A 112,233-nucleotide genomic window follows, 5' to 3' on the forward strand; every position below is an offset into this window, starting at 1 on the left:
CGACCATTACCTGCATCCCGCGCCTCGCGTGGCGCAATTTGGCGCAGCAACGCGGCTCGCGTCGAAACGGCAACAGACCCTAGGTTCAGAGGCAGATTATTTCACTGGCAAAACGGGAGGAGTCCATATACGGATGCAATCCGGGAAAACCAGCCACCCGGTTAAATGTCGATACACCCAACCTGTGGGAGCGGCGCCCCGCCGCGAACCTGCCTGACGCGGGCGCGCAAAGCTTCGTCCCGGGGCTCCTACGCAAGGCTGCCTTGCTCGCCTTGCCGGATTGGCATACCCCCAACTTTCATCCGCCCCACATACAGCACCGATCATGATCACAACTGGCGCTATCCACTTCCGGCAAGCTAGCATCACGCCATTAGCCCGCTCCCGGATTCACCCATGTCCCTGCGCCCCAAACGGCACACGCAAGCCTCGTTGGTCTTACTGCTCCTGTTCCTGCTTGGCAGCGGCTTTCTCACCACCTCGCTGCTGAGCTATTACGCCTCGCGCGACTCGATCCGTAACAGCATCATCAACACCGAACTGCCGCTGACCTCCGACACCGTCTATTCGGAAATCCAGAAGGACCTGGTGCGCCCCATCCTTATCTCCTCGATGATGGCCCGTGACACCTTCCTGCGTGACTGGGTGCTGGCCGGCGAACAAGACACCGGGCAGATGACCCGCTACCTGCGTGAAGTGCAGGAGCACTACGGCGCCTTCACCAGCTTCTTCGTCTCCGACAGGACCAGCACCTACTACCGGGCCAGGGGCGTGCTCAAGCAGGTCAAGCCGGAAGAGCCGCGCGATGTCTGGTACTACCGCGTACGCGGCCTCAAGGAGCCCTACGAGATCAACGTCGACGTCGACCTGGCCAACGCCGACCGCCTGACCATCTTCATCAACTACAAGGTGCTCGACTACGACGGCAGCTTCATCGGCGCCACTGGCGTCGGCCTGGCGGTCGATGCCGTGGTCAAGCTGATCGACGAATATCAGGCGCGCTATGAGCGCAGCGTCTACTTCGTCGACACCACCGGGCGCATCACCCTCACCGGCGCCCAGGGCGGACCGGTGGGCGCTCAGGTCGGCGATTCACTGGCCGACGTGCCCGGTCTCGACGGCCTGATGGAAAAACTGCCCACGCCACAAAGCGGCCAGTTCGAATACCAGGAGCAGGGCCGCGAGCACTTCCTCAATGTGCGCTACATCCCCGAGCTGGAGTGGTATCTGTTCGTCGACAAGCAGGACAAGGCCCTGGCCGACATCCGCCAGGGGCTCTACATCAACCTGCTGCTGTGCCTGCTGATCACCGCCATCGTGCTGGCCCTGGTGAGCCTGGCGATTCGACGCTATCAGCAGCGCATCGCCGCCCTGGCCACCACCGACAGCCTCACCGACCTTCCCAACCGCCGTGGCTTCGACATCCTCGCCGAACAGGCGCTGCAGGAAGCGCAGCGCGACAGCAGCCCGCTGTGCGCCGTACTGCTGGATCTGGACAACTTCAAGCTGATCAACGACCAGCACGGCCACCTCGCCGGCGACCAGGTGTTGCACGATTTCGCCCAGCAACTGCGCGGCACGCTGCGCCAGTCCGACATTCTCTGCCGCTGGGGTGGCGAGGAATTCATCCTGCTGCTGAAGAACACCGACCGCCAGGCCGCCCACGACCTGGCCGAAAAACTGCGCCAGCACTGCGCCGAACAGCGCCATGAAGTCGAAGGCCAGAGCCTGCAGGTCACCGTCAGCCTTGGCCTCAGTCAGTGGCACGCCGGTGAGAGCCTGCACGCCCTGCTCGGCCGCACCGACCGCGCGCTGTACCGTGCCAAGCAGGCCGGGCGCGACCGCGTCTGCCTCGATCTCTGATGGATACTCAACACTGCCCGCTATGCGGCAAGAGCAACCAGTGCAGCGTCGCCGCCGGGCGTGACGAACCCTGCTGGTGCTTCGACGCGCAGATCGACCCGGCTACGCTGCAGCGCCTGACGCCCGAGCAACGTGACCAGGCCTGCCTGTGCCCAGCCTGCGCTGGAGCGCTGAAAGCCACTGAGCCCCGCGAGGGCGATTGAGCCATGCGCCTGGATCGCTTCCTCAGCAACTTCCCCCGCTTCAGCCGCCAGGACAGCCGCCTGCTGATCAGTGCTGGGCGGCTGCGTGTGGACGGTGCGGTGGTTCACGACCCGCGCCATGAGGTGCGCGACTTCCAACGCGTGGAGCTGGACGACGAGCTGCTGCAAGCCGGACGCAGCGCGCGCTACTGGATGCTGCACAAACCGGTCGGCGTGGTCAGTGCCACCGAGCACGACGAACACCGCACCGTCCTCGATCTGCTCGACGAACCGGACAAGCACGACCTGCACCTGGCCGGCCGCCTCGACCTGAACACCAGCGGCCTGCTGCTGATCACCAACGACGGGCGCTGGTCGCGGCGCATCACCCAGCCACAGCAGCGCAAGCCCAAGGTCTACCACGTCACCACCGAACAGCCGATCACCGCCGAATACGCCGAAGTCTTCGCCCGAGGCCTGTACTTCGCCTATGAAGATCTGACCACCCTGCCCGCCCAACTCGACGTGCTGAGCAGCCACCACGCGCGGCTGACCCTGTTCGAGGGCCGCTACCATCAGGTCAAGCGCATGTTCGGCCACTTCCGCAACCGCGTCGTCGTCCTGCACCGCGAACGCATGGGCGAAATCGTTCTCGACCCGCTGCTCGCCCCCGGCCAATACCGCGCACTGACGGAGGCGGAAATCGCCAGCGTCTGACGAGCCGACCAACGGCAGCCATAAAGCACGATAAAAATGTGACTTACCCTTGCACAGCTGCAAGCTAGCTGCTTGAATCGAACCATAAGTCTTCAGGTGACCATACGGTCACAGAAAGACAGCGAAGTGTTTTTTACAGTTGCTGGCGCTCTGCGCCGACTGGATTCCTGCCTGGTAACACCGCCCTCTCCAAGGCCCTTAAAAAGCCTGGAGCGCTCGCCTGTTTCGATCCTAACTGCTTGAAATTACTATACTTATAAAAATCTCCAGCCTGACATCATGCTGTCACGCTCAGGCGCTTTTCTAACTGCTCAATCCAGCGCGAACGGTCGCCCGCTCGCCACGCTCACTTGCGCCAGGAGGAAACGACATGAGGCCAGAAACCGCAGTCGTCGAGATCAACAGGAAGCACAAGGTACACACGGAGTTCTACGGCAATCCGGCAGCAAGCAAGACCATCATTCTGGTCAACGGCTCTCTGGCGACCACCGCCTCGTTCGCGCAAACGATCAAATACCTGCAGCCGCAGTTCAACGTAGTGGCCTTCGACCTGCCCTATGCCGGCCAGTCGAAACCGTACAACACGGACTTCACGCCGATCACCAAGGAAGACGAAGCGGCGATCCTGCTGCACCTGATCAACCACTACAGCGCCAACTACCTGATGTCCTTCTCCTGGGGCGGCGTCGCCTCCATGCTCGCCCTAGCCCAACGCCCGGCGACGCTGGAGAAGGCCGCCATCTGCTCCTTCTCGCCGATCCTCAACGTGCCGATGCTCGACTACCTGCACAAGGGCCTGCGCTTCCTCGGCTCGGTAGACCGCGACAACGTCGCCCTGCTGGTCAACAGCACCATCGGCAAGCACCTGCCGTCGCTGTTCAAGCGCTTCAACCACAAGCACGTCAGCACCCTCGACGAACACGAATACCGGCAGATGTACGCCCACATCAAGCAGGTGCTGAGCATGGAAGCGCACTGCCGCATGGAATGCCTGCAGGCCATAGACATCCCGCTGCTGTTCGTCAACGGCGACCGCGACGAATACACCTCGGTGGAAGACGCCTGCCTGTTCGCCCAGCACATCGACCACGCCCAGTTCGCCGTGATCAACGACGCCGGCCACTTCCTCGACATGGAACACAAGGCCGCCTGGCTACAGAGCCAACGCGTACTGCTGGACTTCTTCAACGCCCCCAGCAAACGCCTGCAACTGCCAGTCAAAGGCGACCTGCGCGACCTCCAGGCGATGGCGGTATGAAAGGCACCGAGAGCGGAGCGGATGCGTTTATCGGACGCCTCTAGATACGTAGGTAGTTTCTAGAGGCGTCCGAACGCTCCGCGCTTCATTTCTGGGTCATGTTCCGGTATAAAGGCACCCGCTGCGGGTGTCGTATAATGGTAATACCCTAGCTTCCCAAGCTAGAGCCGTGGGTTCGATTCCCATCACCCGCTCCAGACAGCCAAGCAAAAGCCCCGTCATCACTGACGGGGCTTTTGCTTCTCTGGTGCTTAAACGGCTTTGATCACCCCAGCTCCCTGGCCTGTAATCGCTCCACTCGGCGACCATCCTGTACAAGATTCCGACGTTCCTTTTACAACGCTCAGCCCCCGCAAGCACGTCATTCATCACCAGGCACGCTCCTCGCCAGGCCTCTAATCTGATCCATATCTAGCCAAGAATCCCGGCCTAGAGCGGCAAATTGCCATCAATTAGCTTCATCAAGCTTGCCCATTGAAAAGCCCTAATAGCTATACAAACAGAAAATCATGTACAAGGCTGCAGCAGATCGGGTGTGTGAATCGCGCAAGCCGCGCGGCGTTGTCTGCATCTTGAGGAGTAACCGCATGAATTCCCCCATGAGTATTGCTCAGCGTCTGAGCCTGGGCTTTGGCCTGGTGCTGTCGCTGATGATTCTGATCACGCTCATCGGTGTGCAGCGCGTCGGTTTCATCGACGAGACGCTGACCGCCGTCAGAGATGGCGCCGCGCTGAAGCAGCGCTACGCGATCAACTTTCGCGGCAGCGTGCATGATCGCGCCATCGCCATTCGCGATGCGGTACTGGATAGTGATGGGGCGGCGTTGGCCGGGCACCTGGGCGAGATCCAGCGTCTTGATCGCTTCTATCAGGAATCGGCGCAGGCCATGGAAACGCTGCTGGCGAAACAGGCGCCCACGGCAGCGGAACAGCGCCTGCTGGAGAACATCAAGACCATCGAGCGCAGCACGCTGGCGCTGACCGAGCAGTTGATCAGCCTGCGCCGTGACGGCAATCAGGCGGCGCTACCCTTGTTGCTGGAACGTGTGTCTCCGGCGTACAGCGAGTGGCTCAAGCACATCAATGCCTTTATCGATCACCAGGAAGAGGTGATCAGCCAGGATCTGGGCCAGGTGCGCGAAGTGGCCGGTGGCTTCCGTTTGCTGATTCTGCTGGTCACGGGCGCCGCCTTGCTGCTGAGCGTGGGCATCAGCCTGGTGATCATCAACAAGTTGAAGTCGACACTGGGCGCCGAGCCGCACAGGGTTGCGCAGGTGATCCAGCAATTGGCCAAGGGCGAGCTCGATCAGCAGATCGAAACGCAGTATCCGAATAGCGTAATGGCGGACCTGCAGAACATGGTGCGCCACCTGAGCGACACCATCGCGCAGGTACGCAGCGCGGCAACGGAGTTGACTCACTCGTCGGATCAGCTGATGGCCACGTCCGATAGCAACAACCAGCAGATTCGCCTGCAATCGAGCGAAGCCGAGCAGATGGCCACGGCGATCAACCAGATGGCCGCCACGGTCAGCGAGGTGGCCAACTATGCCGCCAGCGCAGCCGCCGCCACACGCAATGCCGGCGGCGAGGTGACCATTGGCAATCGTGTGGTGAACGAGACGGCAGCCGCCATCCAGACCCTGGCGCGCACTCTGGAGAGTGCAACGCAAAGCGTGCAGCAGGTGTCCACCGACAGCGAGAGCATCGAAAAGATCATCGAGGTGATCACCTCCATCGCCGAGCAGACCAACCTGCTGGCGCTCAATGCCGCCATCGAGGCTGCACGCGCCGGTGAGCACGGCCGTGGCTTTGCCGTGGTGGCGGACGAGGTGCGCTCCCTGGCGACCCGCACGCAGGATTCGACCCGGGAAATTCGCGGCATGATCGCCAAACTGCAGGAAGGCGCCGGCAAGGCGGCAGAAGTGATGCTCGAGAGCCGCCAACTGGCGCAGAAGACCGTCGAGCAAACGCTGCTGGCCGAGCAGGCGCTGAGCAAGATCAGCGATGAGGTGACCGCGATCAATGACATGAACACGCAGATCGCCAGCGCCTCGGAACAGCAAAGCGCGGTCGCCGAGGAGGTCAACCAGAACATCAGCCGCATCCACAACGCGACTCTGGAAACCTCGGCCGGTTCGGAGCAGGTGGCGGCCTCCAGCCAGGAGCTGGCCACCCTGGCGAACCGCCTGACCGACAAGGTGAGCTTCTTCAAGGTACGCGCTGCCTGATGACACGGGCCGTTCAGGCGACTGCAGCGATCCGCATGCAGCCTGCCTGACGAGCGGAAGCCGAGCAGGGCGAGGAAGATCAGCGCTTGCCGAGGTTCGGTTAGCCACTGACCTGCGCGATTTGCGCAACAAAGCTGCGCCTGTCACGCGGTATATCCACGCATGACGCAACGCTAGACTGGGCGCACAGGAGAACTCGCCCATGACCACGCACAACCTCGAACTGCAGTATTTCTTCGACCCGCTCTGCGGCTGGTGCTATACCAGCGCACCCGCCCTGACGGCACTGGCCGAACGCCATGGCGCAGCGCTACAGATGATGCCCATCGGGCTGTTCATGCAGCCGCGCCCTATTGCGGGTATTGCTGATTTTGCCCGGCAGAACGACCAGCGCATCGCCGCGCTCACCGGCCAGCGCTTCACAGAAAGCTACCGTACCCAGGTGCTGCAGGCCGCCGATGGGGTGTTCGATTCGACGCCGCTGACACGGGCACTGACGGCGCTGGCTGAACAGCATGCGGCCCTGGAACCACGGCTGCTGCACGCCGCCCAGCTCGCCCGCTACATCGATGGGGTGGACACCAGCCACGTTGAAGCGGTCGCGCGGATCGCCGTGGAGATCGCAGGCGAAGCCAACATCAGCCTGAACGCCGCCGAGTTTGCCGCGCGCCTGCGAAACGACCATACCCTCGCCGAAACCACGGAGCGCCGCGTAGCCCTGGCCCAGCAGGCCATGCAGGCGCTGCCATCCGGTGGCGTGCCGCAATTACTGGTGAAGTCCGCTGGTAAGACGCTGGTGATTGCCGGACAGCCGTTGTATGACGACCCGCAGCAACTACTCGCGCAGATAGCCTCGCTGGGCTGAGCCAGGGCGCGGCAAGAGGCCATTATCAAAGGCCTGTTTCCATCACATAAGCCACTGAAAAACATGAAGTTTTAACTTCACAAGGCAATCCGTGACAGCTACTCTGCCGCCCCATGATTCGACGCCTATTGCCCCTGCTCTGCTGTTTCACAACGCTTTCCCTGCACGCTGCACCCGCCACTTTCGCCGAGGCCAAGCGCCTGGCGTGGCCGCTGTATGCCCAGCAAGCCACCGAGTTCTACTGCGGCTGCAAGTACAGCGGCAATCGGGTCGATCTGCGCTCCTGCGGCTACACGCCGCGCAAGAACGCCAACCGCGCCCAGCGTATCGAGTGGGAACACATCGTTCCGGCCTGGGTGATCGGCCATCAGCGCCAGTGCTGGCAGAAAGGCGGCCGCAAGAACTGCGCAGCCAACGATGCGCAATTTCGCAAGGCCGAGGCTGACCTGCACAACCTGGTACCGAGTATTGGTGAGGTGAACGGCGACCGCAGCAACTACAGCTTCGCCTGGCTGCCACAGAAGCCGCATCAGTATGGTCAGTGCCAGACGGTGGTGGATTTCAAGGCACGCAAGGTGATGCCACGCACCGCCATTCGCGGGATGATCGCGCGCACCTACTTTTATATGGCCGACCGCTACAAACTGCGCCTGTCGAAACAGGATCGCCAGTTGCTCGAGGCCTGGAGCAAGACCTACCCGGCCGAACCCTGGGAGCGCCAGCGTAACCAGCAGGTGGCCTGCGTGATGGGCTGGGGCAACCCCTATGTGGGCAAAGTGGATATGAGCCGCTGTATGCGCAAGCGCGCGTAGGTCGTAGTTCGGCAGAACGGGTCGAAAGTGCCTCAGGCTCCTGTAGGAGCCCCGCCCCGGGGCGAAGCGCTTGAGTTCTCTGTCGCCTGAATGATCGCATTCGCTGCGGGGCGCAGCTCCTACAGTGGGTATGCGGCTCGCCGTTCACGCCAGGCGCTGCAACTCGCGGCGCACCATGTTGGCGAACTCCGGCGGGCTGAGCAGGTACAGCTCCTGCGCTACCCAGGGCAGCCAGCGCCCCTGTAACTCGGCCTTGCGCGCCAGCAGGCGCTGGGCCTCGGCTTCGGCACGGACCTGGTGCTCACGGTGGTAGTCGGCACGGCTCGGTTTTTCTGTGCTCACGGTACTGCCCTTTTCCTCATATCGGGCAGAGCAGGCATAATTGCCGCCTGTTCGCCCATTTCGACCGTCATCAATGCGCATCCACGTCAGTTTCATCGACCGCGTCGGCATCACCCAGGAAGTCCTGGCGCTGCTCGGCGGGCGTAATCTGAACCTCGATGCGGTGGAGATGGTACCGCCAAACGTCTACATCGACGCACCCACCTTGAGCGCCGCCGTGCTCGAGGAACTGCGCGGCGCGTTGCTGCAGGTGCACGGTGTGCAGAGCGTCGAGGTGGTGGACATTCTGCCCGGCCAGCGCCGCCGCCTGCAGCTCGATGCGCTGCTCGCGGCCATGCCCGACCCGGTGCTGGCGGTGGACGACCGCGCCACCGTGCTGCTGGCCAACCCGGCGCTGGTGGACATGTGCAGCCGCCCGCCCGAAGGCCTGAGCATCGCCGCGCTGTTCGCCGATGACGCGTTGCAGCAATCGCTGCTTGCCGCCGGCTTTCATCAGCCGCTGCGCGAGGTGCATTTCGCCGGTCAGCCGCTGCTGCTCGATGCCCAACCGATCACCGAAGACGGTCGCCTGACTGGCGGCCTGCTCACCCTGTATGCCCCGAGCCGCATGGGTCAGCGTTTGGCTGCACTGCATCACGACCATGCCGAGGGCTTCGATTCACTGCTTGGCGAGTCGGCACCGATTCGTGCGCTCAAGGCCCGCGCCCTGCGTGTGGCGTCGCTCGATGCGCCGCTGCTGATCCACGGCGAAACCGGTACCGGCAAGGAGCTGGTGGCGCGCGCCTGCCATACCGTCAGCGTGCGTCGCACCGCGCCTTTCCTGGCGCTTAACTGCGCCGCCCTGCCAGAGAACCTGGCTGAGAGCGAGCTGTTCGGCTACGCCCCTGGCGCCTTCACCGGCGCCCAACGTGGCGGCAAGCCAGGGCTGCTGGAGCTGGCCAACCAGGGCACGGTGTTTCTCGACGAGATCGGCGAGATGTCGCCCTATCTGCAGGCCAAGCTGCTGCGCTTTCTCAGCGATGGCAGCTTCCGCCGCGTCGGTGGCGACCGTGAAGTGAAGGTGGACGTGCGCATCCTCAGCGCCACTCACCGTGACCTGGAAAAGATGGTCTCCGAAGGCAGCTTTCGTGAAGACCTGTTCTACCGCCTCAACGTCCTCAACCTGGAAGTGCCGCCGCTGCGCGAGCGCGGCCAGGACATCCTGTTGCTGGCCCAGCATTTCATGGCCCAGGCCTGCGCGCAGATCCAGCGCCTGCCCTGCCGCCTGGCGCCGGCTACCTTCCCGGCGCTATTGGCCGGGCGCTGGCCGGGCAACGTGCGTCAGTTGCAGAACGTGATCTTCCGCGCGGCTGCCATCTGCGACAGCAACTGGGTGGAGATGGACGACCTGGATATCGCCGGCACCGAAGTGGCGCCGAGGGTGGAAGGGGCAGTCGCCAGCCTGGAACAGGCCATGGACGAATACGAGAAGGCGCTGCTGGAAAAGCTCTACGACAGCCACCCTTCCAGCCGTCAACTGGCCGCGCGCCTGGGCACCTCGCACACCGCCATCGCCAAGCGCCTGCGCAAATACGGTATCGGCAAGCTCTAATGCCTGCCGCCGCGTAGGGTGGGTTAGGCGCCTGTCATACATCCCGATGAACTTACTGGGTTCGCCGCGCCGAAAACCACCATTGCCGCAACACGGAAGATCGCCCGGTGGGTTACGCGGCGCACCACGACCGCAGTGTCTAAAAGCTCACCTATTGGCGCCGCTAACCCACCCTACGGTTCTGACTGCGCGCCTGGTCACCTTCGCCCCCCCTTGTAGGGTGGGTTAGGCGCTTGTCTTGAATACGGACAACCCCGCAGATTCCGACGCGCCGTAACCCACCAACGGCGCAACGCGGAATATCGCCGGTGGGTTACGCGGCGCACCACGACCGCGCTGCCAGATCGCTCATCGATCAGCGCCGCTAACCCACCCGGCTCTCGGCATTGAGTCAAATCGGCGTGGTGCTGGTCGGTACCTTGATCACCCCGCAGGCTACACGCGCCCCACCACCGCCCAGCGGCTGCGGATGATCGGCGTGGTTGTCGCCGCCAGCGTGAATCATCAGCGAACGATTATGCAGGTCTTCCAGACGCTTTAGTCGCGGTGCCAGCACCGGCTGGCTGGCGCTGCCATCCTCGGTGACGAGCAACGCCGGCAGGTCGCCGAGATGGGCATCGTCTTCCCAGGGGAAACCGTGGCGGCCAGCGTTCTGCGGGTCCCAATGGCCGCCTGCTGCGCCGGCCGGTGTCAGCTTGCCGTCCACTTCGGCTGCATTGCAGTTGGCCTCGGTGTGTACGTGAAAACCATGCGCGCCCGGCTCCAGACCCTGAAGATCAGGGGTAAACACCAGCCCGTAGGGTGACTGACTAATGGTCACGGTGCCGACAGATGCACCAGTACCTTTCTCGGTGGCCTGCTCGAGCGTCACCGTAACGGTCTCGCTGGCCTGCAGGCTGGTGGCACCAAGTAGTGCGAATGCTAGTGGAATCAGGGGTTTCATGATCGATCTATCTCCTTGTCGATGAAGCCTCCCAGTTACCGACCCCAATGCCCTTGAGCGGTTCCAGCCAGATGACGTATCGATATCATTACACCGTAACGATTAAGCAACAATCGAGCGAAAGCCGCTCCGCGCCTGGTGCGACTTCGACTTTTCCATTTGCGACGCACGATTTCGTAACGATAACGTTCCGTGTTACTACTAGAGAATATCGAGAATATATTTAAGTTATTGATTTTATTAATATTTTTATCATTGGCACTCACATTGCAATCACCTCTCCACCTGCCCGCCACCTAGAAGCGGACACCTTTACCTCTGAGGATTTGACATGAGCGAGTTGCGTTTCACCGCCGATCACGAATGGCTGCGTCTGGACAACGATGGTCTGGTTACCGTCGGCATCACCCATTACGCCCAGGACGCGCTCGGCGACGTGGTGTATGTGCAACTGCCGGAAGCCAAGTCCTACGCCCAGGGCGAGGAAGTGGCCGTGCTGGAGTCGGTGAAGGCCGCCAGTAACATCGCCATGCCGCTGGACGGCGAGATCGTCGAGGTCAACGCTGACCTGGAAGGCAGCCCGGAGCTGGTCAACGAATCACCGCAGGACAAGGCCTGGTTCTTCCGTATGCGCCTGGCCGACAACGCCGTACTGGCCGATCTGCTGGACAAGGCCGGCTATGATCGTCTGTTGAACGCCAACGCCGACGCCTGAGTGACCGCCATGACCAAGCTCGATACCCAGAACGAATTCATCGCCCGCCACATCGGCCCGCGCGATGCCGACACCGCAGCCATGCTGCAACTGCTCGGCTATGACTCGGTGGACGCGCTGACCAATGCGGTGATCCCCGAGTCCATCAAGGGCACCAGCATCCTCGGCGAACAGCCGGGCCTGTCGGAAGCCGACGCCCTGGCCAAGATCAAGGCCATCGCCGCGAAGAACCAGCAGTTCAAGAACTACATCGGCCAGGGTTACTACGGCACTCACACGCCGAGCCCGATCCTGCGCAACTTGCTGGAAAACCCGGCCTGGTACACCGCCTACACCCCGTACCAACCGGAGATTTCCCAGGGCCGCCTGGAAGCGCTGCTGAACTTCCAGACCCTGGTCAGCGACCTCACCGGCATGCAGATCGCCAACGCATCGCTGCTGGATGAAGCCACCGCTGCCGCCGAGGCCATGACCTTCTGCAAGCGTCTGTCGAAAAACAAGGCCGCCAACACCTTCTTCGTTTCCCAGCACTGCCACCCGCAGACCCTCGACGTGCTGCGCACCCGTGCCGAGCCGCTGGGCATCGACATCGAAGTCGGTGACGAAGCCGCCATCACTGACGCCAGCGCCTACTTCGGCGCGCTGCTGCAGTACCCGGCAAGCAACGGCGACATCTTCGACTACCGCGCCCTGGTCGAGCGTTTCCATGCCGCCAACGCCTTGGTCGCCGTCGCTGCCGACCTGCTGGCTCTGACCCTGCTCACCCCGCCGGGCGAGTTCGGCGCCGACGTCGCCCTGGGCAGCGCCCAGCGCTTTGGTGTACCGCTGGGCTTCGGTGGCCCGCATGCTGCCTACTTCGCCACCCGCGACGCGTTCAAGCGCGATATGCCGGGCCGCCTGGTCGGCATGTCGGTCGACCGTTTCGGCAAGCCGGCCCTGCGCCTGGCCATGCAGACCCGCGAGCAGCACATCCGCCGCGAGAAGGCCACCAGTAACATCTGTACCGCCCAGGTGCTGCTGGCCAACATCGCCAGCATGTACGCCGTGTACCACGGTCCGAAAGGCCTGACCGCCATCGCTCAACGCGTACACAGCTTCACCGCGATCCTCGCCCTGGGCCTGACCAAGCTGGGCCACAGCGTCGAGCAGCAGCACTTCTTCGACACCCTGAGCATCAAGACCGGCGCCAAGACCGCCGAGCTGCATGCCAAGGCCCGTGCTGCCGGCATCAACCTGCGCGAGATCGACGCCGAGCGCCTGGGTCTGTCGCTGGACGAAACCACTGACCAAGCCGCCGTCGAGGCGCTGCTGAACCTGTTCGCCGCTGACCAGGCCGCGCCTGCCGTAAGCGAACTCGCTGCACAGATCGCCAGCCGCCTGCCAGAAGGCCTGCTGCGCCAATCGGCGATCCTGCAGCACGAAGTGTTCAACCGCTACCACAGCGAAACCGAGCTGATGCGCTACCTGCGCAAGCTGGCCGACAAGGACCTGGCCCTGGATCGCAGCATGATCCCGCTGGGCTCCTGCACCATGAAGCTCAACGCCGCCAGCGAGATGATCCCGGTCACCTGGCCGGAATTCGGCAATCTGCACCCCTTCGCTCCGGTCGAGCAGGCCGCCGGCTACACCCAGCTGACCACTGAGCTGGAAGCCATGCTCTGCGCCGCCACCGGCTACGACGCCGTGTCGCTGCAGCCCAACGCCGGCTCCCAGGGCGAGTACGCGGGCCTCTTGGCCATTCGCGCCTACCACCTGAGCCGTGGCGACGATCAGCGCGACATCTGCCTGATCCCGCAATCGGCCCACGGCACCAACCCGGCGACCGCCTCCATGGCCGGCATGCGCGTGGTGGTGACCGCCTGTGATGCGCGCGGCAACGTCGACATCGCCGATCTGAAGGCCAAGGCCGAAGAGCACAAGGATCGCCTGGCTGCGATCATGATCACCTACCCGTCCACCCACGGTGTGTTCGAGGAAGGCATTCGCGAGATCTGCCAGATCATCCACGACAACGGCGGCCAGGTGTACATCGATGGCGCCAACATGAACGCCATGGTCGGCCTCTGCGCCCCTGGCCAGTTCGGCGGCGACGTGTCGCACCTGAACCTGCACAAGACCTTCTGCATCCCGCACGGCGGCGGCGGCCCGGGCGTCGGCCCGATTGGCGTCAAGTCGCACCTGGCGCCGTTCCTGCCGGGCCATGCGCACATGGCACGCAAGGAAGGTGCAGTCAGCGCCGCGCCGTTCGGCAGCGCCAGCATCCTGCCGATCACCTGGATGTACATCACCATGATGGGCGGCAACGGCCTCAAGCGCGCGTCACAGATGGCCATCCTCAACGCCAACTACATCGCCCGTCGCCTGGAAGAGCACTACCCGGTGCTGTACTCCGGCGAAGGCGGCCTGGTGGCGCACGAGTGCATCCTCGACATCCGTCCGCTCAAGGACAGCAGCGGCATCAGCGTCGACGATGTGGCCAAGCGCCTGATCGACTTCGGCTTCCATGCCCCGACCATGTCCTTCCCGGTGGCCGGCACCCTGATGATCGAGCCGACCGAGAGCGAGTCCAAGGAAGAACTGGATCGCTTCTGCGACGCCATGATCGCCATCCGCGAGGAAATTCGCGCGGTCGAGCAAGGCCGTCTGGACAAGGACGACAACCCGCTGAAGAACGCCCCGCACACTGCCCTGGAACTGGTCGGCGACTGGCACCACGCCTACAGCCGCGAGCAGGCGGTGTACCCGCTGGCGACCCTGATCGAGGCCAAGTACTGGCCGCCGGTCGGTCGCGTGGACAACGTCTACGGCGACCGCAACCTGGTCTGCGCCTGCCCGTCCATCGAGGCGTATCAGGACGCGTAAGCACGGTGAACGTCCCCTCTCCCGCTTGCGGGAGAGGGCCGGGGGAGAGGGCAAGACGGTTCACGCCCCCTCTCCCTAGCCCTCTCCCCGAGGGGAGAGGGAACCGTTCTTCGCTTCATCCAGTTTCTTTCGGCTCCTCCTTCACCGGGGCGGGCCGACTGCATCCCGAAAAAACAATAAAGAGGGCCTCACCATGTTCAGCAAGCACGACCAACTGCAAGGCTATGACGACGCCCTCCTCGCGGCGATCCAGGCCGAAGAACAGCGCCAGGAAGACCATATCGAGCTGATCGCCTCGGAGAACTACTGCAGCCAGCGCGTGATGCAGGCGCAAGGCAGTGGCCTGACCAACAAGTACGCCGAAGGCTATCCGGGCAAGCGCTACTACGGTGGCTGCGAGCATGTGGACAAGGTCGAGGCACTGGCCATCGAGCGCGCCAAGCAGCTGTTCGGCGCCGACTACGCCAACGTGCAGCCGCACTCCGGCTCGTCGGCCAACAGTGCTGTCTATCTGGCGCTACTCAATGCCGGCGATACCATCCTCGGCATGAGCCTGGCCCACGGCGGCCACCTGACCCACGGCGCCAAGGTGTCGTCCTCGGGCAAGCTGTACAACGCCGTGCAGTACGGCATCGACGAGAACGGCCTGATCGATTACGCCGAAGTCGAGCGCCTGGCCATCGAACACAAGCCGAAGATGATCGTCGCCGGTTTCTCGGCTTACTCGCGCGTGCTGGACTTCCCGTGTTTCCGCGCCATTGCCGACAAGGTCGGTGCCCTGCTGTTCGTCGATATGGCGCACGTGGCGGGCCTGGTTGCCGCCGGTCTGTACCCCAACCCGCTGCCCTTCGCCGACGTGGTCACCACCACCACGCACAAGACCCTGCGCGGCCCGCGTGGCGGCCTGATCCTCGCGCGCAAGAACGAGGAGATCGAGAAGAAGCTCAACTCCGCCGTCTTCCCCGGCGCCCAGGGCGGCCCGCTGATGCACGTGATCGCGGCCAAGGCGGTGTGCTTCAAGGAAGCACTGGAGCCAGGCTTCAAGACCTACCAGCAGCAAGTGATCGACAACGCCCGCGCCATGGCGGCAGTGTTCGTCGAGCGCGGCTATGACGTGGTCTCCGGCGGTACCGACAACCACCTGATGCTGATCAGCCTGGTCAAGCAGGGCCTGACCGGCAAGGCGGCTGACGCGGCCCTTGGCGATGCCCATATCACGGTGAACAAGAACGCCGTGCCAAACGACCCGCAGTCGCCGTTCGTCACCTCCGGCATCCGCATCGGTACCCCGGCGGTGACCACTCGCGGCTTCAAGGAAGGTGAATGCCGCACCTTGGCCGGCTGGATCTGCGACATCCTCGACGACCTGGAAAACCCGGCCGTGATCGAGCGCGTGCGCGGCCAGGTCGCCGACCTGTGCGCCACCTTCCCGGTCTACGCTGACTGATACCCGACTGACCACGGGCCGCGCGGCGGCCCCAACCGGTGCGCGCGGCGCACCCAACAGGAAATCGACATGACCACTGAAACTCTCGCCAAGACTCCGCTGCATGCCCTGCACCTCGAACTCGGCGCGCGCATGGTGCCCTTCGCCGGCTATGACATGCCCGTGCAATACCCGCTGGGCGTGATGAAGGAGCACCTGCACACCCGCGAGGCCGCCGGCCTGTTCGACGTTTCGCACATGGGCCAGATCCTGCTGCGTGGCGAGAACGCCGCGCGCGCCCTGGAAACCCTGGTGCCGGTGGACATCATCGACCTGCCGGTGGGCATGCAGCGCTACGCCATGTTCACCGATGCTCAGGGCGGCATCCTCGACGACCTGATGGTCGCCAACCTGGGCGACGACACCCTGTACGTTGTGGTCAACGCCGCCTGCAAGGATCAGGACCTGGCCCACCTGCAGAAGCACATTGGCGAGCAGTGCCAGATCGAGTGCCTGTTCGAAGAGCGCGCCCTGCTCGCCCTGCAAGGCCCGAAAGCGGTCGACGTGCTGGCCCGCCTGGCCCCGGAAGTGAGCAAGATGACCTTCATGCAGGTCGCCCGCGTGCGCCTGCTGGGCAGCGAGTGCATCGTCAGCCGCAGCGGCTACACCGGCGAAGACGGTTACGAGATTTCCGTCGCCGTCGACCAGGCCGAAGCCCTGGCGCGCAGCCTGCTGGCCGAAGTGGAAGTCGAAGCCATCGGCCTCGGCGCGCGTGACTCGCTGCGCCTGGAAGCCGGCCTGTGCCTGTACGGCCACGACATGAGCACCAGCACCACGCCGATCGAAGCTGGCCTGCTTTGGGCGATCTCCAAGGTGCGTCGTGCCGATGGCGAGCGTGCCGGCAACTTCCCGGGCGCCGAGCGCGTGTTCGAGCAGCAGCAAACAGGCGTGGCGCGCAAGCGCGTCGGCCTGCTGCCGCAGGAGCGTGTACCGGTGCGTGAAGGCGCGGAAATCGTCGATGCCGACGGCCAGGTGATCGGCCAGGTGTCCAGCGGTGGCTTCGGCCCGAGCCTGGGCGCGCCGGTGGCCATGGGTTACGTCAACGCCAGCCACGTCGTCATCGATAGCGACGTCTGGGCCGTGGTGCGCGGCAAGCGCGTGGCGATGAAAGTGGCCAAGACCCCATTCGTGCCGCAGCGCTACTACCGCGGCTGATTTGCGACGTAGCCCTGCTCTGTAGGAGCCGCGCCTCGCGGCGAATGCGCCTAAAGACGCAAAAAGCTTCGCCTCGGGGCGAGGTTCCTACACGCATCGCGTGCCCTCTGCTCCGTAGTTCGTAAGGCGGGTGAACCCCGCCACATAGCCCTGGCGGGTTGCACCCGCCCTACAGATGACTACTCCGTACCCGGATGCAATTCGCGGATGCCCTGAAAAGCTCCCGGCTTGCATCCGGGCTTGTCATCGTTCCTACCCCCTGATCCGCTCGTAAGGCACCCGCTCGCGTCCAGCGCGCTGCGTCTTCACCCACCAGTTCAGTTCGTAGGGCGGGTGAAACCCGCCACATAGCCCTGGCGGGTTGCACCCGCCCTACAGATGACTACAGTCAACGAAGTTCGTGGGTTGCTGGCCGAGTTTGGTTTGATCGAATCACGCAAAGGCGTTGCGGCAACCCGCGAACTACTGTGTCGGGCGATCGATGATTCAGATAGCAGCATGCCTGGCTCGATGCGAGAGCTGCTGAGGGGGTTGAGCGAAGAGTTGCAAGGGTATGACGAGCGCGGAGACAAATACTTGCGCACGTTGCTGATCCACGGATCGCGCTCAGTGCTCAAGCACTGCCAGAGCAAGACGGACAAGCGCAGTGATTGGCTGAGCCAGCTAATGTGCCGACGCAACAAGAACATCGCCACGGTAGCCTTGGCGAACAAGAATGCCCGGATTATCTGGGCGATCCTCAGCAAGGGTGAACAGTATCAGCCTTGCTGAACAGCAAAGTGCAACACCTGGAGACGCAACCGTAGTAGAGATCCACTCGATTGCACAGTGACATGAACTGATGACGAACCGGTCGCACCGACCTGTGTGAAACCTGCTGCATCCATCGGCCCTCTGCTTTGCAAGGCCGCTAGCCCAGTTAGGGTCTGTTGCCGTTTCACATAGGTAACCAGAGAAAGGCACAGGCCATGGCCACGACGCTTTCGTAATTTCTCTTGAGCTTGTCGAACCGAGATGCCACTGCCCGGTAGTGCTTTAGCCGGGCGAAGGCGTTCTCCACCAAGTGCCGGTTGCGGTAAAGACCTCTGTCCAGATCCGCGTTGCCTTTCACGGAGTTACGCTTTCTCGGGATCACGGCCTTGGCCCCTTGTTGCTCAACCTGCTGCCGAACTCTCTCGCTGTCATAGCCCTTGTCCGCGACAATGGTTTCTGCCTCCGGGAGCTTGGCAATCAAGGCGGGAGCCTGGGTGCAATCATTGATTTGTCCCCCGTAATTTCAAATTCGATGGGCAGTCCATGAGCATCAACTGCCAGGTGAATCTTGCTGGTATTGCCAGCTCGACTTTTTCCTATGGCCTCATCGTTGCCGCTGGCAGCGCCTGCACTGTGTTGGTGAGCCTTGGCATAGCAGCCATCAATGAACACGCATTCCATTGTTGTAGATGGCCTTGCTCAGCAGAATTTCCCGCAGCTTCGACCAATGCTCATCACTGAGCAATAATCGGGGCATTGTAAACTCGTATGAATGTTGGATCAGAGCTTCAACGATACGAGTTTTCTCTTACGTATCAATTGGTTAGTGAAAAACGGCAACAGCCCCTAGCCTGCTCGGCATCCATCGCCGCCACACGCCATAGAACCGGATTCGCCGGAGGCTGACGTCAGCCACCAGCGATGACCGGCCGCCTTCGGCCGGGCTATCGCCCTCTACGGGCAAACACAACATTCCCATCATGCAGGTCCTGATGCAGACCGGCAGGGGATGGTTCGTTCAAAAACTGGGAGCACAACAACAATGACCACACGCAACATCATTCCATTGGCCCTGCTCGGCAGCACGGCTCTGGCCCTGGTTATGCCGACCACCACGCACGCTGCCGGCTTCGTCGCAGACGCCAAGGTCACCCTAGGCCTGCGCAACTACTACTTCAACCGTAACTTTCTAAACCAGACTCAGAGCGGTCAGGGCCAGGCTTCAGGCTGGACTCAGAGCTTCACTCTCGATGCCCGCTCCGGCTACACCCAAGGCACCGTCGGTTTCGGCCTCGATGTTTTGGGCCTGTACTCGGTATAGCTCGACGGTGGTCATGGGACGCCGTACGCACCGGCTTACACTCCATCAGCCGGCACGCCCAGTTTCAGCGCAAGCGCCCAACCATCTGCGCCAGCACGGTCAACACATCCTGCCCCAGCTTCTGCGAGCGTGCGCCATTCCAGCCAGTGCGCGGCTGCGGGTTGTCGTCGTGGTCCTTGAACGGCATCTCGATGGTGAACGACAGGCAATCGAAGGCCTGGCCAACGGCGTTGCAGGCCAGAGTCAGGTTGGCTTGACCCGGCTCGTCCCGCGGATAACCGAAACGGGTCTGAAACTCGGCGCCGATACCAACCAGACGACTGCGGAAGTCTTCCTCCAGCGCAGCCAACCGTGGGGTGTACCCCGGATTGCCCTCGCAACCGGCGGTGAACACGTGAGGGATCTCTTCGTCGCCGTGGATATCGAGGAACAGGTCGACGCCAATACGCTGCATGTGCTGCAGCACGAACAGCACTTCGGGACTGCGCTCCGAGCTGGCTGACTGCCAGGCGCGATTGAGGTCCTGCCCGGCATGGTTGGTGCGCAGATGACCGCGATAGGCACCGTCCGGGTTCATGTTCGGCACCAGATAGAACTCTGCCTCGGCCAACAGCGCGGCGATCTCGGCATCCTGCGGATTCTGCAAACGCTCGATCAGCCCTTCCATGAACCACTCGGCCATGTGCTCCCCCGGATGCTGCTGGGCGATGACCCACAGTTTGCGCGCAGCGCCCGCCTGGCCACCGATGCGCAGTAGCTGGATATCACGACCTTCCAGGCTTCTGCCGCTGGCCACCAGTTCAGCACCGCGCTCCAGAGCGTTGGCGATCAGGCGTTCATGCCGCGCTCGCGGGTAAGGCTCGAAATAAGCGAACCAGATGCACTCGTGCTCGGCTTGCAACTCGAAGTGCAGTTGCCCGTCCTGATAACGGGTGGGCACGCGAAACCAGTCCTGCTGATCGTAGCTGGCCACCGCCTGATAATCGTCCCAGGCGCGGTTGTAGGCCGACTGCCCGGCATTGGTCAGGCAGAAGCCATATCCCTGGCCAGGTTGCAGGCCCTCGACCTGAAAGTGAAACCACTGGAAATGGTGGCTGTTGAGGTCCGGCCGCATGGCCAGCAGTACGCGTTGCGGGTCGCTGGCATCGACGACCTGAATGTTGCCACTGTCGAAATCCGCACTGATCTTCATGACTGCCTCGTAAGCGAAACCAGCGCTCAGGATTGCAGTTCATGGCGCGAGTGTGAAGTCGCACCGCGACAGACTGATCAACGACAGCGAACTATGGTGGCCAGGGTCAGCCTAATAGCGACTTGCCCTGTTTCCCGCCTACGGAGTTTCTGCCATGCCCAGCCCGATCAACCTGCGTCACGCTACCACTGCCCTGCTCGCCATCGCGTTGCTGGCGGGCTGCGCCGGGCGTGAGCCTGACTCCAGCGCGCCGGAAAAACAGCCACAGGTGGAACAGCCCGTCACCCAGACCGAGCAGGATCAACTGCGCCAGCAGGCCCACCGTGGCGATCTGGAAAGCCAGTTCCAGCTCGGCAGCAGCTACTTCGTCGGCCAGCCGGAAAAGAACCTCAAGCAGGCCGAGTACTGGTGGAAGCAGGCCGCCGACAAGGGCCACGCCATGGCTGCAGTGAGCCTGGCCTACCTCTACACCGGGCGCGACGCCCCTGAGTTCGCTAACCAGCGTGACATGCTCAAGTACCTCAACCAGTCAGCTGCTGCGGGCAACCCGATGGCACAGCATGTACTGGGCAACCTCTACCGTCGCGGTGAAGGCGGCGTACCACGCGACCCTGACCAGGCCCAGCACCTGTACCAGAGTGCCTGCCAGCAGAACTACGAGCAGTCCTGCCTGGCACTGGGTCGCCAATAATCTGCTGATGGCAACAACACGGACACAACCCGCTACTCCGGGACCTCGACGCTGACGTGAATGGCGTCGTGGCGCCAGAACTCCAGATCGCAGTCGATAATGCGCCCATGCTGGTCACGATTGACCCGGGTGATGCGCAGCGCCGGGCTGCCCGGCGCCACCTTGAGGCAGGCCGCGGCCTCGGCGTGCAAGGCGGTGGGCACCATCTCGAAACGCACCCGACCATAACGAATGCCATATTCGCTGGCGTAGAGGTCGGTCAGCGAGCGGGTCAGGTCGAACTCGAGAATGCCGGGAAAGTAGGCCGGGTTGAGGTAGTGCTCGACATACAGCACCAGACGCCCGTCGATACGCCGCGCACGGCACACCTGATAGACGCTCGACAACGCCGGCAACTCCAGCACCTGACAGATATGCGCACTGGCTGGCATCAAGCGCGCACTCAGCACTACGGTCGCCGGCACCCGCCCCTGCTCGGCAACCATGGCATGAAAGTGAGTACGCACCAGCGGGTTGTAGACCACCCGCTGCGGCGAAACGAACCAGCCCCGGCGCTCCTCGCGATAGATCAGCCCCTGCGCCTCCAGTTGGCCGAGTGCCTCGCGCAGGGTGATGCGCGTGGTATCGAACAACTCACTGAGTTTGCGCTCGGCCGGCAACTTGCTGCCGGCAGGCAACAAACCACGGTCGATCTGCTCCTGCAAAGCGCTACAGATGAGGGTGACGGCCCGCGGCGCTGCTTCGCGCATCAACACTTCCCCTTTTGGACTAGTCCAGCCCATTACAGGGCAACAATCACTCGCTCAGATGGGCTACAAGACTAGGCAATCTAGATGACTGATAGATGACAGCCATGCTGCAAGCACGCCGCATGCCACCGTCACATCCACTCACGGCCCGCGAAATCAGCCACTTATCCATGGTCTACGCTTGATGAGCGCGCCAGCTGACTGCACCTAGACATCTGCCACTCATGGCCGGACATAAAACTGTCACCGAAGGCGCTTAGATTGGCTCGGGTATTGCTGATCTAGACCAACACTCTCACTGCAAAGGAGTTTCCAATGAAACAACTGCTGCTGGCTTCACTGATGGGTTCGGCCATCGCCCTGGCGACCTCCGCCATGGCCAAAGGCACCGACTTGCAGGCACTGGAACAGGCTGCACGCGCCGAAGGCGCGGTGAATAGCGTGGGTATGCCCGACAGCTGGGCCAACTGGAAAGACACCTGGGCGGACCTGGCGCGCCTCTACGGTCTCAAGCATCAGGACACCGACATGAGCTCGGCGCAGGAAATCGCCAAGTTCGCCGCCGAGAAGGAAAACGCTACCGCCGATATCGGTGACGTCGGCGCCGCCTTCGGCCCCATCGCAGTGCAGCAGGGTGTCACCCAGCCGTACAAGCCGAGCACCTGGGCGCAGATTCCGGATTGGGCCAAGGATGAAGATGGCCACTGGATGCTGGCCTACACCGGCTCCATCGCCTTTATCGTCAACAAGCAACTGGTCAAGGACATCCCGCGTTCCTGGGCCGACCTCAAGACCGGCACCTACAAGGTCTCAGCCGGGGACGTCAGCACCGCTGCGCAAGCGGTCAACGGTGTACTGGCGGCTGCCATCGCCATGGGCGGCAACGAGAGCAACGTGCAACCGGCCCTGGATTTCTACGGCGAACTGGCCATGCAGCGTCGCCTGTCGCTGGCCAACCCGACCATCCAGACCCTGGAGAAGGGCGAAGTGGAAGTCGGCATCGTCTGGGACTTCAACGGCCTGAGCTACCGCGACCAGATCGACCCCGAGCGCTTCGAGGTGCTGATCCCGTCTGACGGTTCGGTGATCTCCGGTTACACCACCATCATTAACAAGTGGGCGAAGAACCCCAACGCCGCCAAGCTGACCCGCGAATACATCTTGAGCGACGCCGGGCAGATCAACCTGGCCAAGGGCAACGCCCGCCCGATCCGTGCCGAGCACATCGAGCTGCCGGCCGAGGTGCAGGCCAAGCTGCTGCCGCAAGGGCAGTACGCCAAGGTCCAGCCGATCAAGGATGCCGCTGCCTGGGAGGCCACCTCCAAGGCCCTGCCGCGCCTGTGGCAGGAGCACGTGATCATCAATATGAACTGATGCCGTAGCCCGGAGGTAATCCTGGGTGTTCTTGGGCATTACCTTGAATGCTGCATGCACGCGATTGGCTCCCCTCTCCCATTCATGGGAGAGGGGCTGGGGGAGAGGGCTGAAAACACCGCGAATCTGCCGGTTTTCCCCTCTCCCTAACCCTCTCCCCAAAGGGGCGAGGGGACTGACCGCGTTCGACCGTTGCTTATGTGAACAATATGACGGCACTTCTCCCGGATCATCTCCGGGCTACGACCGAACGAGAGAAATCCATGAAGCACAACGTCATTCTGGTGGTACTGGATGGCCTGAGCTATCAGGTGGCCCAGCATGCGCTGGGGCATCTGCAGGCATACTGTCAGGCCGGACGCGCCGCGCTGTACAAGCTCGACTGCGCCCTGCCGGCGCTGTCCCGCCCGCTCTACGAATGCATCCTCACCGGCGTGGCGCCCATCGACAGCGGCATCGTCAATAACGATGTGGTGCGCCTGTCCAATCAGCGCAGCATCTTTCACTACGCCCGCGACGCCGGGCTGAGCACCGCCGCCGCGGCCTATCACTGGGTCAGCGAGTTGTATAACCGTGCGCCCTTCGTTGCCGCCCGCGACCGCCACACCAGCGATGAGTCGCTACCGATCCAGCACGGCCACTTCTACTACGCCGACCACTACCCGGATTCGCACCTGTTCGCCGATGCCGACAGCCTGCGCCAGCGCCATAGCCCCAACCTGCTGCTGGTGCACCCGATGAACATCGACGACGCCGGCCACAAGCACGGTCTCGACAGCTCGCAGTACCGCAACGCCGCGCGCAAGGCCGACGTGCTGCTGGCCGAATACATCCAGACCTGGCTCGACGCCGGTTACCAGATCCTGGTGACCGCCGACCACGGCATGAACAACGACCGCAGCCATAACGGCGTGCTGCCGGAAGAGCGCGAAGTGCCGCTGATCGTTCTCGGCAGCGCCTTCAGCCTCGATCCTGCAGCCCGCCCGCAACAGACCGAACTGTGCGGCACTATCTGCCAGCTACTCGGCGCAGCCCACGACAAACCCTGGTGCAGGGAGCTGCTTGCATGAAGTCCACCATATCCAGCAAGGGTTGGGCACTGCTGTGCCTGGTGCCCTTCGCCCTGTTCTTCTTCGCCTTCCAGATCGCGCCGCTGGCCTGGGTGGCGAGCAACAGTCTGAATACCGCCGAAGGCTGGGGCCTGGGCAATTTCCAGCAGGCCTTCTCCTCGCCGTTCTACCGTCAGGCCATGCGCCACAGCCTGGAGGTCGCCTTCTGGTCGAGCCTGTTCGGCATCGTCATCGCCATCATCGGCAGCTATTCGCTGCGCCAGGTCAGCAGCCGCCTGCGCGATTTCGTCATGGCCTTCTCCAACATGACCAGCAACTTCTCCGGGGTGCCGCTGGCCTTCGCCTTCATCATCCTGCTCGGCTTCAACGGCGCGCTGACCATCCTGCTCAAGCAGATGGGCGTGATCGAGGACTTCAACCTCTACTCCAAGACCGGCCTGATCGTCCTTTACACCTACTTCCAGATTCCCCTCGGCGTATTGCTGCTCTATCCGGCCTTCGACGCCCTGCGCGAAGACTGGCGCGAGTCGGCCGAACTGCTCGGCGCCAGCACCTGGCAGTTTTGGCGGCATATCGGCCTGCCGGTGCTGACCCCGGCGCTGCTCGGCACCTTCGTCATCCTCCTGGCCAACGCCCTGGGCGCCTACGCCACGGTGTATGCGCTGACCACCGGCAATTTCAACATCCTGCCGATCCGTATCGCGGCGATGGTCTCCGGCGACATCTTCCTCGACCCCAACATGGCCAGCGCGCTGGCCATGGTGCTGGTCGGCCTGATGACCCTGATCACCATCGTCCACCAATGGCTGCTGCGCCGGAGCTACCATGTCGCCCGCTGAAAAACGCTCGCCGCTGTTCCACCAACTGGTGGTCTACCTGCTGTTTCTGATCCTGCTGCTGCCGCTGCTCGGCACCCTGGTGTACTCGCTGTCCACCAGTTGGTCGGCGACCATCCTGCCCAGCGGTTTCACCTTCAAGTGGTACCTGGCGCTGTGGAGCGATGCACGCTTTCTCGCCGCCTTCGGCCGCTCGCTGCTGGTCTGCTTCGGCGCCCTGGCGCTGGCACTGCTGCTGATCCTGCCGCTGCTGTTCGTGGTCAACTACCACTTCCCCAGACTGGACGGCGTGATGAACGTGCTGATCCTGCTGCCGTTCGCCATTCCGCCGGTGGTGTCCTCGGTGGGCCTGATGCAGCTGTTCGCATCCGGCCCGCTGCCGATCCTCGGTACGCCATGGATCCTCATCGGCTGCTACTTCACCATCGCCCTGCCCTTTATGTACCGAGCGATCACCAACAACCTGCAGGCGATCAACCTGCGCGACCTGATGGACGCCGCCCACCTGCTGGGTGCCAGCACCTGGCGCGCGGCCTTCATGGTGGTGCTGCCGAATCTGCGCAAGGGTTTGATGGTTTCGGTGTTCCTGTCCTTCAGCTTCCTGTTCGGCGAATTCGTCTTCGCCAACCTGCTGGTGGGCAGCCGCTACGAGACGCTGCAGGTGTACCTGTACAACATGCGTAACGACAGCGGCCACTTCACCAGCGCCCTGGTGATCTCCTATTTCATGTTCGTGCTGCTGATGACCTGGGCAGCCAACCGTCTGAACAAGGACAAATCATGAGTTACCTGAATATCCGCGGTCTGCATAAAAGCTACGGCGCAACGCCCATCTTCACCGACATCAATATCGAGATCGGCCAGGGCCAGTTCATCACCCTGCTCGGCCCTTCCGGCTGCGGCAAGTCCACCCTGCTGCGCTGCATCGCCGGCCTGACGGCGGTCGACGGCGGACAGATCCTGCTGGGCGGTGAGGACCTGGTACCCGTTGCGCCGCAAAAGCGCGGCATCGGCATGGTGTTCCAGAGCTATGCGCTGTTCCCCAATATGACCGTGCAACAGAACGTCGCCTTCGGCCTGCGCATGCAGAAAATCCCAGCCGCCGAGGCCAGCAAGCGCGTCGCCGAGGTGCTGGAACTGGTGGAGCTCAACGACTACGCCAATCGTTACCCGCAGCAACTCTCCGGCGGCCAGTGCCAGCGCGTGGCCCTGGCCCGTTCGCTGGTCACCCGCCCGCGCCTGCTACTGCTCGATGAGCCGCTGTCGGCACTGGATGCGCGCATCCGCAAACACCTGCGCGAACAGATCCGCGCCATCCAGCGCGAGCTGGGCCTGACCACCATCTTCGTCACCCACGATCAGGAAGAGGCGCTGGTCTTGTCCGACCGCATCGTGCTGATGAACGGCGGCCAGATCGTCCAGAGCGGCGACGCCGAAACTCTCTACACCGCGCCGGCCGATGCCTTCGCCGCCGGCTTTATCGGCAACTACAACCTGCTCGATGCCGAGGCTGCCAGCCGCCTGCTCGGCCAACAGATCGGCAGCCGCGTGGCGATTCGTCCGGAAGCCATCCAGATCGCCGCTCAAGGCATCGAGGGACGGATTCTCGGCCACAGCCTACTCGGCAATGTGATCCGCTACCGCATCGAGGCCCGCGGTGTGGAGCTGACCGTGGACGTGCTCAACCGTTCGGCCGCCGACCTGCACGCAGCCGGTCAGGCGGTCAACCTGACTATCGACAACCATGCAATTCGTGAGGTGGCCTGATGGCCCTGGCAATCTTCGACCTGGACGAAACCCTGATTCATGGCGACTGCGCCAGCCTGTGGACGCAGGAAATGGTGAAAATCGGCTGGGCCGATGGCGACTCCTTCATCGCCCACGAACAGGAGCTGATGCGTCAGTACGCCGCCGGCACCCTGGCCATGGAGGACTACATGGCCTTCACCCTGTCGCCGCTGGTCGGCCGCACGCCCGAGGAAGTCGCCCATGTGGTCGAGCCCTTCGTCGAGGACGTGATCGAGCCGATCTTCTACAGCGACGCCAGCCGCACCCTGGCCGCACACCGCGCCGCTGGCGATCGCCTGCTGGTGATCTCCGCCTCGGCACACTTCCTGGTCAGCGCCATCGCAGAGCGCTTCGGCATCGATGAGGTGCTGGCCATCGACCTGGAGCTGCAGCACGGCTTCTACAGCGGGCGTACCCAAGGCGTACTGACCTACCGCGAAGGCAAGGTCACCCGCCTGCACGCCTGGCTCGCCGAGCAGGGCGAAAGCCTACTCGGCGCAAGCTTCTACTCCGACTCGCGCAACGACCTGCCGCTGCTGCAGGTGGTCGAAAAGCCCTTCACCGTCAACCCGGATCCGACTCTACGCGCCCATGCCGAACAGGCTGGCTGGCCGATCCTGGAGTGGCGCTGAGAGCCATGGCTTTCTTCGCCGAACTCACGGGCCGGTAGAACCTGTAGGAGCGAGCTCTGCTCGCGAACCCAGACAACGCAAAATCTTCGCGAGCAGAGCTCGCTCCTACAAGGGGCGGGTGTTTCGGATCTGCCACCGAGAACCGGGCGACTGATTGTGCAACGGCGCTGAAAGCCACGGCACGCCAGCGACTCAACCCTGCACTGCCATGATCCGCTCGCAGGCGCCGATCAATGCCGCCGCCAGTTCCCGTGCGTAACCGGGCAACTGGTTGCGCGCATGCAGGGCCACTTCCACCGGCGCTACCGGGGCGAAGCCTTCGGCCTCGCCCAGTTCACGGTGCTCGGCAGTGATCAAGCGACGCGGCAACAGGGTCAGACCCAGCCCGCCTTCGGCCGCGGCGCTGACGCCGGGCAAACTGCTGCTGACATAGGCGATGCGCCAGGGCTTGCCCATGGCGTCCAGCGCGTGAGTCATCTCCAGGCGGTACAGCCCATTGGGCGGGAACACCGCCAGCGGTACCGGATTGCGCGCCAGCACCGGGCGCGCGCGGCTATCCAACCAGGCCAGCGGTTCGGCCCAACTGGCCAGGCCCTTGGCACTGCCGGCACGCTGCTTGATCAACGCCAGGTCCAGTTCGCCGGCATTGAACGCGCGCCACACGTCATGACTGAGGCCGCTGGTGATCTCCAGGCGAATGCCCGGATGCGCGTCGGCGAAATCGGCCAGATAGGGCGTCAGGCTGTTGGCGGCGAAATCGTCCGGCACGCCAAGGCGCACCTCGCCCTCCACCGCGCTCTGCCCCAGCGCCAGCATGGCTTCATCCATCAGTGCGACGATGCGGTTGGCGTAACCGAGCAGGCGTTCGCCCTCGGTGGTGGTCACCACATAGCGACCACTACGGTCGAGCAGCTCGGCGCCGATTTGCTCTTCCAGACGGCGCACCTGCTGGCTGACGGTGGACTGCGTCAGGTGCAGGCTGGCCGCCGCGCGGGTGAAACCACCGGTCTGCACCACGGTGAGAAAACTGCGTAACAGCACCGGATCGAGCATATTGCCACCCATCACGAAACCCACTGACAGGCATTCTACTATTTAATTTCCGAATCGAGCTGCGACTTTCTATAGTGCACGGGAGTCAAATTTCCGCGCAGGGACAGCACCCTGCGCCATTCACCCGCCGAGGCACCTTCTCGATGAGCAAAACGCCCTACTACTACGCCCCGCATGGCGGCCATCCCGGTCAGGAACAACTGCTGACCGACCGCGCCATGTTCACCGAAGCCTATGCCGTGATCCCCAAAGGCGTGATGCGTGACATCGTCACCAGCCACCTGCCGTTCTGGGACAACATGCGCATGTGGGTCATCGCCCGCCCGCTGACCGGCTTCGCCGAAACCTTCTCGCAGTACATCGTCGAAGTCGGCCCGAACGGCGGCAGCGACAAGCCTGAGCTCGACGCCACCGCCGAAGGCGTGATCTTCGTCGTCGAAGGCACCTGCGACCTGACCCTCAACGGCACCCAACACGCCCTGCGTCCGGGTAGCTACGCCTTCATCCCGCCAGAAAGCGATTGGTCGCTGCGCAACAACGGCAGCGAAGCGGTGCGTTTTCACTGGCTGCGCAAGGCCTATCAACCAGTCGAAGGCGTGCCGTATCCGGAAGCCTTCGTCACCCACGAGCAGGACATCGAGCCGATCGTCATGCCCGGCACCGAAGGCCGCTGGAGCACCACGCGCTTCGTCGAGATCAGCGACATGCGCCATGACATGCACGTCAACATCGTCAATTTCGAACCGGGCGGTGTGATCCCCTTCGCCGAAACCCACGTCATGGAACACGGCCTGTACGTGCTCGAAGGCAAGGCGGTGTACCGCCTGAACCAGGACTGGGTCGAAGTGGAAGCCGGCGACTTCATGTGGCTGCGCGCCTTCTGCCCCCAGGCCTGCTACGCCGGCGGCCCGAGCCGCTTCCGCTACTTGCTGTATAAGGATGTGAACCGCCAGATGCCGCTGACCCTGGGCGGCCTGAAGCGCTGAGCGCGCCGCCCTAGGGACAGGGCGTAACTGTGGGAGCGAGCTCTGCTCGCGAATCGCTGGGATTGCGATATTCGCGAGCAGAGCTCGCTCCTACGGATGTCTTTAAATGAAAAGGCCACCCCGAGGGGTGGCCTTTGCGTTTCTGCAACAACCGATCAGCTATGGCGGATCAGGTGATCGAAGGCAGAGAGCGATGCCTTGGCACCTTCGCCTACGGCAATCACGATCTGCTTGTAGGGCACAGTGGTCACGTCACCGGCGGCGAACACGCCGGGGATGTTGGTGGCGCCCTTGGCGTCGACGATGATCTCGCCGAAGCGGTTGAGTTCCACCGTGCCTTTCAGCCAGTCGCTGTTGGGCAGCAGACCGATCTGCACGAAGATGCCTTCCAGCTCGACGGTGTGCAGCTCCTCGGTAGTGCGATCCTTGTACACCAGGCCGTTGACCTTCTGACCGTCGCCCTTGACCTCGGTGGTCTGCGCGCTCTTGATCACGGTCACGTTGGGCAAGCTATAGAGCTTCTTCTGCAGCACGGCGTCGGCACGCAGGGTGTCGGCGAACTCCAGCAGGGTCACGTGGGCGACGATGCCGGCCAGGTCGATGGCTGCCTCGACGCCGGAGTTACCGCCGCCGATCACCGCCACACGCTTGCCCTTGAACAGCGGGCCGTCGCAGTGCGGGCAGAAGCACACGCCCTTGGCCTTGTATTCCTGCTCGCCAGGTACACCCATCTCGCGCCAGCGGGCGCCAGTGGAGAGGATCACGGTCTTGGCCTTGAGGGTCGCGCCGTTGTCGAACTTCACTTCGTGCAGGCCGCCTTCGCTGCTGGCCGGCACCAGAGCCGAAGCGCGCTGCAGGTTCATCACGTCGACCTCGTATTCCTTGACGTGTTCCTCCAGAGCACGCACCAGTTTCGGGCCTTCGGTTTCCTTGACCGAGATAAAGTTCTCGATGGCCATGGTGTCCAGCACCTGACCGCCAAAGCGCTCGGCGGCAATGGCAGTACGGATACCTTTACGCGCGGCGTAGATCGCAGCAGAAGCACCCGCCGGTCCACCGCCGACTACCAGTACATCGAAGGCATCCTTGGCGCTCATCTTCTCAGCGTCGCGGTTGGCAGCGCCGGTGTCGATCTTGGCAAGGATTTCCTTCACTTCCATACGGCCGGAAGCGAACACCTCGCCGTTCAGGTAGACGCTCGGTACGGCCATTATCTGGCGGCGCTCGACTTCTTCCTGGAACAGCGCGCCGTCGATCGACACGTTGCGGATATTGGGGTTGAGCACGGCCATCAGGTTCAGCGCCTGGACCACGTCCGGGCAGTTCTGGCAGGACAGCGAGAAGTAGGTTTCGAACTCGAAACGGCCTTCGATGCTCTTGATCTGCTCGATGGTTTCCGCGTCCAGCTTGGACGGGTGGCCGCCGACCTGCAGCAGAGCCAGCACCAGCGAGGTGAACTCGTGGCCCATGGGGATACCGGCGAAGACAACGCCGGTGTCTTCACCCGGACGATTCAGGGCGAAGGACGGACGGCGGGCATCGTTGCCGTCGGTCTTCAGGGTGATCTTGTCAGTCAGGCTGACGATGTCGTTGAGCAGTCCGAGCAGCTCTTGCGATTTTTCGCCGTCATCGAGGGAGGCAACGATCTCGAACGGCAGGCTCACCCTTTCCAGGTAGGCCTTCAATTGGTCTTTAAGATTTGCATCCAACATGACGGGAGTCATCCTCTAGCGAATTTCAGATATAAAAACGCCCGGGCGGATTGCGCCCGGGCGTTCGGGCACCTGAGGAAGCCCTGTAGGACTTCTTGAAGCGGAAAACGGGATGGAGTGCAGCGCTTAACGCTGCAAATCCATGTTCGTTTTTTAGATCTTGCCGACCAGGTCCAGGGACGGAGCCAGGGTCTTCTCGCCTTCCTTCCACTTGGCCGGGCAGACTTCACCCGGGTGAGCGGCGGTGTACTGGGCGGCCTTCAGCTTGCGCAGGGTCTCGCCGACGTCGCGGGCGATCTCGTTGGAGTGGATTTCCACGGTCTTGATCACGCCTTCCGGGTTGATCACGAAGGTGCCGCGCAGGGCCAGACCTTCTTCGTCGATGTGCACGTCGAAGGCACGGGTCAGCTGATGGGTCGGATCGCCGATCAGCGGGAACTGAGCCTTGCCAACAGCCGGCGAAGTTTCGTGCCAGACCTTGTGCGAGAAGTGAGTGTCGGTGGTCACGATGTAGACCTCGGCACCGGCCTTCTGGAACTCGGCGTAGTTGTTGGCAGCGTCTTCGATTTCGGTCGGGCAGTTGAAGGTGAAGGCAGCCGGCATGAAGATCAGAACCGACCACTTGCCCTTCAGGCTCTGCTCGGTGACTTCGATGAACTTGCCGTTGTGGAAAGCGTTGACTTTGAACGGTTGTACCTGAGTGTTGATGAGAGACATCTTTGACTCCTTCTGAGGTTTCTGTGAGGGTTTGAAATTTACAGGGCGTATCTTAGCGACCTAACAAAAAAAAGCTTATTGATTACGACCATGATATTGATTGAATGAGCCAATCGTTGGCCAAGCCCGCACCAGGCACGGGCTAGAGCTACTGCTCAGACAAGATCGGGATCGATAAGCAGCGCGATTTTACCCGCAACCTGATTACCGGCGAGTGTCTCGAATGCCGCTTCACTGTCTTTGAGGGCAAAACTGCGCTCGAGTTGCGGCTTTAACCGCCCCTCGGCAAACAGCGGCCAGACCTGTTGCTGCAGATCATGCAACAGGTCGGCCTTGAACGAGTCGTCGCGATTGCGCAGGGTCGAGCCGATCAGTTGAACGCGCTTGCCCAGCACCAGGGCCAGGTCCAGGGTGGCCTCGCGTCCGCCCATCAAACCAATATTGATCCAACGACCATCACGGGCCAGCAATTCCAGGTTGAGCGCCGCGTACTGCCCGCCAACCGGATCGAGGATCACATCGAACGGTCCGAAATCACGCAGCGCTTGCAGGTCTTCGCCGCGCAGGGCACCGCCCTGGGCACCGAGCGATTCGCAGTAGGCCAACCGCTCGGCAGAGCCGACGCTGACCCAGCAAGGGCTGCCGAATGCCTTGCACAGCTGGATAGCAGCCGAGCCGACACCGCTGGCGCCGGCATGCAGCAGGACCTTCTCACCGGGGCGCAGGGCTCCGAGCTGGAACAGATTGAGCCAGGCGGTGGCATAGACCTCGGGCACCACAGCCGCCTCGACCAGGCTCAAGCCTTCTGGCACCGGCATGGCGTGGCGAGCATCGAGCACCACCTCTTCGGCCATGCCACCACCGGCAAGCAGACAGCAGACGCGATCCCCCACCTGCCAGGCGCTGCCGGCGCCAACTTCAACAACTACCCCGGCGCACTCCAGGCCCAGCGCCTGGCTCGCACCAGGCGGCGGCGGATAAAGCCCGGCGCGCTGCAACAGGTCAGCCCGGTTGAGCCCAGCGGCAGCCACCTTGACCCGAATCTGCCCCGCGTCACAGGTCTGCGCCGGTTGTTCCAGCCACTCTGCACGCCCTTCAACGCCTTGCAATGCCTTCATGCTGCCTCCATAGTGCAAGTGAACCGAGCCCAGCGCAGAACGCCGGGCTTTCGCCTAGCGCCAACGGAACCTGGCGCCCTCAAATACGGCCTAATATGCGTTATCAACTGCCACTACGTCGAATCAGCATGAAGCGATCTCTTGCAAGCACCGCCCTCGCCCTCGTACTCGGCTTCAGTGCCCTGCCGCTGGCGGCCAAGACCACCGCAGCGACCAGTTGGGACTATCTGCAGCCGGATCGCGAGCAGGTGATCGCCAGCCTCAACGTAGTGGAGCTGCTGCGCCGCCATCACTACAACAAGCCGCCGCTGAACGACGAACGCTCGATTCAGATCTACGACAACTACTTGAAGTTGCTCGATCCATCGCGCAGCTATTTCACTGCCGCTGACATCGCCGAATTCAACCAGTGGCGCACCCGCTTCGATGACCTGCTGAAAAGCGGCGACCTCGAACCCGGCTTCACCATCTTTCGCCGCCTCCTGACCCGCACGGAAGAGCGCCTGAACTATGCGTTGGCGGAACTGGGCAAGGGCGTCGACAAGATCGATTTCAGCATCGATGAAGAGCTGCAGGTCGATCGCGAAAAAGCGCCCTGGGCCAAAGACCGCGCTGAACTCGATGAACTGTGGCGCAAGCGTGTCAAAGACGAAGTGCTGCGACTGAAGATCGCCGGCAAGGAAACCAAGGACATCCAGGAACTGCTGACCAAGCGCTACAAGAACCAGTTGGCGCGCCTCAAGCAGACCCGTGGCGAGGACGTGTTCCAGACCTACATCAACGCCTTCGCCACCACCTACGACCCGCACACCACTTATCTGTCACCGGATAATGCGGAAAACTTCGACATCAACATGAGCCTGTCGCTCGAAGGCATCGGCGCCGTCCTGCAAAGCGACAACGAGCATGTCAAGGTGGTGCGCCTGGTGCCTGCCGGCCCAGCTGAAAAGAGCAAGCAGATCGCACCGGCCGACAAGATCGTCGGCGTCGCCCAGGGCAATGATGAAATGGTCGACGTGATCGGCTGGCGCCTGGACGAAGTGGTCAAGCTGATTCGCGGCCCGAAAGGTTCCACCGTGCGCCTGGAAGTGATTCCGGCCAGCAATCCGCCCAGCGACCAGACCAGCAAGGTGGTCACCATCACCCGCGAAGCAGTCAAGCTGGAAGAGCAAGCTGCCAAGAAGAAGGTTCTGGAGCTCAAGCACGAGGGGCGTGATTACAAGCTCGGCGTCATCGAACTGCCGGCCTTCTACCTCGACTTCAAGGCCTTCCGCGCTGGCGACCCGAACTACAAGAGCACCACCCGTGACGTCAAACGCCTGCTCGACGAGCTGCAGGCCGAGAAGGTCGACGGCGTGGTCATCGACCTGCGCAACAACGGCGGTGGCTCGCTGCAGGAAGCCACCGAACTGACCAGCCTGTTCATCGAACAGGGCCCCACCGTACTGGTGCGCAACGCCGACGGCCGTGTCGACGTACTCGCCGACGAGAACAAGGGCGTTTACTACAGCGGCCCACTGGCCGTGCTGGTCAACCGCCTGTCCGCCTCGGCCTCGGAAATTTTCGCCGGCGCCATGCAGGATTATCACCGCGCACTGATTCTCGGCGGCCAGACCTTCGGCAAGGGCACGGTGCAAACTATCCAGCCGCTCAATCACGGCGAGCTGAAACTGACCCTGGCCAAGTTCTATCGCGTGTCCGGGCAGAGCACCCAGCACCAGGGCGTGATCCCGGACATCACCTACCCGGATGTCATGGACACCAAAGACATCGGCGAAAGCGCACTGCCCGCTGCCCTGCCCTGGGACAGCATCCGCCCGGCGATCACCCCCGAGCTTGACCCGATCAAACCGTTCCTGAGCGAGCTCAAGGCCCGTCATGAGCAGCGCACCGCCCAGGATCCGGACTTCGTCTTCACCCGTGAGCGCCTGACCCTGGCCAAGAAGCTGATGGCCGAAACCACCGTCAGCCTCAACGAGCAGACCCGTCGTGCACGTCAGGCCGAAGTCGAAGCCAAGCAACTGGCACTGGAAAACAACCGCCGCCGGGCCAAGGGCGAAGAGCCACTCAAGGAACTGACCAAGGAAGACGAAGAGGCACTGCCAGTCGCCGATGAAAAGAGCACACCGGAAGACGATGCCTACCTGGCAGAGAGCGGACGCATCCTGCTCGACTACCTGGGCCTGAACCCCTCGCTGGCGCTGCATTGAGGCGCTTCAAGCAGCATCATCAAATCGTCATCGAACTGTCGTGAAATAAAGGGCCGGTTAAACACCGGCCCTTTCGTTTCCGCCAGATCGAGACCACCATGACCGTCACCGAGCAGTTGAGCGCACTGGGCAACATCCTCGCTCACGGCGACCTCAGCAGCCTGTTCCAGCCTATCGTCTCGCTGTCCGAACAGCGCATTCTCGGCTACGAGGCCCTGACCCGCGGTCCCTCCAACAGTCCGCTGCATTCGCCATTGACGCTGTTCGCCGTGGCCCGCCATGCAGGTCGACTGAGCGAGCTGGAAATGGCCTGCCGCAAAAGCGCCTGCAAAGGCTTCAGTGATCTGGGCCTGGAAGGCAAGCTGTTTCTCAACGTCTCGCCGGAGTCGCTGCTCGACCCCAGCCACCAGCCCGGACGCACCCTGAAGCTGCTGCAAACCTTCGGCATCCCGCCCAGCCAGGTGGTGATCGAGCTCACCGAACAATCGCCCACCGAAGACTTCGCCCTGCTCGACAACGCGCTGCACCACTATCGCGCCATGGGCTTTTCCATCGCCCTGGATGATCTGGGTGCCGGCTACTCCAGCCTGCGCCTATGGTCGGAGCTGCGCCCGGATTACGTGAAGATCGACCGTCATTTCATCGACGGTATCCACCTGGACGCGGTGAAACGGGAGTTCGTCGGCTCCATCCTGAAAATGGCCGAAGCGTCACGCGCGCAAGTAATAGCCGAAGGTATCGAACTGCCCGAGGAGCTGGCCGTGCTGACCGAAATGGGCGTCGACCTGGTGCAGGGCTACCTCCTCAGCAGACCGCAGGAGAAGCCCCCGCGCGAGGCACGCCAGTTGCTGCCCCAGATGCAGAGCAACCAGGCCAGTCTCAGCGAAGACAGCCATGACCTCAGTGCCTTGCTCAACGACCAACTCGCGGTCGATCAGCACACGGCCATCGCTGAAGTGCTGGATGTATTTCGCGCCCAGGCCAACCTCAACTCCCTGGCCGTACTGAACACGCAGCGCCAACCGGTCGGTATCGTCCACCGTCACTCGCTGTCCGAAGCGCTGCTCAAGCCCTTCGCCACCGATCTGTTCGCGCGCAAACCCATCAGTCGCCTGATGAGCCAGGACTTTCTCGCCGTGGAACTGACGCAGTCCCTGCAGAAGGTCAGTCGCCTGCTCACCAGCCGCGCGCGCCAGCGCATCGAGGAAGACTTCATCATCATCCAGAACGGCCGCTACCTGGGCCTGGGCCGGGTCATCGACGTGCTCAAGCTGATCACCGAACAGAAGCTGCAGCAGGCCCGACACGCCAATCCGCTTACGCTACTGCCGGGTAACGTACCTATCCAGCAGTGCCTTGGCCGCCTGCTGCAGCAGCAACGCGAAGCTGCGGTGTGCTACGTGGATCTCGACAGCTTCAAACCCTTCAACGACCTCTACGGCTATGCCAAGGGCGACGAGGTGTTGCTGTGCCTGGCGCAATGCCTGAATGATCGGGTCGATCCGGCACGCGACTTCGTCGGGCATATCGGTGGTGACGACTTCATGCTGGTGCTTGGCTCATCCGACTGGCGCGAAAAGCTCGGCAAACTGATCGAAGACTTCCAGAATCAGTGCCGACGCTTCTACCGTGACGAGCATCTGCAGACCGGCTGCTTCATCGCCCACAACCGCCACGGCCAGCGCCAGGAATACGCGCTGCTGTCACTGTCGATCGGCGTGGTGCACGTGAGAACGGAAGACTGCGCGCAGCTCGATGCCTCACGCCTGGCCGAAATGGCTTCCGAAGCCAAGCGTCAGGCCAAGGCCGTGCCCGGTTACAGCCTGCATATCCTCGCAGGCTCAGCGGCCTGAATCGGCCATGCCGGCATAGCGTTCGGCAGCCTGCGCATCAGCCTCCAGGCCGGGCGCGCCCTCACGATATAGCTGGCTGAGGCGACGAGCGGCCAGCGGATGGCCAGCCGCCAGCGCCATCTCCCACCAACGCACGGCCTGCATGGCATCCGCCGCCTGACGAGTATCAGCCTGCAGCGCCTGCACACCCAACTGATAAGCAGCCTTGCCGTCGCCGCCATTGGCCGCCAGGCGCAACAGCCTCAGCCCCTCCTCACGCGCGCCAAGCCCCTGGCCGCGAAACAGCAGAATATGGCCATAGAAACTCTGCGCCGGCACATCCCCCAGGTTGGCCATACGTCCGTACTGCCCCTGCATCCACTGCCACAGACGCGGCTGACGCAATGCCGCAGGCCAGTGGAAAAGACGCCGTGCCAGCCAGTAGCCAAGACGTGCGCGCAACATCCAGAGCCACCTAGACATCGGCGGGATAGTCGAACTCGAACACGCGAGCGACCTCCGAGGCATGCCAGGATGCCGCTGCCACGCCATCGCAAGCCCCGCTAAAGCGCCCGAGATGGGTCACGCAGTCGAAGAATCCCGTACGCGGCAGGCGACTGGCGCCCTGGCTGATGACCAGTGCGCTGCGCAGCGGACGCTCGGCACGCGCATCTAGGGCGGCCAAATGCTCCAGAGCAGCGGTGAGGGTTTGCATGGCTGGTGTTGGCAGGTCGAGCCGCTCGATCAACGCCCGGTAGGTGAGCAGGTGGCGCTGACGGCGCGCGTCGTCCAGCTCGGTCAACAAGGCCTGCCAATGTTGGCGGCTGATACGCACGCTCAAGACCAGCCCTCCAACCCCAGTTGCCACGCCAGCGAACGCATGATCGCGGCATCGGGCTGGCGTTCGCCGCTCTCGATCATCGCCAGATAATGTGGGCTGATGCCGACGCTGCGCGCCAGGCTCTCTGCCGTCAGGCCCTTGGCCTCACGCAGCCTGCGCAACTGATCGAGTCCGGGCCGATGCTGTTCTGCCACTGGCTCAGCAGTGCTGGCTTGCGCGACCACCGGTTCGCGCCCGGCAGCGTGCAACAGAGCCTGATAATCGGCCCAGGGCAACACCGCGTACTCTGGCTCGCCATCACGGGCAATGATTTGCACAGTCATGAATCTCTCCGTTGGAAAGCAGGGCCGACGACCTCGACCCCTTCCTTGCAAACAGCCATCTTAACAGGCACCCGACGACTGAGGCACAAACCTGCGACCAAGATATCAGCGCCAGGCTGGTGCTGCGTGCGCCATCCTGCCTGCTTGATAGACGATTCGCAGAAGCGCTGGCATCAGTTGCGTTGCGCTTCCACCCCTTACTCCACAGGCAACTGCTCGATCAGGGCCAGGCGCTCGGGGCTCTGTGCCTCGCGCCAAGCCCTGAAGGCCTCCAGCTCGCCATGCCAGGTGCGCATGACCCAGGCCAGCACAGCCAGATCGTCGATGAAGCCAAGGCCAACCAGCCAGTCGGGAATAGCATCGAGCGGCGCGATGACATAGAGCAACGCCGCCACGATGGCCAGTAACGCCTGCCGGCTGATCTGCCGGTACTCGCCCTTGAACCAGGCCAGGCTAAGGGCGCGAAGCAGTTGCAGGTCCTCCCTGAATACAGCGAAGCGCTGCCCTTGAGGGGTACGCTTGTCACGCAGCGCATGCAACAGCTCCGGCAGCCGACCTTCACGCAGAAAACGAGCAGCCTGCGGCAGGTAGCGGAGCAATTTCCAGGGTGTTTTCATTCGCTCTCCTCGGCAAGCCAGGCGTTTTCTGGGCTTGCCTCGCTTACCCACAGAACCTGTGGATAACTCTGTGCAAAGACTTTCGACAAGCCTACCAAAGCCCCGTGGCATGGGGCCTTGGGTTAGATCGGATATTTTTTATACAGCATATAAAATTCAATAAAATCAACAAGTTGCATATTTCGAACAAGAGGCTTGCAAGTTTTGCACGGGCTTGTTAGGAACCCTTTGCATGATGTGCATAAGCGTAACACTCAGGGCGCCTCGTAGCGGCTGAGCGCCCCCAGAAACGACAACGCCCCGTCAAGACGGGGCGTTGTAAACGAGTACCGAGTGTTACGGCTCGGTCGGCTCGGCGGCGGCCTGATCCTTGATGCCGATCAGTTCCAGATCGAACACCAGTACCGAGTTGGCCGGGATAGCCGGAGACGGGCTCTGCTCGCCGTAGGCCAGCTCGCTGGGGATGTACAGTTTGTACTTCTCGCCAACATGCATCAGTTGCAGACCCTCGACCCAACCCGGGATCACGCCGCCGACCGGCAGGTCGATGGGGCTACCACGAGCAACGGAGCTGTCGAATACGCTGCCATCGGTCAGTTTGCCTTCATAGTGAACGGTCACTACGTCGCTTTCCTTCGGCTGTTCGCCGTCGGCTTTCTTGATCACTTCGTACTGCAGGCCAGAAGCGGTGGTGACCACGCCTTCGCGCTTGCCGTTCTCTTCAAGGAATTTCTTGCCGGCTTCAGCGGCTTCCTTGTTCAGCGCAGTCATGCGCTCTTCAGCACGGTTCTGCAGGAAGGAGAAGGCCTCGATCATGTCTTCGTCCTTGATGCGCGGTTCCTTCTTCGCCAGCGCGTCTTCGATGCCCTGAGCGACGGCCTTGGAATCCAGATCATCCATACCCTCTTCGGACAGGCTGCGCCCCATGTTCAGGCCGATGCCGTAGGAGGCTTTCTGCGCCGGGCTCTTGAGTTCGACTTCGCTGGTTTGCGAATCGCAACCGGCAAGCACCAGGCCCACCAGGGCAACCGCTGCCGCCAAACGATGCTGTTTCATGCTTGTTCCTTGTAGATGCGCCCGAAGGCCGTCGTGTGAAAGCGCGAGCTTAGCAGTACGCCGCAATCACTGGCTACGGCATAGGAGCCGAGCAATGCGCTTAAGTTCAAGCAAACAAAGGATTTTTCGAAGATTTCGGCGGACGCCGAAGAGTTGTCACAGAAGGGGATGAAGCGAGGAGAAGAATGGCGCAGCGGACGGGACTCGAACCCGCGACCCCCGGCGTGACAGGCCGGTATTCTAACCGACTGAACTACCGCTGCGCGTAACTGCGAGATTGGTGGGTGATGACGGGATCGAACCGCCGACCCTCTGCTTGTAAGGCAGATGCTCTCCCGGCTGAGCTAATCACCCTTCACTCTCGAAGTGGGCGCATTCTAGAGAGCGATCCAGGCCTTGGCAAGCCCTCTTCGCAAAAAAATTTACCGGCGCAGCAAGAACTTAGGCGAGACCTGCGAATTTCCTCAGCGGCTTGTTGTCAGGGTTGGCCTGAGCACGTCAGCGGAGAATAATGCGCGCTCTGTGCCGGCGGACCGATCATGATCCTGTTGATGGCCCGCCACCTTCATCCGTCGCTGCGCGCCGGCTCGAGAGAGCCCAAGGATGGCGCCACCCTGCGACTTCATCATCAATGGAGAATCACCCGCTCATGTGGTTTCGTAACCTGCTGGTCTACCGCCTCACCCAGGACATTCCTTTCGACGCCGAAGCACTGGAGGTCGCACTGGCCAGCAAGCCGGCACGTCCCTGCGCCAGCCAGGAGCTGACCACCTACGGTTTCACCGCCCCCCTCGGCAAAGGCGCCGATGCTCCGCTGGTGCATGTCAGCGGTGATTTCCTGCTGATCGGCGCACGCAAGGAAGAGCGCATCCTGCCGGGTTCGGTGGTGCGCGACGCGCTGAAAGAGAAGGTCGACGAAATCGAAAACACGCAGATGCGCAAGGTCTACAAGAAAGAGCGCGACCAGATCAAAGATGAGATCGTCCAGGCCTTCCTGCCGCGCGCCTTCATCCGCAAATCCGGCACCTTCGCCGCCATCGCGCCGAAACAGGGCCTGATCCTGGTCGACAGCGCCAGCGCCAAGAAGGCCGAAGATCTACTCTCAACCCTGCGTGAAGCCATCGGCTCGCTGCCGGTACGCCCGCTGTCGGTGAAGATCGCGCCGACCGCCACCCTCACCGACTGGCTGAAGAACCAGAGTGCTGCCGAAGGCTTCTTCGTCCTCGACGAGTGCGAGCTGCGCGATACCCACGAGGACGGCGGTGTGGTGCGCTGCAAGCGCCAGGATCTGACCAGCGAGGAAATCCAGCTGCACCTGTCCACCGGCAAGCAGGTCACCCAACTGTCACTGGCCTGGCAGGACAAGCTGTCGTTCGTACTCGACGACAAGCTGACCATCAAGCGCCTGCGCTTCGAAGACGTGCTGCAGGAGCAGGCCGAACAGGACGGCGGCGACGACGCCCTGGCCCAGCAGGATGCCAGCTTCATCCTGATGATGATGACCCTGGTGGAGTTTCTGCCGGAACTGTTCAGCGCACTGGGCGGCGAAGAAATTCCGCAGGGGATCTGAAGCAGGACGCAGGTCTGTAGGAGCGGCGCCCCGCCGCGAATCAGGGCGGGGCACGCTTGGATAAAGCTTCGCCCCGAGGCGGGGCTCCTACGAAGAGCGGCTTTGCAGGCCTTGCCGGCGTCTGGCAAGTAGCCCGATGCAATCCGGGCAACAGGCGCCCGCCTCAGACCAGCGACTCGAGGCTCTCGGTAAAGGCACTGGCGCCCTGCTCCGCCGTGCTGAAGTTGTGGCGCATGAAGGCGAACAACTCGCGCCCGCAGCCACTGGCCGGAGCAGGCCGCGCCGCCGGCTGGCGCGAGGCGAACTCGGCCTCGTCGACCTGCAGCAGCAGTTCACCGTTGTGACCATCGACGCGAATCAGATCGCCATCGCGCACCCGCGCCAGCGGCCCGCCATCGAAGGACTCTGGGCAGACATGAATCGCCGCCGGAATCTTGCCTGAGGCGCCTGACATGCGCCCATCGGTGACCAGCGCCACCTTGAAACCACGATCCTGCAGCACGCCCAGGTATGGCGTCATCTTGTGTAGCTCCGGCATACCGTTGCTGCGCGGCCCCTGAAAACGCACCACGGCGACAAAATCGCGCTCCAGCTTGCCGGCCTTGAAGGCTTCGACCAACTCCAGCTGATCCTCGAATACCAGAGCTGGCGCCTCCACCACCTGATGCTCGGGCGCCACCGCGGACACCTTCATCACCCCACGACCAAGGTTGCCCTGCATCAGGCGCAGGCCGCCTTCTGCCGAGAACGGCCGCGCCACGGGGCGCAGCACGCTCTCCTCCAGGCTCTCGGTCGGCCCGTCACGCCAGACCAGCTTGCCGTCCTCGAGGAAGGGTTCACGGGTGTAGCGCGACAGGCCGCGGCCGGCCACGGTGTTGACCTCTTCATGTAGCAACCCGGCGTCGAGCAATTCGCGGATCAGGAAAGCCATGCCGCCAGCGGCCTGGAAGTGGTTGATGTCGGCCTTGCCATTGGGGTAGACGTGCGCGAGGGTCGGCACCACTTCGGACAGGTCGGCCATGTCCTGCCAGGTCAGCAGGATGCCGGCGGCGCGGGCGATGGCCGGCATATGCAGGGTATGGTTGGTGGAGCCGCCGGTGGCATGCAGGGCAACGATGGAGTTGACCAGGCAGCGCTCGTCGACAATCTCGCCGATGGGCATGAAACTCCCGCTCTGCTTGGTCAGGCGCGTGACCTGCTGCGCAGCTTCACAGGTCAGCGCATCACGCAGCGGCGTGCCCGGATTGATGAAGGAAGCACCCGGCAGGTGCAGGCCCATCACCTCCATCAGTAGCTGGTTGGTATTGGCGGTGCCATAGAAGGTGCAGGTACCTGGCCCGTGGTAAGCGGCCATTTCCGCCGCCAGCAGCTCGTCGCGGGTCGCCTTGCCCTCGGCGTAACGCTGACGCACGTCGGCCTTCTCCTTGTTGGACAGCCCCGAGGTCATCGGCCCTGCCGGCACGAACAGGGATGGCAAGTGACCGAAACGCAGCGCACCCATCATCAGCCCTGGCACGATCTTGTCGCACACGCCCAGGTACAACGCGGCGTCGAACATGTTGTGCGACAGCGCCACGGCAGTGGACATCGCGATCACCTCACGACTGGCGATCCCAATCTCCATGCCCGGCTCACCCTGCGTAACGCCATCGCACATGGCCGGCACACCACCGGCGAACTGTCCCACCGAGCCCCGCTCACGCAGCGCCTGCTTGATCTGCTCGGGAAAGGTTTCGTAGGGCTGATGGGCCGACAACATGTCGTTGTAGGCAGACACGATGGCCACGTTGGCCGCCTCCATCAGGCGCAGGGTCTGCTTGTCGTGACCGCTGCAGCCAGCTACGCCATGGGCGAAGTTGGCGCACTGCAGCTTGCCCCGCTGCGGGCCTTCGCTGGCGGCGGCACGGATCATCTCCAGGTAGCGCTGGCGCGTGGCGCGGCTGCGCTGGACAAGACGTTCGGTCACTTCAACAACGCGGGGATGCATGGGGAATCTCCAGGCTAGCGACTAGCGCTTATTTGTATTTACAACAAAATACTGCCACTCAACGGGCTTGATTTCTAGAGCAAAGGGAATAATCTTGTAATTACAACAACAAATTGACGAGACCCTCACCATGACACTACGCATCGCCATCAATGGCTTCGGCCGTATCGGTCGCAACGTGCTACGCGCACTCTATACCCAGAATTATCGCCAGCACCTGCAGGTCGTGGCGATCAACGATCTGGGCGACAGCGCGATCAATGCCCACCTGTTGCAATATGACAGCGTCCACGGCCATTTCCCTGAAGAAGTTAAAGTGGACGGCGAAAGCCTGTGGATCAAGGGTGACCGCATCGCCGTCAGCGCCATTCGCAATCCGGCCGAGCTGCCCTGGAAAACTCATCAGGTCGATGTGGTGCTGGAATGCACCGGGCTGTTCACCGAACGTGACAAGGCCGCCGCGCACCTCGCGGCCGGCGCACGCAAGGTGCTGATCTCCGCGCCTGCCAAGGGTGCCGATGCCACCGTGGTGTATGGCGTCAACGAGCAGGTGCTGACACCTGACATGCAGATCATCTCCAACGCCTCCTGCACCACCAACTGCCTGGCGCCAGTGGCGCAGGTGCTGCATCGCGAACTGGGCATCGAACAGGGCCTGATGACCACCATTCACGCCTATACCAACGACCAGAACCTGTCCGACGTTTACCACAGCGATTTGTACCGTGCGCGTTCGGCGACCCAGTCGATGATCCCGACCAAGACCGGTGCCGCCGAAGCGGTCGGCCTGGTACTGCCGGAACTGGCCGGCAAGCTCACCGGCATGGCCGTGCGGGTGCCGGTGATCAATGTGTCGCTGGTCGACCTGACTCTGCTGGTGAAGCGCGAGACCACTGCCGAGGAAGTCAACGCCCTGCTCAAGGCCGCCAGCGAGAAGTCCCCGGTGCTGGGCTACAACGCGCTGCCGCTGGTGTCCTGCGATTTCAACCACAACCCGCTGTCATCGATCTTCGATGCCAACCACACCAAGGTCAGCGGCAAGCTGCTCAAGGTCATGGCCTGGTATGACAACGAATGGGGCTTCTCCAACCGCATGCTGGACAACTGCCTGGTCCTGGCTCGCCTGAACTGAACGAGGAGGCTCGATGAGCCGTATCAGCTTCACCCACGCCCAATTGCCGGCGCGCAAGCGCATCGCCCTGGTGGCGCACGACCACTGCAAAGGCTTCCTGCTGGACTGGTGCGAACGCCAGCGCGACAAGCTGGCTCGCCATGAACTGGTGGCCACTGGCACCACCGGCCTGCTTTTGAGCAAGCGTCTGGATTTGCCGGTGGAAAGCATGATCAGCGGCCCGCTGGGCGGCGACCAGCAGATCGGCGCGCGCATCGCCGAACAGCGCGTGGACATGCTGGTGTTCTTCTGGGACCCCTTCGAGCCACAGCCACACGACCCGGATATCAAGGCACTGCTGCGTGTGGCGGCGGTGTGGAACATCCCGGTAGCGTGCAACGAGAGCAGCGCCGACTACATGCTCAGCAGCAGCCTGCTGGAGCAACAGCACGAGTATCGCATTCCCGACTATCAGGCGTACCTGGCGGCACGCGGCTAGCAGGCCATTGAAAAACTACCTGCGTTGGCAATACTGCGTTAAAACCGGCCTCGCGTGCGAGCCCAGTCAAAATGCTCATTTACAACTCGTAAAGCCGAGTGCGGGCCCAGTGCTTTTTTCGGCCGTTTTTGCGGGGCCGCCATCAGTATTGTCTTGCCTGCCTCGCCGACGTTTTTCAACGGGCTGCTAAAAATCCACCTTGCCCCGCCCCGCCTTGATCGCGCCGCGCTTGCTCTTGCCGTCCAGGCGACGCTTCTTCGAGCCCAGGGTCGGTTTGGTCGGGCGGCGTTGCTTTTCCACCTTGCCGGCGCTGCGGATCAACTCGGCAAGGCGCTCCAGGGCATCGGCGCGATTCTGCTCCTGAGTGCGGTACTGCTGCGCCTTGATGATCACCACCCCGTCGGCGGTGATACGACTGTCGGCAAGCGTCAGCAGGCGCTCCTTGTAAAAGGGCGGCAACGATGAGGCCTGGCTGTCGAAACGCAGGTGCACGGCGCTGGACACCTTGTTGACGTTCTGCCCACCGGCGCCCTGGGCGCGGATGGCGGTCAGTTCGATTTCATCATCGGGAAGGTGAACACTGTTGGAGACGATCAGCATGGCCATGATTTCTTGAAAGGCATGGCATCAGAATACCCGCCGCAGCTGTAATCTTTGCTTGAAATTTCCCCACGGCATTCGCCGGTCACCTCGGCTAACGTAGCGGCCTGTCTTTTTTCGGAAGCACTCGATGGACTCCATAACCCAGGCGGTACTCGGCGCCAGCATCCAGGGCGCGCTGCTCGGTCGCTGGCAGGGGCGCAAGGCGCTGCTCTACGGCGCGATGCTCGCCACCGCTCCCGATCTGGACGTGGTCATGGAATACGGCGATGCCGTGGCCAACATGACCTACCATCGCGGTTTCAGCCACTCGCTGTTCGTTCTCAGCGGCTTTGCCCTGCTGCTGACCTGGCTGGCCAGGCGCTTTCGCCCTCACCCCGGTTACTCGGCCAATCGCCTGCTGCTAACGCTGTGGCTGGTGCTGATCACCCATCCCTTGCTGGATGCCTTCACCAGCTACGGTACCCAGCTGTTTTGGCCGCTGATGCCGACACCCACGGCCTGGTCCAGCCTGTTCATCATCGACCCGATGTATACCGTGCCACTGATCGCAGCGGTGGTGACCTGCCTGTTCACCGGCCTGCGCGAGCAGAGTTGGCGCGTACCGGCCGTGGCGCTGGCCGTATCGACGCTGTACATCGGCTTCAGCCTCGCCGGCAAATTCATGGCCGAGCAGCGCGTGGAGCGCGAGCTGGCGCGCCAGGGCATCCAGGCCGAACAGCTGTTCACTACGCCGACGCCATTCAACACCCTGCTGTGGCGCGTCATCGTGCTCGATGGCGAGGACTACCACGAAGCCCTGGTCGGCTGGTTCGATGATAAGCCGCCGCAACTGCAACGCCTGCCGCGCGGCACTCACCTGCGCGAGCAACTGACGGACTCGCCCATGCATCAGCGGCTGGAGTGGTTCACCGGCGGCGTGCTGCGCTACGACCAGGTGGGTGAGCGTTTGATCGTCACCGATCTGCGTCTGGGCATGACCGGTTTTCATCCCTTCCGCTTCGACTTCGCCCACCTGCAGGACGGCCAATGGCAGGTGCACGAGCGCATCGACCGCCTGCCCTTCGAACGCGGCGAAGCCGAACATCTGGCCCTGCTGTTCAAGCGCATCTGGCAACCGCAGCTGGAGGTTCCACTGCTGGCCTGGGCCAGCGAGTTGCAGAAACCGCTTTTAACTGAGACTCGCTCGCACTGACAGCGTTACTATCGGCGTCCACTCCTATTGAGGCAAGACGCCTGCAATGCTGTTTCGCCGCTTCGAATCCCTGATCGACGTCTTCAAACCAAGCCCCGACGTCGCCCCGCCAACCGGCATGCTGCGTTTCTACAGCCATTACCTGAAACAGGTGTGGCCGCTGATGCTGGCAGTGCTGATCATCGGCTTCTTCGCCGCCCTGATCGAAGTCGCGCTGTTCAGCTTCCTCGGCCAGCTGATCGACATGGCCCAGGCCAGCACGGATGCCAGCAGCTTCTTCAGCAAGCACCAGAACGAGCTGCTGTGGATGCTGCTGGTGGCGCTGATCATCCGCCCCCTGGTGTTCGGCCTGCACAACCTGCTCACGCACCAGGCGGTCAATCCGGGCCTGACCAACCTGATTCGCTGGCAGAACCACCGCTACGTGCTCAAGCAGAGCCTGAGCTTCTTCCAGAACGACTTCGCCGGCCGCATCGCCCAGCGCGTGATGCAGACCGGCCCTTCGCTATGCGACTCGGCCATGCAGGTGATCGACGCGCTGTGGCATGTGGTGGTCTATGCCGGCAGCGCGCTGTACCTGTTCGCCGCCGCCGATCTGCGCCTGGTGGTGCCGCTGTCGTTGTGGATAGTCGGCTACAGCGCGGCGCTCTGGTACTTCGTGCCGCGCATCAAGGCGCGCTCGGCTGCCGCTTCCTCGGCGCGCTCGAAAGTTATGGGCCGGGTCGTCGATGGCTACAGCAACATCGCCACGCTCAAGCTGTTCGCCCACTCGCAGGAAGAGGAAAGCTACGCCCGCGAAGCCATGCAGGATCTGCTCGACAAGTTCCGCCTGCAGTCGCGCACCATCACTGCCCTGGATTTTCTCATCACCTGCCTGAACGGCGTACTGATCGTCGGCACCGGCGCCCTGGCCCTGTGGCTGTGGAGCCAGTCACTGATCACCACTGGCGCCATCGCCCTGGCGCTGGGCCTGGTAATCCGCATCAACAACATGGCCGAATGGATCATGTGGGTGGTCAACGGCATCTTCGAGAACGTCGGCACCGTGCAGGACGGCATGCAGAGCATCGTTCAGCCACGCCAGGTGCTCGACCACGCAAATGCCAAACCGCTGCAGGTGACGCAGGGCGGCGTGCGTTTCGAGGACATCCACTTCCACTACGGCAAGAAGGGCGGCGTGATCAGCGGCCTGGACATCGCCATTGCACCCGGCGAGAAAATCGGTCTGGTCGGCCCTTCCGGCGCCGGCAAGTCGACCCTGGTCAACCTGCTGCTGCGCCTGTACGACCTGGAAAGCGGACGCATCCTGATCGACGATCAGGACATCGCCACGGTGACTCAGGAAAGCCTGCGCGCCAACATCGGCGTGGTGACCCAGGACACCGCCCTGCTGCACCGTTCGATCCGTGACAACCTGCGCTACGGCAAACCCGCTGCCAACGACGACGAGCTCTGGCAAGCAGTACGCAAGGCCCGCGCCGATGCCTTCATCCCCACCCTCGATGACAGCCAGGGCGGACGCGGCATGGATGCTCAGGTCGGTGAGCGCGGCGTGAAGCTGTCCGGTGGCCAGCGTCAGCGCATTGCCATCGCCCGCGTGCTGCTCAAGGACGCGCCGATTCTGGTACTGGACGAAGCCACCTCGGCACTGGACTCGGAAGTGGAGGCGGCCATTCAGGAAAGCCTGGATAGCCTGATGGAAGGCAAGACGGTGATCGCCATCGCCCACCGCCTGTCGACCATCGCACGGATGGATCGCCTGGTGGTGATCGACCGGGGGCAGGTCATCGAAACCGGCACCCACGCCGAGCTGATTGCCCACGGCGGTCTGTATGCACGCCTGTGGCAGCACCAGACCGGTGGTTTCGTCGGGGTGGAGTAGAGTGAGGCTTGTGTAGGAGCCGGCTTGCCGGCGATGGGCGTATCAATCGCATCGCCGGCAAGCCGGCTCCTACAGAATCAAGGTCGCAGCCTTACTCCGCAGCCGGCTTCTTGCGCTTGAGCGGCGCGCTGCCATCGGCACTGACCAGCACAGAAGGCTTGCCAGCAGGACGCGGACCGGTCTTGCGCTTGGAGGCGGTGGCTTTCTTCGGATCTTTCTTGTCGGTCTTTTTCTTCTTGCTGCCGGCGGCCTTGCCCGAGGCCTTGAGGTTCTTCGGCCCCTGGTAGATGCCTTTCAGCTCCTTGATGGTACGACGCTCGAAACGCTGCTTGAGGTAGCGCTCGATGCTCGACATCAGGTTCCAATCGGTGTGGCAGATCAGCGATACCGCCAGGCCTTCGCCGCCGGCACGGCCGGTACGACCGATGCGGTGCACGTACTCGTCGCCGGAACGCGGCATGTCGAAGTTGATCACCAGATCCAGGCCTTCGACGTCCAGACCGCGCGCAGCCACGTCGGTGGCCACCAGGACCTTGACTGCTCCCTGGCGTAGGCGGTCGATGGCCAGCTTGCGGTCCTTCTGATCCTTCTCACCGTGCAACACGAACGCCTTGACCCCGGCCGCCACCAGCTTGCCGTAGAGACGATCAGCCTGGACGCGGGTGTTGGTGAAGACGATAGCCTTGTCGTAGGTCTCGTTGGCCAACAACCAGTCCACAAGCTGTTCCTTGTGATAGTTGTGGTCGGCCGTGATGATTTGCTGGCGAGTACCCTCATTGAGCTGGCTGACGCTGTTGAGCATCAGGTGCTGCGGGTCCTTGAGCACCTTGGCGACCATCTCGCGCAGGCCATTGCCGCCAGTGGTAGCGGAGAACAGCAGGGTCTGGTGCGGGCCGCAGGCCTCAGCCAGGCGCTGGGCGTCCTCGGCAAAGCCCATGTCGAGCATGCGGTCGGCTTCATCGAACACCAGCACCTCGACCTCATCCAGCGGCAGATTACCGGCGTTGGCATGCTCGATCAGCCGGCCCGGCGTACCGATCAGAATGTCGATCTTGCGCATCATCGCGGCCTGCACCTTGAAGTCCTCACCACCGGTAACCAGACCGGCCTTGAGGAAGGTGAACTGGGCGAAGCGCTCGACTTCCTTGAGCGTCTGCTGCGCCAGCTCACGGGTCGGCAGCAGAATCAGCGCACGAATGCTGAGGCGCTGCTTGGAGTTGCCATCGCCGAGCAGCCGATTGAGCAGCGGCAGGACGAAAGCGGCGGTCTTGCCACTGCCGGTCTGGGCGATCACCCGCAAGTCCTTGCCCTCCAGCGCAGGCGGAATCGCTGCCGCCTGCACCGGAGTCGGCTCGACGAAATTAAGCTCGGCCACGGCTTTGAGCAGGCGTTCATGCAGGGCGAATTGGGCAAACACGGGGGCACTACCTCAAAGAAATCGACAAAACGATGCATAGCCTAACGGTTTCCGCCGTCGGGGCCGAATTTCTTTGCATGAAACTCGCATTCAGGCGACGACGGACGGCTGTCTGGAGTCGCTATCCGGCAGGAGCGGGCCGGAATCGGGAGCGCGCGCCGGATATCCAATTCGCATCACTACCCGAGAGCGCTGCCCATGCCCATCAAACCCCAGACCACTCTCAGTATCGGCCTGTGCGTCCTGTTGGCCGCAATGGAAGCAGATCGGCCGTGACGTGGTGCTGCTCGCCATCGCGACGGGGATCGTCTAGGAAATTCTGCGCAACGTTCTCGAATGAGAGACTATCGCGCAGCCATCCGACAAGCGGTACGGCGCACGACGAACTTGTCTCGGCGGCGCCACTCCAATTTTCAGATGGCCCGCCCGAGGTGCAATGATGAACCCGTCACTGATCTATCACGTCACTTCGAGCCTCGATGGCTACATCGCTCGCCCCGATGGGCGCATCGACTGGTTCGACTCACTACGCCAGGCCGATGAAGAATATGCCTTTCAGTACTTTTACTCCGGCATCAACGCACTGCTGATGGGCCGAGGCACTTACGAGGCCCTCCTCAAGCGCGGCGGCCCATGGCCCTACCCCGGCAAACCCTGCGTGGTGCTGACTCGCCTCGCCCTGCCGCGCGCGGCTGACGAAATCCAGCTGACCCACTGCACGCCTGCTCAAGCCGTGGCGGCATTGAACGAAGCCGGCTTCCAGCGTATCTGGCTGGTCGGTGGCAGCCTGCTGGCGGGTAACTGCTACACCGCCGGGCTGATCGACGAGGTGGTGATCAACCTAGTGCCGCACCTGCTCGGCGCTGGCATCCCTCTTCTGGCCACGGGCATGGAACGCAGCCTGACCCTGAGCGACCAACGCCGCTTCAACAGCGGCACCCTGCAGGTACACTATCGAGTGCAGAAGCAGGCCAATGTGCGCACGCAGATCCCCGCGCCGCGTATCAACGTGGCCTGATGCTCTCGCGCTGCTGCTTGCGCAGCAGTCGAGCGCTGTCCCAGCCAACCAGCAGCACAGCTCCCCAGATCGGTAGATAGGTCAGCCATTGCCCGCTGTCGAAGCGCTCGCCCAGCACCAGCAACGCCACGGCGAACAATAGAACCGGCTCGACGTAACTGAGAATGCCGAACAGCCCCAAGGGCAACAACCGGCTCGACGCCATATAAGCGGCGAACGCCAGGGTGCCGATCAATGCCATCACCGGCACCAGCAGCCATAGCAAGGGACGATCGCTGAACGCCCCCACCGGCCCATACGCGATGATCAGCCAGATCGCCAACGGTGCCAGCACCAGCATCTCCAGCACAAAACCGGACAACGCATCCAGGCGCATCCAGCGGCGCAGCATGAAATAAGGTGGGTAACCCAGCGCGGTGATCAGCGTCAGCCAGGAAAACGCCTGGGTACGCCACAACTCGTGCAGCACGCCGAGCATGGCGCAGGTCACTGCCAGCTGCTGCAGCGGGCGCAGGCGCTCGCCGTAGAACAGTCGGCCGGTCAGCACCATGGCCAACGGCAGCAGGAAGTAGCCCATGGACACTTCCAGCATGTGCCCGGCCAATGGTGCCCAGAGAAATAGCCCCCACTGCACGCCGATCAGCGCCGCTGCCAGCGGGCAGGCGGCCAACAACAGCGGCTCGCGACGCAGACGCACGAAGGTCTCGCGCAGCAAGGTGGTCTGCCGCGCCAGCAGCACCAGCAGCAGAACCAACGGAATCGACCAAAGCACGCGCTGAGCGAATATCTGCACGCCATCGAGCGGCGTCAGCCACTGCACGTAGCCAGGCAGCACGGCAAACAGCATCGAGGCGCCAACCGATAGCGCCACTCCCCGCCCGGACAGTTGCATCAGTGCACCTCGGCAGGCGTACGACGCGTGCGCCCCAGATTGACCAGCGGTAGCGAAGCGGCGATCACCACACCGCCCAGGGCCAGGCGCAGCAGGTCAGCGTCGTGATTCCAGATCAGCAGATTGACCAGCAAGCCGGCAGGCACCAGTGCATTGTTCATCACTGCCAGGGTGCCGCCATCGACCAGGCTGGCGCCTTTGTTCCACCAGTACAGTCCCAATCCGGACGCCGCCACACCAAGCCAGACCAGCACACTCCACTGCAGTGCGGTGCTCGGCAGTCGCTCGCCGTTGCCCAGCAGCAGGAAGGCCGGCAGCGCGATCAACAGCGCGCCCAGGTAGAAGAAACCAAAGCGCTTGTATTGCGGCTCGGTGGAGGGGTGTTTGAGCAGCAGATGCTTGTACAGCACCTGCCCGGCGGCGAAGGTGAAGTTGGCGACCTGCAGCAACAGGAAACCGAGCAAAAAGCCGCTGCTGATACCGTCGTAGCGGATGATCCCGGCGCCCAGCACGGCCACCAGAGCGGCGACCAGCGCCCAGGGGTTGAATCGACGATTGAGGGCATCCTCGATCAGCGTCACGTGTAGCGGCGTGAGGATGGTGAACAGCAACACCTCCGGCACCGTCAGCACCGAGAAACTCAGGTACAGGCACACGTAGGTGATGCCGAACTGCAGCGCGCCGATCAGCAGCATGCCGCGCACGAAGGCCGGGGCATGGCCGCGCCAACGGGTCAGCGGCACGAACAGCAGACCGGCGATGACGATGCGCGTCAGCACCGCGAAGTAGCTGTCGACCCGACCGGCCAGATACTCACCGATCAGGCTGAAGGAAAACGCCCACAGCAGGGTCACTATCAGCAGATATCGCACAGCCACCTCCCAAGGAAGGCGGCGACCTTAGCGCGTTCCCCTGCGCCGGACAATCCATGCGCCGGGCTCTGCTGTCCAGCCAGATAAAAAAGCCGGCCACTTCATCACAAAGCGACCGGCATAGCACGCCCACTAGCGGGCGCTCAGGAGAGTCGGTTCGGCATCAGGCCACTTCAGCCAGCTTGGCCTTGGCCTGGGCCAGGCCTTTTTCGCTGAACTCGGCGCCCAGGTTCAGGCCTTCGGCATGGATGAACTGCACGTCATGGATACCGATGAAGGCCAGTACCTGGCGCAAGTAGGGCTCCTGATGATCCAGCGCGCTACCGGCGTAGATACCACCACGGGCGGTGAGCACGAAGGCACGCTTGCCGGTCAGCAGGCCCTGGGGGCCGGTTTCGGTGTACTTGAAGGTGACGCCGGCGCGCAGCACGTGATCCAGCCAGGCCTTGAGGGTACTGGGGATGGCGAAGTTGTACATCGGCGCAGCCAGCACCAGCACATCGGCAGCCAGCAACTCATCGGTGAGTTGATTGGAGCGGGCCAGGGCAGCCTTCTCGGCATCGTTCTGCTGCTCGCTCGGAGTCATCCAGCCACCCAGCAGGGTGGCATCGAGGTGCGGGACCGGCTCGACTGCCAGATCGCGAATCTGGATCTGGTCTGCCGGGCGTGCGGCTTGCCAATTACCGATGAACTGCCGGGTCAGCTCGCGGGAAACCGAACCTTGCTGGCGGGCGCTGCTTTCGATAACGAGAACACGGGACATGTCTGAGGCTCCATCGAGAGAGTTGAGAATCGATGGAACACAGAGTAGAGACTCAGATTTCGATTAAAAAGCGCAAATATCCGCTTACATATATCGATTAAATTGATTTATAGGCTTGCCGCGTCTAGGCTTTCATCACTTCAGGTTGCAGGTCAGGTTGATCCGCAAGCGAATCACGCTACGGGTGAACTTGACCGTCATGTTGCTGCTGGCGCCAGGCGCCAACACGGTACGCCGGGTACGTGGCGCTTCGGGGCCATTGCGGAACACCGCGCTGCACTCGGCCTCGCTCTGGCCATAGTTGTAGAGCATCAGCGCCGCCATGTTGTGGTCGATTTCCTGAGTGGTGGCTGAGACCTCGGCACCGTTGAACTGTTTTTCCACCTCGATGGGATAGGCATGGGCGGCCAACGGTAGAAAGGCGAACAGGTAGCAGATTATTTTTTTCATTGGTGCTCTCCAGCATGGGATCGCCAGTGTAGGTGGAGATCGTCGGCGATAACAGCCGACTCAAGCAGGATGATGTGATGAAAGCTCCTCGTGTAACCCTGGATCAATGGCGCACGCTGCAGGCCGTGGTGGATCAGGGCGGCTTCGCCCAGGCTGCCGACGTACTGCACCGCTCGCAATCCTCGGTCAGCTATACCGTGGCGCGCATGCAGGAACAGCTCGGCGTACCGCTGCTGCGCATCGACGGGCGCAAAGCCGTACTCACCGAGGCCGGCGACGTGCTGCTGCGCCGCTCGCGGCAACTGGTCAAGCAGGCCAGCCAGCTGGAAGATCTGGCTCACCACATGGAACAGGGCTGGGAAGCCGAGGTGCGCCTGGTGGTGGATGCCGCCTACCCCACCGCCAACCTCGTCCGCGCCCTGACCGCCTTCATGCCGCAGAGCCGCGGCTGCCGTGTGCGCCTGCGTGAGGAGGTGCTGTCTGGAGTCGAGGAAGTACTGCTCGAAGGTACCGCCGACCTGGCCATCAGCGCGCTGAACATCACTGGCCACCTCGGTATCGAACTGGGTGAAGTGGAATTCGTCGCCGTCGCCAACCCGGAACACCCACTGCACCGCCTGCAACGTGAGCTGAGCTTCCAGGATCTGGAAGGCCAGATGCAGGTAGTCACCCGTGACAGCGGTCGCCTGCAGCCGCGCGACGCCGGCTGGCTCGGCGCGGAGCAGCGCTGGACGGTAGGTAGCCTGCCGACCGCACGCACATTCGTCAGCAGCGGCCTGGGCTTCGCCTGGCTGCCGCGCCATCTGATCGTCCGTGAACTGCAGGATGGTCTGCTGAAACCTTTGCCCCTGACTCAAGGTGCTATTCGCAAACCGCGCTTCTTCCTCTACAACAACAAGGAGCGCGTGCTCGGCCCGGCCACGCAGATTCTCATCGAGCTGATCAAGAACTTCGATGCGGCGCCGCTGGACGCCGCCTTCGCCGCGCCGCAGTCGCCCAACTGAGAGCCCGCCCATGTCCTACTTCGACAACGACGGTTGCCAACTGCATTACGAAGACTACGGCCACGGCACGCCCCTGCTACTGGTGCATGGCCTGGGCTCGAGCACGCGCGACTGGGAATACCAGATCCCGGTGCTCGCCCAGCACTATCGGGTCATCGCCCTCGACGTGCGCGGCCATGGCCGTTCGGACAAGCCGCGCGAGGCTTATCGCATCGCCGACTTCGCCGAGGATGTCGCCGCCCTGATCGAACACCTGCGATTGCCACCGGTGCATCTGGTGGGCATCTCCATGGGCGGCATGATCGGCTTCCAGCTTGGCGTCGACCGCCCCGAGCTGTTGCGCAGCCTGACCATCGTCAACAGCGGCCCGGAGGTGAAGGCCAAGAGTGCGCGGGACTGGCTGGAAATTGGCAAGCGCTGGATGCTATCGCGCCTGCTCAGCCTGGACACCATTGCCAAGGCGCTGGGCAAGTTGCTGTTCCCCAAGCCCGAGCAGGCCGAATTGCGGCGCAAGATCGAAGAACGCTGGCCGCAGAACGACAAACGCGCCTACCTCGCCAGCCTCGACGCGATCATCGGCTGGGGCGTGCGGGAACGCCTCGATCGCATCACCTGTCCTACCCTGGTGATCACCGCCGACCGCGACTACACGCCCGTTGAACGCAAGCGCGAATACGTGGCAGAAATGCCCAACGCGCGCCTGCTGATAATCGAAAACTCGCGCCACGCCACACCACTGGATCAACCGGAACGCTTTAATAACGCCCTGCTCGCCTTTCTCGGCGAAACTGCCAACAAGGAAAACTGACCATCATGCTCAAGCAACTCGTTCTCACCACCGGCGCCCTGCTGCTGTCGACCAGTCTGCTCGCCGCGGAAAACCCCAAGGTGTTGCTGACCACCAGCCTCGGCGAAGTGGAAGTGGAGCTGGCCGCCGACAAGGCGCCGATCAGCACGCAGAACTTCCTCAAGTACGTCGACAGTGGCTTCTACAACGGCACCCAGTTCCACCGGGTGATTCCTGGCTTCATGGTCCAAGGCGGTGGTTTCGATGCCGACATGCGCCAGAAGGACACCAACGCGCCGATCAAGAACGAGGCCGACAATGGCCTGCACAACGTCCGTGGCACCCTGGCCATGGCTCGCACCCAGGTACGCGACTCGGCCACCAGCCAGTTCTTCATCAACCACAAGGACAACGCTTTCCTCGACCACAGCTCGCGTGACTTCGGTTACGCCGTGTTCGGCAAGGTGACCCGTGGCATGGACGTGGTGGACAAGATCGCCCAGGTACCCACCGGCAACCGCGGCATGCACCAGAACGTACCGCGCGAGCCAGTGCTGATCATCGACGCCAAGCGTCTGTAAGCCCCCGATGTAGCCGTAGCCCCGATGCAATCCGGGGGATTGCAACACACCCTCCCCGGATTGCATCCGTATATGGGCTACGAGAGCGGGCTACGGGCTACGAGAGCGCCATGAACGACAAAGCCGCCCATCGGGCTAATGCTGATCAGATAAGTTCGTCACCACCCCCTCCTACTTGCAGTAGAGGGGCGTTTTTCGTAGGAGCCAGCTTGCTGGCGATGCTTTTTATGGCGGATCGCCGGCAAGCCGGCTCCTACAAAGATCGAGTGCAACGGCTTAACTGACTGGCATTACCCATCGGGCGGCTTTGTCGTTGAACGGTGGCGCTTATTTTTCCACGAAGGCGCGCTCGATCAGGTAGTCCCCCGGCTCACGCATGCGCGGGGAGATCTTCAGACCGAAGCTGTCAAGCACTGCGCTGGTCTCGTCGAGCATGCTCGGGCTACCGCAGATCATGGCGCGGTCGTCCTGCGGATTGATCGGCGGCAGGCCGATGTCGGCGAACAGCTTGCCGCTGCGCATCAGGTCGGTCAGGCGGCCCTGGTTCTCGAACGGCTCACGGGTCACGGTGGGGTAGTAGATCAGCTTCTCTTTCAGCGCATCGCCAAAGAACTCGTTGCGCGGCAGGTGCTCGGTGATGAACTCGCGATAGGCCACTTCGTTCACATAACGCACGCCGTGAACCAGAATCACCTTCTCGAAACGCTCGTAGGTTTCCGGGTCCTGAATCACGCTCATGAACGGCGCCAGGCCGGTACCAGTGGACAGCAGATAGAGGTGCTTGCCCGGATTGAGGTCATCGAGCACCAGGGTGCCGGTGGGCTTCTTGCTGATGATGATCTCGTCGCCTTCCTTGAGGTGCTGCAGCTGCGAGGTCAGCGGGCCGTCCGGCACCTTGATGCTGAAGAACTCCAGATGCTCTTCCCAGTTCGGGCTGGCGATGGAATAGGCGCGCATCAGCGGGCGACCGTTTTCCTGCTGCAGGCCGATCATCACGAACTGGCCATTCTCGAAGCGCAGGCCCGGATCACGGGTGCACTTGAAGCTGAACAGCGTATCGTTCCAGTGGTGGACGCTGAGCACACGCTCGACGTTCATATTGCTCATGATGATTTCCTCGAAGAACTTCAGCGCCAAAGGCGCGATTGCGCGGGATTCTATTCGCGGCAACAATATCTGTTAAGTGGATTATCAAGATATAGGTTATCGGTTATATCGATATGCGATTTACTCTCAGACAACTTCAGGTGTTCGTCGCCGTGGCGCAGCATGAAAGCGTCTCGCGCGCCGCGCAATCGCTCGCATTGTCGCAGTCTGCGACCAGCACTTCGCTGACCGAACTGGAACGCCAATCCGACTGCCAGCTGTTCGATCGCGCCGGCAAGCGCCTGGCGCTCAACGCCCTGGGCCGGCAGCTCCTGCCCGAGGCCGTAGCCCTGATCGACCAGGCGCGCGAAATCGAACGCCTGCTGGGGGGCAAGAGCGGTTATGGCTCGCTGAACGTCGGCGCCACCCTGACCGTGGGCAACTATCTGGCCACCCTGCTGATTGGCAGCTTCATGCAGCGCCACCCTGAATGCCGGGTGAAGCTGCAGGTGCATAACACCGCTCATGTGGTGCAACAGATCGCTCACTACGAGCTGGACCTGGGCTTGATCGAAGGCGACTGCCAGCACCCGGATATCGAGGTGCAGCCCTGGGTCGAGGACGAACTGGTGGTGTTCTGTGCGCCACAGCACCCACTGGCTGGGCGTGGCAGCGCCAGCCTGGAAGAACTGACGCACGAAGCCTGGATTCTGCGTGAACAGGGCTCGGGCACGCGGCTGACCTTCGACCAGGCCATGCGGCATCACCCGCGCAACCTGAATATCCGCCTGGAGCTGGAACATACCGAGGCGATCAAGCGCGCTGTGGAATCCGGCCTGGGCATCGGCTGCATCTCACGCCTGGCGCTGCGCGACGCCTTTCGTCGTGGCAGCCTGATGCCGGTGGAAACTCCAGAGTTGGACCTGCGCCGGCAGTTCTACTTCATCTGGCACAAGCAGAAGTACCAGACAGCAGCGATGCGCGAGTTTCTCGAACAGTGTCGCGCACTGACGGCCGGAGTCAGTCGCAGCGATCAGATCGTCCTACCACCGATCATCTGAGCGTCAGCTCAAGAGGATGATTGCCCACACCGAGGCGATCATGCCCAACGCGACGAACTGCGCGGCGCTGCCCATGTCCTTGGCGTTCTTCGACAGCGGGTGGCGCTCCAGGGAAATGCGATCGATGGCTGCCTCGATGGCCGAATTGAGCAGCTCGACGATCAGCGCCAGCAGACACACGGCCACCATCAACGCGCGCTCGCCACGACTGACGTCGAGCAGGAAAGCCGATGGAATCAGCACCAGATTGAGCAACACCAGCTGGCGAAAGGCTGCCTCGCCGAAGAACGCGGCGCGCAGGCCATCGAGCGAATAGCTGGCGGCATTGAGGATACGTTTCAGGCCGGTTTGGCCCTTGAATGGCGACATGCGCCTCACCCCTACTGGAAGAGGCGCGCAGCTTACTGCATCCGCTGCGCGAGAACCTATCTACGAGATCGCGAGCTAGAGGGATACAAGGCGAGAGCAAGTGAAGCTGCGCAGTTTACTGGCTGCAAATGAGCAAGCCGAGCTTGCTTTCAACGCAGCGCAGCTCACTGCGCGGGGATCGATTCCATCTGCTGCAACAGCAACGCAGCCTGGGTGCGGGTGCGCACGCCCAGCTTGCGGAAAATCGCCGTCACATGCGCCTTGACCGTCGCCTCGGAGACGCTCAATTCGTAGGCAATCTGCTTGTTCAACAGCCCTTCGCAGACCATGGTCAGCACACGGAACTGCTGCGGTGTCAGGCTGGCCAAACCGGCACTGGCAGCCTTGACCTCAGCGGAAACCGGCGCCCCCTCTTCCGCCAGCGGCGGCCACCAGGTGTCACCATCGAGTACGTGTCGCACCGCTTGCTGCAAGGTTTCCAGCGGGCTGGATTTGGGGATGAAGCCACTGGCGCCGAACTCGCGGGAGCGGTTGACCACGGACGCCTCTTCCTGAGCGGAGATCATCACCACAGGGATCTGCGGGTACTGCCCACGCAGCAGTACCAGACCGGAAAAGCCGTAGGCACCGGGCATATTGAGGTCGAGCAGGACCAGGTCCCAATCACTTTTTTCAGCCAAGTGGCCTTCAAGCTCGGCGATGCTGGCAGCTTCTACCAGACGCACTTCAGGTCCCAAGCCCAGGGTCAGAGCTTGTTGCAGCGCGCTGCGAAACAGCGGGTGATCGTCGGCAATCAGGATTTCGTAGGCGGCCATGGGCAGATCCTGTTCTTGTTATAAGTGGCACTGAGGTGAGTATGGCAGTGCTTTTCGCCTGTAGACCCGCTCAAGCCTGCTCATTGAGCATCGCAGACTCCCCACTCGGACCGACGGCGGCGCTCAGCATGCCGAGCTGTGGCGGGGTGGTCAAGTTCAATGCTTTGCGGCACGATGCGCAGCTTTCCTGCCGAGAAGCCCTGATGCGAAGCCAAGCCCTGCGCGCTGACCTGCTGATGCTGATTACCGCGATGATCTGGGGCAGCGCCTTCGTCGCCCAGCGTCTGGGCATGGATAACATCGGCCCCTTCCTTTATACCGGCCTGCGCTTCGCCCTCGCCTGCCTGGTTCTGTTGCCGGTGCTGGCTTTGCTGCAACGCCGCCAGCAGCGCCCCGCTGCACCGCTGAATCGCAACCTGCTGGCGGGTGGCGTGATCATGGGCCTGGCACTGTCGTTGGGGATCAATCTGCAGCAGGTCGGCCTGCTGTTCACCACGGTGACCAACTCAGGCTTCATCACCGGGTTGTACGTGATCATGGTACCGATTCTCGGCTTGCTGATCGGCCAGCGCAGCAGCGCCGGCATCTGGTTGGGCGCCAGCCTGGCAGTGGTCGGCATGTTCCTGCTCAGCGTCGGCGAAGGATTCACCGTAGCCTCCGGCGACTGGCTGCAGTTGGCTGGTGCCTTCGTCTGGGGCGTGCATGTGTTGCTGGTGGGATTCTTCGCCAGCCGTCACGACCCGCTGCGCCTGGCCTTCATCCAGTTCGCCACCTGCGCGGTGATCAGTCTGGCCCTGGCGCTGGTGTTCGAGAGCGCGACACTGGACGGCATCATTGCCGCCGGGCCGGCCATTCTCTACGGCGGCGTGTTCGGCGTGGCGATCGGTTTCACCCTGCAGGTGGTGGCGCAGCAGCATGCCATCGCCTCGCATGCGGCGATCATCCTCTCGCTGGAAGCCGTGTTCGCCGCCATCGCCGGCGCCCTGTTGTTGAGCGAAGTGCTGGCGCCGCGCGGCTATCTGGGTTGTGCGCTGATGTTTGGCGGCATGCTGCTGGCGCAGCTGTGGCCCAAGCCACTGCCCAGCGAACTCAGGGGTACGTCTGCAAACGCTGGTGCAGAGCGTCGTTGAGATCCAGCGGCAGACGCCGTTTGGCAGCCAGGTAGTGCTGGCTGAACACATCGAGATAATCGTCCAGCGCCTCGCCGGCACGCAGGTCGCCAGCCAGCTCCAGGCACATGGCAGCTACCTCGGCGGTGCACAGGTGCTCGCCACGTGTGGAGCGACGCAGGCGATAGCGCGATAGTTGTGCCGGCGTCAGGCTCAGCACTGGCAGCGCATCCAGATACGGGCTCTTGCGAAACATCTTGCGCGCCTCGGTCCAGGTGGCATCGAGCAACACGAACAGCGGCCGCTTGCCGGGCGCAAGCCGCACCTCCTCCACCACGCGCTGCGGTGCCACGTACTCACCGGGAAACACCAGGTAAGGCTGCCACTGCGGATCGGCCAACAACTCCAGCAGCGCGGGGTCGACGGCAGTGCGCGTCCATCCGAAGGCGTGGGTTTCAGGCACCACATCAGCGATCAGCCAGCCGGTATTGCTCGGCTTCAACGCCTCAATGTCATGCATCACCAGGCACATGGCGGCATTGGACTCGACCTGCGGGCGCCAGGCGCACAGGCAATGGGTCGGCTGCACCCGGCAGTGCGGGCAGCGCTCGGCGCGCGAACCACGGGCGACGAAGGGTTTGAGGCTGCGCGCCAGGCGCTCTGCGCGCAGGCGGGCGACGGCATGTGGGGCTGGATGAGTCATGGAAGGCGCAACGGCGATTGGGCGCGCGATTCTAACACCTCACCCGCACCGCTGGCGGGCCAGAACCAGTAGACTGCAACCGTCACAGGCCTATGGCCACTGCCGCGAACATTCACGACCGTGGCCTGTCCAAGGCTGTCCACGCCTTCAGGAGTTACATCACATGCTGCGTTACATCCTTCCTGCCCTCGCACTCAGCCTGATGCTTGCCACCGCCCAGGCCGCCTCGCTAAAGGAGATGGAGCTGACTCGCACTCTGGAGCAGGTCGCCCGGCAAAGCAGCGAAGGCACGCCGCGGGCGATCAACGAGGACATTCTTGATCAGGGCTATACCGTGGAAGGTCACACGCTAATTAACCATCTCAGCGTGCGCGAAGCGCATGCCGCGCAGATGCGCGGCAACCCCGATACGGTGCGCAGCCAACTGGCGGCCAGCGTCTGCCGCAATCCGGGTTATCGCAGCCTGCTGGCGCAGGGCGCGCAACTGCGTTATCAGTTCAGCGAGTACCGCAGCAACCGTCCGGTTACCGTCGAAACCTTCGACAAGGGTGATTGCGGCCTGTAAGTACTGGCCAGGCTCAGCCTCGCTGTGCCCGGCGCTGGGCGTCATCGGCGCGCAACTCGGCGAGCAGGGCCTCCATGTAGCGTGAGCGTCGCCCACCCCCTTCGAGGCGACGCACGCACTCCTCCTGCAGACTCAACTGGTTGATCCGTGCCGCCTCCTGCAGCATGCGATAGAGGTCGGTTTCGAGTTCCACAATCAGCCTGGGCATACCTGCCCCTCCCTTGCAATTGCCCCAACCCGATCATTCAGCGCAGGATGTTGGGATCTCCCGTGCCGGCCAGTGCAGCCCGTTCCTCGGCCGTCAGCCAGGCATCGACCGCTGTGCCCAGCACCTCGGCGACACTCTGCAGCACATGCGCCCAGGTACAGCCATTGGCGAACAGCATGCCGGCCTCGTCGAAGGTGCCGCCACGGTTGCGATAACCCAGTACCCGACAGAACGCGCCCTCGCCCAGCACCGTGGACAAATGCCCCCGTGCCACCTCCGGGCGCATATGGCTGAGCAATACACGCCGCCGGTACGCAGCGGGGAACAACGCTTCATGCTCTGCAGGCGTAGCCAGCGCCGGTGCTTCCCAGGCATCACGCGGCCCCCGAAAACGTCCCGGCTCCTGCAAGTAAATCAGACGCCAGGCCACCGCATGCTGACTCAGACGAACGGCAGCACGGCGCATCGCGTGCAACTGGTAACTGCCGCTGGCGATCAGCAGCACCGGCTCACCCTCGCCCTCGGCAGCCACCAGTAAGGCACCATCACGGGCCAGCTGTTGCGCCTGCGCCGCCGTGAAGCTGCAGGGCTGCTCGCGCTTGGCCACCACCACGCAAGCCAACCTGCCGCGCTCCTGATAGATGCCAGGCAGCAGCGCCAGCAGCGAATTGTGGTCGGCCGGCAGCAGCACGCGCACGACATCGTGCATCTCGCCCAGCAGCGCCTCACAGAAGGTGGTGTCCTGGTGCGATTGCTGGTTCTTGCCGTTCTCCCAGGTGTGCGAAGTCGCCACCAGCGGCCAACCCAGCCAGCCTGCCGGGCGCCCGACTTCTTTCTGCTGGCGGGCGAAGATCAGGCTCTGACGCACCGCGCCGAGCATCTTCACGCAGAACGCCTCGTAACTGGCCACCAGATTCAGACCGCCCTGGTTGGCCAGGCAGGCGGAAACCACGGCCTCCTCGTTGAGCACCGTGATCACCGCGCCATGCACTGATTCCAGCTCGCTTTCCGGCTGGCTGACACGGTGCTTGAGCGCCTTCAGCACGCCACCCAGGCGGTTGCTGGCCAGTTCGTCCGGGTTGCCGACGCGGGGGCGTAACTGCGGATTGGCCCGTACCAGATCGACAAAGTAGCGATCCAGCGCACTCATGGGCGAACAGGCGGCGTCGTGAAAATGCAGCGCTGGCTGTATCGGCTGCGCGGGTTGACGACGGGCCAGTGGATTGTCTCGTTCAGGCTCACGCCCCTTGCCGGCAGCGAACAGGCTGCAGGCCTCGGCCAATGCCAGCGGCTGCACCCACAAGGCCGCCGCATGCTGGTTGAACAGTTCGCGTGCGTGCGCATCGAGCGCCGGGCTGGCCGGTAGCGGCAGGTTGTGCGCGGCATTGCTGCCAGCGCCATAGAAGCCATAGCCCTTGGTGGTTTCGGCAATGCCGTAGGGCATGGGCAGGGGATAGTCGATCAGTTCGCGATTGCGCTCATCTACCCGATGCGCCAGGCGCTGCTCCATTTCCCACAGCGCACAGACAAAGGCTGCCGGGTCACGCCCATCGAAGCTCAGCGGATCGAAACCACAGCCGCGCAGGTGCCGGCGAAAACCCTCCAGCCCCTCCAGCGTGCCGAGTTCGGTACGCTGCTCGATACGCCGACCGTTGGCGATCATCACCGGCAGCGCCACACCACAATCCTCGGCACGCCACCAGCGCGGCATCCAGTCGCTGCCGCGCTGCTCCTCGGCGGCGCCATCGGAGAGGAACGCCACCAGTTTTTCGCCCGGCAATGGCAGATGCGCGTACTGCAGCTCGGCAAAACCCAGGTACCCACCTTCGGCGATACCGCCGGCAGTGTGCGGGTTGACGTGACTGCCCAGCGGTACGCCAGGGCTGCCATCCGCGGCCTGGGCGTAGCTGTAGAAGTCTGCCGCCAGACAGCTCATGCCCGCTTCATCACAGGTATAGCGCTCAGCCTGCTCGGGATGCTGGTTGCCTGTCAGCAGGTTCAGCGCCTCGATTGCCGCCACGCAATGGCCCTGCCCCATCAACCAGCCACGTGTCTCGGCGGTCAGGGCATTGAGTGCCAGGTAACCGGCGTAGGCAGGCACCATGTTCAGCGCGCCACCAGTATGACCTTCCGGCACCGGTTTGAAGTCCTCGGCCTGCAGCGGCTGGCCATCGAGTCGAACGCGCTGGGCATAGGTCATGTGCACCACCAGCCAGAGGCCGGCTGCGGTCAGCGAATCCAGGGCGCGAAACAGGCGGTAGACGCTCGGCAAGTCGGGCTGCAAGCCGCTTTGCACCAGCTGATGGGCCAGACGAAAGACCGCAGCGCTGGTCTGCGGGCTATGCTGAACAGGTCCGTGGCCCGCCTGCCAGTGGGCGAAGTCGGGGTATTGCTGGGCGTGTTGAGCCAGAGTCGCGGCATCGGGCAAAAGCTGAGGCATGGGTCATCTCCTGAAAATTCACTTGCAGTTTAGGCACCCGGAGCCCTACATCTAGTGACCTGCATCAAACCACGCGACGCTTCAAACCGGCAGACTCGCCACATCATCACAACAAGGACAGAACCATGGCCCTGCTTACTTTTCTCGGTGCAATCCAACAAGTTACCGGCTCCTGCTACCTGGTGGAGAGTCGCGACGGCGCCAAGGTCCTGCTCGAGTGCGGCATGCACCAGGGGCGCCGCCAGGAGGAGGATCAGAACCGCAGCGCCTTCCCCTTCGACCCGCGGGAGCTGGATGCGGTGGTGATCTCCCATGCCCACCTCGATCACAGCGGGCTGCTGCCACGCCTGGTCGCCGAGGGTTATCGCGGCCCGATCCACGCCACCGAGGCCAGCAGCGAACTGCTCGAACTGATGCTGCTGGATTCGGCCTTCCTGCAGGAGAAGGATGCCGAGTGGGAGAACCGCTGGCGTGCACGCCAGGGCAAGCCGGCGATCACGCCGCTCTACACCATCGCCCATGCCGAGCAGGCGCTCAGCCAGCGCCGCGCGCATGCCTACGGCACAACGATAGAGGTGGCCAAGGGCGTGCAGGTCACCTTCCACAATGCCGGCCACATTCTCGGCTCAGCCATCGTCGAAATGCAGGTGCAGGATCACCACCTGCAGCGTCATCTGGTGTTCTCCGGCGACCTGGGCAATACCTGCTCGCCACTGATGCAGGCGCCGACCCAACTGAACAAGGCCGACGTACTGCTGATGGAGTCGACCTACGGCGACCGTGATCATCGCCCCAGTGACGAAACCCTGGAGGAGCTGGCCGACATTCTGCAGCAGGCGCACAAGGAAGGCGGCAACGTGCTGATCCCCTCCTTCGCCGTCGGCCGCACCCAGGACCTTATCTATTACCTAGGCCGCTTCTATCAGGAAGGCCGCCTGCCACAGCAGGCCGTGTTCCTCGACAGTCCCATGGCCATCCGCGCCAACGCCATCTACAGCCGCTTCCATGATCAGTTCGCCGCCGAAGACCGCGCTGCACTGGCTGCCAAGGGTGTCACCCGGGTAGAGGACTGGCTACCGATCCTGCGCTGCACGCCAACGGCGGAAGAGTCCATGGCGATCAACCGGATCAAGAGCGGCGCGATCATCATCGCCGGTGCCGGCATGTGCAATGGCGGGCGTATCGTTCATCACTTCAAGCACAACCTCTGGCGCGAGAACTGCCATCTGGTCTTCCCCGGCTTCCAGGCCAAGGGCACGCTGGGTCGTTTGATCGTCGATGGTGCGGAAACGGTCAAGGTGCTGCACCAGCGCATTGCGGTGAAAGCCAGGGTGCACACGCTGGGCGGTTTTTCTGCGCACGCCGGTCAGTCGCAGCTGATCGACTGGGCGAGCCAGTTCGAGCACCACCCCGAGCTGTACCTGGTGCACGGCGAGCTGGAGAAGATGCAGGCCCTGCAAGCCGCCCTGCGCGAACGCCTGAACTGGATCGCCAACATTCCCGAACCCGGTGAGCAGATCGCCCTGTAACCGGCGCTTACGAAAAGCAGGCAGCGAAACGGCAACCAGGCTGTGGCAAGCGTCATGAAACGCCATAATCACGGAACCGGTACGGGCGCGAGCCGCATCAACCTCTCGCCCGGCTCAGAACAGGAGAGCCTTCATGCCTTACGAAGCGGACGACTATCTGTCGCGCCACGTGCAAACCAGCGAAGTCGACCTGACCCGCAAGGTCGACGAACTGGTGGCACTGGCAGCCCCCGGCAACAGCCCGAACCTGCAGCTGTACCGGGAAATGCTCAGTACCGTGATCCATATGGCCCAGGCGGACCGCAACCGCTGGGACGCCAAGATCATGCTGCAGACCCTGCGCGAGATGGAAAATGCCTTCGGTGTACTGGAACAGCTCAAGCGCCGGCGCAAGGTCACCGTATTTGGCTCGGCCCGCACGCCAGCCGATCATCCGCTGTACCTGCAGGCTCGTGAACTGGGCGCACGGTTGGCGCAACGTGACCTAATGGTCATCACCGGCGCAGGCGGCGGCATCATGGCCGCCGCCCATGAAGGCGCCGGCGTGGACAACAGCCTGGGGTTCAACATCATCCTGCCCTTCGAACAAACGGCCAACGCGACGATGCGCGGCAGCAACCACCTGCTGTCATTCCATTTCTTCTTCCTGCGCAAGCTGTTCTTCGTCAAGGAGGCCGATGGCCTGGTGCTGTGCCCCGGCGGTTTCGGCACCCTCGACGAAGCGCTGGAAGTGCTGACCCTGATCCAGACCGGCAAGAGCCCACTGGTGCCCGTGGTACTGCTCGATCAGCCGGGTGGCAGCTACTGGAAGGACGCCCTGGGTTTCATGCGCCGCCAGCTTGAAGACAATGGCTACATCCTGCCCAGCGATCTGAACCTGATGCACCTGGTGTACAGCGCCGAAGAAGCGGTGGATGAAATCGTCCACTTCTATCGCAACTTCCACTCCAGCCGCTGGCTCAAGGATCGCTTCGTGATTCGCCTCAATCATCCGCTCAACGAGGCGGCTCTAGTCATGCTGGACAGCGACTTCGCCAGCCTGTGCAAGGAAGGTGGCTTTACCCAGCAACCCTACTGCGAGCAGGAGCGCGACGAACCGGAACTGTGCCACCTGACCCGTCTGGCCTTTGCCTTCAACGGTCGTGAATATGGCCGCCTGCGCGCGCTGCTCAATGTGGTTAACGAGCCGGCGAATTGGGCAAGCTGAGCTGACGAAGTTGCCGTAGCCTGGATGCAATCCGGGGGTATTGGCCTCTCACCATTCCCGGATTACATCCGTATATGGACTCCTCCCGTTTTGCCAGTGAAATAATCTGCCTCTGAACCTAGGTACGACTGCTTCCGTATATTCGACTTCTGATAAGGCGTTAGCCTTGAGCCATGATGAATTTCGCTCCTGTGCGCCTAACCGGGCTAGCGGCCTTGCAAAGCAGAGGGCCGATGGATGCAGCAGGTTACACACAGGTCGGTGCGACCGGTTCGTCATCAGTTCATGTCACTGTGCAATCGAGTGGATCTCTACTACGTTGCGTCTCCAGGTGTTGCGCTTTGCTGTTCAGCAAGGCTGATACTGTTCACCCTTGCTGAGGATCGCCCAGATAATCCGGGCATTCTTGTTCGCCAAGGCTACCGTGGCGATGTTCTTGTTGCGTCGGCACATTAGCTGGCTCAGCCAATCACTGCGCTTGTCCGTCTTGCTCTGGCAGTGCTTGAGCACTGAGCGCGATCCGTGGATCAGCAACGTGCGCAAGTATTTGTCTCCGCGCTTGCTGATACCCCCAAGGCGCTCCTTGCCCCCTGTGGAGTATTGACTGGGCACCAGTCCCAGCCAGGCCGCGAATTGCCTGCCACTGGCAAACTGTCTGGCATCGCCAACAGCACTGACGATGGCCGTGGCACTGATCGGGCCGAGCCCCTCGATCTTCATTAAGCGTCTGACCCGCTCATCCTCGCGCGCCTCGCGCTGGATCAGTTGTTCCAGCTTTTTCAAGCGCTCGTCATACCCTTGCAACTCTTCGCTCAACCCCCTCAGCAGCTCTCGCATCGTGCCAGGCATGCTGCTATCTGAATCATCGATCGCCCGACACAGTAGTTCGCGGGTTGCCGCAACGCCTTTGCGTGATTCGATCAAACCAAACTCGGCCAGCAACCCACGAACTTCGTTGACTAATGCTGTTCGAGCCTTGATCAGCCGACCTCTGATCCGATGCACCGACTGGCTCGCCTGTTGCTCTACTGTCTTGACCTCGACATAACGCATGGTGGGCCTGCTGGCCGCTTCACAAATTGCCTGCGCATCGTTCGCGTCGTTCTTGCCGCCTTTCACGTAAGGCTTGACGAACTGCGGAGCAATTAAACGCACCTCATGCCCCAGCTTGCCTAATTCACGGGCCCAGTAATGCGCGCTGCCACAGGCCTCCATCGCCACCACACACGGCTCCAGTTGGCGGAAAAAATCCAGCATCTGATGCCGTTTGAGTTGCTTGCGGCATTTGACCTGCTCATGGCTGTCGACACCATGAACTTGAAAAACCTGCTTTGCCAAATCCACGCCTATGCGTTTAAGTTTCATGCGGGCTCCCCCTCCGGGATTGCTTGTTTTACAACCTTCAGTCTGGCGCAATGACGCCGTAGGAGGGAGGAGTCCATCTCATTGGGCTATGTAAAGCAAGAAGCCCAGCATTGGCTGGGCTTCCTTTTACTGCATGCCTATCAGGCGTTACCGGCGACCTTCAGCCGCGCCGCCTGGGTGAAATCGAGCATGCGCTTGAGCGGCTTGATCGCCCTGGGAATCAGCGCCGGCTCGACATGAATCTCGCCGGAGCCCTGACGCAAGCCGGTCAGCACGCGCTCCAGCGTATTCATCGCCATCCACGGGCAGTGCGCGCAGCTGCGGCAGGCGGCACCGTTACCCGCCGTCGGCGCCTCGATGAAGGTCTTGTCCGGGCACAGCTGCTGCATCTTGTAGAAGATGCCGCGATCAGTGGCGACGATGAATGTCGAGTTGGGCAGGGTCTGCGCGGCCTTGATCAGCTGACTGGTGGAACCCACGGCATCGGCCAGCTCCACCACGTTCTGCGGCGACTCCGGGTGCACCAGAATGGCGGCATCAGGGTACAGCGCCTTCATGTCCAGCAACTGCTTGGATTTGAACTCCTCATGGACGATACAGGCACCGTCCCACAGCAGCATATCGGCACCGGTCTCGCGCTGGATGTAGTTGCCCAGATGCTTGTCCGGCGCCCAGATGATGGTCTCACCGTTGTCCATCAGGCTCTCGACAATCTCCAGCGCGCAGCTGGAGGTCACCACCCAGTCGGCACGCGCCTTCACCGCCGCCGACGTATTGGCATACACCACCACGGTACGCTCGGGGTGCTGATCGCAAAAGGCCGAGAATTCGTCCACCGGACAACCCAGATCCAGCGAACAGGTCGCCTCCAGGGTCGGCATCAGCACGCGCTTTTCCGGGTTGAGGATCTTCGCCGTCTCGCCCATGAACTTGACCCCGGCCACCACCACGGTCTGCGCTGGGTGCTGATTGCCGAAGCGGGCCATTTCCAGGGAGTCGGAAACGCAGCCGCCGGTTTCCTCGGCCAGCGCCTGGATCACCGGATCGCAGTAGTAGTGCGCCACCAGCACCGCGTTCTGCTTCTTCAGCTCAGCGGCGATTTCGCGGCGATAGAAGGCCTCCTCCTCGGCTGTCAGCGGTTTGGGCTGTTTGGCATCGAGGTGGGCCTGAACCAGAAGGCGTTCGGAAATCTGCGTCATGTCATCGAACCTGCGGTGCTCTTGAGCGAGCTGCGAGTATAGCCCCTGACTCCACATCACCACAGGCGATGCAGCATCAGCCAGAGGACTTTTCCGAGAGCAAAAAAAAGCCAGTCTGACGACTGGCTTTTGCGATCTGGTGGGTCGTGTAGGATTCGAACCTACGACCAATTGGTTAAAAGCCAACTGCTCTACCAACTGAGCTAACGACCCAACGCGAGGCGCATGATACTGATTTAATTCAGGAAATCAACACTTCACGAAATTATTTTCAATAGTAGCGCGTGACATCGGGTACGCCGGCAGCAGCGAAACCGGCGGCACGCAGGCGGCAGCTGTCGCATTTGCCACAGGCGCGGCCCTCGTCATCGGCCCGGTAGCAGGAGACCGTCAACGCATAGTCCACGCCCAGGCGCATGCCCGCCTGGATGATCTCGCCCTTGCTCATCTGCTGCAACGGTGCGCGAATGCTGAAACCCTGCCCTTCGACACCTGCCCTGGTCGCCAGGTTGGCCATGCGCTCGAACGCCTCGACGAACTCAGGACGGCAATCGGGATAGCCCGAATAGTCCACCGCGTTGACGCCAATGAAGATGTCGCGCGCCTCGAGCACCTCGGCCCAGCCCAAGGCAAGCGCCAGAAATACCGTATTACGCGCCGGCACGTAGGTGGCGGGAATCCCTTCAGTGGGCGATTCAGGCACGGCGATGCTGCTGTCGGTGAGCGCGGAACCACCGATGCCGTTGAGGTTCAGGCCGATCACCTTGTGCTCGACTACACCCAGTTGCCGCGCCACACGCTCGGCTGCCTGCAACTCGGCGCGATGGCGCTGGCCATAGTCGAAACTCATGCTGTAACAGGCGTACCCCTCGGCCTTGGCCATGGCGATGACCGTGGCCGAGTCCAGGCCACCGGAAAGGAGGATGACCGCTTTCTTGTCGTTCATGTTCAGTGTCCCGGCTCGTCGTTCCAGAGAATCTTGTGCAACTGCAATTGCAGGCGTACGGGCAGGTTGTCGGCCACGATCCAGTCTGCCAGCGCACGTGCATCGACCTGTTTGTGGCTGGGCGAGAACAGCACTTCGCCGGCTCGAGCAGCCAGGTCATATTCGATCAATTTGGATACTGCCCAGTCGTAGTCTTCACGCGAGCAGATGACGAACTTGACCTGATCGTTGCGTGTCAGCCACTGGACGTTCTCGTAGCGATTGCGCTGCACTTCAGCAGATCCAGGCGTCTTCAGATCGAGCACCTTGCTGACCCGGGCATCGACCGCTGAGACGTCGAGTGCCCCACTGGTCTCCAGCGACACCTCGTAGCCGGCATCACACAGACGCGCAAGCAAGGCAATGCAGTTGGGTTGAGCCAGCGGCTCGCCGCCAGTGACGCAGACGTAGCGCGGCCGATAGGCGGCCACCTGGTCGAGGATACTGTCCAGCGTGACGATCTCGCCGCCACTGAAGGCGTAGGCAGTGTCACAGTACTGACAGCGCAGAGGGCAGCCGGTAAGGCGCACAAATACCGTCGGCAAGCCGGCGGTACGCGTCTCCCCTTGCAACGAGTAGAAAATCTCGGTGATGCGCAGAGTTTCTTGCATGGTAGCCACGAGCGTGATGACGAAACAGGCCATCCGCTTCCGTTGCGTTGAAAGACAGGAACGCCGGCAGTGGCCGACATTCGACAGGGCATGGCGACAAGGACATCAGCCGAGCTGAAACCCCGCCTCGCATGCGAGCGCGCATTCTAATGGATCACGCGAGGCCAGATAAGAAAAACCCGCGACGGGCGCGGGTTTTCGTCAATTGCTGGCTTACAGCCGCTGCAGATCGCGCTGGGCCAGCTGGGCGGCCGAGCTACCCGGGTACTGCGCGATGACTTGCTGAAGGATGCCACGGGCCTTGTCGTTGTGACCCAGGCGACGTTCGACATCGGCCAGCTTGAACAGCGAATCCGGCACCTTGGCGTGACTCGGGTAGGCCTGGCTGACCTTGGCAAAGGCTTGAGCGGCTGCTTGCAGATCACCCTTGGCCAGATTCACTTCGCCCAGCCAATACTGCGCGTTACCCGCGTACTGGCTGTTGGGATAACGATTGAGAAAGGCGCTGAACGCCTGCGACGCCTTGTCGAAGTCCTTGGCCTTGATCAGGTCGAAGGCAGCGTCGTAATAGAGTTTTTCCTTGGCCGGATCACCCGGCTCGGCGCTGGCCTGCTGTTGTGCGGCAGGTGGCGTCGGGGTGCCACTGGCGTTGATCGCGCCAGTGGCTGAATTCTGTGCGGGAGCTCCACCGGCAGCGGCGCCGGAAGAAATGCGTTGGTCCAGATCCTGGTAACGCTCCAGACCTTCCTGCTTGAGGCGCTGAATTTCATTCTGCTGCTCTTCGACCATGCCACGCAGCTGGGCAATTTCCTGCTGCATCTGCTCGAGCTGGATGAACAGCATACCCTGTGCAGAAGCGGGCGCTTGCGAACCCGCTCCGACAGAGGCGCCGGCCGTACCATAACCCGCCGGTGGAAAGCTGCTGCCCTGTTGCATGGAGCTGCTTTCCAGTACGGGAACTTCCGCCATCACCGCGAACGGCAAGGCGAGCGTCAGAAGGGTCAGGATACGGCGGCAATCACGCATAGCAGCTTACTTACGCAGCTCTACGCGACGGTTCTGAGCCCAGGACTGCTCGTCGTGGCCAGTGGCAACCGGACGCTCTTTGCCGTAGGAAACGACTTCCAGCTGAGCCGGGGAGACGCCCTGCAGAACCAGGTAACGCTGCACGGCCTTGGCACGACGCTCGCCCAGAGCCATGTTGTACTCACGGGTACCGCGCTCGTCAGTGTGGCCTTCCAGAACGACGCGAGCGCCGTTGCCTTTCAGGTCCTTGGCGTGTACGTCCAGAGCGCGCATGGCTTCGGCTTTCAGGTCGGAGCTGTCGTAATCGAAGTAGAAAGTGGTGATAGCGCGCAGAGCCGCTTCTTCGCTCAGGCTGCCATCGACAGCGCCAGTGTTGGCACCGTAGCCAGCGTTCGGGTCAACTGCGCCTTCGCCAGCAGCGTCGCCGCCTTTGGAGGAGCAACCTACGGCAACGGCGAGAGCCAGGGACAGTGCAGCGAACTTACCGAATTTCAGCATTTCCATCATGTAACTCCTAATGAACCCCAGTTGTGTTAAGCAAAAAGGTGTAGCACCGCATCAGTTCAGGTAAGGGGACCAAGAAGGCTCTCGAACTTCGCCTTGAGCGGTAGGAAGAGGGAGCCTCACGCGTCCATTGATGGACGCCAACATCAAGACTCCCCGGCCCTGCTGGCGGGTGGCGTAGATTACCATGGTGCCATTGGGCGCAACAGTGGGCGACTCATCCAAACTTGTGTCTGAAAGTATGCGCAAACGGTTGGTTTCCAGGTCCTGGGCAGCCACCCTGAACACGGTGAAGCCATCCTGACGATGAATCATCACCAGGGTCTTTTCATCAGCCGACAATTTTGGGTTGGCGTTGTAGTTACCGACAAAGGTCACTCGCTCCACTGCCCCGCTATTGATGTTGGTCTTGTAGATCTGCGGACGACCCGCACGATCCGAGGTGAAGTAAAGGGTCTGACCATCCTTACCCCAGAAGGGTTCGGTATCGATGGCGTAATGGTTGGTGACGCGGCGCATCTGCCGGCTGCCCATGTCCATCACGTAGATTTCCGGATTGCCGTCCTTGGACAGCACGAAGGCTAGGCGATTGCCATCCGGCGACCAGGCAGGCGCGCCGTTGAGGCCCTCGAAATTGGTGATCTGCTCGCGGCGGCCAGTGTCAATATGCTGCACGAAGATGCGCGGACGACGCTGCTCGAACGACACGTAGGCAATACGACGGCCATCAGGCGCGAACGAAGGTGACAGGATCGGCTCGCGCGACTGCAGCAGGGTCACCGCGCGGGCACCGTCGTAATCGGAGCGCTGCAGGGTATAACGGGTGTTGTTGGCACCCATGCGCTCGGCCGTGACGTACAGCAGACGCGTGGAGAACGCGCCCTTGACGCCGGTGAGCTTCTCGAACGACTGGTCGGCGATATGGTGTGCCATATCGCGCAACTGATCGGTGCCACCACCGACATTGCCGGTCATGATCTGCTGCTCGGTGTTGACGTTGAACAGCGCGTACTGCACCTGCAGCCGGCCTCCATTGGGCACGATGTTGCCGACCAGCAGGTACTGGGCGCCGAGGGCTTTCCAGTCGCGGTAGATGACCTCGCTGGCCTGGGTCGGCAGACTGATCATGTTCTGCCGAGGGATCGGCTCGAAGTAGCCGGAGTTGCGCAGGTCATTACCGATGATCTGCGACATGTCTTCGGGCAATACCGAACCGCCCTGCCAGCCAAAGGGCACGACGGCGATGGGCGTGGCGCGGTCGGCGCCCTGGGAGATCACCAGCGGATCGGCCGCCTGGACGCTACCGACCAGCATGACCAGCCCCAGCAGGGCGATACGAATCAGGTTGTTCACAGCGCTCAATCCTCCGGTTTGAAAATAACGCGACGCTGCCTGTACCGACTGTCGAAGGTAGCGCGATCCAATTGTTGCATCTCGGGAATACGCCCGACGTTACGTACAGCTGCCACGGCCGAATTATCGAACGGCGCATCGCCACTGGAGCGCGATACGCTGGCGTTGGTGATGGTGCCATCGGGCAACATCTGGATCACCAGCTCGACACTCATGCCACGACGGGCCGACATCGGCCGCTGCCAATTCTCGGTGATCAGCTTGATGATCAGATCATCGAGGTTGCCGGCCACCTGGCCACCATGGGTCTCGGCCAGCGCCTGCTGGTTCTGCACATTATCCGACAGCAGTTCGGCCAGGGCTGCGGCCTTCTGATCCTCGGCGGCCTTGCGTCGTGCATCTTCAGCCTTGCGTTTGGCATCCTCGGCCGCTTTCTTTTTCGCGGCTTCGGCGGCTGCCTTTTTCTTCGCCTCTTCTGCAGCGGCCTTTTTCTTGGCCTCTTCAGCGGCTTTTTTCTTCGCCTCTTCCTCAGCGCGCTTCTTGGCGATATCGGCCTGGCGCTTCTGCTCGGCGGCCTTCTCGGCCTCGGCCTTCTTCGCTGCTTCAGCCTTGGCAGCTTCGGCTTTGGCCTGCTCAGCCTGTTTTTGTTCCTCGGCACGTTTGGCGGCTGCGACCTTCTGCTCCTCGGCCTTCTTCTGCTCCAGCCTTTCGGCCTCGAACTGCGGCGCGGAGGTTTTCTGTGCTTCGCCGGCGACCTTTTGCGTGGTCTGTGTAGTGGCCTGACTCTGCGACTGCAACTGGTACAGCGTAGCCTGAACCACCGGGCGCGCCGGTGGCAGCTCCGGGGTGAAGGCGACACTGACGAACAGCATGGCAAAGATGAGTACGTGCAGACCCACTGCCCAGACTACAGGCCAGAAGTAGCTTTCCGACTGCGTGCGCTCGTGCTGCATCAAGGCGCCTCGGTTATCAGTCCGACATTGCCGACATCGGCCTGCTGCAAGCCTCCCATGGCCGCCATGACCGTGCCGTAATCAACCGACTTATCACCGCGCACGAACACCTGCACCTGCTTACCCTGACGGCGATTCTCACTGATGATGGCCGACACGGCCTGGGTCATCTGCTCGAGATTGACGGCACGTTCCTGCTCGGTATCGACATCGACCTCGCTGCCCATGTTCCAGTAGTAGGTCTTGTCGGCCTTGATCGAGATGGTCAGCACCAGGGCGTCGTTATCCTGCGGCAACACCTCGCTGCTGACTTTGGGCAAGTCGACCTTGACCCCCTGATTGAGCATCGGCGCGGTGACCATGAAGATGACCAGCAGCACCAGCATCACGTCGATGTAGGGCACCACGTTCATCTCGGCGACCGGCTTGCGTCTGTTGCGAATTCTCGCCATGGTAAAAACCTGTCCTCTTCGCTCGCCTTATTCTTCCGAGGTATGCACTTTGCGGTGCAGGATGGCCTGGAACTCGTCAGCGAAGGTGTAATAACGACCGATCAACATCTCGCCACGGGCAGAGAAGCGGTTGTAGGCGATGACTGCCGGAATCGCCGCGAACAGGCCGATGGCGGTCGCGATCAGCGCCTCGGCAATGCCCGGGGCAACGGTAGCCAGCGTGGCTTGCTGCACCTGGGACAGGCCCAGGAAGGAATTCATGATGCCCCATACGGTGCCGAACAGACCGATATACGGGCTGGTGGAACCGACGGTTGCCAGGAACGGCAGAGCGGTCTCCAATTTCTCCTCTTCTCGGGAGATGGCCACGCGCATGGCACGCGACACACCATCCATCACGGCATCCGGGTCAACGCCCGGCTGCTGACGCAGGCGCGAAAACTCCTTGAAGCCGGCGCGGAAAATCTGCTCCAGGCCAGAGTCCGGATCCGGGTTGCTGCCGGCCTGGCGATACAGTTTGGACAAGTCGATGCCGGACCAGAAACGGTCTTCGAAGTTGTCCAGCGCGCGCTTGGCGGCACGAATGGCGGTGCTGCGCTGGAAGATCATCACCCAAGATATGACGGACGCCGCCACCAGGGTGAGCATGACCAGCTGCACCACCAGGCTGGCATGACTGATCAGGCTCCAGACCGACATATTGTCTACGTTGGCTTCCACGCTTACTCTCCTGCTGCAATTGGACCCGGCGCCTGCGTCCCGGCGAACGCATGTCGCAGAGGCTCGGGAATGGCCCGGGGTTTCAAGTTGTCGGCGCGCACACAGGCCACCAGAAACTGCCCTTCGCAGAGCAGCACATCATCCGCAGCCCGCCTGACCTGTTGACGAAAGCGCAGGCTGGCACGGTTCAATGCGATTACATCGGCGCTGATCACCAGCTGGTCATCCAGACGTGCCGGCGCGTGATAACGCGCTTCGGCCGAATGCACGACGAACAACAGGCCCTCACCGGCAAGCGTCGACTGGGCATAACCCAGTTCACGCAGGCGCTCGGTGCGAGCCCGCTCCATGAATTTGAGGTAGTTGACGTAGTAGACGATGCCGCCCGCATCGGTATCTTCGTAATAGACCCGGCAATGGTGGCTGAACGGCTGGACTCCGTTTTGCGCGCACATACTCTAGTCCTCGGCCTGCGGCTTGCCAATCCGGCCTGGTAACAATTTTTTCGTCATTCGTCACCTGCCGCGAAAAGATCGCCAGCGGCCTGCTCGCCAGCGCGCCTGGGAATATTCAGCCCGAAGTGCAGGTAGGCATGACGCGTGACCACACGCCCGCGCGGGGTGCGCATCATGTAGCCCTGTTGAATCAGATAGGGCTCGAGCACGTCCTCGATGGTGTGGCGTTCCTCGCCGATGGCTGCCGCCAGACTGTCCAGCCCTACCGGGCCGCCGTCGAACTTCTCGATCATGGCCAGCAGCAAGCGGCGGTCGGAGTGATCGAAACCGCGTTCGTCGACATCCAGCAGATTCAGTGCCTGATCGGCAATCGATGGGGTGATGTGGCCAGTACCACGTACCTCGGCAAAATCGCGCACCCGGCGCAGCAGGCGATTGGCGATACGCGGCGTGCCGCGCGCGCGACGGGCAATCTCGAAGGCGCCCTTGGCCTCGATGGGCAAGCCGAGAATTCCGGCCGAGCGCGCGACGATGGTGGCCAGGTCATCAACACCATAGAACTCCAGGCGCTGAACGATACCGAAACGGTCACGCAAAGGATTGGTCAGCATGCCGGCACGGGTGGTGGCACCGACCAGGGTGAAGGGCGGCAGGTCGAGCTTGATCGACCGCGCCGCCGGGCCCTCGCCGATCATGATGTCGAGCTGGAAGTCTTCCATGGCCGGATACAGCACTTCCTCAACCACCGGCGACAGGCGATGAATTTCGTCGATAAACAATACATCGCCACTTTCCAGGTTGGTCAGCAGCGCGGCCAGATCACCCGGTCGCTCAAGCACCGGTCCGGAAGTGCTCTTGATCGAACTGCCCATTTCTTCGGCGATGATATTGGCCAGGGTGGTCTTACCCAGGCCCGGCGGGCCGAAGATCAGCGTATGGTCGAGTGCTTCCACCCTACCCCGCGCAGCCTGGATGAACAGCGCCATCTGTTCGCGCACGACGGGCTGACCGATGTAGTCGGCCAGACGCAGCGGACGAATGGCTCTATCCTGCTGCTCTTCGCGCTCGCGGGGGGCGGCGGTAATCAGGCGATCAGCTTCGATCATCGAGGCATTCCACTAAAAATCCATTGAATTGCCCTGCCGGGCGGCAAACCATGCAGCATTTCCCAGCAGAAGGCCGGTGGATGAAAAGGCGTCACCCACCCTACGCCATGCCGCGCAGCGCGCGCCGGATCAAATCTTCACTGCTCATACCATCCTCCTTGACGGCGGCAACTGCTCGGCTGGCCTCCTGCGGCTTGTAGCCGAGGGATATCAGGGCACTGACGGCGTCATTCTCCGCGCTTGAGACTGCCTGAGCCAGTTGAGGTTCAACCACCAGAGGCGCGATGGACGGTATCGACTCCCAGGCCTTGAAGCGATCCTTGAGTTCTACCAGCAGTCGCTCGGCGGTTTTCTTGCCGACTCCCGGCACCTTGACCAGCGCTGCGGTGTCCTGTGCCTGCACGCAACGCACCAGTTCATCAACTTCGAGCCCCGACATCAACGCCAGCGCCAGCTTGGGGCCGACGCCATTGAGACGAATCAGTTCACGGAACAGCTCACGCTCACGCTTCTCGAAAAAGCCATAGAGCAGGTGCGCATCCTCACGCACGACCAGATGAGTGTGCAGGGTCAGCGGCTCACCCACTGCAGGCAGACGATAAAGGGTCGTCATCGGCACTTCCAGCTCATAACCGACGCCATTCACATCCAGAAGCAAATGTGGCGGCTGCTTTTCCGCCAGGGTGCCGCGCAAACGTCCGATCACCACTGTATTCCTTTGATCCGATTACAAACGAAGACGGCCGCCACGCCGCTTGGCGCCGGCCAGCCCATGGGGAATGAGACTTTGTCGATGGTGGGCATGGCACAGGGCGATGCCCAGGGCATCGGAGGCGTCGATCTGCGGCTTTTGCACCAGCTTGAGCAGGTGCATGACCATCATCTGCACCTGTTGCTTGTCCGCCGCGCCGGTGCCGACTACCGTCTGCTTGACCTGGGTAGCGGTGTATTCGCTGACTTCCAGCCCCGCCTCCACCGCTGCGACGATGGCCGCACCGCGCGCCTGCCCCAACTTGAGCGCCGAGTCGGCATTACGCGCCATGAACACCTGCTCGATGCCCATGGTCACCGGGCCATGGGTGCGAATCACCTCGCTGACGCCGCGAAAGACGATCTGCAGGCGCTCGGCCAAAGGTCCATTACCCGTGCGAATGCAGCCCGAGGCCACATACTCGCAACCGCGCCCGGTATCGCGAACCACGCCATAGCCGGTAATACGCGAACCGGGATCGATTCCTAGGATGAGGGTCATGTCGGCAACTGTCTATTTATCCAGTTGGCGAGTATACGGGCGTCCTCATGCGCCGTCACTCGTGACGCACCTGAGGAACCAGAGAAAACCGCAGAAGGGGCGCTGGGCAGACGCAGGGGGAGCGTAGGGTGGGCTTCAGCCCACCAGGGCCGCTTACCCATAGCGGACACACACGGACTCCACCCTACTCACCCTACACCTCCGGGCTACAGCTTCAGCCGAGCTGCTCCATGATCTCGTCAGCGACTTCGGCGTTGTGGTAGACGTTCTGCACGTCATCCAGGTCTTCGAGCATGTCGATCAGCTTGAAGACCTTCTGCGCGGTTTCCAGATCGGCAATCGGCGCGCTGATCGAGGGGATCATGGCGATTTCCGCTTCCTCGGCCTTGAAACCAGCAGCGCTCAGTGCTTCGTTGACGGCATGGAACTCGGTGAAGCTGGTCCACACCAGGGCCGAGCCATCCTCCCCCATCTCTACATCATCGGCACCGGCTTCCAGGGCGGCTTCCATCAGCGCGTCCTCATCGACACCCGGCGCGAAGCTGATCTGGCCCTTGCGCTCGAACATGTAGGCCACCGAACCGTCAGTGCCCAGGTTGCCACCACACTTGGTGAAGGCATGGCGCACTTCGGCAGCGGTACGGTTACGGTTGTCGGTCATCACTTCGACGATGATCGCCACACCGCTGGGTGCGTAGCCCTCGTAGCTGAACTCGACGACGTTGTCGGCTTCGTTGTTGCCGGCGCCGCGGGCGATGGCGCGGTCGATCACGTCACGCGACATGTTATTGGTCAGCGCCTTGTCCACGGCCAGGCGCAGACGCGGGTTATCCGCCGGAATCGGCCCGCCGTGCTTGGCAGCGACCGTCAGTTCACGAATCAGCTTGGTGAAGATCTTGCCCCGTTTGGCGTCCTGACGCCCCTTGCGGTGCTTGATATTGGCCCATTTGGAATGACCAGCCATAACTCACTCCATCTATAAGGTTTCACGATTACCGGGGCGTAAGAGTTTGAGTCTCCACCCCATAACGAAGAAGCCTGGAATCTCCAGGCTTCTTTGACAGGCTTATTCGGCCTTGGGTTGCTCGCGCAGGCGAATGTGCAGCTCGCGCAGCGACTTGTTGTCGACAATACCCGGCGCCTGAGTCATGACGCAGGCCGCACTCTGGGTTTTCGGGAAGGCAATCACTTCGCGGATCGACTGTGCGCCGGTCATCAGCATCACCAGACGATCCAGACCGAAGGCCAAACCACCATGGGGCGGCGCACCGTACTTGAGTGCATCGAGCAGGAAGCCGAACTTCTCCTGCTGCTCCTCTTCGCTGATGCCAAGCACACGGAACACGGTCTGCTGCATGGCCTTGTCGTGGATACGGATCGAACCGCCACCCAGCTCGGTGCCGTTGAGCACCATGTCGTAGGCACGCGACAGCGCGGCAGCCGGATTGGCCTCCAGCTCCTCGGGGGTGCACTTCGGCGCGGTGAACGGGTGGTGCATGGCGGTCAGGCTACCGTCATCGTTCTCTTCGAACATCGGGAAGTCGACGACCCACAGCGGCGCCCACTCGCAGGTGAACAGATTGAGGTCATGACCCAGCTTGATGCGCAGCGCGCCCAGGGCTTCGCTGACGATCTTGGCCTTGTCGGCACCGAAGAACACGATATCGCCGTCGACAGCGCCAACGCGGTCGAGGATGACGTTGATGTTATCCAGCGGGATGTTCTTGACGATCGGCGACTGCAGACCGTCAACGCCGGCCGCACGCTCGTTGACCTTGATATAGGCCAGGCCCTTGGCGCCGTAGATGCCGACGAACTTGGTGTAGTCGTCGATCTGCTTGCGCGGCATGCTCGCCCCACCCGGTACGCGCAGCGCGGTTACGCGGCATTTCGGGTCGTTGGCCGGGCCGGCGAAAACCTTGAACTCGACGTCCTTGAGCTGATCCTCCACATCCACCAGCTCCAGCGGAATGCGCAGGTCCGGCTTGTCCGAGCCAAAGCGGCGCATGGCTTCGGCCAGGGTCATGTGCGGCAGCTCACCGAACTCGACGTCCAGCACTTCCTTGAACAGGTTGCGCACCATGGTCTCGGTGATGTCCATGATGTCTTTTTCATCGAGGAAGCTGGTCTCGATGTCGATCTGGGTAAATTCCGGCTGGCGGTCGGCGCGCAGGTCTTCGTCGCGGAAGCACTTGGCGATCTGATAGTAGCGGTCGAAGCCGGCGACCATCAGCAGTTGCTTGAACAACTGCGGCGACTGCGGCAGGGCGAAGAAGCTGCCAGCGTGGGTGCGGCTCGGCACCAGGTAGTCGCGCGCGCCTTCCGGCGTGGCGCGGGTCAGGATCGGCGTCTCGACATCGAGGAAACCGTTGTCATCCAGGTAACGGCGGATGCTCGAGGTGATGCGCGAACGCAGCTTAAGCTTCTCGGCCATTTCCGGACGGCGCAGATCGATGAATCGATAGCGCAGACGGGTTTCCTCGCCAACGTCACTGTATTCGTTGAGCGGGAACGGTGGGGTTTCCGCCTCGTTCAAAACTTCCAGTTCATAGCCCAGCACTTCGATGGCGCCGGAGGCCATGTTCGGGTTGACCGCACCGGCCGGACGCAGGCGAACCTTGCCGGTGATCTTCACCACGTATTCGCTGCGCACGCGGTCGGCCTTGGCGAAGCTCTCGGCACGATCAGGATCGAATACCACCTGGGCCAGGCCTTCACGATCACGGATATCGAGGAAGATCACCCCGCCATGGTCACGGCGACGATGTACCCAGCCGCAAAGGGTGATTTCCTGGCCATCCAGGCTCTCGTTCAACTGGCCGCAATAGTGGCTGCGCATCATGATCGTGTTTCGCTTCTCTAAGGTCTTGGATAGGTCAGGCAGCCCCCAGCGCCCTGGGCAGGAGCCACACCGCAGCAAACGTCCAACTGTACGTCGCACGCCGATAAAGAGCGGGATTATATAGCGTAAATCGCCATGACGCAGCCGCCCGGCAGATGGCTTCTATAATCGATGAAGCCTCCCGCCAGGAGAACGACCATGCGCAGCAACCTGCCCAGCGACCTGCTGGAAGACTTTCGCCTCGAAGCCGCCGAGCAGCTACCACGCTGCGAACCACTGCTGATCGAGTTTGAACGAGCGCCCAAAAGCGCGGAAAGACTGCGCGAGCTGTTTCGCCTGATCCATACGCTCAAAGGCAACTTGGGTTACGTCGAGCTCAACACACAGATGCCGCCACCACAAGCCATCGAGGACGTACTCGACGCCCTGCGTTGCGGCGCCATGACCTTCGACAGCCTGCTGGGCGATATCCTGCTGCTTAGCCTCGACCGGTTACGCACCTTGCTGGATCAGGCCCTGGAGGGCAGCGATCATAAGCCTGACAGCGGACAGATCCGGCAACTGTGCAGCGTCCACTGGGTAGAGGTGTTCAACCGAACCTTGCAACAGCAGCCAACCCTGGCTCATCGCTGAGCGCTGCTTCGACGAGCGGATGCGACCCATTGAAAAATGAACCGTTCGTTATCGACAACATCCAAACATCGTATTCATTGATATAAGCCAGGTTCATCCTGGCAGCCCGCGTGTTAGCCTTCACTCATCATGCGGGCCACGCCCGGACCAACTGAAAGGAGAAATCATGGAAATCAATATCGGAATCGCCGAACAGGATCGCGCCGCCATTGCCGAAGGCCTTTCGCACCTGCTTGCCGACACCTACACGCTGTATCTGAAGACCCACAACTTCCACTGGAACGTCACCGGCCCGATGTTCAACACCCTGCACCTGATGTTCGAAGGGCAGTACACCGAACTGGCCCTGGCCGTCGACGCCATTGCCGAACGTATTCGCGCTCTGGGCTTCCCGGCACCGGGCACCTACGCCGCGTACGCTCGCCTGTCGTCGATCAAGGAAGAAGAAGGCGTGCCCACGGCAGAAGACATGATCAAACAGCTGGTTCAGGGCCAGGAAGCCGTGGTGCGCACTGCTCGCGATATCTTCCCGCTGCTCGACAAGGTCAGTGACGAACCGACGGCTGATCTGCTGACCCAACGCATGCAGGTACACGAGAAAACCGCCTGGATGCTGCGCAGTCTGCTCGCAGCCTGACTCCCAAGGCCCGGTTATCCGGGAATGCTGTTCACTTAAGGTTGCACACGCTTGGCTCCCCTCTCCCATACATTGGGGGCACGCCTAGTGGAGAGGGGCTGGGGGAGAGGGCTGAAAACACCGCAAACCTGCCAGTTTTCCCTCTCCGAACGCGGCCCGCCCTAGCCCTCTCCCCAAAGGGGCGAGGGGACTCATCGCGTCCGACCATTTCTTATGTGAACAGCATTACGGTCATCCGGGCCTTTTCATTAGGCACATAGTTATCCCCTGATCTATGCTCTGGCCATTAGCCAGCGAGTTCCTGCCGCAATGAGTCAAGCGAACAAACCGCCCAGCATCATCAACCTCTACCCGGAAGAAACCCGCGAGGCGGCGGAACTACTGAAACAAGCGGTGCCGCTGATGATGCGCCACGCCATACCGCCCAACCCGGTGCACTATGCACTCTGGTACACCTACAGCAGAGGCAGCGAACCCGAACTCAACCGACGCCTGGACAAGGTGGTCGAGGACTTCGACGTATTCCCCCCGGAAACCGCCAGCCGCCTGTTTCGCGACTACATCATCCGCGGCGAACTGGAAGAAGCACGCGCCGGCCAGCAACAAGTCATCGAGCTGGTCGACGACATCGAAGGCAACGTTTCCAGCAGCGTGATCGGTAGCCAGCACTACCAGCAGAGCCTGAGCCAGGGTCTCAGCGCCCTGCAGGAGCCGATCATCGACGATCTGCCGGGCGTGCTCAGCGAGCTGCAGGAAAGCACGCAACTGATGCACGACCAGCAGGAAAAATTCCTCTATCGCCTGCGCGCCGCACAGCAGGAAATAACCCATCTGCGTAGCCAACTGGAGCGCGCCCACCTGGCTGCAACGCTCGACAGCCTGACCCGCGTATTCAATCGCCACGCCTTTACCCGCCTGCTGGAATGCGCCCTGAGCGAGTCAACAGACGGGCTGGCGTTGCTGATGCTGGATATCGATCATTTCAAGCAGTTCAACGATCAGTACGGCCACCCCCTGGGCGACCGCGTACTCCAGCATGTCGAGCAACTGCTGCGCAACCTGTTGCCACCCGAGGCTTTCGCAGCGCGCTATGGGGGCGAGGAGTTCTGCGTCGTGCTGCGCAATTGCGCCAGCCTTGGCGAGGTACTGACCTTCGCCGAACAATTGCGCAACAAGATTCAGTCCCTGCGGGTCAAGGTCAGACGCACGGACCAGATTCTGGACAGCATCACTGCGTCCTTCGGCTGCGCTCTAGCCGAAAACGGTGACACGTTCGAATCCCTCCTGACCCGTGCCGATGATGCGCTCTATCAAGCCAAGCGTGCAGGACGCAATCAGGTACACCCCGCGATCAGCGAAGCGATAGTAAGCGCTTGATTTGAGAAGCCATCTTCTTTGCTGTTAAATAGGCCGGCCTGCCATATCACCTTCCTGTGGCATGGCCAACCTTGTATACCGGCGCGCGCCATGGCCGTTCAGTTGGCCACTAGCGAAGCGCGCTCCCTCCGCAACACCTTGAGTCATCATCAATTAGTGAGTTCATCGAAGATGTTGAAGATTGCCCATCTCGTTACAGGGTTTGCTGCCCTGCTGCTTTGCGCCGTACCCGGTTTTTCCACTTCATTGCTGACCACCCCTGATGCCGTCTACCTGGCACTGACTGGCCTGCTCAACCTGCTGGCCGCCTCGCAACAACAGAGCGCTCCGGCTGCACGGCAGCAACTGCTCGGCCTGTCTTCTGCACTGCTGATACTGGCCACGGTGATACAAAGTCTGATCCTGCTTGCCCCACTGCCCAACATTGGCGGTCAACCAGCCATCTGGCTGCCACTGCTGACCCTGCTCGTCGCCGTGGCGCTGAACCTTGCCGCACACCTGAAGACCGCCCCTCGCAGCCCAGAACAACGCGCACCCTCGCAGCCTACCAGCGTCAGCAGCAGCTTCGGCGATGACGATCGCGAGACTGGCACGGTCAAGTGGTTCAATACATCCAAAGGCTTTGGCTTCATTTCCCGCGACTCGGGCGAGGATATCTTCGTGCACTTTCGCGCCATTCGCGGCGAAGGCCACCGCGTACTGGTCGAAGGCCAACGTGTGGAGTTCTCGGTCATGCAGCGTGACAAGGGCCTGCAGGCCGAAGACGTGATCGCAGCGCCCCCTGCGCGGCGCTGAGCGGCAGCCAAAGCAAAGCCCGGGAAACCGGGCTTTTTCACATCAATAGTGCGGAGGCGGCGCTTGGTCTTCGGCAATCCCCGCCTGCCCACTCAATTCCTCCTGGCGACGCGCCAGAACCTTTAGCTGCAACTGCATGCGCTCGATACGCTTGCCCTGCTCGACCAGCTCATCACTCAATGCCTGAATGGTGTCATCCTGAAAAGCCAGGCGGCTTTCCAGCTCCATGATCCGCGACTCAAGGCTCATGCAGGCTCTCCGGCAAACTGAAAATCCCTGGTCAGCACCAGCCGCAACCTGGCGATGATCTGCTCGACCTGACTCGCCTCGTAAGGCTGCGCCGGATGCCGCCCCCAGACCGGCGCGGGCCAGGCAATGTCATCGCGCCGACGCACGATCACATGCATATGCAGCTGACTCACCACATTGCCAAGCGTGGCGACATTCATCTTGTCGGCGGCAAAAGTATCCTTGAGGGTTTCGGCCAGCAGCGTGGTTTCCTGCCACAGCTGACGCTGATCAGCCGCATCGAGCTGGAACAGCTCGCTCACTTCCTCTCGACGCGGAACGAGGATAAACCAGGGGTAGTGGGCATCGTTCATCAACAGCAGACGACTCAATGCAAAGTCCCCGACCAGCAGGCAATCCTGCTGAAGACGTGAATCCAGAGCGAACATGGCGATTCTTCTCCTTTGAACAGATCACTCAAGCGTAGCGCCTGGGCCACGCGATGGCGCGCAGCATACGCGGGCCCATCGGACAATTCATCCGCAGCCCCTGCACCAGCGCAAGGCACTCGATACTGAGACGCACCGCAGCCGTGCAACATGATGCTTCTACTCATAATGCATGCCCCCAGGCGTTACCCCATGCAGGCCCTGGCCAGGCCCAAACAGGCCCCTGACTGCGAACTGCCGACAGCACACCCAGTCGCGACAAACCCGCGCCACCCTTGAGTCCGCTGACCTGATATAAGGCCCCACACAGCGTAAAAACAAGGTTTTACAGAGCACATCCGGTTTTGAGCACGACTCTTGCTAATGTCCAACACAATGCCCGGCAAGCCGTGCAGTCGTTGAATAACAGCGGTACCCGGCACCGCAGAACCGCGAAAACGTCGGCCAGCCGTAGCACGCGCTGCAGAGCTACACATTTGCGACATTCCCTCAACTCCATGCGACACGGAGCCGCAGAAGTCGCAACGAATAGACTGCAACTATCGCCAACCTTGGCTGCGTGCTATAAGTTACCGCCGACACAAAAAGAAAGAGCCGCCCATATAAAAAAACAGTGGGCAGCGCAACTCTTCTAAACCAAAGGAGCAATCACGATGCAAGTGATGAAGTGGAGCGTAATCGCCCTGGCAGTCGCCGCGGGCACCAGCCAAATGGCCGTGGCGTCCAGCCAGTCCGAGTCGAATGGCTTTATCGAAGACAGCAGCTTCAACATTTTCAACCGTGCCCTGTATCACAACCGTGACTACAAAAATGGCGCAGACACCACAACCGATGACGCGTCCGACAAGCGTAACGGTTACAGCGAAGAATTCGGCCTTGGCATTCGTCTTTTGTATGAGTCTGGCTTCACCCAAGGTACCGTTGGTGTAGGTGTTGACGCTCACTCCTTAAGCAGCATCAAGCTCGATACTGGCAAGGGTCGTGCTGGTATTGGCCAGTTCTCCAAGAATGGAGAAGGCGAAGCAGAAGATACGCAGAGCGAAGTTGGCGGTGCTATAAAATTCCGCATTTCTGACACCGTACTCAAGTATGGCAATCAGATGGTTGCGAGCCCAGTCTTCACTACCGATGACGCCCGCATTCTGCCGGAAGTGGCCACTGGTACCTTGCTCACCAGTAATGAAATCGAAGGTCTTGAGCTGACTGCCGGTCGCTTCACAGCCATCAGCCGCCAAACAGCTACTGGTCGCGATGGTCGCGAGCTGACTGAAGCCAACATTGTTGGTGCCAGCTATAGCTTTACTGACAACTTCAGCGGTGCGATTCACGCCTCCGACGTTGAAGACCATCTGAAAAAGAAATACATCAACCTGAACTACAATCTGCCTCTGGCAGAAAATCAGGCGCTGAATTTCGACTTCAATGCCTATAAAACTGACGATGACGGTCGTAAGCTGTCTGGCGAAATCGATAACAAACTCTGGAGCCTGGCAGCAGCCTACTCCCTGGGCGCCCATACGTTCACCATTGCACACCAGCGTTCCTCCGGTGATACGGCTTACGCCTACGGCATCGACGGCGGTGGTACCATCTGGACTGCCAACTCCATTCAATACTCCGACTTCGACCGCAAGGACGAGCGCTCCTGGCAGGTTCGCTATGACCTGAACATGGCCGAGTATGGTGTTCCGGGCTTGAGCTTCATGACTCGTTATGTCTATGGCGACAATATCGATACCGGTGTTGGCGAAGAGGGCAAAGAGCACGAGTTCAACTTCGAAACTAAGTACGTCATCCAGGAAGGCGCCGCTAAGGATCTCTCCTTCCGCCTGCGTAGCGCTATCTGGCGTGCCAACAGCGTTCAAAATGATGAGTACGGCGCAGACAACAACGACTTCCGCCTGATCGTCGAATACCCGCTGAGCGTTCTGTAACGTCAGCGCTACTCGATAGCGGTATAAAAGAAACCCGGCCATGGCCGGGTTTCTTTATTTAGCCCCTAGAGATTTAAATCGGCAACGCGTATGTCCCCGTTACATGCGCAACCAACTCATCCTCGTTACCCGCTGAATAAAGCGAAACCTCACAGACGGCCTGACGCCGACTCAAGCGCAGTATTCGCGCCTCTGCCAACAAATCCACCGGCTTGGGTTTGACCAGAAAGTTGATATTGAGATTGGACGTCACCGCCATCTCCACCCGCCCCAGACGCCCCAGCACCACGGCATACATCGCCGCATCCCCCAGCGCCATGATGGTCGGGCCAGACAGCGTCCCGCCCGGACGCACCAATTTGGTATGAAAGGGGACACGCGCCAGCACGCCCTCCTCGTCGAGCCGGTCGATCCGCAGATCGATGTCCTCGGCCATTGGTAGCCCACCCCGAATCAGGGTCTGAACCTCAAGTGCAGTCAGTCCCACTATTTATTCCTCCCGGCGAACGCAGCAGCACTCGTGCCCTGCGCCCGTCCTGTACGCCACTGTATAGGCACCGTACAATGCCCGCCTATTCCAAGCCCTCGCAACCGACAGAACGGCCAAACATGCGTACCAGTCAGTTCCTGCTCTCGACCCTGAAAGAAACCCCTTCCGATGCCGTGGTGATCAGCCACCAGCTGATGCTGCGTGCCGGCATGATCCGCAAGCTGGCCTCCGGCCTGTACACCTGGCTGCCGATGGGCCTGCGCGTACTGCGCAAGGTCGAGAACGTGGTGCGCGAGGAGATGAACGCCGCCGGCGCCCTGGAGGTGCTGATGCCCGCCATTCAGCCGGCCGAGCTGTGGCAGGAATCCGGGCGCTGGGTGCAGTACGGCCCCGAGTTGCTGCGCGTCAAGGATCGCCATGACCGCGAATTTTGCGTTGGCCCGACTCATGAAGAAGTGATCACCGATCTGGCCCGCAACGAGCTGAACAGCTACAAGCAGTTGCCGATCAACCTGTATCAGATCCAGACCAAGTTCCGTGACGAAATCCGTCCGCGCTTCGGTCTGATGCGCGGCCGTGAGTTCATCATGAAGGACGCCTATTCCTTCCATGCCGACCAGGCGTCGCTGCAGGAAACCTATGACCGCATGCATCAGGCGTACTGCAACGTGTTCAGCCGCCTGGGCCTGAACTTCCGTCCGGTGCAGGCCGATACCGGCTCCATCGGCGGCACCGGCTCGCACGAATTCCATGTGCTGGCCGACTCGGGTGAAGACGATATCGCTTTCAGCAATGTCTCCGACTACGCCGCCAACATCGAGAAAGCCGAAGCCATCCCGCGCGAGAAAACGCGCGGTGCTGCGACCGAAGCGATGCGCCTGGTCGATACCCCCGATACCAAGACCATCGATGCACTGGTTCAAGGTTTTGGCCTGGCCATCGAGAAGACCATCAAGACCCTGGTGGTGCACGCCGCCGAGGAAGGCAAGCTGATCGCCCTGATCGTGCGTGGCGACCACGAACTCAACGAGATCAAGGCCGCCAACCTGGAGCAGGTGGCCAGCCCGCTACAGATGGCCAGCGAAGCCGAGATTCGCGCAGCCATCGGCGCCGGCCCCGGCTCGCTGGGCCCGGTCAACCTGCCGATCCCCTGCATCATCGACCGCAGCGTAGCGCTGATGAGCGATTTCGCCGCCGGTGCCAACATCGAAGACAAGCACTACTTTGGCGTCAACTGGGAACGCGACCTGCCGCTGCCGGAGGTTGCCGACCTGCGCAACGTCGTTGCCGGCGACCCCAGCCCGGACGGCCAGGGCACTCTGGAAATCAAGCGCGGCATCGAAGTCGGCCACATCTTCCAGCTCGGCACCAAGTACAGCGAGGCGATGAACTGCCAGGTGCTCGGCGAGAACGGCAAGCCGGTGACTCTGACCATGGGCTGCTACGGCATCGGCGTATCGCGCGTGGTGGCAGCCGCCATCGAGCAGAACTTCGACGAGCGCGGCATTCGCTGGAACGATGCCCTGGCGCCGTTCCAGATCGCCCTGGTGCCGCTGCGCTACGAAACCGAGCAGGTGCGCGAAGCCACCGACAAACTGTATGCCGAGTTGACCGCCGCCGGCTATGAAGTGCTACTGGATGACCGCGACAAGAAAACCAGCCCCGGCATCAAGTTCGCCGACATGGAGCTGATCGGTATTCCGCACCGCGTCGTGGTCAGCGACCGTGGCCTGGCCGAGGGCAACCTCGAGTACAAGAGCCGCGCCGAAACCGACCCGCAAGCCGTGCCGCTGGCCGAGATCCTGCCTTTCCTGCAAGCCCGCATCCGCCGCTGATCACGCCCTACCGAGACATCATGCACACGAGCAACAACCTTCGCCTCATCGGTGCCGCCCTGTGCGGCGCCCTCTTCCTCAGCGGCTGCGCCAATCAGTTGCCGCAACGCAGCGAACACGAGGAGCGCGTCGAACGCAAACTGCTGGATCACCAGTTGCAGATTGATGCCGGCGAACCCAAGGTGCTGGAGCTGCCGCAGCGCCGGGTGCGTGTGCATGACCAGAAGAGCTACGAGGTCACGACCTTCGAGGTGACCCGTCGCTACGACCGTTACACCCCCTACCAACCCTGGCGCGAACTCTACGAAGTGCCAATGGGCGCAGTAGCCGTGGTAGCCGGTGTGGGCGCCAACATCCTCAATGTCGTATTGCTCGGCAGCCTGCCGGAAACCGCGACCCGCGACTGGATCAGTTACGGCATGGCCGGGCTCAACCCGTTCATGAACGTCGAGTCCAATGGGCGCGCTGAGCAGAACCTGGCGAGCATCAACGAGGTGCAGCGCGACAGGCGCATGGAATACACCAACCTGCCCTGGAGCGAGCGCCCGGTGCAGGTCAAGGCGGGTGACCAGCAGTTCGAGCTACTCACCGACAACAGCGGCGTGCTGCGCCTCAACCTGCTGGACAGCCCCTTCACCGAACAGGACATCGGCCGTCTGAACATGCTGCAACTGAGCGTTGAAGACCAGCTTGGCGATGACATCGCACGCGCAGAAGCAACGCTCATGGTCAGTCATACCCTGCGCGGCAAGCTACGCGAGGCACATGATCTGATCTTCGATGACCTTGAGGGCGATGATGTCGACCAATGGGTTCATCGAGTCAAACGCCTGTCCGACCTGGGCCTTGAAGAAGAGGCCAGTGAACTGGAGCAGAGTCTGATCGAGCTGACACGCAATGACCCCGAACTGCAGGAAGCGTTCCTCAAGGCCTTGCTTCAGGACGCCGGGCGCCTGGCGGCGGATCCGGCAGCCAACTGATGATCAACAGGTCGCCTGCCGGCCTTCAGCTCACAGTGGCTTGAGCAATAACAGCAGGGAGACTGGCTGAACACTCTCGGGGTGAAGCGGCTCCTGCAGCCACTCCAGGCGCCAGCCGGTTTCGCCGATGAGCGTCAACCAGGATTGCAGCGTACGGAAGAACCAGGGCATCGGCGCCTGGAAACCCTCACCGAAACCGACGAAATCCTCGACCCGCCAACCGTCCTGATAAGGCTCGCCATGACTGGCCCGCCACGGATGCAGTGTCTGGATCAGCAGACTGCCGCCAGGTACCAGCAAGCCGTGCAGGCTGCGCAGAATCGGCTGCAAGGGTTCTTCAAGCAGGGTGAAGTTGCAGACCAGCACCTCGAAACGCCCGAGTTGCTCGGCATGCTCTTCCAGCTCGGCATAGCCACAGACCCGATACTGACTGCGCCCGTCGCACGCGGCGCGCGCCGCCTCGATCAGCGGTGCAGAGGCATCCACCCCGACCGGTTCGATGCCATGCTCGGCCAGACCACGGCACAACCAGCCCTCGCCGCAGCCAATGTCCAGGACCCGCTTGGGCTGCAGCGCCAAGACGGCCTGGATGATCGCAGCATCGGTGACCAGGCGCCGGCTTTCGATGCGCTGCTCACGCACTGCAGCAGCCCAGGCGTCGGCATTGGCCTGCCAGCTTTGCTGAAGCTGTTCCCGGTGGTCGCGTTGCATGGTGCAGCCCTGCATCGATGCGCTCTGGCGAGTCTAGCAGGCCTGCCCGCTGCGGCGTACCACTCGGGCAATCGATAAAACCGCCGGCCAGACAGCCCGCCAGCGTCTAAGCTGTCATCAGGACAGAAGAAAGGACGCAGCCCTGGCGAGCTGAGGTCAGCAGCCGGCCAGGCGCCTCGCAACAATGCTGACAGGCCACGCCGGTGATCTATGGGTGCAGCATGGCAAGGCAAACCACGGCAGCATGACCTGGTTGCGAAAACGGGGCGTTACTGGCGCCTGACGTTCTACCTTGTGCTGGCGGTTCTGGTACTGGCCACTACTGCCCTGCTGGTATTCGAATCACGCAGCGCCCGTCTGCAGTCACGCGAGCTGAGCCGTTATGCCGCAAGCCTTACCTACCAGGTCGAGCCTGGCCCCAGCGATCGGATCCTGTACCCAAGCGACGGCCCCTTCGACAAACGCCAGGGTTATGCCCATCTGCCGCTGATGCTGGAACGCCTGCACCAACGCGATTATCAGATCACCGAACAGGCGCGCTTCTCCGACGCCCTGCTGGCCTACAGCCGTCGAGGGCTGTTCCCGCCCTTTACCGAGAAAAGCCAGAGCGGCCTGAGCATCAGCGACTGCCGGGGTACGCCCTTCTACGAATTTCGTTACCCGCAGCAGGGCTACGCCGACTTCGCCAGTATCGCGCCGCTGGTGGTCGATAGCCTGCTGTTCATCGAGAACCGACACCTGCTCGACGCGTCGCAACCGCTGGCCAACCCGGCGGTAGACTGGCCACGCTTCGCCATGGCCGCACTGTCGCAGCTTGGCAAGATGCTCGACGTGCAGGACCAGTCCGCTGGTGGCAGTACCCTGGCCACGCAGTTGGAGAAGTACCGTCACTCTCCCGATGGCTTGACGCTGTCTGCCGGCGAGAAGCTGCGGCAGATGATTTCCGCCAGCGTGCGCGCCTATCAGCACGGACCACAGACGCTCGAGGCACGTCAGCGCATCGTCCGCGATTACCTCAACAGCGTACCGCTGTCAGCCGCCCCAGGGCATGGCGAGGTCCATGGCCTGGCTGACGGCCTGCGCATCTGGTACGGCGCGGATTTCGAGCGCAGCAATGCGCTACTCGACCCAGCCCGTGCACCCGACGCCAGTATGGCTGAGCGTGGCCTGGCTCTGCGCCAGATGCTGTCACTGATGATCGCCCAACGCCGTCCCTCCTACTATCTGGCACAAGGGCGCAAGGAGATGGAAGCACTGACGGAGAGTCATATCCGCCTGCTGGCGGCAGGCGGGTTGATCGACGCAGAGCTGCGTGACGCGGCGCTGACGCAGAAGCTGCAATACCGCGACTGGCAACAGGAACCCAATCTACGGCCGGTGGAAAGCGACAAGGGCATCAGCGTGGCCCGTTCACGCCTGTCCAACCTGCTGGGCATGCCCCTGTATGATCTGGACCGCCTCGATCTGGCCGCACGCAGCACCCTGCAACGCGATCTGCAGCAGGAGACCAGCCTCTACCTGCAACGCCTGGCCGACCCCGAATTCGCCGGCAAGATCGGCCTGTTCGGCGAGCGCCTGCTGTCCCCGGAAAAGACCGCCGAGGTGCGCTACAGCTTCACCCTGTTCGAGCGCACGGCCACCGGCAGTCGGGTACGCGTGCAGACCGACAGCACCGACCAGCCCTTCGACATCAACGAAGGCAGCAAGCTGGAACTGGGGTCTACCGCCAAGCTACGGGTGCTGGCGACTTATCTGGAGATCATCGCCGAGCTGCATCAGCGCCACGCCGACAAGAACCCGGCCGAGCTGCGTAACGTCGAGATCGCCGAGCAGGACTACCTGAGCCGCTGGGCAGTCGCCTATCTGCTGGCCAACCCCGGCGCCGATCTGGCCAGCATGTTGGAAGCTGCGCTGGAACGACGCTATTCGGCCAGCCCGCACGAACGCTTCTTTACCGGCGGAGGCCTGCACACCTTCGGTAACTTCCGCCGCGAGGACAACGGCCGCAACCCGACCCTGCGTGAATCCCTGCGCGAGTCGATCAACCTGCCGTTCGTGCGCTTGATGCGCGATCTGGTGCGCTACAGCACCTATCAGAACAGCGCCGAGCTGCTCAAGGACGACAAAGACCCACGCCGCCAGAAATATTTGCAACGCTTCGCTGACCAGGAGGGGCGTACCTTCCTGCTGCGCTTCTGGCGCAAGTACCAGGGCCAGCCGCAGCAGCAGCGTCTGGAGACCTTCATCAGCGGTTTGCGCCAGACCTCTGTGCGTCTGGGCGCTGTGCACCGTTACCTGCTGCCGCAGGCCGATGAAGAAACCTTCGCCGCTTTTCTGCGGGCGCAACTGCCACAGGAAAAACTTACCGATCAACGCATCGCGCGTCTGTACAAGGAATACGGCCCTGGCGCCTACAGCCTGCCGGATCAGGGCTATATCGCTCGCGTGCATCCATTGGAACTGTGGCTACTGAAGTATCTGATCGACAACCCGCAGGCCACCTTCAGCGACGCCGTGGCAGCCAGCGTCGACGAGCGCCAGGAAGTCTATGGCTGGCTGCTGCGCACCCGGCACAAGAGTGCCCGCGACAGCCGTATCCGCATCATGCTGGAGGTGGAGGCCTTCTCCGATATTCACCGACGCTGGAAGAACCTCGGCTATCCCTTCCAGCACCTGGTGCCCTCTCTGGCCACTGCCCTGGGCAGTTCCGGTGACCGGCCGGCAGCGCTGGCCGAGCTGATGGGCATCATCCAGAACGACGGCATTCGCCAGCCGGTACTGCGCATCGACGAACTGCACTTTGCCGCCGACACCCCCTACGAGACGCGGGTCGAACGTAACACCCACGGGGCCAAACGAGTGATGCCCTCGGAAGTTGCGGCCGCGCTGCGCAATGCACTTTCCCAGGTGGTCGAAGGCGGTACCGCAAGGCGCTTGCAGGGCACCTTCCACTTGCAGGACGGGCGTGATCTGACCCTGGGCGGCAAGACCGGTACCGGTGACAACCGCATCGAAAGCGTCGGAGCCGGCGGACGGGTGATCAGTTCACGGGCAATGAACCGCACGGCCACCTTCGTGTTCTTCCTCGGCCCGCGTCACTACGGCACCCTGACCGCATTCGTACCGGGACGCGAGGCGGATCGCTTCACCTTCACCTCGGCCCTGCCGGTACAGGTGCTCAAGGGCATGGCGCCGATCCTCGCGCCTTATCTCGAACCCGGCAGTTCCACCCTGTGTGATACGCCGATGAGCGCAGCGCAGATCAGCCGGCGGTAATACCTGGTAACCACAGCGCTCAGTCCCTGGCGAAACCCGGCATCGGATGTGCAGTCCATGGCTGCATTATCCATTGCTGTTCATGAGTATGCCGATGCCCTCACCCTGGTTAGCTCTGCTGCGCCGCCGTCGCCTGAGCCTGATCGTTCTGGCCAGCCTGCTGGTCCTCCTGCCCATCGGCTGCGCCAAACTGGAGCAGACCGAGCGCGAACTGGTGTTTCGTATCGAGCCCGGCACCGCGCGCTGGTTCAGCGGCCTGCCCGCTGGCGTCGAGGACGTGCAGCTGCAATCGCCAGCGCTCGCAGCCGATGAAAGCCTGCATGCCTGGTGGTGGCCCGCGCCGCGCAAGGATGCCCCGGCGCTGCTCTACCTGCATGGCTCACGCTGGAACCTGACCGGCCAGCTGTTCCGCATCGAGCAGTTGCACGCCATGGGCTTCTCGGTGCTGGCGGTGGACTACCGGGGCTTCGGCCAGAGTCGTGGCCCGCTACCCTCCGAGCGCAGCGTCTATCAGGATGCGCTGATCGCCTGGGAGCACCTGGCGCGCCTGCAGCCAGAGGCGGGCAAGCGGTTCATCTACGGCCATTCCCTCGGCGGCGCGGTGGCCGTCAACCTGGCCCATGAGCTGGCCGATGACGAGCAGTCGCCGCAAGCGGCGGGGTTGATCGTCGAATCCAGCTTCACCAACCTCGGCGATGTGGCCACCGCAGTGAGCAATACCTCGCTACCGGTGCGCTGGCTGCTGTCGCAGGAGTTCGACTCACTGAGCAAGATCGGCGCGGTCGGCGTCCCCGTGCTGATCGCCCACGGGCGTGATGACCGCTACGTGCCCGCCCGTTTCAGCGAAGCCCTGTTCGATGCGGCCCGTGAGCCCAAGCAATTGCTGCTGATCGACGGCGCCAACCACAACAACAGCCTGCGCATGGCCGCTAACAGCTACCGGCAGGCCTTGCAGACTCTGGGGCTCGAACTCAACTGATGAAGCTGAACGCCCTCAGGGCCTGAACTGCTGCAGGTAAAGTTGCTCGACCTTGGCCCGTGCCCAGGGCGTCTTGCGCAGAAAGGTCAGGCTCGACTTGATGCTCGGCTCATGTTTGAAACAGCGCACGTCGACCTGGCGGGCCAGCCCCTCCCAACCGATGCGCTCGACCAGAGCCGCGAGTATCGCCTGCAAGGTCAGGCCGTGAAGCGGGTCATTGCTGCTCATACCGACATCCATCGAATTAAAGTGCGCCTATCTTAGTGCCATAATCGGCATATGTTGCACCACCAGCGCCGGCTGTTGGCCGCCACCCGTTGTGCCACTGTACGACCTGCCCCCAGTGCGCGTAGCTCCCGGAACATGGTCTTGCCTTGCTTCCACTGCTTGAGCTGGATCGCGCGCAACCGATGACGCAGCCACTCGTCCAGCATCTGCCAGACTCGCGACGTTTGCGCCAACCGGTAGTAGCCCTTCCAGCCCTCCAGGTAGGAACTCAGGCGTTCATGCAGTTGCGCTTCGCTTCGTTCGCTGTGATCACCTTACGGCGGGACTTGCACCCGCAGGAGTGCGCCCATGCTGGGCGCACAACGAAAAAGGCGATGACTGCCGGGCAGTCATCGCCTTGTATTCAAGCCAGCTGGATCAGACCGACTTGTACTCGCTCTCGGCCTGGTCGAAGCGGCTCAGCATCGACTGGCTCGGCGCCTTACCGATGCGGCTGAAGATGACGATGGCCAAGGTAGCGAGGATGAAGCCCGGGATGATCTCGTACAGACCCAGACCAATCCAGTTTTTCCACACGATCACGGTGGCGGCACCGACCAGCATGCCAGCCAGGGCGCCATTGCGGGTCATGCCCTTCCACAGCAGTGACAGAATGACCACCGGCCCGAACGCAGCGCCGAAGCCGGCCCAGGCGTAGGACACCAGGCCCAGGACGCGGTTGTCCGGGTTGGCCGCCAGGGCGATGGCGATCAACGCGACCAGCAGCACCATGGCGCGGCCGACCCAGACCAGCTCGGTCTGCGAAGCGTCTTTACGCAGGAAGGCCTTGTAGAAGTCTTCGGTCAGCGCACTGGAGCACACCAGCAGTTGGCAGCTCAGGGTGCTCATCACCGCAGCCAGGATGGCGGACAGCAGGATACCGGCGATCCAGGGGTTGAACAGCAGCTTGGCCAGCTCGATGAACACGCGCTCCGGGTTCTCGGCGACCGGGCCCGCCACTTCCGGGTTTGCAGCGAAGTAGGCGATACCGAAGAAACCTACGGCCACGGCACCCGCCAGGGTCAGGATCATCCAGGTCATCGAGATACGGCGGGCAGCCGGGATCGACTTGACCGAATCGGCGGCCATGAAGCGCGCCAGGATGTGCGGCTGGCCGAAGTAGCCCAGGCCCCAGGCCATCAGCGAGATCACACCCACGAAGGTGGCGCCCTTGAGCATGTCGAAGTTGGTGGCGTCGACCGCCTCGATGGCCACCATGGCCGGATCGAAGCCACCGGTGGCGATCATCACCACGATCGGGGTGAGGATCAGTGCGAAGATCATCAGCGTGGCCTGCACGGTATCGGTCCAGCTAACCGCCAGGAAACCACCGATGAAGGTGTAGGCGATGGTCGCTGCAGCGCCGGCCCACAGGGCGGTGCCGTAAGACATGCCGAAGGTGCTCTCGAACAGGCGGGCACCGGCCACCACACCCGAGGCGCAGTAGATGGTGAAGAACACCAGGATCACCAGCGCCGAGAAGATTCGCAGCAGGCGGCTGTTGTCCTCGAAACGGTTGGTGAAGTAATCCGGCAGGGTCAGGGCATTGCCGTTGTGCTCGGTCTGCACGCGCAAACGGCCGGCGACGAACAACCAGTTGAGATAGGCGCCGGCAATCAAGCCGATGGCGATCCAGCTTTCCGACAGACCGGCAACGAAGATCGCACCCGGCAAGCCCATCAGCAGCCAGCCACTCATATCGGAGGCACCAGCGGACAGCGCGGTCACGAAGCTACCGAGGCTGCGGCCACCGAGGATGTAGTCGGAAAGGTTCTTGGTACGCAGATAGGCGATCAGGCCGATCAGTACCATGGCTGCGATGTACACCACGAAGGTGACGAGCATTGGAGTACTAGCTGTCATTGGGGGGATCCCCTCTCGTTTGTTGTTCTTGGGCACCGTGCCCGGTTTGGCAAAGCGCATCCGCCTGAGCGGATACGGGGCTCCGGTCTCTGTTCCTCGTCACGCCGATGACCGCCGGACATGATCAGGGTAGATTCCGGCGCAATACAATCACCACGCACTGCATCGGCAAGTGCTTGCGCACTGTCTCCGGCCTGACTGGCTTGCGCCTGCGGCCGGCAAATCGCGTTACCACCCTTTCGACTGCGCAACCGTTGTCATCGCTACAGCTCAACCAGACCGGTCCGTGCAGACAAAACGCTTGTCGCGAAAGTAAGGGCGGAATTTAGTGGCAGAGGTGAGCGGGCTTCTTGCTGAAAGCTATGGAGTTTTTGCAAAAATCTCCGACACAGGGAACTTATGACAAACAGCCGTTGCGAACCTTACGCGATAACCTGATCGCTCGATCAGGCTTCGCCAGACTGACGAAAAGGCAGATAACTGCGCGCCTGTTCAGCGTAAACCCGCACGCCAGAGCGCTCCTGCTCGAGAAACTCGGCAACCGCAGCATGCAGCCCAGGATGGCAGAGATAATGCCAAGAGCGAGTGATGACCGGCTCGAAACCGCGAATCAATTTGTGCTCACCCTGCGCGCCAGCATCGAAGCGTTGCAGACCTTCGGCGATGGCCAACTCCATGTCCTGATAGAAGCAGGTTTCAAAATGCAGCCGGTCGAATTCGGCCAGGCAGCCCCAATAGCGGCCATAAAAGGTATCGCCATCGACCAGGCTGAAGGCCATGGCCAGCGGACGACCGTGCTGCCGGGCGAACACCACACGAATCATCTCGGGCATGCGTTCGGCCAACAGGCTGAAGAAATCCCGCGTCAGATAGGGCGCCTGACCGCGCACATGGTAGGTATTGGCGTAACAGTGGTAGACGAAGTCCCAGTCAGTTTCGCTCAGCTCATGGCCCAGACGCCTGTCGAACTCGATGCCCTGCCCCGCGACCTGCTCACGCTCCTTGCGCATCTGCTTGCGTTTGCGCGAACTGAGCGCATCGAGAAAGTCCTGAAAATCCCGGTAACCCCGATTGTGCCAGTGGAACTGGCAACCGAGGCGCTCCAGCCAACCCGGTCGTTGCACCACGACGGCATCGCAGGCCGGGCTGGTGAAGTTGATATGCAGGCTCGACAACTCTTCCGCGTCCAGCCCGGCTGTCAGCGCGTCGAGCAACTGCCCGGCCGCATGGGCATCGCCCAGCAAGCGCGCCCCGGTTACCGGAGAGAACGGTACGGCGCCCAGCAGCTTGGGGTAGTAGCCGATACCGGCACGGCGACAGGCGTCAGCCCAGCCGTGATCGAACACGTACTCACCGTAGGAGTGCTGCTTCAGATAAGCCGGCAGCACGGCCTGCACCGTCCCGTGCTCATCGCACCAGAGCCGGTGCGAAGGCAGCCAGCCACTGTGTCCGCCAACACTGCCGCTGTCCTCCAGCGCACTGAGAAAGGCGTGGCGCAAGAACGGTTGTGGCTGCGCCAGCAACCCGTCCCATACCTCGGCGGGCAAAGCATGAAGCGAATCGATGATGGTGAGGGGCATGAGCTGAATCCAAGAAGCCAGACTGCAATATATCTCCAAGGATTGTCTGAATGAGCCTCGTATTTCAGGCTGGCCTGATCAATGCTGTTTTTCGACGCCCCAATCCGATCAAAAATCATACAAACCAGAAAATCTCCGAGGAGTTTAGCCTGGGGCTTGTCTCTGTCTTAAAACAAACACTTGCAACGCTGAGATAAAAAAGCCCCGCCATTGGCGGGGCTCAAGCAGGAGCACAATCAGTGGAGCACTTAGAACGCGTACTGCAGGCGCATTACAAAGGCGTCACCGTCGTCATCACCGGCAGCGTTGGTGATACCGTCAGTTTTGGCCTTGATGTAGTTGGCACTGACCTTGACCACATCGTTGGCGTACCAGTTCGCGCCCACGGTATGCAGCTTGGCCTTGGTATCGCCCACTTCGCGCGTGGCGGTGGCAACGGTGACGTTGTCGTCTTCGATCTTGATGTTGTCGTAACGGTAGAAGACTTCCCAGGCACCCAGCTGCTTGTTGGATGGTTTGATCGCATCGAAACGTGCACCATCCAGGCGGTAACCGCGGGATTCGCCGGTCAGGGTGTAGGCCAGTTGCGCGTAGTAACCGTTGGCCTTGATATCTTCGATGCCAGCGCGGTCAGCCTTCAGTTTGCGCGCCAGGTATTCGGCTTGAGCGGAGAACGGGCCCATGGCATAGGCCAGTTCCGCACCCCAGGCGGAATCGTTATCGAGATCACCTGCACGGTAAGCGGTGTTAGTACCACCGTAGATCGAGGTGGCATCGCCACCAAAAATCGCGCGGTTGCCGTTAGTGCCAGCATCATTACCGCCATTGGTGCTAACGCCGCGTACGGTCAGACGAGGACGGACACGGGCATCGGTAACAGTGTCATCCAGATCACGGGTTGCGTAGTTCAAGCCCAGGTGCAGAACGTTACCTGCCTCAGCCATCGGTGCGAATACACCGCGCACGTTGAACTGTTTCACACTCTCGCCGTCGGTGTCGTTGCTGTCCTTGGCACTAACACCACCGGACATGAATGCCATGTTGCCGATTACCGAGCTAGCCTGTACGCCCAGACCGTTCTCGTGGCCGTTGACCCAGTCGGCAATCTCATAGATGGAGGAACGCTCGATGGCAGTGATCCACTTCGAGCTGGTGGCTTTCTCCAGACCGAAGTCCGGGTCGAAGCGGCCAACACGAATATTGACCGGGTTGAAACCGGTGTAGGTTACCGATGCTTCGTCGAAGTAACCGTCATCGCTGTTACCAGCGTTGTGAGCCAGGTCGTAGCTAATGACGTACTTCCAATCCTTGTAGACGGTACCGGACAGTTCTAGGAAGGCACGACGGAAGTAGGCGGCGTCGCCCTTGTCACCGTCGCGGGTGTAGAAGCCATCGAAGGTACCGTAGTCGGCCTGCAGACGGCCGCCCAGCTTGAAGCTGAACTCTTTGTCGGTGGTTGCGACCTCAAGGCCACCTTTGGTCTTGATCACGATATCGGCGCCGTCAGTGGTGACGGTACCGGCGAAAGCCTGGGCGGAAACGGCCAGGGCCAGGGCGCTGGCTGCGAAACCGGCGAAGTGCTTACGGATCATCGAGAAATTCCCCTGTTGGACTTTTAGTGTTGAAAACACCCGAGCGCAGGGCTCGTTCGTGCTGGGGGGAATCTTGGCGAGGGGTTATTTCAGCGCAGTTGCCGATATATAAAGATTTGATGACAGCGGAACTTTTTACTTCTACTGCTTATAAGCGGTTCAGGACGAATGTAGCCGAGGTCCCAGCAGGATGATCAAAGCCCCCGATAGACACAGCGCAGCGCCCAACCAGTCGCTGAGCATGGGCCGGGTCTTTTCGATCAGCGCCAGCCACAACAGCGAAGCGACGATATACACACCGCCATAGGCAGCATAGGCGCGACCGGCGAAGGAGGCTTCGACGCGGGTCAGAATCAGGGCGAATAACGCCAGGCTGAGCAGCCCCGGAGCGATCCACCAGGCACTGCGATCGAGCCGCAGCCACATCCAGAAGGCATAGCAGCCGGCGATCTCGAACAGGGCAGCCAGCACAAACCACAGATAGTTGATCATCCTCGCCCCCTAACCGCGCAAGGCACCTTCGCGCTCCCAGGCGCAGCGCACGCGCAGTCCACCCTCCTGCGGGCTGTGCAAGCCGTTGTCGGATTCCCAGCGGAAGGTGTGCAGACCACCCAATTCGGTATCCAGGTGCACCACTGCGCTGGCCCAATACAGCCGCTTGAGCAACGCCTCGAAAGCCTCGATCCACAGGTTCCACTCGTACTCGATCGCGCCGTAGCTGGCGCCGAAGTGGATCACCTGGGTCTGGTACAAGCCCGCCCCCGGCGCCTCGCAGAAGGAGAACATTTCACGGCCAAGAAACGGCCAGAGCTCACCGGCCGGCAGTTCGGCCAGCACGCCACGATTGGTTTCACGGCGCAGACGACGCAACTCGGGGTCATCCGAGGGCCAGTCGCGGATGCAGCCATAGACGATGGATTCGGACTCCACACCGGCACTCCTGAAAAAGCAGAACGCCTTCTAACACAGCACGCCAGGGCAAGAAAGGAACTGGCGCGAATTCTTCAGCGAGGCTGGCGCCGACTGCGCCCCAACAACCAGGCCACCAGTGTCATCACCAGTGCCAGCGCGGTGAGCACCGTGAACGGCAGACGGTAGCTGCCGGACAGATCACGTGCCAGCCCGGTGAGAATGGGCGTCAGACAGCCCAGGCTGTAACCGGTGAACAGCATCATCGCCGTCCAGCGGCTGACGGCCAGTGGCGAGCCGGCTTCGTAAAGCGGCAGCACCAGCGACAAGGCGAAAGAGCCGCCCAGCGAGAAGCCTATGATCACCGCCCACAACTCCGGCACCAGGCGCGGCATGAAGGTAACCATCGCCAGGCAGCCGCAGGTTATCGCGCCGCAGGCCAGCAGCAGTGGATAGCGGGCGTTGTAACGCTGCGCCAGCCAGGGCAGCAGGAAGGAGCTGGGCAACCCCATCAGCATCGAGATGCTCAGCAGCGAGTTGCTACGCAGCAGGCTCAGTCCCGCTTCGTGATAGCGCGCCACCACCCAGGTCGCCAAAGCGTAGAACAACCCCGCCTGAATGGCGAAGAAACAGCTGATCAGCCAGGCGCGCGGCTGCCGCCAGGGCAGACCACCACCTTCCTGTTCGTCAGCGGCGCTGACCTGATTGGGTAACCACAGCCAGAGCATCACTCCGAGCAGCGCCGGCGTGGCCCACACCGCCAGGCCCAGATGCCAGGCATCGCCGAACAGCGCCGTAGCCGGAGCCGTGAGCACCGCACCGCCAGCACCGCCGATAGCCATGCCCAGCGAATACCAGCCCACTACACGGCCCATCTGGCTGGCGAAGTGACGTTTGATGAAGCCCGACAGCAAAGGCCCGGCAACCGCGATGGCGGCTCCCAAAGCGATTGCGCTGCCGATCAGTACCGCACTCTGGTGCGCGGCCAGACGCGCCAGCAGCGCCAGGCCGATCAGTCCAAGACAAAGCACGATGGTACGTTCGAGGCCCCAGCGCATGGCCAGACGCGGCGCCAATGGTGCGAGCAGGCCCATGCACAACACCGGCAAGGCCGTGGTCAGACTGATGAAGCTGCGGCTCAGCGAGAGCTCCGCGGCGATGCGCTCGATCAGCGGCGCGAGGGAAGTGATGCCGGGGCGCAAATTGATCGCCGCCAGCACCAGGGCCACCAGCAGCAGGGCCCGAGGGACTGGTTTCACAGGTATTCCATGGTCATTACGGCAGGCAGGCCGGGGCGGCCACCCTACCCCTGCAGGCCTTGCCAGGCAAGCCTGCAGGCGCAAATAGCTGACCTTTTGGTCAGCTGACGGATTTGACCTTGCCGCGCATTTTCTCGGCCATGCTGGCCATCTCGTCATAGAGCGCCTGCGGGTTCTTCTGCTTCAGCGCCCAGGCCATGCGCCCCATTTCATGCGGCAGGATCATGAAACTGCCCTTGGCCACTTCAGCGTGGATGTAATCGGCGATATCCGCTGCGCTGATCGGCGAGCTTTCCAGCAGCTTGCCGACCTGAGCCTTCATCGCCGGAGTCGGGCCACGGAAGGAGTCCAGCAGGTTGGTCTGGAAGAAGGATGGGCAGACCACATGCACGCCGATCTCCAGTTGACGTAGCTCCACCAGCAGGCTTTCCGACAATGCCACCACGCCGGCCTTGGCCACGTTGTAGTTGCTCATGCCCGGCCCCTGCATCAGCGCCGCCATCGAGGCGATGTTGACGATCTTGCCCTTGCTCTTTTCCAGCAGCGGCAGGAATGCCTTGCAACCCTTGACCACGCCCATCAGGTTGATCGAGATCTGCCAGTCCCAGTCCTCCAGCGACAGTTCGCTGAAAAAGCCGCCAGAGGCGACACCGGCGTTGTTGACGATGATGTCGATACCACCGAACTGCTCCTCGCAGGCCTGCGCCAGAGCGGTCAGCTGGCTGTAGTCACGCACGTCGCAACGGCGAGCGAAGCCATCGCCACCGGCCTCACGCACCAGCTTAAGGGTTTGCGCCAGCCCGGCCTCGTTGACATCAGCCAGCGCCAGGCGCCAGCCCTCACGCGCCCAGCGCAGGGCCATTTCGCGGCCCAGACCGGAACCGGCGCCCGTGATCATCATGCGGTTTTGCATAGCAGCCCTGCCTTCATTGATTGGTTGCGATGGCTGCCAGTGTAGCGAAGGCGATAAAGCCACCATGCCTTCATCAGATTTATGAATAGGCAGGGCAAATCACGATCACGTTTTCCTGCGCCAGCGCCCGATCAGCCAGGCATATACGGCAGCGTTGACCAGTACGACGATGGCCCCCAGCCACAGCTGAATAGCCGGGGTGAGCCCGGCCGGATAGATCAGCGGTATCAGATAATGCTCGATGAAGCCGCCCTCGTAGCCGGCCTGCCCGGCCATACGGCGCAACTGGTTTTCCCAGGGCGTCAGCGGGCAGCCCAGGTGCAGGCATTCGACGATTACACCCCAGGCCACCGCCGGCACATGCAGCCAGATCAGGCTTGGCCAGCGCAGCAGCAACAGGCCGCCGAGCATGACGAACAGGATGAAGCCCAGGTGGATCACCACCAGCGCGTCGGCAGCCATACGCCAAAACATTGCGCCTCCTTTGAGCGGCGAAGATAAATAGATAAAAATCGCCTCAAAGCCAAAACCTCATTGAGCAGAACTATTACAACCATGCAAACGCCGCATTTCCCGACTCGAGGGCGTGCGACTAGCCTTGCCTACATAGGAAATGATTCTCAAGTAGGTGCATCATGCTCAAGACCCTGACCTTCACCATCATGCACTTCTGCATCGCCTTCGGCGTCACCTACGCGCTGACCGGCAGCGTTGCCGCCAGTGGCCTGGTGGCCGCCATCGAACCGCTGTGCAATTCCGTGGGTTTCTACTTCCACGAGAAAATCTGGCAGCGCTTCGAACGTAAGCGCAATCCTGCGGCCCAGCGCCCCAGGCATGCCTGGCTGCACCACCAGGCCTGAAACCTGCACCGGTAGTGAGTCAGCCTTGCAGCAACTCATCTTTCCCTGCGATGAGGCAGGATGGTCTGGCACTTTGCCCCGCATGCTGCTGTCATACGCCGGCAGTTCAATCCAGACGATCTCTTATTCGAAGGGACTCAGTACATGCTCAGCCTTGCCCGACTTGCCGCCCTGTTCAGTGGCCTGGTTTTCTGTGCTTCAACGCTGGCCGCCGATGTGGACGCCGAGAGCTACGGTTATCCATTGGCCAACCCGTTCGAGGCAACCATCGCCACCACGCCGCCCGAGCTGCGCCCGGCGCTGCCGGCCGATGCAGACATCCGGCAGCGCGACTACTCGGTACGCCTGCGCCCGGATCGACAATTCGAGTTGCTGGAGAACTTCTGGCCAGTGACCCGGCTGCGTTATCGCCTGGCCGAGCAGAAAGGCCGCGCGCCGCTGATCTTCATCATCGCCGGCACCGGCGCACACTACGCCAGCGGCACCAACGAATACCTGAAGAAACTCTTCTACGGCGCCGGTTTCCATGTGGTGCAGCTGTCGTCACCAACCAGCTATGACTTCATGGCTGCCGCCTCACGCTCTGCCACACCCGGTTACAGCCCGGAAGATGCCGACGACCTGTACCGCGTGATGCAGGCTGTGCGCGCCCAGCACCCGAAGCTCGATGTCAGTAAGTTCATGCTCACCGGCTACAGCCTCGGCGCGCTGCACGCCGCGTTCGTCAGCCAGCTTGATGAAACCCGTCGCGCCTTCGACTTCAAGCGGGTGCTGCTGCTCAATCCGCCGGTCAACCTCTACACCTCCATCACCAATCTGGACAAGCTGGTACAGACCAGGGTGCAGGGCATCGACAACAGCACCAACTTCTATGATCTGGTGCTGGGCAAGCTGACCCGTTACTTCAACGACAAGGGCTACCTGGATATCAACGAGGCCATGCTCTATGACTTCCAGCAGTCGAGACAAAAGCTCTCCAACGAACAACTGGCCATGCTCATCGGCACCGCGTTCCGTTTTTCTTCTGCCGATATCGTCTTCACCTCGGACCTGCTCAATCGCCGCGGCCTGATCACCCCACGTGACTACCGCATCACCGAGGGCACCAGCCTCACGCCCTTCTTCCAGATGGCCCTGCGCTGTGACTTCGACTGCTATATCGCCGAGCAACTGATACCCATGTGGCGCGCCCGCTATGACGGCGGCAGCCTCAATCAGTTGATCGACAAGACCAGCCTGTATGCCCTCGAGGACTACCTCAAAGGCAGCGACAAGATCGCCGTGATGCACAACGCCGATGACCTGATCCTCGGCCAGGGCGATATCGGTTTCCTGCGCCGCACCTTCGGCGACCGCCTGACCCTTTACCCGCGTGGCGGGCACTGCGGCAACCTCAACTATCGCGTCAATGCCGACGCCATGCTGGAGTTCTTCCGTGGTTAAGCACAGCACCCTGACCATCGCCCTGCTGCTGGCCGGCGGGCAGGCCCTGGCCGCAAACCAGGTCGACCCTGACGGTTTCACCAACCCGCTGCAGCACCTGCAGTTCAACCCGGGGCTGGACCAGCAAGAATTCGAGCGCGCCTCCAGTGACGCCCTGCAGGTCTATGACCCCCTGGAGTCATGGAACCGCCGCGTCTACCACTTCAACTACCGTTTCGATCAGTGGGTCTTCCTGCCCGTGGTCGACGGCTACCGCTACGTCACGCCGAGCCTGGTACAGAGTGGCGTGCACAACTTCTTCAACAATCTGGGGGAAATTCCCACGCTGGCCAACAGCCTGTTGCAACTCAAGGGCCAACGGGCGATGAACAGCACTGCACGGCTGCTCTTCAACACCATCCTCGGGGTGGGCGGCGTCTGGGACCCAGCGACGAAGATGGGCCTGCCGCGTCTGAGCGAAGACTTCGGCCAGACGCTGGGTTACTACGGCGTGCCCGCCGGCCCGTACCTGATGCTGCCGTTGCTCGGCCCGTCGAACCTGCGCGACACCGGTGGCCTGGTGGCGGATTACAGCCTGGAAAATGCGGTCAACTACCTCGATGTGGCCGACGCCAGCCGCAACAACCCCGGCATTACCGTGCTGCGCGTGGTCGATACCCGCGCCAATACCGGCTTCCGCTACGGCCAGCTGAACTCGCCATTCGAGTACGAGAAGATTCGTTACTTCTACCACGAGTCGCGCAAGCTGAAGATTGCCGACTGAAGCCTGGGCCATGCATCGAATTAATCGATGCATGGCCGGCAAATTTTCCACCCAAATATCGATTCGATACGACTAGCATGGCGCCATTCCTACCTCCCAAGGAGCTCGCCATGACTTCGCCACGCCGCGTCATCAGCATCCAGCCTGGCCAACCCGCCTCGGACGGCGCGGGGGTGCGCCTCAACCGCGTGATCGGTGGGCCGGGCCTGGAGCGCTTCGATCCCTTCCTGATGCTCGACGAGTTTTCCACCGACAACCCCGACGACTACATCGCCGGTTTCCCGCCGCACCCGCATCGCGGTTTCGAGACCATCACCTACATGCTCGAAGGGCGCATGCGCCATGAGGATCACCTGGGCAACGTCGGCCTGCTCGGCAGTGGCGGCGTGCAATGGATGACCGCCGCGCGCGGCATCATCCACAGCGAAATGCCCGAGCAGGAGTCCGGTGCCATGCGCGGCTTCCAGCTCTGGCTCAACCTGCCGGCCAAGGACAAACTGGGCCAGGCGGGTTATCGCGACATCCCGGCCAGCGAGATCCCGCGCATCAACACGGCATCCGGCGTCGAGGTGGTGGTGATCGCCGGCGAGTTCGACGATGGCGAAATCCGCCAGGCCGGCGCCGTGCAGCGTCCGTATACCGAGCCGCAACTGTTCGACCTGCATCTGCCGGCCGGCAGCCAGGTGGCACCACGTCTGGCCGACGGGCAGCGGGTCATGCTCTACGTCTACCAGGGTTTGCTCGAATTACCCGAGGCCGGCGCACAACCGATCAGCGCCGGGCGCCTGGTACGCCTGTCTGACGCGGGCGCACTGCAGCTGGCCAGCGCTCATGGCGCACGGGTGCTGCTGATCGCCGGCACACCACTGAACGAGCCCATCGTCCAGTACGGACCGTTCGTGATGAACAGCCGTGAGGAAATCGAGCAGGCTCTGCGTGACTTTCGCGATGGTGTGCTGGCCTGATGCCGAAGGCGCCAAGTCGACATCGATAACTCGGCACTCCAGCCCCAGGCACGTAGCCTAGTGCCAGTCCGTTAAGCGGAAAGGGGGCGTTTGTAGGAGCCGGCTTGCTGGCGATCCGCCCCTTTGCTGATCATCCTCAAGCATCGCCGGCAAGCCTGCTCCTACAGTTCCGTAGTGTCACAGGCAACGCTTATCTGCTTCGCCCCAACACTACGAAAATGCCTGGGAAATCTTATCTGATCGGTATTGAGACACATAACCGGACTTTATCCGGCTATGTTTCCGGCGGGCTGCGCCACATCGACCAGCCCGAGAAAGCGACAGAGGTCGGCCTTGCGCGCCATCGCATCCTGATAACCCAACTCGATCAGTTCACTGCAATAGCCGGGCTCGAACAGCAGGTAGCTGAGCACCCCCGCTCCACCGGCTTTGGTTGCACCCGGACCACGCAGAAACAGGCGCAGCGCCCTGGGCAGCTCGCGCTGATGACGCGCGGCAATCTGATCCAGCGGCTGGCTCGGCGCGATCACCAGCACGTCCACCGGGTTCAAACCCAAGCCACGCGGACGCCGCTCCGGCGGCACCAGTGCGCTCATCTGGTTGAGCCGTTCGAGCTGCTCGATGTCCGTCTCCAGATTGTCGATAAAGGTGCTGTTGAGCATATGCCCGCCAATCTGCGCCAGACTCGGCGGGCGATTGGCCGGGGGGACCGGCACAGCGGCCGAGGCATTGCTCTGCGCGTTGCCACTCACACCAATCACCAGTACGCGGCTGGCACCCAGGTGCAAGGCGGGGCTGATCGGCGCCGCCTGACGCACCGCGCCGTCGCCGAAGTATTCGCGGTTGATCTTCACCGGCGGAAATATCAGCGGGATCGACGCACTGGCCAGCAAGTGTTCGAGGCGCAGCCGCGTCGGCACCCCGACACGACGGTGGCGAAACCAGGGGTCGATGGTTGCGCGGCCCTGATAGAAGGTCATCGCCTGACCGCTTTCATAGCCGAAGGCCGTCACCGCCACGGCCCGCAACTGTCGATGACGCACGGCAGCCGCGATACCGGAGAGGTCCAGCTCGCGCTCCAGCAACTCGCGCAATGGCGAACTGTCGAGCAAGGCCACCGGAACATCGCGGCCCAGGCCAAGCAGGCTGTGACCGACGAAACGCGCCGCCTGGCGCAGCACGCCCGGCCAGTCGCTGCGGTACACCATATGGGTGTGAAAGCCCTGCCAGACAGAGGTCAGGCGCCGCACGGCTTCGCCGAACTGCAACGCGCCGCAGGCCAGGCCAACGGCGTTGATCGCCCCGGCCGAAGTGCCGACTATCACCGGAAAGGGATTGTGCGAGGCATCCGGCAGCAGATCGGCAATGGCTGCCAGCACCCCGACCTGATAGGCCGCCCGCGCCCCGCCGCCGGAGAGGATCAGCCCGGTCACGGGCGCATCGGGGCGGGCAATCACGGTCATCGGGCGCTCCTGTTTTTCGTTGCAGTATAGATGCGCTAGCAGGCCGTTGAAAAACGTAGGCGAGGCAGGCAAGGCAAGGCAAAAACGGCCGAAAAAGCGCAGTTTACGCGTTGTAAATGAGCATTTTGAGGCCGTTTTTAACGCAGCATTGCCAACGCAGGTAGTTTTTCAACGGCCTGCTAGTTGCGCTTACCGTACAGCTTCGGCTCCCCCTCGGGGCGCGTCTTGAAACGCCGATGCGCCCACAGGTACTGCTCCGGGCAGGCGCTCACCACCTGTTCGATCCACTGGTTGATACGCAGGCAATCGGCCTCCTCGCTCTCGCCGGGAAAGCCTTCGAGCGGCGGATGGATCACCAGGCGATAACCGCTGCCATCGGCCAGGCGCCGCTGGGTGAAAGGCACCACGCGCGCCTTGCCCAGGCGGGCGAACTTGGTGGTGGCGGTAACCGTGGCCGCCTGAATACCGAACAGCGGCACGAAGATGCTCTGCTTGCGCCCGTAATCCTGGTCCGGCGCATACCAGATGGCGCGACCGGCACGCAGTACCTTGAGCATCGCGCGAATATCCTCGCGCTCGATGGCCGTGGCATCGAGGTTATGACGCTCGCGGCCACGGCGCTGGATGAAGTCGAACAACGGGTTGTCGTGCTCGCGGTACATGCCATCGATGGTGTGCAATTGGCCAAGCAGCGCGGCGCCGATTTCCAGGGTGGTGAAATGCACCGCCATGAGAATCACGCCCTGCCCCTCGGCCTGTGCCTGCTGCAGATGCTCGAGGCCTTCGACGTGCGCCAGGCGCGCCAGGCGCGCCTTGGGCCACCACCAGCTCATGGCCATCTCGAAGAAGGCGATGCCGGTGGAGGCGAAGTTTTCCCTGAGCAGACGCTCACGCTCGGCAGCGCTCTTGTCGGGGAAGCAAAGTTCCAGATTGCGCGCAGCGATCTGCCGGCGCGAGCTTGCCGTGCGGTACATCAGCCAGCCCAGTGCCCGCCCCAGTTTCAGTTGCAGGCCGTAAGGCAGTTGCACCACCAGCCACAGCAATCCGAAGCCCAGCCACAGCGGCCAGAAGCGCGGATGAAGAAAATAGGCGCGAAAGCGGGGGCGGTCCATGAGGCGTTTCCGATCACTTACAAAGCCGCGCATTCTAACCCAGTTTTCCCGGCCAGCTCGGCGACATCCATGCCACCTGAGACGTTCAGCACAGCGCAGCGACAGACATACACCACCAACCTGCGGCCCCGGCTCTGGCCTCGCTGACGCGCGCGGCTTGCGGCATGCGGGCTATCTCGTTATAAGTCCGGCATCTTTCGACTCGCCAGAAGGCCCATCGCACCACCATGAGCCAAGCCGACCTCCTCGCCCAAGACCCCGTATTCCAGCTCAAGGGCAGCATGCTCGCCATCACCGTGATGGAACTGGCGCACAACGATCTCGAACGCCTCGACGCGCAACTGACGGAAAAAGTCGCCCAGGCCCCGGCCTTCTTCAGCAACACGCCGCTGGTGCTGGCCCTGGACAAACTGCCGGAAGGCGAAGGTGAACTGGACCTGGCCCAACTGATGGCTTTGTGTCGCCGCCATGGCCTGCGCACCCT

At 62.1% G+C, this 112,233-nt stretch carries 108 protein-coding genes, 4 tRNA genes and 4 pseudogenes (1 of these 116 only partly in view); 54 read left to right on the top strand and 62 right to left on the bottom strand.

Features of this window, described 5'->3' with window-relative positions; all coding sequences use genetic code 11:
- Window positions 1-396 precede the first annotated feature (396 nt).
- The 8 genes from N5J71_RS01400 (at window position 397) to N5J71_RS01435 (ending at window position 7,928) form a co-directional block, all read left to right on the top strand.
- Window positions 397-1,863 (top strand): sensor domain-containing diguanylate cyclase, encoded by a 1,467-nt coding sequence (locus tag N5J71_RS01400; RefSeq protein WP_279916165.1) that lies wholly within the window; start codon window positions 397-399, stop codon window positions 1,861-1,863.
- Window positions 1,863-2,066: a cysteine-rich CWC family protein gene (locus N5J71_RS01405; protein ID WP_084341848.1), complete on the top strand. Its 204-nt coding sequence runs from the start codon at window positions 1,863-1,865 to the stop codon at window positions 2,064-2,066. The genes N5J71_RS01400 and N5J71_RS01405 overlap by 1 nt, the downstream gene beginning before the upstream one ends.
- Window positions 2,067-2,069: 3 nt before the next feature.
- Complete coding sequence (locus N5J71_RS01410) at window positions 2,070-2,762, top strand: pseudouridine synthase (RefSeq protein ID WP_279916166.1); 693 nt, start codon at window positions 2,070-2,072, stop codon at window positions 2,760-2,762.
- Window positions 2,763-3,132: 370 nt separating this feature from the next.
- Complete coding sequence (locus N5J71_RS01415) at window positions 3,133-4,020, top strand: alpha/beta fold hydrolase (protein ID WP_279916167.1); 888 nt, start codon at window positions 3,133-3,135, stop codon at window positions 4,018-4,020.
- Window positions 4,021-4,143: 123 nt separating this feature from the next.
- Window positions 4,144-4,217, top strand: a tRNA-Gly gene (locus N5J71_RS01420).
- Window positions 4,218-4,607: 390 nt separating this feature from the next.
- Complete coding sequence (locus tag N5J71_RS01425; protein ID WP_004423636.1) at window positions 4,608-6,251, top strand: methyl-accepting chemotaxis protein; 1,644 nt, start codon at window positions 4,608-4,610, stop codon at window positions 6,249-6,251.
- 202 nt (window positions 6,252-6,453) lie between these two features.
- Window positions 6,454-7,116, top strand: a complete 663-nt coding sequence (locus tag N5J71_RS01430; RefSeq protein ID WP_279916168.1) for a DsbA family protein — start codon at window positions 6,454-6,456, stop codon at window positions 7,114-7,116.
- A 113-nt stretch (window positions 7,117-7,229) separates the two neighbouring features.
- Window positions 7,230-7,928, top strand: a complete 699-nt coding sequence (locus N5J71_RS01435) for an endonuclease (RefSeq protein ID WP_004423627.1) — start codon at window positions 7,230-7,232, stop codon at window positions 7,926-7,928.
- Between the two features lie 144 nt (window positions 7,929-8,072).
- On the opposite strand, the gene N5J71_RS01440 is transcribed toward N5J71_RS01435, so the two are convergent.
- The gene (locus tag N5J71_RS01440) at window positions 8,073-8,270 is read right to left on the bottom strand and encodes a hypothetical protein (RefSeq protein WP_039964449.1); all 198 of its coding nucleotides are present in this window, start codon (window positions 8,268-8,270) and stop codon (window positions 8,073-8,075) included.
- Window positions 8,271-8,343: 73 nt separating this feature from the next.
- Between N5J71_RS01440 and N5J71_RS01445 the strand changes: the two genes are divergently transcribed.
- Complete coding sequence (locus tag N5J71_RS01445; RefSeq protein ID WP_004423623.1) at window positions 8,344-9,861, top strand: transcriptional regulator GcsR; 1,518 nt, start codon at window positions 8,344-8,346, stop codon at window positions 9,859-9,861.
- 391 nt (window positions 9,862-10,252) lie between these two features.
- Here N5J71_RS01445 and sodC read toward each other — a convergent pair whose 3' ends face one another.
- Complete coding sequence (gene sodC, locus N5J71_RS01450; RefSeq protein ID WP_116619498.1) at window positions 10,253-10,804, bottom strand: superoxide dismutase family protein; 552 nt, start codon at window positions 10,802-10,804, stop codon at window positions 10,253-10,255.
- A gap of 331 nt (window positions 10,805-11,135) precedes the next feature.
- On the opposite strand from sodC, the gene gcvH reads away from it, so the two are divergent.
- From gcvH to N5J71_RS22450, 5 genes and pseudogenes are all read left to right on the top strand, one after another.
- Complete coding sequence (gene gcvH / locus N5J71_RS01455) at window positions 11,136-11,519, top strand: glycine cleavage system protein GcvH (RefSeq protein WP_074859363.1); 384 nt, start codon at window positions 11,136-11,138, stop codon at window positions 11,517-11,519.
- Between the two features lie 9 nt (window positions 11,520-11,528).
- Window positions 11,529-14,381, top strand: coding sequence for an aminomethyl-transferring glycine dehydrogenase (gcvP, locus tag N5J71_RS01460; RefSeq protein WP_278621108.1), 2,853 nt, complete (start codon window positions 11,529-11,531; stop codon window positions 14,379-14,381).
- Window positions 14,382-14,574: 193 nt separating this feature from the next.
- Window positions 14,575-15,828 carry a serine hydroxymethyltransferase gene (gene glyA, locus N5J71_RS01465; RefSeq protein WP_279916169.1) on the top strand — a complete coding sequence of 418 codons (1,254 nt, stop codon included), beginning with the start codon at window positions 14,575-14,577 and terminating at the stop codon, window positions 15,826-15,828.
- Between the two features lie 69 nt (window positions 15,829-15,897).
- Window positions 15,898-17,022 (top strand): glycine cleavage system aminomethyltransferase GcvT, encoded by a 1,125-nt coding sequence (gcvT, locus tag N5J71_RS01470; RefSeq protein ID WP_143510312.1) that lies wholly within the window; start codon window positions 15,898-15,900, stop codon window positions 17,020-17,022.
- A gap of 387 nt (window positions 17,023-17,409) precedes the next feature.
- Window positions 17,410-17,793, top strand: a pseudogene (locus N5J71_RS22450) (IS110 family transposase); the annotation flags it as partial.
- Window positions 17,794-17,959: 166 nt separating this feature from the next.
- Here N5J71_RS22450 and N5J71_RS01480 read toward each other — a convergent pair.
- Window positions 17,960-18,532: pseudogene (locus N5J71_RS01480) on the bottom strand (IS5 family transposase).
- Window positions 18,533-18,817: 285 nt separating this feature from the next.
- Between N5J71_RS01480 and N5J71_RS01485 the strand changes: the two are divergent.
- Window positions 18,818-19,093 (top strand): annotated as a pseudogene (locus tag N5J71_RS01485) (OprD family outer membrane porin); the annotation flags it as partial.
- Window positions 19,094-19,160: 67 nt separating this feature from the next.
- Here the strand turns inward: N5J71_RS01485 and N5J71_RS01490 are convergent.
- Entirely contained in the window at window positions 19,161-20,288 is a 1,128-nt protein-coding gene (locus N5J71_RS01490; protein ID WP_074859357.1) for a M14 family metallopeptidase, read from the bottom strand.
- Between the two features lie 154 nt (window positions 20,289-20,442).
- Here N5J71_RS01490 and N5J71_RS01495 point away from each other — a divergent pair, with 154 nt between their 5' ends.
- Entirely contained in the window at window positions 20,443-20,979 is a 537-nt protein-coding gene (locus tag N5J71_RS01495) for a tetratricopeptide repeat protein (RefSeq protein ID WP_004423607.1), read from the top strand.
- A gap of 32 nt (window positions 20,980-21,011) precedes the next feature.
- Here N5J71_RS01495 and N5J71_RS01500 read toward each other — a convergent pair whose 3' ends face one another.
- Entirely contained in the window at window positions 21,012-21,728 is a 717-nt protein-coding gene (locus N5J71_RS01500; protein WP_004423603.1) for a UTRA domain-containing protein, read from the bottom strand.
- A gap of 315 nt (window positions 21,729-22,043) precedes the next feature.
- Between N5J71_RS01500 and N5J71_RS01505 the strand changes: the two genes are divergently transcribed.
- The 6 genes from N5J71_RS01505 (at window position 22,044) to N5J71_RS01530 (ending at window position 27,428) form a co-directional block, all read left to right on the top strand.
- Window positions 22,044-23,102, top strand: coding sequence for an ABC transporter substrate-binding protein (locus N5J71_RS01505; RefSeq protein WP_074859347.1), 1,059 nt, complete (start codon window positions 22,044-22,046; stop codon window positions 23,100-23,102).
- 263 nt (window positions 23,103-23,365) lie between these two features.
- Window positions 23,366-24,172 (top strand): alkaline phosphatase family protein, encoded by an 807-nt coding sequence (locus tag N5J71_RS01510; RefSeq protein ID WP_039964445.1) that lies wholly within the window; start codon window positions 23,366-23,368, stop codon window positions 24,170-24,172.
- Window positions 24,169-25,011, top strand: coding sequence for an ABC transporter permease (locus N5J71_RS01515; RefSeq protein ID WP_004423597.1), 843 nt, complete (start codon window positions 24,169-24,171; stop codon window positions 25,009-25,011). Before N5J71_RS01510 ends, N5J71_RS01515 begins: the two co-directional genes overlap by 4 nt.
- On the top strand, window positions 24,998-25,792 hold the full coding sequence (locus tag N5J71_RS01520) for an ABC transporter permease (RefSeq protein ID WP_074859346.1): 795 nt from the start codon (window positions 24,998-25,000) through the stop codon (window positions 25,790-25,792). Before N5J71_RS01515 ends, N5J71_RS01520 begins: the two co-directional genes overlap by 14 nt.
- Window positions 25,789-26,775, top strand: a complete 987-nt coding sequence (locus N5J71_RS01525; RefSeq protein WP_279916170.1) for an ABC transporter ATP-binding protein — start codon at window positions 25,789-25,791, stop codon at window positions 26,773-26,775. The genes N5J71_RS01520 and N5J71_RS01525 overlap by 4 nt, the downstream gene beginning before the upstream one ends.
- Window positions 26,775-27,428 carry an HAD family hydrolase gene (locus N5J71_RS01530; RefSeq protein ID WP_279916171.1) on the top strand — a complete coding sequence of 218 codons (654 nt, stop codon included), beginning with the start codon at window positions 26,775-26,777 and terminating at the stop codon, window positions 27,426-27,428. The genes N5J71_RS01525 and N5J71_RS01530 overlap by 1 nt, the downstream gene beginning before the upstream one ends.
- A 192-nt stretch (window positions 27,429-27,620) precedes the next feature.
- Here the strand turns inward: N5J71_RS01530 and N5J71_RS01535 are convergent, their stop codons facing one another.
- On the bottom strand, window positions 27,621-28,481 hold the full coding sequence (locus tag N5J71_RS01535; protein ID WP_341793774.1) for a LysR substrate-binding domain-containing protein: 861 nt from the start codon (window positions 28,479-28,481) through the stop codon (window positions 27,621-27,623).
- 143 nt (window positions 28,482-28,624) lie between these two features.
- Here N5J71_RS01535 and N5J71_RS01540 point away from each other — a divergent pair, with 143 nt between their 5' ends.
- Window positions 28,625-29,467 (top strand): bifunctional allantoicase/(S)-ureidoglycine aminohydrolase, encoded by an 843-nt coding sequence (locus tag N5J71_RS01540; RefSeq protein WP_004423583.1) that lies wholly within the window; start codon window positions 28,625-28,627, stop codon window positions 29,465-29,467.
- A gap of 155 nt (window positions 29,468-29,622) precedes the next feature.
- On the opposite strand, the gene ahpF is transcribed toward N5J71_RS01540, so the two are convergent.
- From ahpF to N5J71_RS01555, 3 genes are all read right to left on the bottom strand, one after another.
- Window positions 29,623-31,179 (bottom strand): alkyl hydroperoxide reductase subunit F, encoded by a 1,557-nt coding sequence (gene ahpF / locus N5J71_RS01545; RefSeq protein WP_004423582.1) that lies wholly within the window; start codon window positions 31,177-31,179, stop codon window positions 29,623-29,625.
- A 153-nt stretch (window positions 31,180-31,332) separates the two neighbouring features.
- The gene (gene ahpC / locus N5J71_RS01550) at window positions 31,333-31,896 is read right to left on the bottom strand and encodes an alkyl hydroperoxide reductase subunit C (RefSeq protein WP_004423580.1); all 564 of its coding nucleotides are present in this window, start codon (window positions 31,894-31,896) and stop codon (window positions 31,333-31,335) included.
- 155 nt (window positions 31,897-32,051) lie between these two features.
- A complete protein-coding gene (locus tag N5J71_RS01555) occupies window positions 32,052-33,014 on the bottom strand; it encodes an NAD(P)H-quinone oxidoreductase (protein ID WP_084344011.1) in 963 nt (320 codons plus the stop codon).
- 128 nt (window positions 33,015-33,142) lie between these two features.
- On the opposite strand from N5J71_RS01555, the gene N5J71_RS01560 reads away from it, so the two are divergent.
- Entirely contained in the window at window positions 33,143-35,224 is a 2,082-nt protein-coding gene (locus N5J71_RS01560; RefSeq protein WP_172665315.1) for a carboxy terminal-processing peptidase, read from the top strand.
- A 98-nt stretch (window positions 35,225-35,322) separates the two neighbouring features.
- Window positions 35,323-37,077, top strand: a complete 1,755-nt coding sequence (locus tag N5J71_RS01565; RefSeq protein WP_084340605.1) for a bifunctional diguanylate cyclase/phosphodiesterase — start codon at window positions 35,323-35,325, stop codon at window positions 37,075-37,077.
- Here the strand turns inward: N5J71_RS01565 and N5J71_RS01570 are convergent.
- From N5J71_RS01570 to N5J71_RS01600, 7 genes are all read right to left on the bottom strand, one after another.
- Complete coding sequence (locus N5J71_RS01570; protein WP_039964442.1) at window positions 37,066-37,539, bottom strand: SEL1-like repeat protein; 474 nt, start codon at window positions 37,537-37,539, stop codon at window positions 37,066-37,068. The genes N5J71_RS01565 and N5J71_RS01570 overlap by 12 nt on opposite strands.
- Window positions 37,532-37,897, bottom strand: coding sequence for a hypothetical protein (locus tag N5J71_RS01575; protein WP_004423571.1), 366 nt, complete (start codon window positions 37,895-37,897; stop codon window positions 37,532-37,534). Before N5J71_RS01575 ends, N5J71_RS01570 begins: the two co-directional genes overlap by 8 nt.
- Window positions 37,894-38,220: a helix-turn-helix transcriptional regulator gene (locus N5J71_RS01580; RefSeq protein ID WP_004423569.1), complete on the bottom strand. Its 327-nt coding sequence runs from the start codon at window positions 38,218-38,220 to the stop codon at window positions 37,894-37,896. The genes N5J71_RS01575 and N5J71_RS01580 overlap by 4 nt, the downstream gene beginning before the upstream one ends.
- Window positions 38,221-38,417: 197 nt before the next feature.
- Window positions 38,418-38,837: a YkvA family protein gene (locus N5J71_RS01585; protein WP_279916173.1), complete on the bottom strand. Its 420-nt coding sequence runs from the start codon at window positions 38,835-38,837 to the stop codon at window positions 38,418-38,420.
- A gap of 336 nt (window positions 38,838-39,173) precedes the next feature.
- Window positions 39,174-39,893, bottom strand: coding sequence for a BamJ family beta-barrel-assembly machinery protein (gene bamJ, locus N5J71_RS01590; RefSeq protein WP_074859937.1), 720 nt, complete (start codon window positions 39,891-39,893; stop codon window positions 39,174-39,176).
- A 186-nt stretch (window positions 39,894-40,079) separates the two neighbouring features.
- Window positions 40,080-40,156, bottom strand: a tRNA-Asp gene (locus N5J71_RS01595).
- 15 nt (window positions 40,157-40,171) lie between these two features.
- A tRNA-Val gene (locus N5J71_RS01600) sits at window positions 40,172-40,247 on the bottom strand.
- Window positions 40,248-40,542: 295 nt separating this feature from the next.
- On the opposite strand from N5J71_RS01600, the gene rdgC reads away from it, so the two are divergent.
- Window positions 40,543-41,463 carry a recombination-associated protein RdgC gene (rdgC, locus tag N5J71_RS01605; RefSeq protein WP_279916174.1) on the top strand — a complete coding sequence of 307 codons (921 nt, stop codon included), beginning with the start codon at window positions 40,543-40,545 and terminating at the stop codon, window positions 41,461-41,463.
- Window positions 41,464-41,626: 163 nt separating this feature from the next.
- Here the strand turns inward: rdgC and edd are convergent, their stop codons facing one another.
- Window positions 41,627-43,450 carry a phosphogluconate dehydratase gene (gene edd / locus N5J71_RS01610; protein ID WP_125873467.1) on the bottom strand — a complete coding sequence of 608 codons (1,824 nt, stop codon included), beginning with the start codon at window positions 43,448-43,450 and terminating at the stop codon, window positions 41,627-41,629.
- 130 nt (window positions 43,451-43,580) lie between these two features.
- On the opposite strand from edd, the gene gap reads away from it, so the two are divergent.
- Together gap and N5J71_RS01620 are read left to right on the top strand one after the other, a co-directional pair.
- Window positions 43,581-44,582, top strand: a complete 1,002-nt coding sequence (gap, locus tag N5J71_RS01615) for a type I glyceraldehyde-3-phosphate dehydrogenase (protein WP_104727753.1) — start codon at window positions 43,581-43,583, stop codon at window positions 44,580-44,582.
- Window positions 44,583-44,595: 13 nt separating this feature from the next.
- Window positions 44,596-45,060 (top strand): methylglyoxal synthase, encoded by a 465-nt coding sequence (locus N5J71_RS01620; RefSeq protein WP_017677924.1) that lies wholly within the window; start codon window positions 44,596-44,598, stop codon window positions 45,058-45,060.
- A gap of 186 nt (window positions 45,061-45,246) precedes the next feature.
- Here N5J71_RS01620 and arfB read toward each other — a convergent pair whose 3' ends face one another.
- Window positions 45,247-45,660: an alternative ribosome rescue aminoacyl-tRNA hydrolase ArfB gene (arfB, locus tag N5J71_RS01625; RefSeq protein ID WP_074859981.1), complete on the bottom strand. Its 414-nt coding sequence runs from the start codon at window positions 45,658-45,660 to the stop codon at window positions 45,247-45,249.
- 130 nt (window positions 45,661-45,790) lie between these two features.
- On the opposite strand from arfB, the gene N5J71_RS01630 reads away from it, so the two are divergent.
- Together N5J71_RS01630 and N5J71_RS01635 are read left to right on the top strand one after the other, a co-directional pair.
- Window positions 45,791-46,855, top strand: a complete 1,065-nt coding sequence (locus tag N5J71_RS01630; protein WP_116619529.1) for a metal-dependent hydrolase — start codon at window positions 45,791-45,793, stop codon at window positions 46,853-46,855.
- 46 nt (window positions 46,856-46,901) lie between these two features.
- Window positions 46,902-48,737 carry an ABC transporter ATP-binding protein gene (locus N5J71_RS01635; protein ID WP_004423537.1) on the top strand — a complete coding sequence of 612 codons (1,836 nt, stop codon included), beginning with the start codon at window positions 46,902-46,904 and terminating at the stop codon, window positions 48,735-48,737.
- 91 nt (window positions 48,738-48,828) lie between these two features.
- On the opposite strand, the gene N5J71_RS01640 is transcribed toward N5J71_RS01635, so the two are convergent.
- A complete protein-coding gene (locus N5J71_RS01640) occupies window positions 48,829-50,154 on the bottom strand; it encodes a DEAD/DEAH box helicase (protein WP_004423534.1) in 1,326 nt (441 codons plus the stop codon).
- Between the two features lie 439 nt (window positions 50,155-50,593).
- Between N5J71_RS01640 and N5J71_RS01645 the strand changes: the two genes are divergently transcribed.
- Window positions 50,594-51,172 (top strand): dihydrofolate reductase family protein, encoded by a 579-nt coding sequence (locus tag N5J71_RS01645; RefSeq protein WP_004423532.1) that lies wholly within the window; start codon window positions 50,594-50,596, stop codon window positions 51,170-51,172.
- Here N5J71_RS01645 and rarD read toward each other — a convergent pair.
- The 4 genes from rarD to N5J71_RS01665 form a co-directional block, all read right to left on the bottom strand.
- The gene (gene rarD / locus N5J71_RS01650) at window positions 51,159-52,064 is read right to left on the bottom strand and encodes an EamA family transporter RarD (protein ID WP_279916175.1); all 906 of its coding nucleotides are present in this window, start codon (window positions 52,062-52,064) and stop codon (window positions 51,159-51,161) included. The two genes, N5J71_RS01645 and rarD, sit on opposite strands and share 14 nt — an antisense overlap.
- Window positions 52,064-52,936 (bottom strand): carboxylate/amino acid/amine transporter, encoded by an 873-nt coding sequence (locus tag N5J71_RS01655; protein ID WP_075746037.1) that lies wholly within the window; start codon window positions 52,934-52,936, stop codon window positions 52,064-52,066. The genes rarD and N5J71_RS01655 overlap by 1 nt, the downstream gene beginning before the upstream one ends.
- Before the next feature lie 163 nt (window positions 52,937-53,099).
- Window positions 53,100-53,699 (bottom strand): FMN-dependent NADH-azoreductase, encoded by a 600-nt coding sequence (locus N5J71_RS01660; protein WP_279916176.1) that lies wholly within the window; start codon window positions 53,697-53,699, stop codon window positions 53,100-53,102.
- Window positions 53,700-53,834: 135 nt separating this feature from the next.
- Window positions 53,835-54,149 (bottom strand): hypothetical protein, encoded by a 315-nt coding sequence (locus tag N5J71_RS01665; protein ID WP_004423521.1) that lies wholly within the window; start codon window positions 54,147-54,149, stop codon window positions 53,835-53,837.
- Between the two features lie 77 nt (window positions 54,150-54,226).
- On the opposite strand from N5J71_RS01665, the gene N5J71_RS01670 reads away from it, so the two are divergent.
- The 3 genes from N5J71_RS01670 to N5J71_RS01680 are packed head-to-tail and all read left to right on the top strand — an operon-like array spanning window position 54,227 to window position 56,521.
- On the top strand, window positions 54,227-55,153 hold the full coding sequence (locus N5J71_RS01670; RefSeq protein ID WP_128579198.1) for a LysR family transcriptional regulator: 927 nt from the start codon (window positions 54,227-54,229) through the stop codon (window positions 55,151-55,153).
- A 10-nt stretch (window positions 55,154-55,163) separates the two neighbouring features.
- Window positions 55,164-55,961, top strand: a complete 798-nt coding sequence (locus N5J71_RS01675) for an alpha/beta fold hydrolase (protein WP_279916177.1) — start codon at window positions 55,164-55,166, stop codon at window positions 55,959-55,961.
- A gap of 5 nt (window positions 55,962-55,966) precedes the next feature.
- Window positions 55,967-56,521 (top strand): peptidylprolyl isomerase, encoded by a 555-nt coding sequence (locus tag N5J71_RS01680; protein ID WP_104727733.1) that lies wholly within the window; start codon window positions 55,967-55,969, stop codon window positions 56,519-56,521.
- Window positions 56,522-56,848: 327 nt separating this feature from the next.
- Here N5J71_RS01680 and fpr read toward each other — a convergent pair whose 3' ends face one another.
- Window positions 56,849-57,628, bottom strand: a complete 780-nt coding sequence (gene fpr, locus N5J71_RS01685) for a ferredoxin-NADP reductase (protein WP_004423513.1) — start codon at window positions 57,626-57,628, stop codon at window positions 56,849-56,851.
- 113 nt (window positions 57,629-57,741) lie between these two features.
- Between fpr and N5J71_RS01690 the strand changes: the two genes are divergently transcribed.
- Window positions 57,742-58,668: a LysR family transcriptional regulator gene (locus N5J71_RS01690; protein WP_004423511.1), complete on the top strand. Its 927-nt coding sequence runs from the start codon at window positions 57,742-57,744 to the stop codon at window positions 58,666-58,668.
- 3 nt (window positions 58,669-58,671) lie between these two features.
- On the opposite strand, the gene N5J71_RS01695 is transcribed toward N5J71_RS01690, so the two are convergent.
- Together N5J71_RS01695 and erdR are read right to left on the bottom strand one after the other, a co-directional pair.
- Entirely contained in the window at window positions 58,672-59,037 is a 366-nt protein-coding gene (locus tag N5J71_RS01695) for a diacylglycerol kinase (RefSeq protein WP_021488362.1), read from the bottom strand.
- Between the two features lie 164 nt (window positions 59,038-59,201).
- Window positions 59,202-59,852, bottom strand: a complete 651-nt coding sequence (erdR, locus tag N5J71_RS01700; protein ID WP_004423507.1) for a response regulator transcription factor ErdR — start codon at window positions 59,850-59,852, stop codon at window positions 59,202-59,204.
- Window positions 59,853-60,055: 203 nt separating this feature from the next.
- Here erdR and N5J71_RS01705 point away from each other — a divergent pair, with 203 nt between their 5' ends.
- Window positions 60,056-60,982: a DMT family transporter gene (locus N5J71_RS01705; protein ID WP_039964492.1), complete on the top strand. Its 927-nt coding sequence runs from the start codon at window positions 60,056-60,058 to the stop codon at window positions 60,980-60,982.
- Here N5J71_RS01705 and N5J71_RS01710 read toward each other — a convergent pair.
- Entirely contained in the window at window positions 60,942-61,664 is a 723-nt protein-coding gene (locus tag N5J71_RS01710; RefSeq protein ID WP_084340617.1) for a tRNA-uridine aminocarboxypropyltransferase, read from the bottom strand. The two genes, N5J71_RS01705 and N5J71_RS01710, sit on opposite strands and share 41 nt — an antisense overlap.
- A 163-nt stretch (window positions 61,665-61,827) precedes the next feature.
- Between N5J71_RS01710 and N5J71_RS01715 the strand changes: the two genes are divergently transcribed.
- Complete coding sequence (locus tag N5J71_RS01715) at window positions 61,828-62,229, top strand: quorum-sensing-regulated virulence factor family protein (protein WP_104727725.1); 402 nt, start codon at window positions 61,828-61,830, stop codon at window positions 62,227-62,229.
- Between the two features lie 13 nt (window positions 62,230-62,242).
- On the opposite strand, the gene N5J71_RS01720 is transcribed toward N5J71_RS01715, so the two are convergent.
- Window positions 62,243-62,437 (bottom strand): hypothetical protein, encoded by a 195-nt coding sequence (locus tag N5J71_RS01720; protein WP_004423499.1) that lies wholly within the window; start codon window positions 62,435-62,437, stop codon window positions 62,243-62,245.
- A 37-nt stretch (window positions 62,438-62,474) separates the two neighbouring features.
- Window positions 62,475-64,877 carry a phosphoketolase family protein gene (locus tag N5J71_RS01725; protein ID WP_279916178.1) on the bottom strand — a complete coding sequence of 801 codons (2,403 nt, stop codon included), beginning with the start codon at window positions 64,875-64,877 and terminating at the stop codon, window positions 62,475-62,477.
- Window positions 64,878-65,002: 125 nt separating this feature from the next.
- Between N5J71_RS01725 and N5J71_RS01730 the strand changes: the two genes are divergently transcribed.
- Window positions 65,003-66,406: an MBL fold metallo-hydrolase RNA specificity domain-containing protein gene (locus tag N5J71_RS01730; RefSeq protein WP_074859974.1), complete on the top strand. Its 1,404-nt coding sequence runs from the start codon at window positions 65,003-65,005 to the stop codon at window positions 66,404-66,406.
- A gap of 133 nt (window positions 66,407-66,539) precedes the next feature.
- Window positions 66,540-67,613, top strand: coding sequence for an LOG family protein (locus N5J71_RS01735; protein WP_004423493.1), 1,074 nt, complete (start codon window positions 66,540-66,542; stop codon window positions 67,611-67,613).
- A 348-nt stretch (window positions 67,614-67,961) separates the two neighbouring features.
- On the opposite strand, the gene N5J71_RS01740 is transcribed toward N5J71_RS01735, so the two are convergent.
- From N5J71_RS01740 to aspS, 17 genes are all read right to left on the bottom strand, one after another.
- Window positions 67,962-68,978: an IS110 family RNA-guided transposase gene (locus tag N5J71_RS01740; RefSeq protein WP_038823683.1), complete on the bottom strand. Its 1,017-nt coding sequence runs from the start codon at window positions 68,976-68,978 to the stop codon at window positions 67,962-67,964.
- A gap of 140 nt (window positions 68,979-69,118) precedes the next feature.
- Window positions 69,119-70,177 carry a quinolinate synthase NadA gene (nadA, locus tag N5J71_RS01745; protein ID WP_169715538.1) on the bottom strand — a complete coding sequence of 353 codons (1,059 nt, stop codon included), beginning with the start codon at window positions 70,175-70,177 and terminating at the stop codon, window positions 69,119-69,121.
- Between the two features lie 137 nt (window positions 70,178-70,314).
- A tRNA-Lys gene (locus N5J71_RS01750) sits at window positions 70,315-70,390 on the bottom strand.
- Window positions 70,391-70,448: 58 nt separating this feature from the next.
- Window positions 70,449-71,123 (bottom strand): 7-cyano-7-deazaguanine synthase QueC, encoded by a 675-nt coding sequence (queC, locus tag N5J71_RS01755; protein WP_279916179.1) that lies wholly within the window; start codon window positions 71,121-71,123, stop codon window positions 70,449-70,451.
- 2 nt (window positions 71,124-71,125) lie between these two features.
- Entirely contained in the window at window positions 71,126-71,773 is a 648-nt protein-coding gene (gene queE, locus N5J71_RS01760) for a 7-carboxy-7-deazaguanine synthase QueE (RefSeq protein WP_039964491.1), read from the bottom strand.
- A gap of 213 nt (window positions 71,774-71,986) precedes the next feature.
- On the bottom strand, window positions 71,987-72,799 hold the full coding sequence (gene ybgF / locus N5J71_RS01765; RefSeq protein ID WP_074860284.1) for a tol-pal system protein YbgF: 813 nt from the start codon (window positions 72,797-72,799) through the stop codon (window positions 71,987-71,989).
- A 6-nt stretch (window positions 72,800-72,805) separates the two neighbouring features.
- The gene (gene pal / locus N5J71_RS01770; RefSeq protein WP_279916180.1) at window positions 72,806-73,303 is read right to left on the bottom strand and encodes a peptidoglycan-associated lipoprotein Pal; all 498 of its coding nucleotides are present in this window, start codon (window positions 73,301-73,303) and stop codon (window positions 72,806-72,808) included.
- 54 nt (window positions 73,304-73,357) lie between these two features.
- Window positions 73,358-74,656 (bottom strand): Tol-Pal system beta propeller repeat protein TolB, encoded by a 1,299-nt coding sequence (tolB, locus tag N5J71_RS01775; protein ID WP_074860287.1) that lies wholly within the window; start codon window positions 74,654-74,656, stop codon window positions 73,358-73,360.
- Window positions 74,657-74,661: 5 nt separating this feature from the next.
- A complete protein-coding gene (gene tolA, locus N5J71_RS01780; protein ID WP_279916181.1) occupies window positions 74,662-75,609 on the bottom strand; it encodes a cell envelope integrity protein TolA in 948 nt (315 codons plus the stop codon).
- Window positions 75,609-76,061 (bottom strand): protein TolR, encoded by a 453-nt coding sequence (gene tolR / locus N5J71_RS01785; protein WP_074860291.1) that lies wholly within the window; start codon window positions 76,059-76,061, stop codon window positions 75,609-75,611. The genes tolA and tolR overlap by 1 nt, the downstream gene beginning before the upstream one ends.
- Before the next feature lie 27 nt (window positions 76,062-76,088).
- Window positions 76,089-76,781, bottom strand: coding sequence for a protein TolQ (tolQ, locus tag N5J71_RS01790; RefSeq protein WP_004423476.1), 693 nt, complete (start codon window positions 76,779-76,781; stop codon window positions 76,089-76,091).
- 2 nt (window positions 76,782-76,783) lie between these two features.
- A complete protein-coding gene (gene ybgC / locus N5J71_RS01795) occupies window positions 76,784-77,236 on the bottom strand; it encodes a tol-pal system-associated acyl-CoA thioesterase (RefSeq protein ID WP_074860293.1) in 453 nt (150 codons plus the stop codon).
- Between the two features lie 53 nt (window positions 77,237-77,289).
- A complete protein-coding gene (gene ruvB, locus N5J71_RS01800; protein WP_116619560.1) occupies window positions 77,290-78,342 on the bottom strand; it encodes a Holliday junction branch migration DNA helicase RuvB in 1,053 nt (350 codons plus the stop codon).
- Between the two features lie 100 nt (window positions 78,343-78,442).
- Window positions 78,443-79,048 carry a Holliday junction branch migration protein RuvA gene (ruvA, locus tag N5J71_RS01805; protein WP_074860296.1) on the bottom strand — a complete coding sequence of 202 codons (606 nt, stop codon included), beginning with the start codon at window positions 79,046-79,048 and terminating at the stop codon, window positions 78,443-78,445.
- Window positions 79,049-79,069: 21 nt separating this feature from the next.
- Window positions 79,070-79,594 carry a crossover junction endodeoxyribonuclease RuvC gene (gene ruvC, locus N5J71_RS01810; RefSeq protein WP_004423469.1) on the bottom strand — a complete coding sequence of 175 codons (525 nt, stop codon included), beginning with the start codon at window positions 79,592-79,594 and terminating at the stop codon, window positions 79,070-79,072.
- A gap of 214 nt (window positions 79,595-79,808) precedes the next feature.
- Window positions 79,809-80,558: a YebC/PmpR family DNA-binding transcriptional regulator gene (locus N5J71_RS01815; RefSeq protein WP_279916182.1), complete on the bottom strand. Its 750-nt coding sequence runs from the start codon at window positions 80,556-80,558 to the stop codon at window positions 79,809-79,811.
- A gap of 102 nt (window positions 80,559-80,660) precedes the next feature.
- Window positions 80,661-82,436 carry an aspartate--tRNA ligase gene (gene aspS / locus N5J71_RS01820; protein WP_257597504.1) on the bottom strand — a complete coding sequence of 592 codons (1,776 nt, stop codon included), beginning with the start codon at window positions 82,434-82,436 and terminating at the stop codon, window positions 80,661-80,663.
- A 198-nt stretch (window positions 82,437-82,634) separates the two neighbouring features.
- On the opposite strand from aspS, the gene N5J71_RS01825 reads away from it, so the two are divergent.
- From N5J71_RS01825 to N5J71_RS22455, 4 genes are all read left to right on the top strand, one after another.
- Window positions 82,635-83,069: an Hpt domain-containing protein gene (locus N5J71_RS01825; protein WP_257597505.1), complete on the top strand. Its 435-nt coding sequence runs from the start codon at window positions 82,635-82,637 to the stop codon at window positions 83,067-83,069.
- A 166-nt stretch (window positions 83,070-83,235) separates the two neighbouring features.
- Entirely contained in the window at window positions 83,236-83,706 is a 471-nt protein-coding gene (locus N5J71_RS01830; protein ID WP_279916183.1) for a Dps family protein, read from the top strand.
- A 309-nt stretch (window positions 83,707-84,015) separates the two neighbouring features.
- Window positions 84,016-85,083, top strand: coding sequence for a GGDEF domain-containing protein (locus N5J71_RS01835; RefSeq protein WP_279916184.1), 1,068 nt, complete (start codon window positions 84,016-84,018; stop codon window positions 85,081-85,083).
- Window positions 85,084-85,254: 171 nt separating this feature from the next.
- Window positions 85,255-85,878 carry a cold-shock protein gene (locus N5J71_RS22455; protein WP_108234820.1) on the top strand — a complete coding sequence of 208 codons (624 nt, stop codon included), beginning with the start codon at window positions 85,255-85,257 and terminating at the stop codon, window positions 85,876-85,878.
- Window positions 85,879-85,920: 42 nt separating this feature from the next.
- Here the strand turns inward: N5J71_RS22455 and N5J71_RS01850 are convergent, their stop codons facing one another.
- Together N5J71_RS01850 and N5J71_RS01855 are read right to left on the bottom strand one after the other, a co-directional pair.
- Window positions 85,921-86,127, bottom strand: coding sequence for a SlyX family protein (locus N5J71_RS01850; protein ID WP_108234821.1), 207 nt, complete (start codon window positions 86,125-86,127; stop codon window positions 85,921-85,923).
- On the bottom strand, window positions 86,124-86,555 hold the full coding sequence (locus N5J71_RS01855; RefSeq protein WP_074860309.1) for an HIT family protein: 432 nt from the start codon (window positions 86,553-86,555) through the stop codon (window positions 86,124-86,126). Before N5J71_RS01855 ends, N5J71_RS01850 begins: the two co-directional genes overlap by 4 nt.
- Window positions 86,556-87,208: 653 nt before the next feature.
- Here N5J71_RS01855 and N5J71_RS01860 point away from each other — a divergent pair.
- Window positions 87,209-88,489 (top strand): OprD family porin, encoded by a 1,281-nt coding sequence (locus N5J71_RS01860; protein ID WP_279916185.1) that lies wholly within the window; start codon window positions 87,209-87,211, stop codon window positions 88,487-88,489.
- A gap of 73 nt (window positions 88,490-88,562) precedes the next feature.
- Here N5J71_RS01860 and N5J71_RS01865 read toward each other — a convergent pair whose 3' ends face one another.
- Window positions 88,563-88,970 (bottom strand): PaaI family thioesterase, encoded by a 408-nt coding sequence (locus N5J71_RS01865; protein ID WP_279916209.1) that lies wholly within the window; start codon window positions 88,968-88,970, stop codon window positions 88,563-88,565.
- 128 nt (window positions 88,971-89,098) lie between these two features.
- Between N5J71_RS01865 and N5J71_RS01870 the strand changes: the two genes are divergently transcribed.
- Both N5J71_RS01870 and N5J71_RS01875 read left to right on the top strand, forming a co-directional pair.
- Window positions 89,099-90,814, top strand: a complete 1,716-nt coding sequence (locus tag N5J71_RS01870; protein WP_279916186.1) for a proline--tRNA ligase — start codon at window positions 89,099-89,101, stop codon at window positions 90,812-90,814.
- 20 nt (window positions 90,815-90,834) lie between these two features.
- Window positions 90,835-91,794 carry a hypothetical protein gene (locus tag N5J71_RS01875; protein ID WP_279916187.1) on the top strand — a complete coding sequence of 320 codons (960 nt, stop codon included), beginning with the start codon at window positions 90,835-90,837 and terminating at the stop codon, window positions 91,792-91,794.
- A gap of 30 nt (window positions 91,795-91,824) precedes the next feature.
- On the opposite strand, the gene N5J71_RS01880 is transcribed toward N5J71_RS01875, so the two are convergent.
- On the bottom strand, window positions 91,825-92,505 hold the full coding sequence (locus N5J71_RS01880) for a class I SAM-dependent methyltransferase (protein ID WP_206408916.1): 681 nt from the start codon (window positions 92,503-92,505) through the stop codon (window positions 91,825-91,827).
- A 210-nt stretch (window positions 92,506-92,715) separates the two neighbouring features.
- Between N5J71_RS01880 and N5J71_RS01885 the strand changes: the two genes are divergently transcribed.
- Together N5J71_RS01885 and N5J71_RS01890 are read left to right on the top strand one after the other, a co-directional pair.
- Window positions 92,716-95,781, top strand: a complete 3,066-nt coding sequence (locus N5J71_RS01885; RefSeq protein ID WP_279916188.1) for a transglycosylase domain-containing protein — start codon at window positions 92,716-92,718, stop codon at window positions 95,779-95,781.
- A 94-nt stretch (window positions 95,782-95,875) separates the two neighbouring features.
- A complete protein-coding gene (locus tag N5J71_RS01890) occupies window positions 95,876-96,760 on the top strand; it encodes an alpha/beta hydrolase (protein WP_279916189.1) in 885 nt (294 codons plus the stop codon).
- A 15-nt stretch (window positions 96,761-96,775) separates the two neighbouring features.
- Here the strand turns inward: N5J71_RS01890 and N5J71_RS01895 are convergent, their stop codons facing one another.
- From N5J71_RS01895 to N5J71_RS01910, 4 genes and pseudogenes are all read right to left on the bottom strand, one after another.
- Window positions 96,776-96,988, bottom strand: a complete 213-nt coding sequence (locus tag N5J71_RS01895) for a VF530 family protein (protein ID WP_279916190.1) — start codon at window positions 96,986-96,988, stop codon at window positions 96,776-96,778.
- A gap of 32 nt (window positions 96,989-97,020) precedes the next feature.
- Window positions 97,021-97,287: pseudogene (locus tag N5J71_RS01900) on the bottom strand (group II intron maturase-specific domain-containing protein); the annotation flags it as partial.
- A gap of 118 nt (window positions 97,288-97,405) precedes the next feature.
- Window positions 97,406-98,890, bottom strand: a complete 1,485-nt coding sequence (gene putP / locus N5J71_RS01905) for a sodium/proline symporter PutP (RefSeq protein WP_279916191.1) — start codon at window positions 98,888-98,890, stop codon at window positions 97,406-97,408.
- 446 nt (window positions 98,891-99,336) lie between these two features.
- Window positions 99,337-100,470, bottom strand: coding sequence for a GNAT family N-acetyltransferase (locus tag N5J71_RS01910; protein WP_279916192.1), 1,134 nt, complete (start codon window positions 100,468-100,470; stop codon window positions 99,337-99,339).
- Between the two features lie 50 nt (window positions 100,471-100,520).
- Between N5J71_RS01910 and N5J71_RS01915 the strand changes: the two genes are divergently transcribed.
- Window positions 100,521-100,667: a hypothetical protein gene (locus N5J71_RS01915; RefSeq protein ID WP_206409250.1), complete on the top strand. Its 147-nt coding sequence runs from the start codon at window positions 100,521-100,523 to the stop codon at window positions 100,665-100,667.
- A 51-nt stretch (window positions 100,668-100,718) separates the two neighbouring features.
- Here N5J71_RS01915 and N5J71_RS01920 read toward each other — a convergent pair whose 3' ends face one another.
- The 6 genes from N5J71_RS01920 to N5J71_RS01945 form a co-directional block, all read right to left on the bottom strand.
- On the bottom strand, window positions 100,719-102,062 hold the full coding sequence (locus N5J71_RS01920) for an OprO/OprP family phosphate-selective porin (protein ID WP_279916193.1): 1,344 nt from the start codon (window positions 102,060-102,062) through the stop codon (window positions 100,719-100,721).
- Between the two features lie 159 nt (window positions 102,063-102,221).
- A complete protein-coding gene (locus N5J71_RS01925) occupies window positions 102,222-102,554 on the bottom strand; it encodes a YnfA family protein (protein WP_279916194.1) in 333 nt (110 codons plus the stop codon).
- A 9-nt stretch (window positions 102,555-102,563) separates the two neighbouring features.
- Window positions 102,564-102,992 (bottom strand): hypothetical protein, encoded by a 429-nt coding sequence (locus N5J71_RS01930; protein WP_279916195.1) that lies wholly within the window; start codon window positions 102,990-102,992, stop codon window positions 102,564-102,566.
- A gap of 74 nt (window positions 102,993-103,066) precedes the next feature.
- On the bottom strand, window positions 103,067-104,230 hold the full coding sequence (locus N5J71_RS01935; RefSeq protein ID WP_279916196.1) for an MFS transporter: 1,164 nt from the start codon (window positions 104,228-104,230) through the stop codon (window positions 103,067-103,069).
- A gap of 100 nt (window positions 104,231-104,330) precedes the next feature.
- Window positions 104,331-105,143 carry an SDR family oxidoreductase gene (locus tag N5J71_RS01940; protein WP_279916197.1) on the bottom strand — a complete coding sequence of 271 codons (813 nt, stop codon included), beginning with the start codon at window positions 105,141-105,143 and terminating at the stop codon, window positions 104,331-104,333.
- A gap of 105 nt (window positions 105,144-105,248) precedes the next feature.
- Window positions 105,249-105,617 (bottom strand): DUF2784 domain-containing protein, encoded by a 369-nt coding sequence (locus tag N5J71_RS01945; RefSeq protein ID WP_004423428.1) that lies wholly within the window; start codon window positions 105,615-105,617, stop codon window positions 105,249-105,251.
- A gap of 161 nt (window positions 105,618-105,778) precedes the next feature.
- On the opposite strand from N5J71_RS01945, the gene N5J71_RS01950 reads away from it, so the two are divergent.
- From N5J71_RS01950 to N5J71_RS01965, 4 genes are all read left to right on the top strand, one after another.
- A complete protein-coding gene (locus N5J71_RS01950; RefSeq protein WP_004423427.1) occupies window positions 105,779-106,003 on the top strand; it encodes a DUF2061 domain-containing protein in 225 nt (74 codons plus the stop codon).
- A gap of 144 nt (window positions 106,004-106,147) precedes the next feature.
- Window positions 106,148-107,446 (top strand): alpha/beta fold hydrolase, encoded by a 1,299-nt coding sequence (locus tag N5J71_RS01955; protein WP_279916198.1) that lies wholly within the window; start codon window positions 106,148-106,150, stop codon window positions 107,444-107,446.
- Window positions 107,439-108,209 (top strand): MlaA family lipoprotein, encoded by a 771-nt coding sequence (locus N5J71_RS01960; protein WP_279916199.1) that lies wholly within the window; start codon window positions 107,439-107,441, stop codon window positions 108,207-108,209. Before N5J71_RS01955 ends, N5J71_RS01960 begins: the two co-directional genes overlap by 8 nt.
- Before the next feature lie 110 nt (window positions 108,210-108,319).
- Window positions 108,320-109,174: a pirin family protein gene (locus tag N5J71_RS01965; protein WP_279916200.1), complete on the top strand. Its 855-nt coding sequence runs from the start codon at window positions 108,320-108,322 to the stop codon at window positions 109,172-109,174.
- A gap of 266 nt (window positions 109,175-109,440) precedes the next feature.
- Here the strand turns inward: N5J71_RS01965 and N5J71_RS01970 are convergent, their stop codons facing one another.
- Window positions 109,441-110,637 carry a patatin-like phospholipase family protein gene (locus N5J71_RS01970; protein WP_279916201.1) on the bottom strand — a complete coding sequence of 399 codons (1,197 nt, stop codon included), beginning with the start codon at window positions 110,635-110,637 and terminating at the stop codon, window positions 109,441-109,443.
- 179 nt (window positions 110,638-110,816) lie between these two features.
- The gene (locus N5J71_RS01975) at window positions 110,817-111,749 is read right to left on the bottom strand and encodes a lipid A biosynthesis lauroyl acyltransferase (protein ID WP_279916202.1); all 933 of its coding nucleotides are present in this window, start codon (window positions 111,747-111,749) and stop codon (window positions 110,817-110,819) included.
- Between the two features lie 227 nt (window positions 111,750-111,976).
- On the opposite strand from N5J71_RS01975, the gene minC reads away from it, so the two are divergent.
- On the top strand, window positions 111,977-112,233 hold the 5' end (the start) of the coding sequence (minC, locus tag N5J71_RS01980; protein WP_004423412.1) for a septum site-determining protein MinC. It continues 475 nt past the right edge of the window; the window shows 257 of its 732 coding nt (coding positions 1-257); the start codon lies at window positions 111,977-111,979; its stop codon lies off the right edge, out of view.

Source organism: Ectopseudomonas oleovorans (genome assembly GCF_029845265.1).
Classification (GTDB): domain Bacteria; phylum Pseudomonadota; class Gammaproteobacteria; order Pseudomonadales; family Pseudomonadaceae; genus Aquipseudomonas; species Aquipseudomonas oleovorans.

Excerpts from the sequence above, each read along its gene's own strand:
- N5J71_RS01670 (WP_128579198.1), top strand. The coding sequence starts at position 54,227 with ATGAAAGCTCCTCGTGTAACCCTGGATCAATGGCGCACGCTGCAGGCC.
- ybgC (WP_074860293.1), bottom strand. The coding sequence starts at position 77,236 with ATGTGCGCGCAAAACGGAGTCCAGCCGTTCAGCCACCATTGCCGGGTC.
- aspS (WP_257597504.1), bottom strand. The coding sequence starts at position 82,436 with ATGATGCGCAGCCACTATTGCGGCCAGTTGAACGAGAGCCTGGATGGC.
- N5J71_RS01400 (WP_279916165.1), top strand. The coding sequence starts at position 397 with ATGTCCCTGCGCCCCAAACGGCACACGCAAGCCTCGTTGGTCTTACTG.
- N5J71_RS01630 (WP_116619529.1), top strand. The coding sequence starts at position 45,791 with ATGGACTCCATAACCCAGGCGGTACTCGGCGCCAGCATCCAGGGCGCG.
- N5J71_RS01725 (WP_279916178.1), bottom strand. The coding sequence starts at position 64,877 with ATGCCTCAGCTTTTGCCCGATGCCGCGACTCTGGCTCAACACGCCCAG.
- glyA (WP_279916169.1), top strand. The coding sequence starts at position 14,575 with ATGTTCAGCAAGCACGACCAACTGCAAGGCTATGACGACGCCCTCCTC.
- N5J71_RS01665 (WP_004423521.1), bottom strand. The coding sequence starts at position 54,149 with ATGAAAAAAATAATCTGCTACCTGTTCGCCTTTCTACCGTTGGCCGCC.
- N5J71_RS01535 (WP_341793774.1), bottom strand. The coding sequence starts at position 28,481 with ATGCTCGATCCGGTGCTGTTACGCAGTTTTCTCACCGTGGTGCAGACC.
- N5J71_RS01740 (WP_038823683.1), bottom strand. The coding sequence starts at position 68,978 with ATGAAACTTAAACGCATAGGCGTGGATTTGGCAAAGCAGGTTTTTCAA.
- N5J71_RS01950 (WP_004423427.1), top strand. The coding sequence starts at position 105,779 with ATGCTCAAGACCCTGACCTTCACCATCATGCACTTCTGCATCGCCTTC.
- N5J71_RS01495 (WP_004423607.1), top strand. The coding sequence starts at position 20,443 with ATGCCCAGCCCGATCAACCTGCGTCACGCTACCACTGCCCTGCTCGCC.
- N5J71_RS01525 (WP_279916170.1), top strand. The coding sequence starts at position 25,789 with ATGAGTTACCTGAATATCCGCGGTCTGCATAAAAGCTACGGCGCAACG.
- gcvH (WP_074859363.1), top strand. The coding sequence starts at position 11,136 with ATGAGCGAGTTGCGTTTCACCGCCGATCACGAATGGCTGCGTCTGGAC.
- N5J71_RS01850 (WP_108234821.1), bottom strand. The coding sequence starts at position 86,127 with ATGAGCCTTGAGTCGCGGATCATGGAGCTGGAAAGCCGCCTGGCTTTT.
- rarD (WP_279916175.1), bottom strand. The coding sequence starts at position 52,064 with ATGCAACTGTCCGGGCGGGGAGTGGCGCTATCGGTTGGCGCCTCGATG.
- N5J71_RS01570 (WP_039964442.1), bottom strand. The coding sequence starts at position 37,539 with ATGTCTAGGTGGCTCTGGATGTTGCGCGCACGTCTTGGCTACTGGCTG.
- N5J71_RS01645 (WP_004423532.1), top strand. The coding sequence starts at position 50,594 with ATGAACCCGTCACTGATCTATCACGTCACTTCGAGCCTCGATGGCTAC.
- N5J71_RS01870 (WP_279916186.1), top strand. The coding sequence starts at position 89,099 with ATGCGTACCAGTCAGTTCCTGCTCTCGACCCTGAAAGAAACCCCTTCC.
- N5J71_RS01855 (WP_074860309.1), bottom strand. The coding sequence starts at position 86,555 with ATGTTCGCTCTGGATTCACGTCTTCAGCAGGATTGCCTGCTGGTCGGG.
- tolR (WP_074860291.1), bottom strand. The coding sequence starts at position 76,061 with ATGGCGAGAATTCGCAACAGACGCAAGCCGGTCGCCGAGATGAACGTG.
- fpr (WP_004423513.1), bottom strand. The coding sequence starts at position 57,628 with ATGAGCAATATGAACGTCGAGCGTGTGCTCAGCGTCCACCACTGGAAC.
- N5J71_RS01405 (WP_084341848.1), top strand. The coding sequence starts at position 1,863 with ATGGATACTCAACACTGCCCGCTATGCGGCAAGAGCAACCAGTGCAGC.
- N5J71_RS01565 (WP_084340605.1), top strand. The coding sequence starts at position 35,323 with ATGACCGTCACCGAGCAGTTGAGCGCACTGGGCAACATCCTCGCTCAC.
- N5J71_RS01715 (WP_104727725.1), top strand. The coding sequence starts at position 61,828 with ATGCTGCGTTACATCCTTCCTGCCCTCGCACTCAGCCTGATGCTTGCC.
- N5J71_RS01920 (WP_279916193.1), bottom strand. The coding sequence starts at position 102,062 with ATGATCCGTAAGCACTTCGCCGGTTTCGCAGCCAGCGCCCTGGCCCTG.
- N5J71_RS01555 (WP_084344011.1), bottom strand. The coding sequence starts at position 33,014 with ATGAAGGCATTGCAAGGCGTTGAAGGGCGTGCAGAGTGGCTGGAACAA.
- ahpC (WP_004423580.1), bottom strand. The coding sequence starts at position 31,896 with ATGTCTCTCATCAACACTCAGGTACAACCGTTCAAAGTCAACGCTTTC.
- N5J71_RS01520 (WP_074859346.1), top strand. The coding sequence starts at position 24,998 with ATGTCGCCCGCTGAAAAACGCTCGCCGCTGTTCCACCAACTGGTGGTC.
- N5J71_RS01880 (WP_206408916.1), bottom strand. The coding sequence starts at position 92,505 with ATGCAACGCGACCACCGGGAACAGCTTCAGCAAAGCTGGCAGGCCAAT.
- N5J71_RS01710 (WP_084340617.1), bottom strand. The coding sequence starts at position 61,664 with ATGACTCATCCAGCCCCACATGCCGTCGCCCGCCTGCGCGCAGAGCGC.
- N5J71_RS01505 (WP_074859347.1), top strand. The coding sequence starts at position 22,044 with ATGAAACAACTGCTGCTGGCTTCACTGATGGGTTCGGCCATCGCCCTG.
- N5J71_RS01445 (WP_004423623.1), top strand. The coding sequence starts at position 8,344 with ATGCGCATCCACGTCAGTTTCATCGACCGCGTCGGCATCACCCAGGAA.
- bamJ (WP_074859937.1), bottom strand. The coding sequence starts at position 39,893 with ATGAAACAGCATCGTTTGGCGGCAGCGGTTGCCCTGGTGGGCCTGGTG.
- N5J71_RS01435 (WP_004423627.1), top strand. The coding sequence starts at position 7,230 with ATGATTCGACGCCTATTGCCCCTGCTCTGCTGTTTCACAACGCTTTCC.
- N5J71_RS01540 (WP_004423583.1), top strand. The coding sequence starts at position 28,625 with ATGAGCAAAACGCCCTACTACTACGCCCCGCATGGCGGCCATCCCGGT.
- N5J71_RS01730 (WP_074859974.1), top strand. The coding sequence starts at position 65,003 with ATGGCCCTGCTTACTTTTCTCGGTGCAATCCAACAAGTTACCGGCTCC.
- N5J71_RS01895 (WP_279916190.1), bottom strand. The coding sequence starts at position 96,988 with ATGAGCAGCAATGACCCGCTTCACGGCCTGACCTTGCAGGCGATACTC.
- N5J71_RS01430 (WP_279916168.1), top strand. The coding sequence starts at position 6,454 with ATGACCACGCACAACCTCGAACTGCAGTATTTCTTCGACCCGCTCTGC.
- N5J71_RS01860 (WP_279916185.1), top strand. The coding sequence starts at position 87,209 with ATGCAAGTGATGAAGTGGAGCGTAATCGCCCTGGCAGTCGCCGCGGGC.
- nadA (WP_169715538.1), bottom strand. The coding sequence starts at position 70,177 with ATGACGCAGATTTCCGAACGCCTTCTGGTTCAGGCCCACCTCGATGCC.
- N5J71_RS01580 (WP_004423569.1), bottom strand. The coding sequence starts at position 38,220 with ATGACTGTGCAAATCATTGCCCGTGATGGCGAGCCAGAGTACGCGGTG.
- N5J71_RS01660 (WP_279916176.1), bottom strand. The coding sequence starts at position 53,699 with ATGTCCCGTGTTCTCGTTATCGAAAGCAGCGCCCGCCAGCAAGGTTCG.
- N5J71_RS01970 (WP_279916201.1), bottom strand. The coding sequence starts at position 110,637 with ATGACCGTGATTGCCCGCCCCGATGCGCCCGTGACCGGGCTGATCCTC.
- N5J71_RS01915 (WP_206409250.1), top strand. The coding sequence starts at position 100,521 with ATGAGCCTCGTATTTCAGGCTGGCCTGATCAATGCTGTTTTTCGACGC.
- ybgF (WP_074860284.1), bottom strand. The coding sequence starts at position 72,799 with ATGCGTGATTGCCGCCGTATCCTGACCCTTCTGACGCTCGCCTTGCCG.
- N5J71_RS22455 (WP_108234820.1), top strand. The coding sequence starts at position 85,255 with ATGTTGAAGATTGCCCATCTCGTTACAGGGTTTGCTGCCCTGCTGCTT.
- rdgC (WP_279916174.1), top strand. The coding sequence starts at position 40,543 with ATGTGGTTTCGTAACCTGCTGGTCTACCGCCTCACCCAGGACATTCCT.
- N5J71_RS01925 (WP_279916194.1), bottom strand. The coding sequence starts at position 102,554 with ATGATCAACTATCTGTGGTTTGTGCTGGCTGCCCTGTTCGAGATCGCC.
- arfB (WP_074859981.1), bottom strand. The coding sequence starts at position 45,660 with ATGCTGATCGTCTCCAACAGTGTTCACCTTCCCGATGATGAAATCGAA.
- erdR (WP_004423507.1), bottom strand. The coding sequence starts at position 59,852 with ATGGCCGCCTACGAAATCCTGATTGCCGACGATCACCCGCTGTTTCGC.
- gcvT (WP_143510312.1), top strand. The coding sequence starts at position 15,898 with ATGACCACTGAAACTCTCGCCAAGACTCCGCTGCATGCCCTGCACCTC.
- ahpF (WP_004423582.1), bottom strand. The coding sequence starts at position 31,179 with ATGTTGGATGCAAATCTTAAAGACCAATTGAAGGCCTACCTGGAAAGG.
- N5J71_RS01885 (WP_279916188.1), top strand. The coding sequence starts at position 92,716 with ATGGGTGCAGCATGGCAAGGCAAACCACGGCAGCATGACCTGGTTGCG.
- N5J71_RS01500 (WP_004423603.1), bottom strand. The coding sequence starts at position 21,728 with ATGCGCGAAGCAGCGCCGCGGGCCGTCACCCTCATCTGTAGCGCTTTG.
- gap (WP_104727753.1), top strand. The coding sequence starts at position 43,581 with ATGACACTACGCATCGCCATCAATGGCTTCGGCCGTATCGGTCGCAAC.
- N5J71_RS01490 (WP_074859357.1), bottom strand. The coding sequence starts at position 20,288 with ATGAAGATCAGTGCGGATTTCGACAGTGGCAACATTCAGGTCGTCGAT.
- N5J71_RS01975 (WP_279916202.1), bottom strand. The coding sequence starts at position 111,749 with ATGGACCGCCCCCGCTTTCGCGCCTATTTTCTTCATCCGCGCTTCTGG.
- N5J71_RS01635 (WP_004423537.1), top strand. The coding sequence starts at position 46,902 with ATGCTGTTTCGCCGCTTCGAATCCCTGATCGACGTCTTCAAACCAAGC.
- N5J71_RS01875 (WP_279916187.1), top strand. The coding sequence starts at position 90,835 with ATGCACACGAGCAACAACCTTCGCCTCATCGGTGCCGCCCTGTGCGGC.
- N5J71_RS01945 (WP_004423428.1), bottom strand. The coding sequence starts at position 105,617 with ATGTTTTGGCGTATGGCTGCCGACGCGCTGGTGGTGATCCACCTGGGC.
- N5J71_RS01830 (WP_279916183.1), top strand. The coding sequence starts at position 83,236 with ATGGAAATCAATATCGGAATCGCCGAACAGGATCGCGCCGCCATTGCC.
- N5J71_RS01675 (WP_279916177.1), top strand. The coding sequence starts at position 55,164 with ATGTCCTACTTCGACAACGACGGTTGCCAACTGCATTACGAAGACTAC.
- N5J71_RS01425 (WP_004423636.1), top strand. The coding sequence starts at position 4,608 with ATGAATTCCCCCATGAGTATTGCTCAGCGTCTGAGCCTGGGCTTTGGC.
- N5J71_RS01410 (WP_279916166.1), top strand. The coding sequence starts at position 2,070 with ATGCGCCTGGATCGCTTCCTCAGCAACTTCCCCCGCTTCAGCCGCCAG.
- N5J71_RS01560 (WP_172665315.1), top strand. The coding sequence starts at position 33,143 with ATGAAGCGATCTCTTGCAAGCACCGCCCTCGCCCTCGTACTCGGCTTC.
- N5J71_RS01510 (WP_039964445.1), top strand. The coding sequence starts at position 23,366 with ATGAAGCACAACGTCATTCTGGTGGTACTGGATGGCCTGAGCTATCAG.
- sodC (WP_116619498.1), bottom strand. The coding sequence starts at position 10,804 with ATGAAACCCCTGATTCCACTAGCATTCGCACTACTTGGTGCCACCAGC.
- N5J71_RS01690 (WP_004423511.1), top strand. The coding sequence starts at position 57,742 with ATGCGATTTACTCTCAGACAACTTCAGGTGTTCGTCGCCGTGGCGCAG.
- N5J71_RS01940 (WP_279916197.1), bottom strand. The coding sequence starts at position 105,143 with ATGCAAAACCGCATGATGATCACGGGCGCCGGTTCCGGTCTGGGCCGC.
- gcvP (WP_278621108.1), top strand. The coding sequence starts at position 11,529 with ATGACCAAGCTCGATACCCAGAACGAATTCATCGCCCGCCACATCGGC.
- ruvB (WP_116619560.1), bottom strand. The coding sequence starts at position 78,342 with ATGATCGAAGCTGATCGCCTGATTACCGCCGCCCCCCGCGAGCGCGAA.
- N5J71_RS01825 (WP_257597505.1), top strand. The coding sequence starts at position 82,635 with ATGCGCAGCAACCTGCCCAGCGACCTGCTGGAAGACTTTCGCCTCGAA.
- N5J71_RS01965 (WP_279916200.1), top strand. The coding sequence starts at position 108,320 with ATGACTTCGCCACGCCGCGTCATCAGCATCCAGCCTGGCCAACCCGCC.
- ruvC (WP_004423469.1), bottom strand. The coding sequence starts at position 79,594 with ATGACCCTCATCCTAGGAATCGATCCCGGTTCGCGTATTACCGGCTAT.
- pal (WP_279916180.1), bottom strand. The coding sequence starts at position 73,303 with ATGGAAATGCTGAAATTCGGTAAGTTCGCTGCACTGTCCCTGGCTCTC.
- N5J71_RS01890 (WP_279916189.1), top strand. The coding sequence starts at position 95,876 with ATGCCCTCACCCTGGTTAGCTCTGCTGCGCCGCCGTCGCCTGAGCCTG.
- N5J71_RS01585 (WP_279916173.1), bottom strand. The coding sequence starts at position 38,837 with ATGAAAACACCCTGGAAATTGCTCCGCTACCTGCCGCAGGCTGCTCGT.
- N5J71_RS01530 (WP_279916171.1), top strand. The coding sequence starts at position 26,775 with ATGGCCCTGGCAATCTTCGACCTGGACGAAACCCTGATTCATGGCGAC.
- N5J71_RS01415 (WP_279916167.1), top strand. The coding sequence starts at position 3,133 with ATGAGGCCAGAAACCGCAGTCGTCGAGATCAACAGGAAGCACAAGGTA.
- putP (WP_279916191.1), bottom strand. The coding sequence starts at position 98,890 with ATGACAGCTAGTACTCCAATGCTCGTCACCTTCGTGGTGTACATCGCA.
- queC (WP_279916179.1), bottom strand. The coding sequence starts at position 71,123 with ATGAACGACAAGAAAGCGGTCATCCTCCTTTCCGGTGGCCTGGACTCG.
- N5J71_RS01815 (WP_279916182.1), bottom strand. The coding sequence starts at position 80,558 with ATGGCTGGTCATTCCAAATGGGCCAATATCAAGCACCGCAAGGGGCGT.
- N5J71_RS01955 (WP_279916198.1), top strand. The coding sequence starts at position 106,148 with ATGCTCAGCCTTGCCCGACTTGCCGCCCTGTTCAGTGGCCTGGTTTTC.
- N5J71_RS01695 (WP_021488362.1), bottom strand. The coding sequence starts at position 59,037 with ATGTCGCCATTCAAGGGCCAAACCGGCCTGAAACGTATCCTCAATGCC.
- N5J71_RS01735 (WP_004423493.1), top strand. The coding sequence starts at position 66,540 with ATGCCTTACGAAGCGGACGACTATCTGTCGCGCCACGTGCAAACCAGC.
- N5J71_RS01515 (WP_004423597.1), top strand. The coding sequence starts at position 24,169 with ATGAAGTCCACCATATCCAGCAAGGGTTGGGCACTGCTGTGCCTGGTG.
- queE (WP_039964491.1), bottom strand. The coding sequence starts at position 71,773 with ATGCAAGAAACTCTGCGCATCACCGAGATTTTCTACTCGTTGCAAGGG.
- N5J71_RS01835 (WP_279916184.1), top strand. The coding sequence starts at position 84,016 with ATGAGTCAAGCGAACAAACCGCCCAGCATCATCAACCTCTACCCGGAA.
- tolA (WP_279916181.1), bottom strand. The coding sequence starts at position 75,609 with ATGCAGCACGAGCGCACGCAGTCGGAAAGCTACTTCTGGCCTGTAGTC.
- N5J71_RS01720 (WP_004423499.1), bottom strand. The coding sequence starts at position 62,437 with ATGCCCAGGCTGATTGTGGAACTCGAAACCGACCTCTATCGCATGCTG.
- N5J71_RS01680 (WP_104727733.1), top strand. The coding sequence starts at position 55,967 with ATGCTCAAGCAACTCGTTCTCACCACCGGCGCCCTGCTGCTGTCGACC.
- N5J71_RS01705 (WP_039964492.1), top strand. The coding sequence starts at position 60,056 with ATGCGAAGCCAAGCCCTGCGCGCTGACCTGCTGATGCTGATTACCGCG.
- N5J71_RS01620 (WP_017677924.1), top strand. The coding sequence starts at position 44,596 with ATGAGCCGTATCAGCTTCACCCACGCCCAATTGCCGGCGCGCAAGCGC.
- edd (WP_125873467.1), bottom strand. The coding sequence starts at position 43,450 with ATGCATCCCCGCGTTGTTGAAGTGACCGAACGTCTTGTCCAGCGCAGC.
- N5J71_RS01910 (WP_279916192.1), bottom strand. The coding sequence starts at position 100,470 with ATGCCCCTCACCATCATCGATTCGCTTCATGCTTTGCCCGCCGAGGTA.